General features: G+C 27.6%; 110 protein-coding genes, 1 pseudogene, 2 riboswitches and 1 other annotated feature (1 of these 114 only partly in view). Of the genes and pseudogenes, 90 read left to right on the top strand and 21 right to left on the bottom strand.

Translation table 11 applies throughout. The annotated features are described in order from the left end of the window. Nucleotides 1–134 carry the 3' end of a PHP domain-containing protein gene (locus HH195_RS11020; protein ID WP_196371120.1) on the top strand. 748 nt of this gene lie to the left of the window's left edge, so only the last 134 of its 882 coding nucleotides appear in the window; its start codon lies off the left edge, out of view; it ends in the stop codon at nucleotides 132–134. 117 nt (nucleotides 135–251) lie between these two features. Here HH195_RS11020 and HH195_RS11015 read toward each other — a convergent pair whose 3' ends face one another. Continuing rightward, entirely contained in the window at nucleotides 252–446 is a 195-nt protein-coding gene (locus tag HH195_RS11015) for a hypothetical protein (protein WP_196371119.1), read from the bottom strand. Nucleotides 447–754: 308 nt separating this feature from the next. Between HH195_RS11015 and HH195_RS11010 the strand changes: the two genes are divergently transcribed. Both HH195_RS11010 and HH195_RS11005 read left to right on the top strand, forming a co-directional pair. Then, nucleotides 755–1,135 carry a nuclear transport factor 2 family protein gene (locus HH195_RS11010; RefSeq protein WP_196371118.1) on the top strand — a complete coding sequence of 127 codons (381 nt, stop codon included), beginning with the start codon at nucleotides 755–757 and terminating at the stop codon, nucleotides 1,133–1,135. A 32-nt stretch (nucleotides 1,136–1,167) separates the two neighbouring features. Then, on the top strand, nucleotides 1,168–1,797 hold the full coding sequence (locus HH195_RS11005; RefSeq protein WP_055259027.1) for a class I SAM-dependent methyltransferase: 630 nt from the start codon (nucleotides 1,168–1,170) through the stop codon (nucleotides 1,795–1,797). A gap of 86 nt (nucleotides 1,798–1,883) precedes the next feature. Here HH195_RS11005 and HH195_RS11000 read toward each other — a convergent pair whose 3' ends face one another. Together HH195_RS11000 and HH195_RS10995 are read right to left on the bottom strand one after the other, a co-directional pair. Beyond that, on the bottom strand, nucleotides 1,884–2,621 hold the full coding sequence (locus HH195_RS11000; RefSeq protein ID WP_055259026.1) for a hypothetical protein: 738 nt from the start codon (nucleotides 2,619–2,621) through the stop codon (nucleotides 1,884–1,886). Between the two features lie 111 nt (nucleotides 2,622–2,732). Beyond that, entirely contained in the window at nucleotides 2,733–3,281 is a 549-nt protein-coding gene (locus HH195_RS10995) for a nitroreductase family protein (RefSeq protein ID WP_196371117.1), read from the bottom strand. Nucleotides 3,282–3,388: 107 nt separating this feature from the next. Here HH195_RS10995 and HH195_RS10990 point away from each other — a divergent pair, with 107 nt between their 5' ends. Beyond that, a complete protein-coding gene (locus tag HH195_RS10990) occupies nucleotides 3,389–5,656 on the top strand; it encodes an SH3 domain-containing protein (RefSeq protein WP_196371116.1) in 2,268 nt (755 codons plus the stop codon). Between the two features lie 199 nt (nucleotides 5,657–5,855). After that, complete coding sequence (locus tag HH195_RS10985) at nucleotides 5,856–6,848, top strand: NADH:flavin oxidoreductase (protein WP_196371115.1); 993 nt, start codon at nucleotides 5,856–5,858, stop codon at nucleotides 6,846–6,848. Nucleotides 6,849–6,912: 64 nt separating this feature from the next. Here the strand turns inward: HH195_RS10985 and HH195_RS10980 are convergent, their stop codons facing one another. After that, entirely contained in the window at nucleotides 6,913–7,563 is a 651-nt protein-coding gene (locus HH195_RS10980; protein ID WP_196371114.1) for a flavodoxin family protein, read from the bottom strand. A gap of 205 nt (nucleotides 7,564–7,768) precedes the next feature. Here HH195_RS10980 and HH195_RS10975 point away from each other — a divergent pair, with 205 nt between their 5' ends. The 3 genes from HH195_RS10975 to HH195_RS10965 all read left to right on the top strand — a co-directional run bounded on the left by HH195_RS10975 (nucleotide 7,769) and on the right by HH195_RS10965 (nucleotide 9,142). Next, complete coding sequence (locus HH195_RS10975) at nucleotides 7,769–8,155, top strand: winged helix-turn-helix transcriptional regulator (RefSeq protein WP_196371113.1); 387 nt, start codon at nucleotides 7,769–7,771, stop codon at nucleotides 8,153–8,155. Between the two features lie 18 nt (nucleotides 8,156–8,173). Beyond that, complete coding sequence (locus HH195_RS10970; protein WP_196371112.1) at nucleotides 8,174–8,512, top strand: winged helix-turn-helix transcriptional regulator; 339 nt, start codon at nucleotides 8,174–8,176, stop codon at nucleotides 8,510–8,512. Nucleotides 8,513–8,605: 93 nt separating this feature from the next. Continuing rightward, entirely contained in the window at nucleotides 8,606–9,142 is a 537-nt protein-coding gene (locus HH195_RS10965; protein ID WP_196371111.1) for a fasciclin domain-containing protein, read from the top strand. A gap of 42 nt (nucleotides 9,143–9,184) precedes the next feature. Here the strand turns inward: HH195_RS10965 and HH195_RS10960 are convergent, their stop codons facing one another. Beyond that, nucleotides 9,185–10,792: an oleate hydratase gene (locus HH195_RS10960; protein WP_196371110.1), complete on the bottom strand. Its 1,608-nt coding sequence runs from the start codon at nucleotides 10,790–10,792 to the stop codon at nucleotides 9,185–9,187. 141 nt (nucleotides 10,793–10,933) lie between these two features. On the opposite strand from HH195_RS10960, the gene HH195_RS10955 reads away from it, so the two are divergent. The 16 genes from HH195_RS10955 to HH195_RS10880 all read left to right on the top strand — a co-directional run bounded on the left by HH195_RS10955 (nucleotide 10,934) and on the right by HH195_RS10880 (nucleotide 24,852). Continuing rightward, nucleotides 10,934–11,086 (top strand): hypothetical protein, encoded by a 153-nt coding sequence (locus HH195_RS10955; protein ID WP_196371109.1) that lies wholly within the window; start codon nucleotides 10,934–10,936, stop codon nucleotides 11,084–11,086. Nucleotides 11,087–11,168: 82 nt separating this feature from the next. Then, nucleotides 11,169–12,137 (top strand): tRNA dihydrouridine synthase, encoded by a 969-nt coding sequence (locus HH195_RS10950; RefSeq protein WP_196371108.1) that lies wholly within the window; start codon nucleotides 11,169–11,171, stop codon nucleotides 12,135–12,137. Between the two features lie 128 nt (nucleotides 12,138–12,265). After that, entirely contained in the window at nucleotides 12,266–13,306 is a 1,041-nt protein-coding gene (locus tag HH195_RS10945; RefSeq protein ID WP_196371107.1) for an aldo/keto reductase, read from the top strand. A gap of 151 nt (nucleotides 13,307–13,457) precedes the next feature. Beyond that, nucleotides 13,458–14,393: a type I phosphomannose isomerase catalytic subunit gene (locus HH195_RS10940; RefSeq protein ID WP_196371106.1), complete on the top strand. Its 936-nt coding sequence runs from the start codon at nucleotides 13,458–13,460 to the stop codon at nucleotides 14,391–14,393. A 102-nt stretch (nucleotides 14,394–14,495) separates the two neighbouring features. Beyond that, the gene (locus HH195_RS10935) at nucleotides 14,496–14,798 is read left to right on the top strand and encodes a hypothetical protein (protein ID WP_058993516.1); all 303 of its coding nucleotides are present in this window, start codon (nucleotides 14,496–14,498) and stop codon (nucleotides 14,796–14,798) included. Nucleotides 14,799–15,036: 238 nt separating this feature from the next. Next, entirely contained in the window at nucleotides 15,037–16,137 is a 1,101-nt protein-coding gene (locus tag HH195_RS10930; protein WP_196371105.1) for a helix-turn-helix domain-containing protein, read from the top strand. 351 nt (nucleotides 16,138–16,488) lie between these two features. Further along, complete coding sequence (gene ttdA / locus HH195_RS10925) at nucleotides 16,489–17,388, top strand: L(+)-tartrate dehydratase subunit alpha (protein WP_196371104.1); 900 nt, start codon at nucleotides 16,489–16,491, stop codon at nucleotides 17,386–17,388. Then, complete coding sequence (ttdB, locus tag HH195_RS10920; protein ID WP_207750874.1) at nucleotides 17,385–17,999, top strand: L(+)-tartrate dehydratase subunit beta; 615 nt, start codon at nucleotides 17,385–17,387, stop codon at nucleotides 17,997–17,999. The genes ttdA and ttdB overlap by 4 nt, the downstream gene beginning before the upstream one ends. Nucleotides 18,000–18,168: 169 nt before the next feature. Beyond that, entirely contained in the window at nucleotides 18,169–18,900 is a 732-nt protein-coding gene (locus HH195_RS10915; RefSeq protein WP_196371103.1) for an FAD-binding oxidoreductase, read from the top strand. Nucleotides 18,901–19,073: 173 nt separating this feature from the next. Further along, nucleotides 19,074–19,787, top strand: coding sequence for a Crp/Fnr family transcriptional regulator (locus HH195_RS10910; protein WP_196371102.1), 714 nt, complete (start codon nucleotides 19,074–19,076; stop codon nucleotides 19,785–19,787). A gap of 198 nt (nucleotides 19,788–19,985) precedes the next feature. Continuing rightward, entirely contained in the window at nucleotides 19,986–20,405 is a 420-nt protein-coding gene (locus tag HH195_RS10905) for a flavodoxin (RefSeq protein WP_196371101.1), read from the top strand. 206 nt (nucleotides 20,406–20,611) lie between these two features. Continuing rightward, nucleotides 20,612–21,817, top strand: a complete 1,206-nt coding sequence (locus HH195_RS10900) for an FprA family A-type flavoprotein (protein ID WP_196371100.1) — start codon at nucleotides 20,612–20,614, stop codon at nucleotides 21,815–21,817. Between the two features lie 168 nt (nucleotides 21,818–21,985). Beyond that, entirely contained in the window at nucleotides 21,986–22,621 is a 636-nt protein-coding gene (locus HH195_RS10895) for a flavodoxin family protein (RefSeq protein ID WP_196371099.1), read from the top strand. A 121-nt stretch (nucleotides 22,622–22,742) separates the two neighbouring features. Further along, a complete protein-coding gene (locus HH195_RS10890; protein ID WP_196371098.1) occupies nucleotides 22,743–23,279 on the top strand; it encodes a flavodoxin family protein in 537 nt (178 codons plus the stop codon). A 53-nt stretch (nucleotides 23,280–23,332) separates the two neighbouring features. After that, nucleotides 23,333–24,454, top strand: coding sequence for an aldo/keto reductase (locus HH195_RS10885; protein WP_196371097.1), 1,122 nt, complete (start codon nucleotides 23,333–23,335; stop codon nucleotides 24,452–24,454). 20 nt (nucleotides 24,455–24,474) lie between these two features. Then, entirely contained in the window at nucleotides 24,475–24,852 is a 378-nt protein-coding gene (locus tag HH195_RS10880) for a MerR family transcriptional regulator (RefSeq protein WP_195925831.1), read from the top strand. Nucleotides 24,853–24,986: 134 nt separating this feature from the next. Here the strand turns inward: HH195_RS10880 and HH195_RS10875 are convergent, their stop codons facing one another. Next, entirely contained in the window at nucleotides 24,987–25,517 is a 531-nt protein-coding gene (locus HH195_RS10875) for an SH3 domain-containing protein (protein ID WP_196371096.1), read from the bottom strand. 250 nt (nucleotides 25,518–25,767) lie between these two features. Between HH195_RS10875 and HH195_RS10870 the strand changes: the two genes are divergently transcribed. The 3 genes from HH195_RS10870 to HH195_RS10865 are packed head-to-tail and all read left to right on the top strand — an operon-like array spanning nucleotide 25,768 to nucleotide 27,356. After that, nucleotides 25,768–26,346 (top strand): TetR/AcrR family transcriptional regulator, encoded by a 579-nt coding sequence (locus HH195_RS10870; protein WP_196371095.1) that lies wholly within the window; start codon nucleotides 25,768–25,770, stop codon nucleotides 26,344–26,346. Between the two features lie 52 nt (nucleotides 26,347–26,398). After that, nucleotides 26,399–26,533 carry a hypothetical protein gene (locus tag HH195_RS12670; RefSeq protein ID WP_256437742.1) on the top strand — a complete coding sequence of 45 codons (135 nt, stop codon included), beginning with the start codon at nucleotides 26,399–26,401 and terminating at the stop codon, nucleotides 26,531–26,533. 4 nt (nucleotides 26,534–26,537) lie between these two features. Beyond that, nucleotides 26,538–27,356: an N-acyl homoserine lactonase family protein gene (locus tag HH195_RS10865; protein WP_196371094.1), complete on the top strand. Its 819-nt coding sequence runs from the start codon at nucleotides 26,538–26,540 to the stop codon at nucleotides 27,354–27,356. An 81-nt stretch (nucleotides 27,357–27,437) separates the two neighbouring features. Here HH195_RS10865 and HH195_RS10860 read toward each other — a convergent pair whose 3' ends face one another. Further along, entirely contained in the window at nucleotides 27,438–28,007 is a 570-nt protein-coding gene (locus HH195_RS10860; protein ID WP_196371093.1) for a TetR/AcrR family transcriptional regulator, read from the bottom strand. A gap of 170 nt (nucleotides 28,008–28,177) precedes the next feature. Here HH195_RS10860 and HH195_RS10855 point away from each other — a divergent pair, with 170 nt between their 5' ends. The 3 genes from HH195_RS10855 to fliB all read left to right on the top strand — a co-directional run bounded on the left by HH195_RS10855 (nucleotide 28,178) and on the right by fliB (nucleotide 33,681). Then, complete coding sequence (locus tag HH195_RS10855) at nucleotides 28,178–30,268, top strand: efflux RND transporter permease subunit (RefSeq protein ID WP_196371092.1); 2,091 nt, start codon at nucleotides 28,178–28,180, stop codon at nucleotides 30,266–30,268. A gap of 18 nt (nucleotides 30,269–30,286) precedes the next feature. Continuing rightward, nucleotides 30,287–32,260, top strand: coding sequence for a YhgE/Pip domain-containing protein (locus HH195_RS10850; protein ID WP_196371091.1), 1,974 nt, complete (start codon nucleotides 30,287–30,289; stop codon nucleotides 32,258–32,260). Nucleotides 32,261–32,448: 188 nt separating this feature from the next. Further along, a complete protein-coding gene (gene fliB, locus HH195_RS10845; protein WP_196371090.1) occupies nucleotides 32,449–33,681 on the top strand; it encodes a flagellin lysine-N-methylase in 1,233 nt (410 codons plus the stop codon). 41 nt (nucleotides 33,682–33,722) lie between these two features. Here fliB and HH195_RS10840 read toward each other — a convergent pair whose 3' ends face one another. Further along, the gene (locus HH195_RS10840) at nucleotides 33,723–35,090 is read right to left on the bottom strand and encodes a glycoside hydrolase family 16 protein (RefSeq protein ID WP_196371089.1); all 1,368 of its coding nucleotides are present in this window, start codon (nucleotides 35,088–35,090) and stop codon (nucleotides 33,723–33,725) included. A 310-nt stretch (nucleotides 35,091–35,400) separates the two neighbouring features. Here HH195_RS10840 and mgsA point away from each other — a divergent pair, with 310 nt between their 5' ends. Beyond that, nucleotides 35,401–35,778: a methylglyoxal synthase gene (mgsA, locus tag HH195_RS10835; protein WP_055258976.1), complete on the top strand. Its 378-nt coding sequence runs from the start codon at nucleotides 35,401–35,403 to the stop codon at nucleotides 35,776–35,778. A gap of 110 nt (nucleotides 35,779–35,888) precedes the next feature. Here mgsA and HH195_RS10830 read toward each other — a convergent pair whose 3' ends face one another. Continuing rightward, on the bottom strand, nucleotides 35,889–36,791 hold the full coding sequence (locus HH195_RS10830) for a DMT family transporter (protein ID WP_196371088.1): 903 nt from the start codon (nucleotides 36,789–36,791) through the stop codon (nucleotides 35,889–35,891). 138 nt (nucleotides 36,792–36,929) lie between these two features. Here HH195_RS10830 and HH195_RS10825 point away from each other — a divergent pair, with 138 nt between their 5' ends. The 16 genes from HH195_RS10825 to HH195_RS10750 all read left to right on the top strand — a co-directional run bounded on the left by HH195_RS10825 (nucleotide 36,930) and on the right by HH195_RS10750 (nucleotide 54,233). Next, nucleotides 36,930–37,838, top strand: coding sequence for an AraC family transcriptional regulator (locus HH195_RS10825; protein ID WP_196371087.1), 909 nt, complete (start codon nucleotides 36,930–36,932; stop codon nucleotides 37,836–37,838). 2 nt (nucleotides 37,839–37,840) lie between these two features. Continuing rightward, the gene (locus HH195_RS10820) at nucleotides 37,841–38,407 is read left to right on the top strand and encodes a TetR/AcrR family transcriptional regulator C-terminal domain-containing protein (RefSeq protein WP_058993483.1); all 567 of its coding nucleotides are present in this window, start codon (nucleotides 37,841–37,843) and stop codon (nucleotides 38,405–38,407) included. Between the two features lie 139 nt (nucleotides 38,408–38,546). Continuing rightward, complete coding sequence (locus HH195_RS10815) at nucleotides 38,547–40,241, top strand: oleate hydratase (RefSeq protein ID WP_196371086.1); 1,695 nt, start codon at nucleotides 38,547–38,549, stop codon at nucleotides 40,239–40,241. Nucleotides 40,242–40,425: 184 nt separating this feature from the next. Next, complete coding sequence (locus tag HH195_RS10810; protein ID WP_196371085.1) at nucleotides 40,426–41,307, top strand: LysR family transcriptional regulator; 882 nt, start codon at nucleotides 40,426–40,428, stop codon at nucleotides 41,305–41,307. Between the two features lie 81 nt (nucleotides 41,308–41,388). Then, a complete protein-coding gene (locus HH195_RS10805) occupies nucleotides 41,389–41,949 on the top strand; it encodes a TetR/AcrR family transcriptional regulator (RefSeq protein WP_196371084.1) in 561 nt (186 codons plus the stop codon). Between the two features lie 75 nt (nucleotides 41,950–42,024). Continuing rightward, on the top strand, nucleotides 42,025–42,951 hold the full coding sequence (locus HH195_RS10800; protein ID WP_196371083.1) for a DMT family transporter: 927 nt from the start codon (nucleotides 42,025–42,027) through the stop codon (nucleotides 42,949–42,951). Nucleotides 42,952–43,191: 240 nt separating this feature from the next. After that, on the top strand, nucleotides 43,192–45,261 hold the full coding sequence (locus tag HH195_RS10795) for an efflux RND transporter permease subunit (RefSeq protein WP_196371082.1): 2,070 nt from the start codon (nucleotides 43,192–43,194) through the stop codon (nucleotides 45,259–45,261). Further along, nucleotides 45,254–47,206, top strand: coding sequence for a YhgE/Pip domain-containing protein (locus HH195_RS10790; RefSeq protein ID WP_196371081.1), 1,953 nt, complete (start codon nucleotides 45,254–45,256; stop codon nucleotides 47,204–47,206). The genes HH195_RS10795 and HH195_RS10790 overlap by 8 nt, the downstream gene beginning before the upstream one ends. 101 nt (nucleotides 47,207–47,307) lie before the next feature. Further along, entirely contained in the window at nucleotides 47,308–47,556 is a 249-nt protein-coding gene (locus HH195_RS10785; protein ID WP_196371080.1) for a hypothetical protein, read from the top strand. Nucleotides 47,557–47,989: 433 nt separating this feature from the next. Beyond that, on the top strand, nucleotides 47,990–49,423 hold the full coding sequence (locus HH195_RS10780; RefSeq protein ID WP_196371079.1) for an NADP-dependent glyceraldehyde-3-phosphate dehydrogenase: 1,434 nt from the start codon (nucleotides 47,990–47,992) through the stop codon (nucleotides 49,421–49,423). A gap of 142 nt (nucleotides 49,424–49,565) precedes the next feature. Next, nucleotides 49,566–49,806: a binding site (T-box leader), on the top strand. 100 nt (nucleotides 49,807–49,906) lie between these two features. Further along, nucleotides 49,907–50,530, top strand: coding sequence for a class I SAM-dependent methyltransferase (locus tag HH195_RS10775; protein ID WP_195925864.1), 624 nt, complete (start codon nucleotides 49,907–49,909; stop codon nucleotides 50,528–50,530). Between the two features lie 20 nt (nucleotides 50,531–50,550). Then, a complete protein-coding gene (locus tag HH195_RS10770) occupies nucleotides 50,551–51,705 on the top strand; it encodes a trans-sulfuration enzyme family protein (protein WP_196371078.1) in 1,155 nt (384 codons plus the stop codon). Further along, a complete protein-coding gene (locus tag HH195_RS10765) occupies nucleotides 51,692–52,600 on the top strand; it encodes a PLP-dependent cysteine synthase family protein (protein ID WP_196371077.1) in 909 nt (302 codons plus the stop codon). The genes HH195_RS10770 and HH195_RS10765 overlap by 14 nt, the downstream gene beginning before the upstream one ends. Before the next feature lie 18 nt (nucleotides 52,601–52,618). After that, entirely contained in the window at nucleotides 52,619–53,074 is a 456-nt protein-coding gene (locus HH195_RS10760; protein WP_055258942.1) for an S-ribosylhomocysteine lyase, read from the top strand. A gap of 218 nt (nucleotides 53,075–53,292) precedes the next feature. Beyond that, nucleotides 53,293–53,733, top strand: a complete 441-nt coding sequence (locus HH195_RS10755; RefSeq protein WP_055258940.1) for a MarR family winged helix-turn-helix transcriptional regulator — start codon at nucleotides 53,293–53,295, stop codon at nucleotides 53,731–53,733. A gap of 119 nt (nucleotides 53,734–53,852) precedes the next feature. Next, a complete protein-coding gene (locus HH195_RS10750) occupies nucleotides 53,853–54,233 on the top strand; it encodes a ferritin family protein (protein ID WP_196371076.1) in 381 nt (126 codons plus the stop codon). Nucleotides 54,234–54,302: 69 nt separating this feature from the next. Here HH195_RS10750 and HH195_RS10745 read toward each other — a convergent pair whose 3' ends face one another. Next, nucleotides 54,303–54,713: a YybH family protein gene (locus HH195_RS10745; RefSeq protein ID WP_055258936.1), complete on the bottom strand. Its 411-nt coding sequence runs from the start codon at nucleotides 54,711–54,713 to the stop codon at nucleotides 54,303–54,305. Nucleotides 54,714–55,079: 366 nt separating this feature from the next. On the opposite strand from HH195_RS10745, the gene HH195_RS10740 reads away from it, so the two are divergent. Continuing rightward, complete coding sequence (locus HH195_RS10740) at nucleotides 55,080–55,610, top strand: glutathione peroxidase (protein WP_196371075.1); 531 nt, start codon at nucleotides 55,080–55,082, stop codon at nucleotides 55,608–55,610. An 88-nt stretch (nucleotides 55,611–55,698) separates the two neighbouring features. On the opposite strand, the gene HH195_RS10735 is transcribed toward HH195_RS10740, so the two are convergent. Beyond that, on the bottom strand, nucleotides 55,699–56,013 hold the full coding sequence (locus tag HH195_RS10735; RefSeq protein ID WP_196371074.1) for a winged helix-turn-helix transcriptional regulator: 315 nt from the start codon (nucleotides 56,011–56,013) through the stop codon (nucleotides 55,699–55,701). Between the two features lie 138 nt (nucleotides 56,014–56,151). Here HH195_RS10735 and HH195_RS10730 point away from each other — a divergent pair, with 138 nt between their 5' ends. The 8 genes from HH195_RS10730 (at nucleotide 56,152) to HH195_RS10695 (ending at nucleotide 61,323) form a co-directional block, all read left to right on the top strand. Then, nucleotides 56,152–56,556 carry a pyridoxamine 5'-phosphate oxidase family protein gene (locus HH195_RS10730; protein WP_112365495.1) on the top strand — a complete coding sequence of 135 codons (405 nt, stop codon included), beginning with the start codon at nucleotides 56,152–56,154 and terminating at the stop codon, nucleotides 56,554–56,556. Nucleotides 56,557–56,683: 127 nt separating this feature from the next. Next, nucleotides 56,684–57,151 carry a macro domain-containing protein gene (locus HH195_RS10725; protein WP_196371073.1) on the top strand — a complete coding sequence of 156 codons (468 nt, stop codon included), beginning with the start codon at nucleotides 56,684–56,686 and terminating at the stop codon, nucleotides 57,149–57,151. Nucleotides 57,152–57,448: 297 nt separating this feature from the next. Beyond that, on the top strand, nucleotides 57,449–58,873 hold the full coding sequence (locus HH195_RS10720) for a non-oxidative hydroxyarylic acid decarboxylases subunit C (RefSeq protein ID WP_196371072.1): 1,425 nt from the start codon (nucleotides 57,449–57,451) through the stop codon (nucleotides 58,871–58,873). Then, a complete protein-coding gene (locus tag HH195_RS10715; protein WP_055258923.1) occupies nucleotides 58,873–59,100 on the top strand; it encodes a non-oxidative hydroxyarylic acid decarboxylases subunit D in 228 nt (75 codons plus the stop codon). Before HH195_RS10720 ends, HH195_RS10715 begins: the two co-directional genes overlap by 1 nt. Next, a complete protein-coding gene (lpdD, locus tag HH195_RS10710) occupies nucleotides 59,100–59,438 on the top strand; it encodes a prenylated flavin chaperone LpdD (protein ID WP_195925871.1) in 339 nt (112 codons plus the stop codon). The genes HH195_RS10715 and lpdD overlap by 1 nt, the downstream gene beginning before the upstream one ends. A gap of 65 nt (nucleotides 59,439–59,503) precedes the next feature. After that, nucleotides 59,504–60,061, top strand: a complete 558-nt coding sequence (locus tag HH195_RS10705; protein ID WP_196371071.1) for a UbiX family flavin prenyltransferase — start codon at nucleotides 59,504–59,506, stop codon at nucleotides 60,059–60,061. Nucleotides 60,062–60,075: 14 nt separating this feature from the next. Further along, the gene (locus tag HH195_RS10700; RefSeq protein WP_196371070.1) at nucleotides 60,076–60,855 is read left to right on the top strand and encodes an IclR family transcriptional regulator; all 780 of its coding nucleotides are present in this window, start codon (nucleotides 60,076–60,078) and stop codon (nucleotides 60,853–60,855) included. An 18-nt stretch (nucleotides 60,856–60,873) separates the two neighbouring features. Further along, nucleotides 60,874–61,323 carry a DUF3237 domain-containing protein gene (locus HH195_RS10695; protein WP_196371069.1) on the top strand — a complete coding sequence of 150 codons (450 nt, stop codon included), beginning with the start codon at nucleotides 60,874–60,876 and terminating at the stop codon, nucleotides 61,321–61,323. Between the two features lie 108 nt (nucleotides 61,324–61,431). On the opposite strand, the gene HH195_RS10690 is transcribed toward HH195_RS10695, so the two are convergent. After that, on the bottom strand, nucleotides 61,432–62,031 hold the full coding sequence (locus tag HH195_RS10690; RefSeq protein WP_055258913.1) for a TetR/AcrR family transcriptional regulator: 600 nt from the start codon (nucleotides 62,029–62,031) through the stop codon (nucleotides 61,432–61,434). A 294-nt stretch (nucleotides 62,032–62,325) separates the two neighbouring features. Between HH195_RS10690 and HH195_RS10685 the strand changes: the two genes are divergently transcribed. The 5 genes from HH195_RS10685 (at nucleotide 62,326) to pdxT (ending at nucleotide 67,893) form a co-directional block, all read left to right on the top strand. Continuing rightward, nucleotides 62,326–63,549, top strand: a complete 1,224-nt coding sequence (locus HH195_RS10685; RefSeq protein WP_196371068.1) for an MFS transporter — start codon at nucleotides 62,326–62,328, stop codon at nucleotides 63,547–63,549. A gap of 139 nt (nucleotides 63,550–63,688) precedes the next feature. Further along, nucleotides 63,689–65,065, top strand: coding sequence for an MATE family efflux transporter (locus HH195_RS10680; RefSeq protein ID WP_196371067.1), 1,377 nt, complete (start codon nucleotides 63,689–63,691; stop codon nucleotides 65,063–65,065). Between the two features lie 146 nt (nucleotides 65,066–65,211). Beyond that, the gene (locus tag HH195_RS10675; protein ID WP_196371066.1) at nucleotides 65,212–66,321 is read left to right on the top strand and encodes an NADH-dependent flavin oxidoreductase; all 1,110 of its coding nucleotides are present in this window, start codon (nucleotides 65,212–65,214) and stop codon (nucleotides 66,319–66,321) included. Between the two features lie 138 nt (nucleotides 66,322–66,459). Continuing rightward, nucleotides 66,460–67,329, top strand: a complete 870-nt coding sequence (gene pdxS / locus HH195_RS10670; protein ID WP_055258904.1) for a pyridoxal 5'-phosphate synthase lyase subunit PdxS — start codon at nucleotides 66,460–66,462, stop codon at nucleotides 67,327–67,329. Nucleotides 67,330–67,332: 3 nt separating this feature from the next. Next, nucleotides 67,333–67,893, top strand: coding sequence for a pyridoxal 5'-phosphate synthase glutaminase subunit PdxT (gene pdxT / locus HH195_RS10665; protein WP_055258903.1), 561 nt, complete (start codon nucleotides 67,333–67,335; stop codon nucleotides 67,891–67,893). A 73-nt stretch (nucleotides 67,894–67,966) separates the two neighbouring features. Here the strand turns inward: pdxT and HH195_RS10660 are convergent, their stop codons facing one another. Continuing rightward, nucleotides 67,967–69,496 (bottom strand): PucR family transcriptional regulator, encoded by a 1,530-nt coding sequence (locus HH195_RS10660; protein ID WP_243278503.1) that lies wholly within the window; start codon nucleotides 69,494–69,496, stop codon nucleotides 67,967–67,969. 240 nt (nucleotides 69,497–69,736) lie between these two features. Between HH195_RS10660 and HH195_RS10655 the strand changes: the two genes are divergently transcribed. Both HH195_RS10655 and HH195_RS10650 read left to right on the top strand, forming a co-directional pair. Further along, nucleotides 69,737–70,690, top strand: a complete 954-nt coding sequence (locus HH195_RS10655) for a flavodoxin family protein (protein WP_196371064.1) — start codon at nucleotides 69,737–69,739, stop codon at nucleotides 70,688–70,690. Nucleotides 70,691–70,836: 146 nt separating this feature from the next. Further along, nucleotides 70,837–71,514, top strand: a complete 678-nt coding sequence (locus HH195_RS10650) for a manganese catalase family protein (RefSeq protein ID WP_055258899.1) — start codon at nucleotides 70,837–70,839, stop codon at nucleotides 71,512–71,514. A gap of 74 nt (nucleotides 71,515–71,588) precedes the next feature. Here the strand turns inward: HH195_RS10650 and HH195_RS10645 are convergent, their stop codons facing one another. Then, nucleotides 71,589–72,926 (bottom strand): MATE family efflux transporter, encoded by a 1,338-nt coding sequence (locus tag HH195_RS10645; RefSeq protein WP_196371063.1) that lies wholly within the window; start codon nucleotides 72,924–72,926, stop codon nucleotides 71,589–71,591. A 160-nt stretch (nucleotides 72,927–73,086) separates the two neighbouring features. On the opposite strand from HH195_RS10645, the gene HH195_RS10640 reads away from it, so the two are divergent. The 11 genes and pseudogenes from HH195_RS10640 (at nucleotide 73,087) to HH195_RS10590 (ending at nucleotide 87,142) form a co-directional block, all read left to right on the top strand. Then, on the top strand, nucleotides 73,087–74,010 hold the full coding sequence (locus tag HH195_RS10640; protein WP_055258895.1) for a hypothetical protein: 924 nt from the start codon (nucleotides 73,087–73,089) through the stop codon (nucleotides 74,008–74,010). Nucleotides 74,011–74,637: 627 nt separating this feature from the next. After that, a complete protein-coding gene (gene licT / locus HH195_RS10635) occupies nucleotides 74,638–75,462 on the top strand; it encodes a BglG family transcription antiterminator LicT (RefSeq protein ID WP_055258893.1) in 825 nt (274 codons plus the stop codon). 141 nt (nucleotides 75,463–75,603) lie between these two features. Then, nucleotides 75,604–77,460, top strand: coding sequence for a beta-glucoside-specific PTS transporter subunit IIABC (locus HH195_RS10630; RefSeq protein WP_196371062.1), 1,857 nt, complete (start codon nucleotides 75,604–75,606; stop codon nucleotides 77,458–77,460). A 175-nt stretch (nucleotides 77,461–77,635) separates the two neighbouring features. Then, nucleotides 77,636–79,093 (top strand): glycoside hydrolase family 1 protein, encoded by a 1,458-nt coding sequence (locus HH195_RS10625; RefSeq protein ID WP_055258889.1) that lies wholly within the window; start codon nucleotides 77,636–77,638, stop codon nucleotides 79,091–79,093. Nucleotides 79,094–79,335: 242 nt separating this feature from the next. Next, nucleotides 79,336–80,301, top strand: a pseudogene (locus HH195_RS10620) (aldo/keto reductase). Between the two features lie 533 nt (nucleotides 80,302–80,834). Then, on the top strand, nucleotides 80,835–81,476 hold the full coding sequence (locus HH195_RS10615) for a ferric reductase-like transmembrane domain-containing protein (RefSeq protein WP_196371061.1): 642 nt from the start codon (nucleotides 80,835–80,837) through the stop codon (nucleotides 81,474–81,476). Nucleotides 81,477–81,728: 252 nt separating this feature from the next. Then, nucleotides 81,729–82,349, top strand: a complete 621-nt coding sequence (locus tag HH195_RS10610; protein ID WP_058993445.1) for a DUF488 domain-containing protein — start codon at nucleotides 81,729–81,731, stop codon at nucleotides 82,347–82,349. Between the two features lie 191 nt (nucleotides 82,350–82,540). Next, nucleotides 82,541–84,136, top strand: coding sequence for an alpha-glucoside-specific PTS transporter subunit IIBC (locus HH195_RS10605; RefSeq protein ID WP_196371060.1), 1,596 nt, complete (start codon nucleotides 82,541–82,543; stop codon nucleotides 84,134–84,136). 30 nt (nucleotides 84,137–84,166) lie between these two features. Continuing rightward, entirely contained in the window at nucleotides 84,167–84,700 is a 534-nt protein-coding gene (locus tag HH195_RS10600) for a hypothetical protein (RefSeq protein ID WP_196371059.1), read from the top strand. A gap of 141 nt (nucleotides 84,701–84,841) precedes the next feature. Next, nucleotides 84,842–86,170, top strand: coding sequence for a 6-phospho-alpha-glucosidase (locus HH195_RS10595; protein ID WP_196371058.1), 1,329 nt, complete (start codon nucleotides 84,842–84,844; stop codon nucleotides 86,168–86,170). 204 nt (nucleotides 86,171–86,374) lie between these two features. Next, on the top strand, nucleotides 86,375–87,142 hold the full coding sequence (locus HH195_RS10590; protein ID WP_196371057.1) for a MurR/RpiR family transcriptional regulator: 768 nt from the start codon (nucleotides 86,375–86,377) through the stop codon (nucleotides 87,140–87,142). 166 nt (nucleotides 87,143–87,308) lie between these two features. Here HH195_RS10590 and HH195_RS10585 read toward each other — a convergent pair whose 3' ends face one another. Then, nucleotides 87,309–88,118 (bottom strand): undecaprenyl-diphosphate phosphatase, encoded by an 810-nt coding sequence (locus HH195_RS10585; RefSeq protein WP_196371056.1) that lies wholly within the window; start codon nucleotides 88,116–88,118, stop codon nucleotides 87,309–87,311. 222 nt (nucleotides 88,119–88,340) lie between these two features. Here HH195_RS10585 and HH195_RS10580 point away from each other — a divergent pair, with 222 nt between their 5' ends. From HH195_RS10580 to HH195_RS10560, 5 genes are all read left to right on the top strand, one after another. Further along, nucleotides 88,341–88,979, top strand: a complete 639-nt coding sequence (locus HH195_RS10580; RefSeq protein WP_196371055.1) for a lactate utilization protein — start codon at nucleotides 88,341–88,343, stop codon at nucleotides 88,977–88,979. Nucleotides 88,980–89,043: 64 nt separating this feature from the next. Next, on the top strand, nucleotides 89,044–89,271 hold the full coding sequence (locus HH195_RS10575) for a hypothetical protein (RefSeq protein WP_196371054.1): 228 nt from the start codon (nucleotides 89,044–89,046) through the stop codon (nucleotides 89,269–89,271). A 71-nt stretch (nucleotides 89,272–89,342) separates the two neighbouring features. After that, nucleotides 89,343–89,454: riboswitch (SAM riboswitch) on the top strand. A 175-nt stretch (nucleotides 89,455–89,629) separates the two neighbouring features. After that, nucleotides 89,630–91,063 (top strand): amino acid permease, encoded by a 1,434-nt coding sequence (locus tag HH195_RS10570; RefSeq protein WP_243278502.1) that lies wholly within the window; start codon nucleotides 89,630–89,632, stop codon nucleotides 91,061–91,063. Between the two features lie 135 nt (nucleotides 91,064–91,198). Then, a riboswitch (SAM riboswitch) is annotated at nucleotides 91,199–91,309 on the top strand. A 161-nt stretch (nucleotides 91,310–91,470) separates the two neighbouring features. Beyond that, complete coding sequence (locus tag HH195_RS10565; RefSeq protein WP_055258865.1) at nucleotides 91,471–92,757, top strand: O-acetylhomoserine aminocarboxypropyltransferase/cysteine synthase family protein; 1,287 nt, start codon at nucleotides 91,471–91,473, stop codon at nucleotides 92,755–92,757. Nucleotide 92,758: 1 nt separating this feature from the next. Continuing rightward, a complete protein-coding gene (locus HH195_RS10560; protein WP_055258862.1) occupies nucleotides 92,759–93,634 on the top strand; it encodes a homoserine O-acetyltransferase/O-succinyltransferase family protein in 876 nt (291 codons plus the stop codon). Nucleotides 93,635–93,707: 73 nt separating this feature from the next. Here the strand turns inward: HH195_RS10560 and HH195_RS10555 are convergent, their stop codons facing one another. Then, nucleotides 93,708–95,075, bottom strand: coding sequence for a YjiH family protein (locus tag HH195_RS10555; protein ID WP_196371052.1), 1,368 nt, complete (start codon nucleotides 95,073–95,075; stop codon nucleotides 93,708–93,710). 198 nt (nucleotides 95,076–95,273) lie between these two features. Beyond that, nucleotides 95,274–97,139, bottom strand: coding sequence for a hemoblobin-interacting domain-containing protein (locus HH195_RS10550; RefSeq protein WP_196371051.1), 1,866 nt, complete (start codon nucleotides 97,137–97,139; stop codon nucleotides 95,274–95,276). 407 nt (nucleotides 97,140–97,546) lie between these two features. On the opposite strand from HH195_RS10550, the gene hcp reads away from it, so the two are divergent. Continuing rightward, entirely contained in the window at nucleotides 97,547–99,184 is a 1,638-nt protein-coding gene (hcp, locus tag HH195_RS10545; protein ID WP_196371050.1) for a hydroxylamine reductase, read from the top strand. A 157-nt stretch (nucleotides 99,185–99,341) separates the two neighbouring features. Here hcp and HH195_RS10540 read toward each other — a convergent pair whose 3' ends face one another. Then, entirely contained in the window at nucleotides 99,342–99,569 is a 228-nt protein-coding gene (locus tag HH195_RS10540) for a hypothetical protein (protein WP_112365468.1), read from the bottom strand. 240 nt (nucleotides 99,570–99,809) lie between these two features. Between HH195_RS10540 and HH195_RS10535 the strand changes: the two genes are divergently transcribed. The 4 genes from HH195_RS10535 (at nucleotide 99,810) to HH195_RS10520 (ending at nucleotide 103,828) form a co-directional block, all read left to right on the top strand. Further along, entirely contained in the window at nucleotides 99,810–100,580 is a 771-nt protein-coding gene (locus tag HH195_RS10535; protein ID WP_196371049.1) for an SDR family NAD(P)-dependent oxidoreductase, read from the top strand. A 57-nt stretch (nucleotides 100,581–100,637) separates the two neighbouring features. Further along, the gene (locus HH195_RS10530; protein WP_112365466.1) at nucleotides 100,638–101,510 is read left to right on the top strand and encodes an SDR family oxidoreductase; all 873 of its coding nucleotides are present in this window, start codon (nucleotides 100,638–100,640) and stop codon (nucleotides 101,508–101,510) included. A gap of 254 nt (nucleotides 101,511–101,764) precedes the next feature. Further along, the gene (gene proB, locus HH195_RS10525) at nucleotides 101,765–102,574 is read left to right on the top strand and encodes a glutamate 5-kinase (protein ID WP_196371048.1); all 810 of its coding nucleotides are present in this window, start codon (nucleotides 101,765–101,767) and stop codon (nucleotides 102,572–102,574) included. Nucleotides 102,575–102,577: 3 nt separating this feature from the next. Next, on the top strand, nucleotides 102,578–103,828 hold the full coding sequence (locus tag HH195_RS10520) for a glutamate-5-semialdehyde dehydrogenase (RefSeq protein WP_196371047.1): 1,251 nt from the start codon (nucleotides 102,578–102,580) through the stop codon (nucleotides 103,826–103,828). Between the two features lie 73 nt (nucleotides 103,829–103,901). Here the strand turns inward: HH195_RS10520 and HH195_RS10515 are convergent, their stop codons facing one another. Continuing rightward, on the bottom strand, nucleotides 103,902–105,056 hold the full coding sequence (locus HH195_RS10515) for an iron-containing alcohol dehydrogenase (RefSeq protein WP_196371046.1): 1,155 nt from the start codon (nucleotides 105,054–105,056) through the stop codon (nucleotides 103,902–103,904). A gap of 342 nt (nucleotides 105,057–105,398) precedes the next feature. Between HH195_RS10515 and HH195_RS10510 the strand changes: the two genes are divergently transcribed. Then, entirely contained in the window at nucleotides 105,399–106,229 is an 831-nt protein-coding gene (locus HH195_RS10510) for an AraC family transcriptional regulator (protein WP_196371045.1), read from the top strand. A gap of 46 nt (nucleotides 106,230–106,275) precedes the next feature. On the opposite strand, the gene HH195_RS10505 is transcribed toward HH195_RS10510, so the two are convergent. Further along, nucleotides 106,276–107,562 (bottom strand): MFS transporter, encoded by a 1,287-nt coding sequence (locus HH195_RS10505; RefSeq protein WP_196371044.1) that lies wholly within the window; start codon nucleotides 107,560–107,562, stop codon nucleotides 106,276–106,278. A 379-nt stretch (nucleotides 107,563–107,941) separates the two neighbouring features. Here HH195_RS10505 and HH195_RS10500 point away from each other — a divergent pair, with 379 nt between their 5' ends. From HH195_RS10500 to HH195_RS10490, 3 genes are read left to right on the top strand one after another with little or no spacing between them, the layout of a single operon-like run. Next, a complete protein-coding gene (locus HH195_RS10500) occupies nucleotides 107,942–110,017 on the top strand; it encodes a molybdopterin oxidoreductase family protein (protein WP_196371043.1) in 2,076 nt (691 codons plus the stop codon). A 13-nt stretch (nucleotides 110,018–110,030) separates the two neighbouring features. Further along, nucleotides 110,031–110,444 (top strand): 4Fe-4S dicluster domain-containing protein, encoded by a 414-nt coding sequence (locus HH195_RS10495; RefSeq protein WP_196371042.1) that lies wholly within the window; start codon nucleotides 110,031–110,033, stop codon nucleotides 110,442–110,444. Then, the gene (locus HH195_RS10490; RefSeq protein WP_196371041.1) at nucleotides 110,444–111,670 is read left to right on the top strand and encodes an NAD(P)/FAD-dependent oxidoreductase; all 1,227 of its coding nucleotides are present in this window, start codon (nucleotides 110,444–110,446) and stop codon (nucleotides 111,668–111,670) included. Before HH195_RS10495 ends, HH195_RS10490 begins: the two co-directional genes overlap by 1 nt. Before the next feature lie 107 nt (nucleotides 111,671–111,777). On the opposite strand, the gene HH195_RS10485 is transcribed toward HH195_RS10490, so the two are convergent. Further along, complete coding sequence (locus HH195_RS10485) at nucleotides 111,778–112,743, bottom strand: SLAC1 family transporter (RefSeq protein WP_196371040.1); 966 nt, start codon at nucleotides 112,741–112,743, stop codon at nucleotides 111,778–111,780. A 282-nt stretch (nucleotides 112,744–113,025) separates the two neighbouring features. On the opposite strand from HH195_RS10485, the gene HH195_RS10480 reads away from it, so the two are divergent. Beyond that, nucleotides 113,026–114,723: a ferredoxin hydrogenase gene (locus HH195_RS10480; protein ID WP_196371039.1), complete on the top strand. Its 1,698-nt coding sequence runs from the start codon at nucleotides 113,026–113,028 to the stop codon at nucleotides 114,721–114,723. 154 nt (nucleotides 114,724–114,877) lie between these two features. Continuing rightward, nucleotides 114,878–115,279, top strand: coding sequence for a 4Fe-4S dicluster domain-containing protein (locus HH195_RS10475; RefSeq protein WP_196371038.1), 402 nt, complete (start codon nucleotides 114,878–114,880; stop codon nucleotides 115,277–115,279). Nucleotides 115,280–115,343 lie beyond the last annotated feature (64 nt).

Raw genomic sequence — 115,343 nt, 5'->3', positions numbered from 1 at the left:
CTTTAAAGCATAAATTATTTTTAACATGCGGAAGTGATTTTCATGGAAAGACTAAACCAAGTATAGTTATAGGTGGAACCGATTGTGAAGGAATTGAAGATAAAATTATATCGCAGTTAAAATATTATTGTTAAAGGAATATAAGAATTTTATATTTTCATGTAATTTCCAATTAAAAAACTCTCTTTTAAGAACTTAAATTATTATTATTTTGGTTCTTAGAAGGGAGTTTTTTATTAATTTTATTTATTTTATTTATTTTTTTTTGCCTTTTTTTCAGATGTTTTTTTAAAATTTTTAGTTATTTTATTATTTTTAGATAAAAAAGTATCTACAAATTTGTTTTCTATTTTTTTATAGGTTGTTACAATGTTTTTTCCAATCGTTTTATAAGCGTCTATTAAATTTTCTTCAATTTTTTTATTTTTCTTAATGAACTTTGACATAATAAAAAGTCCTTTAAAAATATATATTATTTATTATATTAAAAAACTCTTAAAATGTTACTCTATTATTTGAATTTTAAAATTTGTTTCAGATTTATTTTTCATAATTTAATAATTTTTATTATATCAAAAAATTATTAATTTTAATGATATAAATTTTATTATAATTAAAGAGGTTATTTTGTGTACTTTAAAAGAAATGATATATAATTACATTATAAAATACATAAATTATATATAGTTTGTGTGTATAAGTGAAAGAGTTTATATTAAAAAATACACAAATTATTTATGAAAGGATAGTTATTATGGAGATTTTAAACAAATATTTTTTGTTATTTGATGAAGCAAGAACAAGCAAAAGTGCAAAGGAGGAGTTAATCAGTCTTTTTTCAGAAGATATGTCATTTGTTTTAGCAGGCAATATTAAAAATGGAATTGATGAATGGAAAAAATTTTTAGATTTAATATATGAAAATAATGCAGATATTAAACATATGCATGAAGAGTGGAAGTTCAATAAAAGTACAAATAGATATAAAGCTAAGTGGGCTGTTTGTGGAAAAAGTAAGGATGGTAAGGTATATACTAAACTTGGAATAGATATTGCAGAAATTGATGAACAAGGAAAGATTAAGTATTTAGAAAACGTACCTGACGATTCTAAACTATTTGAAAATTATAAATAAAATATAATATATAAAAATTGGAGGTTAAAAAAATGTCAGAAAAAATAGATTTTGAATTTATGAAAAATGCAGCATTTCCTAAAGGAGAAGATGGAAGTAAAATATTAGATAATATGAATGAGAGTCATTACAATCTTACTAAATGGGGTTTTGAACATGTGAATTTTGGAAATCGTATTTTAGACATAGGTTGTGGTGGTGGAGCTGCTATTGAACAGATTTCAAAACTTTATCCTCAATCTACTATATATGGATGTGATATTTCACATGTGTCTATAGAATCTACTATTGCAAAGAATAAAAAGCTTATTGATGAAGGTAGATTGAAGGTAGAAGTATGTGGGGTTTCAAAATTAAATTTCCCAGATGAATCTTTTGATTCTGTATATTCAATTGAAAGTTTATATTTTTGGCCAAATCAACAAGAAGATTTAAAAGAAGTGGCTCGTGTACTTAAAATAGGTGGTAAATTTATGACTGCTTTAGAGATGGTTGGGGGAAAGATGAATGAAAAAAGTTCTGCTATAGCTGAGCATTTAAACATGAAATGCCCATCAAAAGATGAATTAAAAACTTTACTTGAAAATGCAGGTTTTACAGATATAGCTTTAGATTATAATGAAGAAAATGCATGGCTTTGTGCTGTTGCTACTAGGAAGTAAATATAAAAAGCAAAAATGTTGTCTATAAAAATAGACAACATTTTTATTCAGAATTTTAAAATTGATTAGAATATTAATATTCAAAATTAAATTGTAGTTACTGTTTGGTATTGATATACAGATATATTAAGAACTAATAACAATTTTTCAGTTACTGTATCATATAAAATACTGTCTTCATTACATTTATTTTTCATAAGAACTGTCTCATTTATTGAATAAGAGTCTAATTCATATTGATAAGGTTCATTAATTGTTACAGTTTGAGTAAAATATCTTTGACAATCAGCTTGAGATACAGAACCTTTATCGCATACTTCTATGCAATTATTTAAATAAGATGTTTCAACCATATTAGGAGATGCTTCAACTTGAGCCCCTGTTATAGTTATAGGGTTTGAGAAATCGAATTTAACTTTAGCAGTTATATCATTATAAGTGTTTTTCATTGCTAAACAATCAGTTTCGCAATCAGAAGCTGTTCCTTCAATAGGAGTTGCATAAGATATATTTTTTAACATATATCCTTCACCAAACATATAACCTTGTATAGTCCCAGTTGTTGTGTTTATTGTTGTATTAGATACAAAAACTTGATCTAAAACTACTCTTCTTTGGATTTTCTTTATATCGTAAAAACCCTCGTCAATGTGTATTTCATCTCTTATAGGTTGAGTTATGGTTATATTACCAACTCTAACTAAAACTTTAGCTCCACCAGTTGTATTTTGTGTTTGACCTGATGAGAATACTCTAGTATCTACTTGCACCTCGTCTGTGCAATAATCTTCTACGAAATCTTTTTCACAACGTGTATTATCCATTTATCTTACCTCTTAAATTGAATTTAATTGTTTATTTAATGTATTATATTAGGCTAGATAAAAAAGTGTTAATAAATTCTAATAAAAAATACAATTTAAAATCATATTTGATTAATCATGAGTAGTTTTGTTTTTTCCTGGTTTAATTCCTTCAAAAGAATTAAAGAATACAGTTTCTTGTATATCATGACGAATATTGTGCAATTTGTTAGGAACAGAATCTTCGCTAGGATAACCAATTGGAAGAAGAGCAACAGGAACAAGGTATTCTGGCAAGTTAAATTTTTCTTTAATAAGTTCTGGAGAAAAATGTCCAACCCATGTAGTACCTAAGCCAAGATTAGCTATTTCTAACATCATTTGAGTTGTAACAATACTAGAATCAATATCTCCCATATCTTTTTTGTCGTAATGTCTTTTCCAACTAACTGAGGAATCATAACAAATTAAAATTGCTAATGGTGCATTAAAATGATATGGCGTACACTCTTTAAGCTTAGACAAACTTTCTTCACTTTCTATGACTAACATTCTTTGAGGTTGATAATTTACTGCAGTTGGAGCAACTCTTCCAGCTTCTAAAATTAAATCTAATTTTGATTGTTCCACTTTTTTATCACTAAATTTTCTTACAGAATAAATAAAAATATTATTTATCAATAAAACAACTAATTTGTAAAAAAAATATTTTTAACAATATATTTGTAAATATATGATTTAAATGTTAAAGTATAAATACAGATAAATACAAATGAGGGGGAAGTTTGATGAAAAAAGGAAAAATAATGTCATTATTAGTTGCTACATCTATAACAGCAGGAACTTTTGCGGGAATACAAGCTCCTAAAATAGCTTATGCACAAGATGAAAATAATATAAGTTCAAATAATGAAGACGTTATAGATGAAAATAATGTAGATTTAAATAATCAAGAGGTTATAAATGTTGATACTACGGATGTAAATTCAAGTGATGATGCTATTGAAGTTATAGATGATACAGTTGATTCGATAGATTCAAGTGGGTTTGATAATCAAGAAAGTTTTCAAGGTGACTATGATAATATAGATGAAAATGGAACTGAAGCACAAGCAATTGATGAGGGGGATATTGGAACTAGAGTATCTCAAAATTATTATAATTTTAATATTGAAGGAGCACAAAAATATACTTATGGAACAAGCGGAAAAGGTAGACCATTATATTACTATAAAATAGGAAGTGGAGACAAGGTTTTATTATTAAATTTTGGTATTCACGGATATGAGGATGCTTGGAGCAAAGATGGTGAAGAACTTACAAAACTTGCTAAGAATTTAATTGAGAGAGTTGCAAAAGATAATGCATCAGGTGGATTAAATGGTTGGACAGTAGTAATAGTACCAACATCAAATCCGGATGGAGTTTTAGATGGATGGACAAATAATGGTCCTGGAAGAACCCAAGTGTCTCAAAAGATAGATTTAAATAGATCATTTCCAACATTCTTTACGCCACAATATAGCGCAAGATATTATACTGGTTCAACACCACTTGCAGCACCAGAAGCTAAAGCTTTAGCTAACTTAGTTGACCAATATAGCTCAAGTTCAAGTCATATGGCTTTAGTTGATGTTCATGGATGGTTGAATCAAACTATTGGAGATCCATCACTTGGACAAGCATTTGATAATAGTTTTGGTATTTCAAATAAATTAATGAGTACATCAGCAAGTGGATATTTAATAAGCTATGCTCATTCTAAAGGAGCATTAGCAACATTACTTGAACTTCCAATGCCAAGCAGTTCAGCATCAATCCAAAACAATGGATACGCTAATAAACTATATAATGGAGTAAAATCTATAATAAATAATGGTGATGGATTTAAAACAATGAACGCACAAGGACAAGTCACTGGTACTAACTCTCTTAATATAAGAATAACAACTTCAACAAATTCAAATATTATAGGAAGTTATAGTAATGGAACTAAAATAAATATTCTTGGAAAGGTAGGAAATTGGTATCAAGTTAAATCAAGCGCTGGATATGGATATGTTTCAGCTGATTATATAAAAATATTAAGCAATGATACTAGTAATGGAAATAACGGAGGAAGTGTACAAGCTCCAACTAGTTATCAAACAGGTAAGGTTAGCAATATTTCAACATCATTAAATGTAAGAAAATCACCAAGTACAAGTTCTGCTGTTATAACAAGGTTAACTAATGGGACAGAAGTTAAAGTTGTGAGTACGGAAGGTGATTGGTATAAGATATATAGTGACTCTTTTGGATATGGATATGCTAGCAAAAGTTATATAAGTATAGTTGGAAGTGGAAATAATAACAGTAATTCAGATAATAATCAAGCTGTAATAACACAAAAAGGTACTATAGTTAATATAAGTTCAACATTAAATGTTAGAGCTAGTGCTAATACTGGTTCTAAGGTTATTGGAACATTGAGAAATGGGAACAGTATAGATATAATTGCTAAAGAAGGAAGCTGGTATAAAATTTCTTATAATGGAACAATAGGATATGTTTATGGTGAGTATGTAAAGGTAAATAATAATGAATCTAAGCCAGAAACTCCAAGCACACCAGAAACACCATCGACTCCAGAAACAACACAAACAGGAAAAGTTGTTAATGTAACTACAACACTTAATATTAGAAGTGGAGCAGGAACAAATTATGGAATAGTAGGAAGAGTAGGCGCTAATGCTACTGTGAATATATTAGGACAAGAAGGTGGTTGGTACAAGATATCATATAACGGATTAACTGGGTATGTATCATCTGATTATATTAGAGTAAATAACACAGCAGGAGATAATAATACAAATTCTACTGTGAAATATGGAAAAGTAGTAAATATAAGTACTAAGCTTAATGTAAGAAAATCAGCAAGTACTTCATCTAGCATTATAGGAACTTTAAATAATAATACTAAGGTTACTATATTAGAAAAAACAAATGGATGGTACAAAATTTCTTATAATGGAATCGTAGGATATGTTTCAGCAAGTTATATAAGTGAACTTTAAAAATATTAAGGGGGTATATCGAGTTTTGATATATCCCTTAATTGTGTATATAAAATAAAGAGATTTTATAATAAGATTTATACATCTCTTACCTTTTAGGTAGTATCTAACTTTTAAGTGCGTACTTTATTTATAAATTTGTTCGTTATAAAATAAATATAAGAATTAAGAACAAATTTATATATAAGGAGATAAAAACATGGCAAATTTATTACAAACTTTAGAAACTGAAAAATTAGTTTTAAATAATAGATTAGTTTTTCCACCAATGGCTACTGAAAAATCAAATGAAGGCGGAAAATTAGGTCAGGGAATACTAGATTATTATAATGAAAAATCAATGGGTGGATATATATCATTAATCATAATAGAACATAGCTTTGTAAATGAAAAAGGTAGAGCTAGTAAGGGACAATTATCTGTAGCAGATGATAGAAATAATGAGGGATTAAAGGAATTAGCAAACATAATTCACAAAAATGGTTCTAAAGCTGTAATGCAAATTAATCATGCTGGAAGTGCTGCAACTAATAATGTTACGGGAAATGAGGTTGTTGGACCATCACAAGTAATGCATCCACGAGGAAAAGAAATGCCAAGAGAACTTACAAAAGAGGAGATAAAAGAAATAGTTAAGAACTTTAAAGATGCTGCAAAAAGAGTTAAAGATGCTGGGTTTGATGCAGTTGAAATTCACTCAGCTCACGGATATCTTTTAAATCAATTTTATTCACCAATAACTAACAAGAGAACTGATGAATATGGCGGAGATATTTTAAATAGAATAAGAATTCACTTAGAAATTATAAAGGCTGTAAGAGATGTGGTAGGAGAAAAATTCCCTATACTTCTTAGACTTGGGGCTTGTGATTATATGGAAGGTGGAAATGCTGTAGAAGAAGCTAAAATAGTAGCGAAGGAATTTGAAAAAGCAGGAGTAGATATATTAGATATTTCAGGTGGCATGTGTGGATTTATTATTCCTGGAGTTACAAAACAAGGTTACTTTAGTGATGTAACAAAAGCAATTAAAGACGTTATAAATATTCCAGTTATATTAACAGGTGGTATAACTGATGTTGATGTAGCAGAGCAATTACTTAAAGATGGTAAAGCTGATCTTATAGGGGTTGGAAGAGCTATATATAAAGATTCAACATGGGCAAAAAAAGCTATTGAAAGTTTAAAATAGAAAATTTATAAAAATCACAAAAGCTTCTAAAACTTTAAGGTTTAGAAGCTTTTTATTTTTTAAATTACTGATTTAAAAGTTTTTTTCCTATAGAGAATGCATTTTCTAAATCTATAGGGAATTGTTTTTCTCTATGCTTTCTTTTTTCTTCTTCAGAAAAGCACTCAACTTTATATTTTGAATAATCATTAAATTGATAAGTATTGTTTGAACACATGGATAGAGGTTTAGTGAATATCCTAGTTATAAAAGATTCTAAAGTATTAAACGTTTGTAAATAACCTACATCTTTCATCATATCTTCTGGAACATTCATAGTGTAAATAAAGGCTGTTGGCATTTTTTTTGGAGCGATTGAGCTATAATTTTTGTCGTAAACTAAATAAGGGAATAAGAATCTTTCTAAAAATGATCTTAATTGTCCTGTTACATCGCCAAAGTATATTGGAGAGCCAAATATGATTCCATCAGCTTGTGATAATTTTTGAAAAATTTCATATAAATCATCTTTTATGGCACATTTTCCATAGTTTTTACCGTCTAATAATTTACATGCAAAACAGCTTTTGCAACCAGTATATTTTAAATCATATAAATTAATTATTTCAGTTTCAACATTTGGTGTTGCAGATTTTACTCCTTCTAATGCTTTTTTTAATAAACTTGCCGTATTATTATTTTTTCTTGGGCTTCCATTGATTGCATAAACCTTCATATAATCTAACTCCTATTTTTATATTTTAGTGTTAATTTGAAATAAAAGATTTATAATAAATAATAATATAAATTCTTTTAAAATTCGTAGTTATTATAATTTTTTGATATAATTAATATAACATATGGATATAAATAAACAAGTATGCAGTTTTTTCTTTTCTAGTATCTTTAGTATACTTTTAAAATGAGTGGAGGAATAAAAAATGGGGAATTATCTTAAATGTGATAGTGAATATCCAGAGAAAAATATATATGAATCAGAATGTCCTGTTATATATGCTTTAAGTATTGTAGGTCAAAAATGGAAATTGCCTATAATGTGGTACTTATTTAAAAATGAATGCACAAGATATAATGATTTAAAGCGTCAAGTCAAAGGTATTACAAATATGATGTTGACTAAATCTCTTAGAGAGTTAGAGGAACACGGGCTTATTTATAGAAAACAATATGAAGTTATACCTCCTAAAGTTGAATATTCTTTAACAGAAAGAGGAAAAGCACTTCTTCCAACCTTAGATGCATTGTATTATTGGGGGAAAGATCAAATTGAAATTGATAAAGTTAAAAATAAAAATTATGATATATAGGTAATAAAGGAGATTGGAATGAATAGTGATTTAGAAGTAAATGCACAGCCGTTTTTATATACTATGTCTTTAATTAATGGAAAATGGAAAATGCACATACTATTTTGGCTTTCTAAGAAAAAGGTTCTTCGTTATGGAGAACTTAAAAAATCTCTTGGGAGTATTACTCATAAAATGTTGAGTTCTCAATTAAAAGAATTAGAGCATGATGGATTAATTATTAGAACAGAATACAATCAAATACCACCAAAGGTTGAATATAGTCTTTCAGAGATTGGATTATCTCTTATGCCTGTGCTTAGTTCTATATGTGAATGGGGAGGACAACATTTACCGGATAATCTAAAAGAAGTATGATATAAATGAAAGATAACTAAAAAATTGAATAATAATATATATCTATCCAAATACTAAAATCAAGTAATTTATAACAATGGATGGAGTATTATTATGAAAAAGAAAATAGTTATTATGATTGTATTAATATTATTTTTTACTCAAACACCTTTATTAATAAGTGTAAAAGAAAATATGAATACACAAAGAGCGATACTGGGACAATTCGTAAATTATGATAATATAGTTGAAGTTTTATCTAAACAAGGGAATTTCAAAACTTTAATTAAAGCGTTACATAAAGCTAATTTGTTAAAAGTCCTTGAAGGTGATGGAGTAATTACAATTTTTGCACCCACAGATGAAGCCTTTTCAAAATTATCAAAGAAGAGTCTAAATAATATTTTAGATGAAACAAATAGAAAAGAACTTATAAATATATTATCTTATCATATTACAATAGAAAAAGTTATGCCTGACAGTATAGAAGATTTAAATGGAAAATATATAATTATGTTAAATGGTGAGAAAGCTAAAATAACAGTACAAAATGGGGAAATATATATAAATGATATAAAATGCGGTGATAGAATTGAAACTAAAAATGGCATAGTTTATCCAATAGATACCGTTATGATTTATCAAAAATAAACAAAAGAACCAGTAAAATTACTGGTTCTTTATATATAAATATTAGTTCATCATAGCGTATCCAGCACCAAGTAAAACTCTTATATCATATTCTCCTTTATAAAAAGGTGGAATTACTTTTGTATCGTGTAAATCAAAGAATGTATAAACAGCTTCTTGAGCAGTACGAGCAGACATTTCTATAGTAAATGTACAAACATCTGGCATTTCAGCATATTGTCCTATAAAGGCTAAGTTAGTTGAGCATTTAGGAACTACTAAAGGTCTATCAGTCTTGTTGCAAACCATAAAGTGAGAAGTTATATATGGCATTATACATGGACGACAAATTGTAGTTGGTAAATATTCATTTATTTCATCTAACCATCCTAATTGATAACAAAGTTCTTCAAATATTTCTCTACCTGTACATTCAGTCATTGGTTTTTTAATGTAATCACCAACTTTTTCAGGGTGTAGAGCGTATCCCCAGAATACTTGAGTATCTGCGTCTTGATTAATAAAATGAGGTTGTTTTGGAACAACTATGCTCATAAACCAACCTGAATCTTTAAATGTCATTAATGCACCTGTTCCAGGTTTATTACTTGAGAATTCAGTATATCTTTCCAAGAATTTCTTATCTTTTAAAGTTACTGTGAATGATTGCCACATTGCTCCAGGAATATCATTACAGAATGGAGCTGGATTTCCGAATTCAGGAGTTTTTGAAGCTAGGTTTTCCCATAAAGCCCAACATCCGTTTCCTTCTTTTGTAGGAGCAGCAGCAGGTGTATCCATTGTTCCGATAGTTGCATTTTCAGTCATAGTACCGTTTGTAACAAATACCAAGTCATTTTCTCTAACTAAAACAGAAGTTGGAATTCCGTCTTTAACCATTTTAATTTCTTTTGCTGTCATTTCTCCATTATTTTCTGTAAAGTCTATATCTTTAACAGTACAACCTAATTCAAAATTTACGCCTAATTTCTTTAGATGAGTTTCAAGTGGTAAAATTAATGAATCATATTGATTGTATGGAGTTCTATGAACACCAGCTAATGTGTGTATACGAGGCATTTCGTTTATAAATGCATGAGCATATCTTTTAAATTCAAAGGCACTGTGCCATGGTTGGAATGCAAATGTTGTAGCCCACATATACCAAAAATTAGTTTCAAAGAAATGTGGAGAGAATAGTTGGTCGATTCTAACAGGTGCTAATTTATCTTCATCAACTAACATAAGTTTAATCATTGCCATTCTATCATCATTATTAAATCCAAGCTTGTCTACATTTTTTACAATTTGATGGTTTTCATCTATTAATCTAGCAGTAGAGCAAGTTAGAGTTTCATTACTGAATTTGTATATTTCGTCTGTTACAGAAGTTTTTGGATCAGTAAGAGAAGGTACAAATCTATATAAATCTAAAATTGCAGTATAGTGTTCGTAGTTTATCATTCTACCGCCTCTTATCATATAGCCTTCTTCAGAATTACCAGCACCGTCGCAGCTACCACCATTAATATTCATTTGTTCTAGTATAGTTATATTTTTAGGATCTACTTTAGCATCACGTATTAAAAATAGTGCAGCGGATAAAGAGGCAATACCACCTCCTACAAAATAAGCTTTTGTTAAATCGTTTACTTTATATTTTTTTGACATATATAAATTCCTCCTAACTATAATTACAATTTTAAATGGCATATAAAAAATCACTGTCATTTATCTTATGTACTTATTATAAAAAGTTATTGCTATTATAAATATAGACAGTTTAGGTGATGTGTTTAATTTTTATACATTTTGGGTAAATTGTATAAAAAATATAAAGTATTTGGTGAAACAAAGCAATATTTCCACATGAATGGACAACAACCTGTAGAATTTCAAGATGACACCAGTGCAACAGGAGAAAGTGGAATTGATAAATTAAATAATGTAATTTTATCAAAATAGGACTTTTAAAGTGTATACAAAAATATTTTTCCTAGATACAATATATTTAAAATAAATAGAAAGTTTAAGGAGTTTTATACTTATGAAATATTATTTTGCCCCTTTAGAGGGAATTAGTGGATACATATATAGGAATGCTTATGAAAAGTTTTTTCCTAATAATATAGATAAATACTTTACACCTTTTATTGTTCCAAATCAAAGTAAAAGTCTTAAGACTAAAGAATTTAGAGATGTCTTGCCAGAAAATAATAATGGATTAAATATAATTCCACAGATACTTACTAATGATTCTAAAGGTTTTATTGCAACGTGTAAAAAGTTAAAGCAATTAGGATATGATGAAGTAAATTTGAATTTAGGATGTCCATCTGGTACTGTTGTTTCAAAATTCAGAGGTTCTGGATTTTTAGCAAAGAGAGAAGAATTGGATAATTTTTTAGATGAAATATTTAAAATACAAGATATGAAAATTTCAATAAAGACAAGGCTTGGAGTAGATAGTGCTGATGAATTTTATGAGATTATGAAAATTTATGATAAATATCCTATGGAGGAGTTAATTATTCACCCTAGAACTAGGCAGGATTTTTATGGAAATAAACCTAACATGGAAATGTTTAAAGATGCTTTGAAAAGTAGTAAAAATACCATTTGTTATAATGGGGATATTTTTAGTGTTAAGGATTATGAAAAATTTATAGAAGAATGTCCAAGTGTGGATAGAATAATGATTGGAAGAGGGAGCCTAGCAAATCCTGGTTTAATCAATGAAATTAAAGGAAAAGGTGTTGTGGATAAAAATATTTTGAAGGAATTCCATGATGAGGTTTGCATGGGATATAAGGAAATATTGTCTGGAGATATTAATGTTTTATTTAGAATGAAAGAATTGTGGTCATATATGATAGGCATGTTTGAAGACAGTGAAAAAGTGGCTAAAAAGATAAAAAAAGAAAGAATGTTAAATGAATACAATGTTATTATTTCAAGGCTTTTTGCAGAATATAATATAGATGAAACTGAAAATAGAGGGTTTAATAGAAATTAAAAGATTATAATTTTTTCTTATATTTTGAATAAAAGTTAAAATATATATTGACTTAGAGTTAAGTTAAGGGTTTACAATTTAAATGTAAAGAATAAAAAAATAAGTTTAATATATGAATAGGAGAAATTATGGAATATATAAAATTGGGTAATTCAGATTTAGTGGTATCAAGGATTTGTCTTGGATGTATGGGATTTGGTGATGCAACTAATGGAATGCATTCATGGACTTTAGATGAAGAAAAATCTACAGAAATTATAAAAAAGGCTCTTGAAAATGGAATTAATTTTTTTGATACAGCAATTGGATATCAAGGTGGAACGAGTGAACAGTATCTTGGACGTGCTTTAAAAAGATTAGCTAATCGTGAAGATGTTATAATTGCTACAAAATTTCCAGCTAGAACTAAAAAGGAAATTGAAGATAATATTAGTGCAAGGGAACATATTCAAAATATGTTAAATCATAGTTTAGCTAATCTTGGGACTGATTATATTGATTTATATATCTGTCATATGTGGGATTATGAAACACCAATTGAAGAAATAATGGAAGCTTTAAATGAACAAGTGGAATTAGGAAAAGTTCGCTATATAGGAATTTCTAACTGCTTTGCATGGCAATTAGAAAAGGCAAATGCTATTGCTGAAAAAAATGGATGGAGTAAGTTTATATCAGTTCAAAATCATTATAATTTAATATTTAGAGAAGAAGAACGTGAAATGATGGGATGTTGTTTAGATGGTAATATTGCAATGACACCATATAGTGCTCTTGCGTCTGGAAGATTAGTTAGGGATGTTTCAGAGTCGACTAAGAGATTAGAAGAGGATTTTTATGCTAAAGGGAAATATGACTTAACAGCAGATCAAGATAGAATAATTATAGAGCGTGTTGCAGAAATTGCAGAAAAAAGAAATATGACAAGGATTCAAATAGCTTTAGGATGGTTATTATCAAAAGTTGCCTCTCCAGTAGTTGGAGCAACTAAGTTTTCACATATAGAGGAAGCAGTAAAAGCAGTTTCTGTAAGATTAACAGAGGAAGAGATAAAGTATTTAGAGGAGCCATATATACCACATAAATTAGTGGGACTTATGGCGGAGAAACAATATGATGATATTTCAAAAAAATTAATGTTAGATAAAATTATTTCACTAGATAAATAAAAATTATGGTGATTACTTTAATAGATGTAGAAAAGAAAGGGATTGCCCCTGTAATCTTTAGATGGAATAAAGACTTTTCAGTTATATTAAAATGGTGATAAAATATCAGTAGATAAAGTAGAAAAAGATTTCATATGGAGAGGGTGGGGGTATGTATCCAATAAAATTTGAAAATTTATATTATAAAAAAATTTGGGGAGGAAGAGATTTAGAAAGTTTTAGAGAAAATCTTCCTGAAGGAGATATTGGTGAAAGTTGGGATATAGCTTGTCATGATAATGGAATGAGCATAGTTGCTAATGGAGAGTTTAAAGGCAAAACCTTTAAAGAATTAATTAGTGAATATGGTGAAAAATTCGTAGGAAAAACTTTAGCAAATAAAGAATTTCCTTTGTTAGTAAAATTAATAAACTCTAAAGACAGGTTATCAGTTCAAGTGCATCCAAATGATGAGTATGCTAAGAGAGTTGAAAATTCATTAGGAAAAACAGAAGCTTGGTATGTTATTGATGCTAAACCAAATGCTTCTTTAATAGTTGGAACTAAAAATTGTGATAGAAGCATTTTTGAGAAGGCGATAAGGGAAAATAATACAGAAAGTTATTTAAATAAGATAGATATTAAAAAGGATGATTGTTTTTTAATAAAAAGTGGGTTAGTTCATGCTATATGTGAAGGGGCAATTATTGCTGAGATACAACAAAGTAGTGATATAACATATAGAATTTACGATTATGGTAGACCTAGAGAACTTCATATTGAAAAATCATTAGATGTTATTGATTTTAATTTAAATGCTATAAATGAGAGTAAAAATAGGTTAGATAAATTTGAGGGATATGAAAAAGGAGTTTTATGTACTAGCGAATACTTTACGATAGAAAAATACATCATTAATAAAAGTGTTACGGAGAGTAGTGATATAAATAAATTCTTTATTTTTACTTGTGTTGACGGAGAGGGATATATTAAGTGCAAGGGTAAAGAAGATGTTTATATTAAAAAAGGTGATAGTATATTCATACCCGCAAGTTTAGGAGAGTACATTATAGAGGGTACATTAACAGTATTAAAAAGTTATGTATAGATATTAGAAATAGAGTATTACCTTTAAGGTAATACTCTATTTTTGATGTGAAATTTAACTTATAGTATAATAAAACAAAAAAATAAGAGAATGGAGAAATTTATGATGTTGGAAAAAAGATTTGAGGAAGAACTTGTTAAAGCTTGTGAAATAGCACAAAAAGAGTATGGATATAATGCAACAAGATTTTTAAATACAATATCAAAATTTGGTGGAGTAAAAACAGCAAAAGAAATTATAAGGAAAAATAATATTTCTGATAGTTTTGATAAACTGCAAAAGGCAGGACGCATTGACCTTACTATGGAAGCCATTATAACTAAACCAAAGTATGCAGAACTTTTTACAGATGATGAGGTAAATAGTTGTTTTGATTTACTTTGTGAATATGGATATTATAAATAATTTAAATACATGTTAATTTTGGTAGGTTTATTTTTAATCATAATTTGATATAAATAGTTTTTAAAAATATTGTGGGATACTTAAAGACGATTCTTTGTAGCTAACTTTTAAATTAGAGGAGAAAATGTTGGATAATTATATTTTGAATTATAGTAAATTACGGTGATAAACCTTGACCATTGTATTTTGAAAATTCTACAATATAGATATATAAAACATGTATTTAGAGGTGGAAATTTTGAATGAATTTTATTATTCGTATAACAAAGCTAATAAAGGAATAAGTTTAAAGCAATATATTTATACAATTGGTTCATATCACTATAATTGGCATAATGATTTGGAATTACTACTTGTTATGAATGGTAAGATAGAAGTTTGTGCAGATGGTGAGAGCAGAATTTTAGAGGAAGATGATATGATATTGATTAATTCAAATATGGGGCATGCAACGTTAGCGCAAGAGCCAGATAGCATTGCTATGGTTATTCATATAGACCCTGTATTTTTAAAGGATTATTATGAAAATGTAGAATTATTATCTTTTAATCTATATTCGACAAAAGAAACTAAAAATCAAAAGTCATTTGCTTTAATAAGGTCTTATCTTTCAGAAATGATTTTATATTTTAATAAGGAAAAGTCAGAGAATAAATTATTTTTTGACAGTGCTTTTTATTCTTTATTGCGTACTATTGTGTTCTATTTTCCGCCTACAAAAATTAAAAGTAAGTCTTTTATAAAAAATGAAAAAAATTTAAATGCTATTAATAAGATGATTAAGTATATAGATAAAAATTATAAAAAGAAAATAACACTAGAAAACTTGGCTAAAGAAAGTGGTTATAATAGTAATTATGTATCTCAATTCTTTAAAATGAATTTAGGTATTAATTTTTATGATTATTTAACAAGAATAAGGCTTAGAGAAGCAACAAGGCAGTTAAGCCAATCAAATGATAAAATATTAGAAATTGCATTAGAAAATGGGTTTCCTGATATAAAGGCTTTTAATTTAGCTTTTAGAGATAACTTTGGTAAAGCTCCTACAGAATATAAAAATCAATTAAAAAGTGAAAATATAAAAAATGATATTAACTTTAAGAAACAATTTATTTCTATTGATAATACAGAAATTAATAATAAACTTAAAAGCTATATAGCTAGTATAAATAAGGATTCTTTAGAAAGTGATAAAAAAAGTGATTTAATAGAGAGAAATGATAAATTTAATAAGACTTTTAAAAATATAGAAGAATTAACAGCTAAATTTAAAAGGTTAAGTGAGGAGTTGTCACAAACAACAAATTGTTTAGAAAAGGGTCTTAAAGATTTATAAAAGAAGATTAAAGTTTAAGATTAAAAATTAAAATAAAAAGCTAAATCTAAAGATTTTCTATTAAAAAATATTTAGATTTAAATTACATATTCTATACATAAAAAAATAAATTATATATTTTAAAAACCCTTGTTTTTTGCAGTATTTTAAAAGTAAAAGACAAGGGTTTTTTTATATTATTTTTATGTTTATTTTTAGGGATTAGAAATATTCAAAGGGAAAACTTTTCTTTGTGTATTAAATAACGGATAGTTAGGTTTTATTTAATTTGTTAAATTAATTTTAGAGGAAAGTTAAATTTTACATAAGATTTATATAAAATATAGTTTATTTGTAAGGAGGATTATGGTTATGGAAAGAAAAGAAGCATTAGATGAGTTAACTAATTTAATTGCAAACTTTACATGTATAATAGGTAAGCGTCTTCCAGATGATGTTATGGTTAAGCTTAAGGCATTAAGTGAAGAAGAAACTGAGCCAATGGCTAAAATGATTTATGAAGCTATGGTAAAAAATCAAGAAAAGGCAGAGGAATTAAATAGACCTTCTTGCCAAGATACTGGATTAATCCAAATGTTTGTCCGTGTAGGTTCAAAGTTTCCATATATTGATGATTTAAGTAAGGTTTTAAAAGATGCTGTTAGTATTGCAACTAAAAAGGCACCATTGAGACATAATACAGTAGAAACTTTTGATGAGGTTAATACAGGAACAAATGTAGGAAGTAAATCACCGTGGTTATATTGGGATATCATGCCTAATAGTGATAAATTAGAATTAGATATTTATATGGCAGGAGGTGGTTGTTCACTTCCAGGGCAAGGAAAAACATTAATGCCAAGTGAAGGATATGAAGGGATAGTTAAATTTGTATTAGATATTATGACTTCTTATGGGCTTAATGCTTGTCCTCCATTATTGGTAGGTATAGGGGTTGGCTCCACAATTGATGCGGCTGCTTATATGTCAAAACGTGCACTTATGCGTCAAGTGGGAAGTCACAATAGTAATAAAATAATTGCAAAATTAGAAGATGAATTGGTAACTGCTATTGATTCGCTTAAACTTGGACCTCAAGGATTACGCGGAAGTAAATCAGTTATGGGTGTAAATATTGAAAATTCAGCACGCCATCCATCAGTAATTTCGGTAGCTGTTAATGTAGGATGTTGGTCACATCGTAGAGGAACAATAGTTTTTAATAAAGATTTAAGTTATGAAGTAATTACACACAGGGGGGCAAAATTATGAAGAAAATTTTAAATACTCCAATTTCAGATGAAGATTTAAAAGATATTAAAGCAGGAGATGTTATTTATCTTAATGGTTATATAGTAACTTGTCGTGATGTAGCACATCGTAGATTAATTGAGTATGGAAGAGAGTTGCCTGTTAATCTTCAAGGAAGAGCTATTTTTCATGCAGGACCTATCGTTAAAAAAATAGATGATGAAGATAATAAATATGAAATGATTTCTGTGGGACCTACTACAAGTATGCGTATGGAAAAATTCGAGAAAGAATTTATTGAGAAAACTGGTGTTAAACTTATTGTAGGCAAAGGTGGTATGGGACCTAGTACAGAAGCAGGATGTCGTGAAAATAAAGCTATACATTGTGTTTTTCCAGCAGGATGTGCCGTTTTAGCAGCTACAACTGTAGAAGAAATAGAAAATGAATATTGGAAAGACTTGGGTATGCCTGAAACTTTATGGGTGTGTCGTGTGAAGGAATTTGGACCATTAATTGTTTCTATTGATGCAGAAGGAAATAATTTGTTTGAACAAAATAAAGTTTTATTTAATGAAAGAAAGGATAATGCTTTAAAGGGGCTTTATTCTAAGGTTAAGTTTATTAAATAATTAGAAAAAGTAGTACGTAATATTTTATAATATATATTTATAGATTATTAAGTAATATAAAAAATTAAAATAATAATTATCGTTTTTAATTTGAATCACATAATTATTATTATCTTTAGTTATAATAGTAATTAGATAGAACGTACAAACATTTAGCAGGAGGCAAATTATGAGCGATTTAAGATGGAAAGGATTTAAAGAAGTTAAGTTAGTTGAAAAAGAAGAAGAAGGTAAGGGTATATTTTCTTATTATTTAAAAGGAATGAATGATGAGATATTACCAGAATATACAGCAGGTCAACATATAGCCATAAGAATTAAAAGAGCAGATGGCAAATATACTCCACCTAGACAATATACTTTATCAATAAATTATAGAGCAGATTTTTATAGAATAAGTGTAAAGAGAGAAGAAAATGGATATGTTAGTAAGGTGTTGGCAGATGAAGTTCATGTAGGTGATACTGTTGAAATAACATCTCCATTAGGCAAATTTACATTAAAGGATAACGATAAAAAAATTGTATTATTATCAGGTGGTATAGGAATTACTCCTATGTTAGCTATGGCTTATGAGGCAGCTAATACATCTAAGAATGTTCAATTTATATATAGTACACAAAATCCCAAAACTCATAGTTTTAAAGAAGAAGTAGAACAATTAGCTGATGAAAATAGCAATATGAAGAGTATAGTATTTTATAGTGATATAGAAGAAGGAACACGTACAGATATTGATTATATAAAAGGGAGAATAAATAAGGAATGGATGGAAGCTAATTTAGATGTAAATAGCGAATTCTATTTTTGTGGACCAGCTGGATTTATGGAAGCTATAAAAAATATACTTTTAGAAATGGGCGTAAAAGAAGAAAATATACATTTTGAATTTTTTAAATAGTTTTTAGTATGATAAATAGATATTGGTAACATATGTTACTTAATGCGAATAAATAAAATAGTATAATTTAGTTGAAAAAGTAATTAGAATATAATCTAATTACTTTTTTCTTTTATAAGAAACTATTAACACTAGAAGTTTAAGAATATAAGTGGCTACAAGGAGTGTGCGTTATGGATAAAAATCATATGAATTGTTGTGATGGATGTAGAGGAAAATATTGTGCGAGTAAAATTCCTATGTTTGAAAATTTGGTGGAAGATGAATTAGCTGAAGTGATAGGTCAAATTGATCACAGGGTGTATAGCAAAGGGGAAACGTTATTTAGAGAAGGAAATCAAGCAAATAATATGTTTTTTGTTAATGAGGGGAAAGTTAAATTATATAAATATACAAAAGAGGGTAAGGAACAAATATTACATATATTATCTGAAGGGGAGTTTTTTGGTGAATTAAATTTATTGAGTTGTAGCATTTATCATTTTAATGCTCAGACAATAAAGGATTGTAAAATATGTGTTATTAATAATGATTCTATGAAAAAAATAATAGAAAGAAATCCTAAAATAGGAATAAAGTTTTTAGAAAGTGCTGGAGAAAGATTGACAAATGCTGAAAATTTAGCACAGAATTTAGCTACAAATGATGCAGATTCAAGAGTTGCATATTTATTAATAGATTTATTAGAAAGATATGAAGGAGGCGACGAAGGAAAAAATGAATTTACTGTATCAATGTCTAGAGAAGACATGGCAAATTGTATTGGTGTAACTAGAGAAACTATGAGTAGGAAACTTAAAAAGTTTGAAGATGAGGGGTTGATAAAAATACCTAAGGTGAAGCGAATAATAATTTTAGATGAGGAAAAATTAAGAAATTATATATAAAATTTTATTTTGTAACTTGAATCATATTTTTTAATAAAGATAGGATATATAATTAATTTATAAGTTAACTCCTAACGAACTAGGGGTAAAGTTAGTACATAAAGTAGTAATTATAATAATAAATTCATTGGAAATAATATAAGTAAACATTTATATATGATGTTTGCTAAAAATAAAAGATAAATGAGGAGAGAAAAAATGAAAGTAATTTATTGGAGTCAAACAGGAAATACACAAAAGATGGCTGAATTAATAGCTAAAGGAATTGAAGAAGGTGGAAAAAAAGCAGAATTAGTTGAATTAGGTAATATTTCAGTTAATGATTTAAATGATGAAAAAGTAATTATATTAGGTAGTCCAGCTTCAGGGACAGAAGAATTAGAAGAAACTCAAGTTGAGCCTTTTGTACAATCTTTAGAAGGAAAAATACAAGGTAAAAAAGTAGCTTTATTTGGCTCATGGGGATGGGGCGAAGGAGAATACTTAACTAATTTGGAAGAAAGAATTAAATCATATGGTGGAGAAATAGTAGGCGAAAGTTTATCAGTTATGGAATCACCAGAAGGTGAAGACGAAGCTAAGTGCGTTGAGTTTGGAAAATTAATAGCACAACAATAATATATAATTTAATGTAATTATATTTTAATTCTGACTAAAAATTCATAGATTAAGTAGGTTTGCTAATGCTTACCTACTATTTTTATATAAAATTATAAATCATTTTACAAGTTTTGAGTTGAATCACATAAATTATAAGAAATATTACATATAATTTACTTATAGATTAACTTAGAAGATATCAATTAGTTTAGGAGGAAATAGTGATGAACGGAGAAAATATTTATTCTGTAGGAGTTATAGATGATAGAAAAGTGCCATTTCACAGATTAATATTAGAAGATGGAACTACATATAATAGTTATTTATTAAAAACAGAAAAGCCAACAATAATAGATGCGGTAGATTTTATATATTCAAAACAATATTTAGAAAATTTAAAAAAGCTTATTGATTTAAAAGAAATACAATATATAGTTATAAATCATACAGAACCAGACCATTCAGGGGCTTTAGGTTCATTAGCTAAGCAAGCTTCTAATGCAACAATAGTTTGCAGTGAAAAAGCTGTTTATCATTTAAAAGAATTATATAGATTACAAGATAGAAATTTTTTAGTTGTAAAGGATAGAGACACTCTTGATATTGGTGGAAAAACGTTATTATTTAGAATTACACCGTTTCTTCATACAGAAGAAACAATGATTACTTATTGCATAGAAGATAAAACATTATTCCCATGCGATATATTTAGCACACATTTAACAGCGAAAGAATATTTTGTAAGCAAAGCAGAAAAAGACATAACAGAAGCATTTACAGTATATTATGACCTTATAATGTCACCACATAGAAAATATGTAAGACCTATGATGTCTATGATAAAAGAATTAGATATAGATATGATAGCGCCATCTCATGGTTATATTTTAGATGAAGATATTGATAAATATATTTCTATATATGATGAAAAGAGTAAACAAACTCAAAAAGGAAAAAAGGCTACAATAGTTTATACAACAATGAGAAATTCAACAAAGAAAATTGCTGAAAAATTTAAAGAACTATTTGAGGCTGAAGAAGTTGAAGTTGCTATATTTAACGCGGATAAAACTGATGAAAATGAAATATTGGATTCTATTAAAGCATCAGATGCGGTTTTATTTGGAACATCAACAAAATATGGTGATTTAATAGGTTCTATTGAAAATGTATTAAAAAAATTAAAGGATATGAACTTAGAAGGTAAAGTTTTAGGTGCATTTGGTTCATTTGGATGGAGTGGAGAGCCTATTGAAATAATTCAAGACTATTTAAATGAAACTAATGGTAATGTTTTAAATACATCTTCAATAATAAAATCAACAGGAATGATAGATGTTAATTTCCCAGTAAGAGTTAGATTTTCATTAAATGAAGAATCAGAACAAGATGTAACAAGGGCAGCAGATTATATAATTTCAATATTATAGAACATTTTCTCCTTTTTATATAAATAATAAAACAAAATATGGACAAGCCTAAAAAAACATAACTAATATTTAGTTATGTTTTTTTTGTTATTGACTTAGAGTTAACTCTAAGGAGTAGGATATATATATAGTTAAAAATTAATAATATTTTGAAAGAGGGTTTGAAACATGAAAGTATTACTAGTAAATGGAAGTCCTCATAAAGAGGGATGCACATATACTGCATTAACAGAGGTAGAAAAATCATTAAACAAAGAAGGAATTGAAACAGATATATTTTGGATAGGCAATAAGCCAATATCAGGATGTATTGCTTGTAAGGCATGTGTGAAATTAAAAAAATGTGTATTTAATAATGATAAAGTAAATGAATTTATTGAGATTGCTAAAGATTATGATGGTTTTATATTTGGAACTCCTGTACATTGGGCAGCAGCTAGTGGTGCTATTACATCTTTTTTAGATAGAGTGTTTTATGCTGATCTTTGTGGAGGGAGAAAATCATTTTATTTAAAACCAGCAGCAACAGTAATATCAGCAAGAAGAGCTGGAACAACTGCAACATTTGATCAAATAAATAAGTATTTTGGATTATTACAAATGCCAATTGTTACATCACAATATTGGAATATGGTTCATGGAGCAAAACCAGAAGAAGTAAAACAAGATTTAGAAGGTATGCAGATAATGAGGACGTTAGGAAAAAATATGGCATTTTTCTTGAAGTGTAAAGAGGCAGGAATAAAAGCAGGGGTTAAATTACCAGAGGTAGAGCCAACAGTATTTACTAATTTCATAAGATAACAAAAGGTTTTTTATTAAATAAAATCAAAATAATGTAAAAAAAGTATTGTGTTAGAGTTAACTCTAAATGTTAAAAGATATAAAGAGTATAATAAAATAATTAAAAAGAGAGATGGTAAAAATGAAAAAAGTATTAGTGTTATCTTCAAGTCCAAGAAGAGGTGGAAATTCAGATATTTTGTGTGATGAATTTATTTTAGGGGCTAAAGAATCGGGAAAGGAAGTTGAAAAAATTTTTTTAAAAGATAAAAAAATAAATTACTGTGTTGCATGTGAATATTGTACTAAAAATAATGGTATTTGCGTTCAAAAGGATGATATGGCTGAGATTTTAGATAAAATGGTAGAGGCTGATGTTATTGTTATGGCAACTCCAGTTTACTTTTATACAATGAACGGACAACTTAAAACATTAATTGATAGAACTGTTGCAAGATATACAGAAATTAAAAATAAAGAATTTTATTTTATTGCGACAGCAGCAGATAACAGAAAAGAAACATTAGAAAGAACAATAGAAGGTTTTAGAGGTTTCATAGATTGTTTAGATGGAGCGGTAGAAAAAGACATTATTTATGGAATTGGAGCTTGGAAAGTAGGAGAAATTAAAAATACTAAGGCTATGAAAGAAGCTTATGAAATGGGTAAAAGTTTATAAATAAAATAGATTATAGAGCTAAAAAATAATAGGGTGATTTGGAGGAACTATTTATGGAAGCAAAAAAACTAGGGTTTGGACTTATGCGTTTACCACTATTAGATAAAAAAGATTCAGCAAGTGTCGATATAGAACAAGTAAAAAAAATGGTGGATACTTTTATAAATAAGGGGTTTACTTATTTTGATACAGCATATATGTATCACTTGGGTAAAAGTGAAAATATTGCGAAAGAAGTATTAGTAAATCGCCATAAAAGAGATACTTTTACATTAGCTAGTAAACTTCCAACAATGTTTTTAAAGAAGCAAGAAGATCAAGAAAGAATATTTAGTGAACAGTTAGAAAAGTGTGGAGTAGATTATTTTGATTACTATTTATTACATGCTTTAGGTGCAGAAAATTATAAAATAGCTCAAAAATTTAATAGTTTTGCTTTTATTCAAGATAAAAAGAATGAGGGAAAAGTTAAGAAAATTGGTTTTTCTTATCATGATGATGCTAAACTTTTAGATGAAATATTAACAGCTCATCCAGAAGTTGATTTTGTTCAGTTACAAATTAATTATTTAGATTGGAATAGTGAGAGTATACAATCAAGAAAATGTTATGAAGTAGCTAGAAAGCACAATAAGGCAGTAGTAGTTATGGAACCTGTCAAAGGAGGTACTCTTGCAAAGGTACCAGAAAAAGCAGAAAAATTATTTAAGGAATATGATTCTAATATGTCAATTCCATCATGGGCTATTCGTTATGTTGCAAGTCATGAAGGTGTAATGATGGTTTTAAGTGGAATGTCTAACATGGAACAATTATTAGATAACACAGGTTATATGGAAAACTTTAAACCATTAGTAAAGGAAGAATATGATATTATTGAAAAAGTTGTTGGAATTATCAATGAATCAATTGCTATTCCATGTACTGCATGTGAATATTGTGTAGAAGGGTGTCCTAAAAACATAGCAATTCCTAAGTATTTTGCTATATATAATGCAGATAAGCAAGTTGGAGGAAATGGTTCAGTATTGCAAAAAATGTATTATAATAATTATACAAAAACTAATGGGAAAGCATCAGACTGCATAGAATGTAAAAAGTGTGAAAAAATTTGTCCACAACATATTGAAATCACGAAATGCTTAAAGAAAGTTGCTAGTACCTTTGAGGGATAAATTATAAGGAGATAAACAATATGACAATTGCAGAAGTAAGTAAAAAATATGGACTTACCGCAGATACACTTCGTTATTATGAGCGTGTTGGATTAATTCCTAAAGTAAATCGTAATAAAAATGGAATTAGAAATTACACAGAGCAAGATTGTAGAAACGTTGAATTTATTAAATGTATGAGAAGAGCAGGGCTTCCTATTGAAGTATTAATTGAATATGTTACATTACTTGAGCAGGGTGATGAAACTGTTGAAGCTAGGAGAGATATATTAATAGAGCAACGTAAAGAATTAGTAAAGAAAATGAAAGAAATAAAAACAACAATAGACAGATTAGATTATAAAATAGATAGATACGAAAGTCTTGTGAAGAAGGAAAGCGAGTTAAAACAGTATTAGTTATATATAAATAATAAAATATCTATATTATTTTAAAAGCATAGAGTGGATAAACAATCAAAACAGCATCTCCTAATTTAGGTGCTGTTTTGTTGTTTATAAGTAAAATTTAGATTATTTTTATGAATAAGTTATTATTTAATGTATGATGCACTTACATAGCCGTAGGAATTATAGTATTTGATTTTATACCAACCATTTTCTTTTGATATTATTTCAGCTATGTCTCCTCTTTTTAAGGTTCCAATTATTTCGCTTGAAGTAGATGAACTATTTCTAACGTTAAGTTTAGAGGCTGTAACTTTTCCAGTTTTAATTACAGGAAGAGAATTTGAATTTATTATAGATATATAATTTCCATTAACATAAGCATATTTATCTCCAAATTTTATCATATACCATCCATTACTTTCTCTGTAAACCACATCTACCTTAGTGCCTCTAGCTAAATATCCAACTATACTTGAAGTAGAAGATGAATCACTTCTAACATTTAAAACAGAAGCTGTAACTAGACCTGTATCACAATTAGATGAAGTTGATGATAGTAATGTTTTATTTTCAACAGTTTTAAGATTTTGATTTGAATAGGACATTCCTTGTAACATTAAACATGCCACAATTGAAAATAGCAAAAATAATATTTTTCTTTTCTTTTTTACCATTTAAATCCTCCTTAATATATAGTAGTAAAAAATAATTATATTAAAATATATTCTTATACCAATAATACTTTCCAAAAAATTACTATATAAACAAAGAAGAAAAAATATTTTATGTATAGATTATAATAATATTTAGAGTATATTTTGTTGGGGAGATATTTTGACAAGATTATTATGTTTTAAAACAAAAATAAAATTTTAGTGTAGGATAAATGAATTTTGAGAAGAATAGAAGAAAGGTTAATTTAATATGAATCCATATAAAACACAAACTGTTGTTAAACAAAATGTCTTGAATATGACAAAGATAAAAATAAAAGAAGCTTTTTTAGAGTTATATAAAATTAAGAGTTTTCAAAGGATAATAGTAAAGGGTATTTGTCAAAAAGCGTATGTAGCAAGAACAACTTTTTATCATTATTATAAAAATATTGTGGAAGTTATTGAGGAAATTGAAGATGAAGTTATAAATAAATTAATTCTTATAAATGATGATATTTTAAATGCAGATATAAAAGATTTAAAATCAATGGAGTTTTTTGAAAAGACTATAAATTATATTGATAAAAATTTTAATTTATTTTATTTGTTTCTTGTAAAGCAGCCTAATATTAGATTTATAGATAAATGGAAGAAGGGAATCAAATATCATTTTTATCATAAATGTTCAAAGGAAAATTGTAATATAAATATTGAACTTGTTATAGAGATGATAGCGTCTGCTGCAATTAGTGGCTATACATATTGGATTTCAAATAAAGATAAGGTAAAGAGAGACAGTTCAAATGAAATTATTTGTATGTTTTTAACAGCTATACAAAATAAGTAGTTTAAATTTAGTACATTTTTTGAAAATGTGTAGTGTTAACGGAGAATTTCTAGTGATATTATTTTTTTATAAGTTTAATGTAAACCCAAGAGGTTTTCATGCTTGTTTAAATAAAATAGCATGGTTAATAAATTTAGAGAAAGGAGTTTCTAAAACTTATATTATGTATTTTTTAGAACAAAGATAAGATTATGGATAAGATTAAAATTCATGTTTTACATTGTGGTGAAGTTCAAGTTGATAAAGCACTTCCTTTTTATGAGGAAACTCTAAATCCAGTTGCTTATACTGGGCTTTTTAGATCAAACAAAAATCAAATAAAACTCCCTGTTTCAGCATATTTAATAGAACATCCTAAGGGAAAAATATTAATTGATACAGGCTGGCACACAGATATAAGAAATAATCAACAGCAATATTTAGGCAAGTTTCACTATATGATAAATAAAGGTTTTTTACCTAAAAATGAAGCTATTGATGAACAACTTTTATTAATGGGGATAAAACCTAAGGATATTGATTATGTTGTTTTAACGCATCTTCATAGTGATCATGTTAGTGGATTAAAGTTAGTTAAAGAAGCTAAAAATATCCTTGTAAGCAAAGAAGAGTTAGAAGATGCTAGAAAAGATAAGCTTAGATATATACACCATATGTGGGAGGGAATTAATTTTCAAACTTTTGAGATGGTAAAGTCTAAATATGGTCCTAATAATTTATCTTTTGATTTATTTGGAGATGAATCTGTGGTTTTTGTAAGCGTACCAGGACATACAAAAGGATTGATTGCAACTCTTATTCAAAATAGTGGTAAATTTGTGCTATTAACAAGTGATTGTGGTTATGCAAAAAAATCTTGGGAAAAAATGATATTTCCAGGCGTATCAATAAATAAAAAGCAATTAATAAAATCCTTGGAATGGGAAAGGGAAATGTCTGAAAGATCTAATTGTGTAGAAATAATTGCAAATCATGATAGAAATGTTAAACCTCATACTATTATTTTGTAGAGTATAAATTAATTTAGATAAATGTAAAAGAAGCTATTTAATTTCTTAAGCATTATCTAAATTAATTTGAATCCAAAAAATTTATTTTATTGAGTCGAATAATTTTAAAATTACTTGACTAGTGATCTTGGCCATATAATCTGGTGAATCTTTTTTGTTTGAATTAATCCAAGTTTGAGCAAGTCCAATATAACCATAAAAGGCAGCAGAATAAAGATAATCATAGTTATTTTTATTAACATTAGGATATAATTTATTCCAAACATTAACGCAATGTTCCTTCATTAAATCTTTCATTTTATTTATAAAAATAAAATCAGAATTTAATTCTGTTCCTATTAAAATTGATAATATTTCAGAATTTTTGTCTACAAATTCAAAAGTATCTTTCATAAGCAAAAGAGGCTGATCTACGTCATTTTTTATATCATTATGTAAAGATATAACTTGTGTAAACTCCTCTAATAAATCTTGCTTTACATTGTCTAGCATGTCAAATATATCTCTATAATGGAGATAGAAAGTTTTTCTATTTATATCAGCTAATTCAGCAAGTTCTTTTACTGTGATTTGATTAATATCTTTATTTTTCATGAGTGTTATAAGAGCTTCTTTTAATTTACTTTGTGTTCTTCTTGCACGCCTATCCATAAATATACTTCCTTTCAATTTTTAATAATTTTATAAAAAATTTACTTATAATACTCATATTATATCAAGAATGAGTATTATGCCACTATTTTAAAATCATTGGTTATTGAAAACCCATTTATTAGGAAATATACTTTTAAACATGAATATTTAAATAGGGGTGAAATAACATGGAAAACATATTTAGAAAGATAGTTGGTCATAAGAAAACAATTATAGTTACTTTTCTTATAGCGGTAATAATATGTTTTATTTCAGGAAATTTTGTTTCTGTAAATTATGATATGAATGACTATCTTCCTGAAGATACAAAATCCACAGTTTCCATTAACGTTATGGAGGAAGAGTTTGGGGGAGATGTAGCAAATGCACGGGTTATGGTGTCTAATCTTACGATTCCAGAGGCTTTAGAAATTAAAGAAAAATTGCTTAAAATAGATGGAGTAAGTGATGTTACATGGCTTGATGACGTTGCAAATATTAAAGAGCCATTAGAAACTTTAGATAATGAAATTATAGAAGGGTATTATAAGGATAATGCAGCTTTATTTACTTTAACTGTTGATGAGGAAAAAAGAGAAGAAGCTGTTAATTCAATTAGAGAATTAATTGGAGACGATAATGCAATGGCTGGTTCAATAATTAATACTGTGGTTGCAGCTGATGCAACTACTAAGGAAGTTAGCCAAATTATATTGTTTATAATTCCTATTTGTTTAATTATTTTAGCAATAACAACAACATCTTGGTTTGAACCAATACTATTTATGATAACAATAGGTATAGCTATTGTGCTAAATAAAGGAAGTAATTTTTTGTTTGGCGAGATATCTTTTGTAACTAATGCTGCAGGAAATGTTCTTCAATTAGCTGTATCAATGGATTATGCGATATTTTTACTACATAGGTTTGCTGATTTTAGAAAAGAAGGTTTAGATGCAGAAGAAGCAATGGTACAAGCTTCTGTAAACTCTGTTGGCTCTATTTTTTCAAGTGGTATAACAACAGTTATAGGCTTTGCAGCTCTTATATTAATGAGATTTAAAATAGGTCCTGATATGGGAATTGTCATGGCAAAAGCAATAGCTTTAAGTTTAATAACTGTTTTAGTTTTATTACCTGTTTTAACTTTATATTGTTACAAGATTATAGATAAAACAAAACATAGAGCATTTTTACCTAAATTTGATAAGTTTTCGAAATTTATTTCTAAGGTTATGATTCCAGTATCTTTAGTTTTTATTTTTATAATAGCACCAGCTTATTTAGCACAAAAAAACAATAGTTTTTATTATGGTTCTTCTAAAATATTTAATGAAAGTACTCAGTTAGGTAGAGATACTGCATTAATTGAAGATACATTTGGAAAATCAAATATGGCAGTTCTTATGGTACCAAAGGGTGATTTTGCCACAGAAACTAAGCTTAGCAATGAACTTAAAAGTATACCACAGATAAGTTCTATTATTTCCTATGTGGATAAGGCTGGGGCTGAAATTCCAATGGAATATTTAGATAAAGAAACATTAAGCAAGTTAATTTCTGAAAATTATAGCCGTATGGTTATTAATATAAAAGCTGATTTTGAGGGAGATGAGACTTTTTCAATTATAGAAAATATAAGAAGCATTGCTCAAAAGTATTATGGAGATTCTTATTTATTAGCAGGTGAAAGTGTTAGTACCTATGATTTAATGGATACTGTTACAGCAGATAATATTAGGGTTAACTTAATTGCGGTTGGTTCTATTTTTATAGTTTTATTAATTGCATTTAAATCATTATTAATGCCTGTAATTTTAGTTTTAGCTATTGAAACTGCTATTTGGATTAACTTAGGAATCCCTTATTTTGTAGGGAATAGTCTTTATTATATAGCTTATTTGATTATAAGTTCTATACAGTTAGGTGCAACTGTAGACTATGCAATACTTTTATCAAATTCATATGTTGAAAATAGAAAATTATATAACAAGAAAGAAGCATTATTAAAAACAATATCTTCAGTATCGTTATCAATACTTACATCAGCTACAATATTAGCTTTATCAGGAGTATTGTTAGGCGTGATATCAACTCATGGAATCATAAGTCAGTTAGGAGATTTAATATCAAAAGGAACCGTTCTTTCAACGGTAATAGTTTTATTTGTAATTCCAGGGCTTTTATATTTGTTAGATAAGCCTATACAAAAAACAATGTATAAATGTAATTTTAAAAATGAAGAAAAATATGTAAGAGAATATAAAAAAGTTGTATAGTTAATGGGGGAATTTTAAATGAAGAAAAATAAGATTATATCATTAGTTTTAGCTACTGTGATTATGGGAGGTGTAGCAACTCCTATAAGTGCATTTGCACAAGAAATTGTTACTTCAGATAATTTAGAAGATTCAAGTCGTGAAAATACAGATAAAGAAGAAGTTGTATATGTTAACTTGAATAATAATGGTTTGGTAGATAAGGTTTATGCTGTTAATATATTTAATAGTAAAAATATAGTGGATTATGGTGATTATAGCGAAGTTAGAAATATGAATACTAATGATGTTTTAAATTATAGTAATGGGAAAATAGTTACTACTAATTCGTCTGATAAACTTTATTATGAGGGAGTATTAGAAAATGCACAAATTCCTTGGAATATAGATATTAATTACTATTTAAATGGTGAAAAAATTAGTGCTGATAAACTAGCTGGAAGTGCTGGGAGTTTGGAAATAAAAATATCTATAAGTAGTAATGAAAAATGTAATAGTGTATTTTTTGAAAATTATGCATTACAGGGAACGGGATTATTAGATACAGAAAAGTGTACGAATATAGAATCTGATGAAGCTACAATAGCAAATGTAGGAAGCCAAAAGCAACTATCATATATGATATTACCTAACAAGGGAAAGGAAATTACAATAAAGGCTGATGTTAAAGATTTTGAAATGCCTTCTATAAGCTTAAATGGGGTTAGATTTAATCTTGATGTTGATGTTAATACTGATGAATTAACAGATAAGGTAAAAGAGTTAACAGATGCCATAGATGAAATAAATTCAGGAGCTACAACTTTAAAAGATGGAACATCTACACTAAATGGTGGAACAAATGATCTTTTGTCTGGTGTTGATAGTTTGAACTCAGGAGTTGATTCTTTAAATAGTGGAATTTTAAAGGTTAAAGAAGGGCTTGAGACTTTAAATAGCAAATCTTCAAATTTAACTGATGGTTCAAAAAAGATTTTAGATGCTTTAAATGAAATAAATCTAGCTTTAGAAAATGTTAATGTATCATCAGAGAGTATAGCACAATTAGTTTCAGCATCATCTGATATAAAAAAGGGAATTGATAATTTAGTTAAGGGTGCTTTATCATTAAATTCTAACATAGGGTATTCTGCTTATAAGGGAATTATGAGTTCAAATGGGTTAAATATAGATTCTTTACAAGGAAGCAATACAAGTGAGGTTAATGATATAAAGAGTCAAATTCAAAGTCTTACAGATGCTAAAAATGCTTTAATGGCAGAAGGTGCATTAGATGGTGATAGCAAAGTTTTAGCAATTGAAAATGCTATTAGCGAGTTAACAGAAATAATAGGATTGCTTCAAAAAAATTCTGCTGCTATTGGTGGAGTTGAAACTTATTTAAATAATGTTTCAACAGGAACACAAGAATTATTAACAGGTTCAAATACATTGCAAGAAAAATATGGTCAGTTTGATGAAGCAATTGTAAATCTTTCACAAAAATTAAGTGGCTTAGGTGAAAATATGGCTACTTTAGCTAATGCAATAAGTCAATTAACAGCTCAGTATAAAACTTTTGATACAGGAGTTAATGACTATACAAAAGGAGTATCTGCTTTACTTGAAGGATATTCAAAAATAGTAAATGGTTCTACTGAGTTAAAAAATGGAACAAAAACATTAAAGGATGGAGCAAATAGTTTAAATTCTGGGGCATCAAGCCTTTATGAAGGAACAACAAAGTTATCAGATGGAACAGGTGAACTTAACGATAAAACTTCTAATTTAGATGGAGAGATTAATGATGAAGTTGATAGTATGGTAAATGAATTAACTGGGAATTTAGAAGAGGTTGTTTCTTTTGTTTCTGAAAAAAATACTAATGTTGAATCAGTACAATTTGTAATAAAAACACCTGCTATCGAAAAGGAAAAAGTTGAAAGTGTTGAGGAGAAAACTGAAAATTTAAGTATTTGGCAAAGGTTTATAAATCTATTTACAAAAAAATAAATGTGAATGTGAAGCCCCTAATTTTATCTCTTAAAATTAGGGCTTTTTTATAATATAAAATTATATAAGATAGAATCAAAAGAAGTATATAGATTTGTGGTAAGATATTATATGTGTATTTATATTAAATTTTAACAATAAATTATTTTAACAATAAATTATTATGATAATGCAAAAGGAAGTATGATATGGATATAAATGTTAAAAAGAAATACCCTAAATATCTTAAAGAGTTTAAATGTATTGGTGGTAAATGTACTGATAGTTGCTGTATTGGCTGGGATATAGATATAGATAAAACGACTTTTAGACAATATTATAAGGTTAAAGATGTAGAAATGAAAAAAATGTTTCAAAAAAATCTTTATAATAATGAGTATTGTACAAGTGATAATATAGATTATGGAAGAGTAAAATTAAAGGGTGAGAAAAGATGTCCTTTTTTAGATGATGAAAAATATTGCATTATTTATTCAAGACTTGGAGAAGAATATCTTTCTAATGTATGTACTTGCTTTCCTAGAATTTTAAATAAAATAGATGGATTTTACGAGATGTCGCTTGATATATCTTGTCCTGAAGCTGCAAGAATTCTTTTGTCTAAGAAAGAGGGAATTGAATTTACAAAAAGTAATGAAACTTTAGGAAAACATATAATTTCAAGTGAAATAAATACTAAATCTAAAGAATTTGATGGTTCACTTATAAAATATTTCACAGAAATTAGAGATTTAAGTATCAAAATAATACAAAATAGAAATTTAAGTTTAGATAAAAGACTTTATATCTTAGGTGAGTTTTTAAATGAAGTAGAAGATGAATTTGAATGTAATTACAGCAATTTATCAAATTTTATCAATAAATATGATATAAATTTAGTTAAAAATATTTATGAAAAAAATGAAATTAGATATACACTTCAAGCTGCTTTTTTTAAAACTGTTTTTAAATTAGCTAATGTATTTGAAAAAACAGATAGTGATGTGTTTAAAAAGTATACTAAAGAAGTTATGGAGATTTTTAAATTAGATGAAGAAAATATAGTAAGCAACTCAGAACTTTATATAGGAGCTTTTGAAACATATAATAATAAATTTATGGAAGAGTATAGCTATATATTTGAAAATTATTTGGTTAATTTTATATATAATAATATATTTCCCTTTTCAGAAAGTCAGTCGGTATTTGATGGATATATTTTGCTTTTAATAAGGTATGCATACATTAAGTTTTATTTAGTTGGATTATATTTAAATAGTGAAAAAGAGAGTGAAGAAAATATTATAAACTTCATACAAATTTTTTCGAAAAGTATAGAACATCATAAAACACTTTTAGTTGATTTGTTAAACTATATAAAGAGAAATGATTATAATAACATAGAATTCGCTAAAATGTTTTTACCTGAAATAACTTTTTAGATAAAAAGAACTGTATCAAAAATATTGATACAGTTCTTTTTTTAAGATGTAATAGTATTTAAATTATAATCATTTAAGTTTAAATTGTAAACTTTAATATATTTTATACTCATAGTTTGTGGGAAAGCATTATTATCAATAGTTCCTCCATAAGTACCGCCAATTGCAATATTTAGTATTAATTTAAACGGTTGGTTATAAGGCCATGTTTTCCAAGAGTCTGAACCTGTATTATAAATATTTCTATCATAAGTAAGATAAACATGCCCATCTATAGACAATTCTATTTTATTTGGTGTCCATAAAACTCCATAAACATGATATTTAGAATATAAGTCACTAACCTTTATACTAGCTGTTTTTTGATCACCTGTCTTAAAGTTGTATGCATTCATTTGTAATGAGCCATGAACATAATTAGGTGTTTTTTGTGTAGCTTCCATAATATCTATTTCACCACTATCTGGCCAGTTACCATAAGTATTATTTTCAGGCAACATCCATATAGCAGGCCATGTACCTTTTCCTTTAGGAAGTTTAGCGCAAACTTCAATTTTTCCATAAAGATAGCTATTTTTACTAACTAGCCTAGCGGATGTATAGTTATATCCATTAAGGTTTTGTTTTAAAGCAGTTATATTTAGTGTACCATTTACTATATTGCTATTTTCAATGTTATCTGTATAATATTCTTCCTCTTTATTTCCCCAAGCATCATTGTTTCCGATATCATAATTCCATTGGTTAGAAACAGAGGATGCTGAGTTAAATTCTTCGTCATAAACTAATCTACCACAGTTTACATCATAAGTAGGGGCATTTCCAAGAGTTATAAAGTGCTCTCCTAATGAGTTTACTTTAAATGTTAAAGTATTATTGTAAACTTTTGCTTCACCAAGACATTCAAATGTTTTAGTAGTTGTGTTATATGAATATATGTTTATAATTTTACCATCAAGATCATTATTAGAAGATAAATTCATATTAATTGTTATATATTCACCATTTTTATAAGTATTAGTTTTATCATTTAAATTAAAACCATATATAAAAGATGTATAGTCTTGCTTTTTTAAATCTGAGTAAATAGGCACCATAGAACCATTTCCAAGAGTAGTAACAGAAATATTTTGTGATGCTTGTGTATTTTTTATGTAACTATTATATTTGTTTAGGGTAAAATTATAACTTAGACTAAAATAAACAGCTATAATAAGAACTAAAATCAAAATACATATACATACCTTTTCCCAGTGCTTTCTTAAAATTCTCAGATATTTAAGCAGATATGAATTTTCAGATATTTTAATTTTGTTTAAGTAACGCTGCTTTATAACTTTTAAGTAATTAAAAAAATTTGTAAATTTAAATGTTTTTAGTTTCTTTAAATAATGTTTTAATTTAAGCATGTATATTCATCCCTTGTATTTATATTTATTAATAAAATAACGTACTATACATATTTTATCATTATTTAGATAAATATAGAATGTTCAATATCACAATAAATCACGCTAAATAGCAAGTAATTTTTAGAAATAAAGATTTTTTATTGGTTTATAGGACATTTTATGTAAAAATATAATAAAAGTAAGGATATTATAAAAATTAATTATAATATTAAAAAGTTATATATTGCTAATTTATATGTTTGTATTTTAAAATAGTTGTAAGATAGTAAAATTAAATAAATATTTTTAAATAAGGAGGGTGTATTTTATGAAGATAGCTTTAATTGCTCATGATAAGAAAAAAGATGAATTAGTGGAATTTTCAAAGAAATATAAAAACGTTTTATCAAATATGGAGTTGGTTGCAACAGGAACAACTGGAACAAGAATTATAGAAGCTACAGGTTTAGATATTTTTAGGTATAAAAGTGGCCCATTAGGTGGAGATCAGCAAATAGGTGCTTTAATACCAGTACATCAAATTGACATGATTATATTCTTTAGGGACCCTCTTACAGCACAACCGCATGAACCTGATATAAGTGCACTTTTAAGGCTTTGTGATGTGTATAAAATACCATTGGCTACTAATGAGGCAACAGCAGTAATGCTTATGAAGGGGATAGAATTTCAAGAGGAAAAATAGATAAATATAGTTTATATTGATTGTATAGAGGGGCTTATTTAGTTTTTATTATGAGTTAAATAAAGAATAAATATCCACTATTTATTTGTAGATATTTATTTCAAATTATGTTAAAATTTTCTCTTTTTTGAATACGATAGAATTATAACAGTAGATATAATGCATATAGTACCTATCCATTGTAGTGGAGTAAAGGAAACATTTAGCCAAATGATAGATAAAAATGCAGCAGATAGAGGTTCTAAAGACCCAAGTATACTAGCTTCTGTTGGTTGGATATATTTAAGACTTTCTAAGTAACAATAAAATGCTATTAATGTACCAAATATAATTACAAATGCAATTGCAATTATAGAATCTAATGATATTTCACCAGAGAAATTCAATGGATTATGAATAAAGCTAAAAGAAATTCCTCCTAAAAGCATACCTAAACCAACTACGGTGGTTGAATCATATTTCTTTAAAAGAGAAATAGGCTGAAGTGTATAAAGTGCAGAAGCAAAAGCTGATGCAATTCCCCAAAAAAGTGCTAATTTAGAAATAGATAAATTATTCATATCTCCTTTTGTTATTATGAAAAATGTACCTATCATTGCAAGAATTATAGCTAATAATTGTTGAAAATGAGGAAATTTTTTAGATTTTATAACTAAATAACAAGTAATTATTACAGGCGATAAATATTGAAGTATTGTAGCTGTTGCTGCATTTCCATAATTAATAGAAGCAAAATAGGTATATTGAACGCCTAGCATACCTAATATACTAAAAATTATAAGGCTAAATACATCTTTTTTATTTGTCCATATTTTAATAATATTTTTATTACCTTTTATGAAGGAGTATAGCGTTAAAATAATACCAGAAGCAAGCATACGTGTAACAACAAGCCATTGGGCAGTAAATCCCTTTTTTTGAAAAAGATATTGTGCGACAGTCCCAGAAATTCCCCAAAGCGTAGCACCTATTATAACAAGAAACATTCCTTTTAATCGTGTCTTATTGTTCATAATTTTTCTCCTATCTGCTTTTATAATTATAAATATATAGATATGTTGAATTAAATCTGTAATAATTTTATTATTATTTTCAATGAGCAACAATTAATATATTGATAAAAAATAAAACTATATTAGCGAGATGATTAGATGCAAGTGTTAAAAATAAATGTAGATAGTAATATGAGAGAAACAACTAAACATGGTTCTTATGATTTACCAATAGCAGTATATACAGATAACTTTAATTTATTTGAAGATGGTCATATAAGATGGCATTGGCATAAGGAAGTACAATTTTCTTATTGTATTTCTGATAAAATACGTTTTTTTATTGAAGGAAAAGAAATAGTTTTAGAAGCTGGTGAAGGGATTTTTGTCAACTCTAATGTATTACATAAAATTACACCTTGTAGTAACAATTGTATGATGTTTTCAATAGTTTTTGATAAAGTATTAATAGGTGGGACACCTAAATCTGTTATCGAAAGAAAATATGTAGAGCCATTAATACAGAGTAATAATTTAAAATTTATTTTGTTAAAAAATCGAATAAAATGGCAATATAATTTATTATCTAATTTAAAAGAAATATTTAACTTATCTAACACAAAGCCATATGGATATGAATTAGAAATGAGAAATTATTTGAATTTTATTTGGTTAGTTTTAGTAAGAGAATTAAAGGATAATATTAAATATAATGAAGTTATGAATTCTTATGATGAAAAAAGAGTAAGAAAGGCAATGGAATATATACACAAACATTATGCCGAAAATATTAGTTTAGAAAATATAGCTGATGAAATATATATTAGTAAAAGTGAATGTTGTAGAAGTTTTAAAAGAATTTTAAACATGACTCCATTTGAATATTTAATGGAATATAGGATTTTAAAAGCAAGCGAAGAACTTGCTAAAAATGATGAAAGCATATCTAACATAGCTATTAGTAATGGATTTAATGGTACAAGCTATTTTGGAAAGGTATTTAAAAAATATATAGGAAGTACACCATCGGAGTATAGAAAATCTTTAACAAGACAAAGGAGTGATTAAATTTGTCAAATTCCTTAACAACTGAGAGGGCATTAGCTAATTCTTTAAAAGATTTAATGGTTACTCGTTCAATAAACAAAATTACTGTGAAAGAGGTTACTGATAAATGTGGGATAACAAGGAGAACTTTTTATAATCATTTTAATGACATATATGAACTTTTAGGTTGGCTTTATGAACATGAGATTATTGAAGATATAGAGCAACATTGCAATTTGAAAGAGTGGAAAATTGCAGCTAGCATGATTTTAAATTATACAATAGAGAATAAAGAAATATGTTTAAATACATTTAACTCTTTAGGAAGAGACTTTTTAGAAAAATTTATATATAATACTTTTTTTAATGCGTTAAAATTAGTTATAGAGGATATTACTAGTGATATATGTATAGATGAGAATGTAAAATATGAGAATACTAGATTTTATACTTTAGCTATTGTAGGTGAATTTGTTTTATGGCTTAGAAATGGTCTTAAAGAAGAGGTAGAATCAATTTTGAGTAGGATAGAGAGAATGATGAATAATACGCTTTATTATAATTTAATAATGGGTAATGGAAAAGCATAAAGTGATAATAAAATTTCACAATTTTATAGATGAGTGAAATTTTTAAACATATTCTTATTTTTGTTTATACCATTATTTTCTTAAAAGAAGTACTCTATAATCAAGAAATGAATTTTAAGGAAAATGAGAGGTGTTTATTATGGGAAATTATCAAAAAATTAATCCAATTGCACCAAAAAATATTGATGCAAGACAAGCATATTTAATAGGTGGGGGTATTGCTTCTTTATTAGCAGCAGCATTTTTAATAAGAGATGCACATATGCCAGGGAAAAACATACATATTTTAGAGGAATCTAAGATATATGGCGGTTCTATGGATGGTGCAGGAACACCAATTGAAGGGTATACAGCAAGAGGCGGAAGAGAGATAGAAGAACATTTTGAGTGTTTTATGGAGTTGTTTAGTTTTATTCCATCATTAAAAGATAAAAATAGAAGTGTGTTAGATGAATTTAGAGAATTAAATCTTGAAGAACCAATAGAATCACATTGTAGACTTGTTCATAATAAAGGTGAAAAAGCAGATTTTTCAAGCTTAGGTTTATCAAAAGAAAATGCAATGGAACTTGGTAAACTTCATATGTTAACAGAGGAAGCTTTAGGTGCTACAACAATTGGAGAATATTTTTCAGAATCATTCTTTAAGACAAACTTTTGGTACTTCTGGGCAACTATGTTTGCTTTTGAACCATGGCATAGCGTTGTAGAAGTTAAGCGTTATATGGAAAGATTCATGCACTTAATAGGTGGAATGAATAAACTTAAAGGAATTCTGCATACTGAATATAATCAATATGATTCTTTAATTTTACCATTAATCACATGGCTTAAAGAGCATGATGTATGTTTTGATAAAGGGTATAAGGTTTTAGATATAGATTTTGATTTTTCAAATAATGAAAAGGTAGCTACTAGAATTCATTATGTAAGGGACGGAGTAGAAGATTCTATTTCTGTGAAAGCTGATGATTTAGTTTTATTTACAAATGGTTCAATGACTCAAAATACTACAAGAGGCGACTTAAATAATCCAGCTATACTTAATCGTTCAGATGAAAAAGGATGTTTTAGTGTATGGGAGAAAATAGCCAAAAAATCATCAGATTTTGGTAATCCAGAAAAGTTCTGTACAGATATTGATAAGACAAAATGGTTATCTTTTACGGTTACTTTAAAAGATGATGATATTGTATTCCCATATTTGCTTGAACTTACAGGGGACAAGCCAGGAATGGGTGGTCTTGTAACAATAAAAGATTCAAGTTGGTTTATGAGTTGGGTTGTACCAAAAGACCCTCATTTTATAAATCAACCAGAGAATGTTAAAGTTTTATGGGCATATGCTTTAAATCTTGATGTTGAAGGAGATTATATTAAAAAGACAATGTCTGATTGTACAGGGCGTGAAATGTTTGAAGAACTTTTATATCATATGGGATTAGAAGATAAAATTTCTGAAATTTTAAACCATACAGTTAATGTAATTCCAAGCATGATGCCATATATAACTTCTCAATTTATGCCTCGTATAAAAGGAGATAGACCAGAGGTAATTCCAGTAGGCAGTAAGAACTTTGGTTTCTTAGGACAATATGCAGAGGTTGCAAATGATTGTGTGTTTACTGTTGAATATTCAGTTAGAAGTGCAATGATGGCAGTATACGGTCTTATGGATCTTGGAAAAGTGGTAGATCCAGTTTATCCAAGTCAATATGATATTAGAGTTTTAGCAAATGCTGCAAAAACTTGTCTTGGACTTGATAATATATCATTAAAAGACATTCCATTAGGAGAACTTTTAAAGCATACAGAGCTTTTAAAACTTCTATAAGCAAAAATAGTTAAGTATTTATTTAAAATCCTACCAAGAGAATTTTTTTGGTAGGATTTTTTTGTATTTTTAAAGGTTTATAAGGTTAAAAGAAGTTTTTAGAATAATAATAAAATAAAAACATTTGCATGTATAATATATATTATTGAATTAATAAATAAAATATATGAATTGAGGTTTTTCTATGAATTTACATGGATTAAGATTGTTTTATACAGTGGCGAAGCTTGGGAGCGTTACTTTAGCGGCAGAAAAGTTAATGATTAGTCAACCTGCAATTACAGTTCAGCTTAAGAAATTTGAAAAGGAGAATAATATAAAATTATTTGCTGCTAAGGGTAGAGGAATATGTTTAACAGATATAGGGGAGGAGTTGTTTAAAGAAGCTGCGGCTATTTTTAAGGTAGAAAATAGATTAGAAACATTAATTGAAAATTATAAGCAGGGCAAAACTGGTACATTAAAAATAGTTGGAAATTATACTTTGGGGAATTTTTTATTGCCTTTTTGGGTAACAGCATTTAAAAAAGCAAATGAAGATGTGAATATTGAAATCAGTTTAATGAATAGTGATTATGCCATAGAAAAGATTGTATCATATGAGTATGATATTGGAATTCTGGGAGGGGATATAGTAAACTATGAAGATAAAGTTGATTCTATGACAATAGCAGAGGATGAGTTATGGTTTGTAGTCTCGCCAGAGCATAAATATGCTAATAAAAGTGTAACCCTAGCTCAAATTGTTAATGAACCTTTTATAATAAAGAAAAAGGGTAGTTATGCTAGAAATATTTTAAAATCTCTTTGTTATACATATGGGGTTAAATCGCCTAAAATAGCTATGGAATTTGGAGAATTACATGAAACTTTATTAGTTCTTCAGCAAGGTTATGGGGTTACTTTTTGTCAATCAATGGCTGTAAGAGAATTTATAGAGCTTAAAAAATTAGCAAGAGTTTATGTGGAATGTAAAATACCTAAAAATAAAATATATATTTGTGTACGTAAAAATGAAGAAAAATCTTATTTGGTGGATAAATTTATTAAAAGTATTAACATATAAATTAATTGTTTAACTAATGGATTATATATTGGTATAATATTATTAAAAATATAGTGAATTTTAGAAGTAGGTAGGGTAAGTATGTCTAGTATAACAAAAGTAGCATTAGCAGATTCATTAAAAAAACTATTACATGTTAAAACATTAGATAAAATAACTGTGAAAGACATAGTTGAAGATTGTGGGGTTAATAGACAAACTTTTTATTATCATTTTCATGATATTTATGATTTACTTGGTTGGTTTTTTATTAAAGAGGCTGAAAAAATAGTAGGAAATAAAAAGACATATACAACATGGCATCAAGGATTTCTTGAGGCTTTCAAGTATGTAAATAATGATAAAAAGTTAATTATAAATGCATATAATTCAATTGGTCGTGAGTATTTAGAGAACTATCTTTATAGCATTGTATATGGGCTTCTTAAGGATATAGTTGAAGAAAAAGCACAAGGAATGAATGTGTCTGAGGAAGATAAAAAATTTGTTGCTGATTTTTATAAGTACGCTTTTGTAGGATTATCTTTAGAGTGGATTCGCATGGGAATGAAGGATGAGCCTGAATATATAATTGAAAAATTAAGTAAATTAATAAAAGGAGATATAGAAATTGGTCTTAAAAAGTTAGAGAAAATAAATTAAAGTAATATAAATTTAAATGAATGTTAGGGTGGTCATGTAAAATTGTGGCAAAGGTTTAAACTAATGAGGAGATAGATGAATAAAGAAGATTTTTTTACTAATAAAAAAATAATTATTATTTTTGCAATGATATGTTGTTTTCTTTGGGGAAGTGCATATCCTGCTATAAAAATAGGATATGAGGTTTTTAATATAGCGGAAAATGATCTTTCTTCAAAAATTGTGTTTGCAGGATATAGATTTGTTTTAGCAGGAATAATAGTTTTGGTTTTAGCGATAATTTTAAAGAAAAAGGTATTTAAATTAAATAAGAAACAAATAATTCAACTAACACTTTTAGGGATTACTCAAACAACACTTCAGTATACCTTTTTCTATATAGGGTTATCATATACTAGTGGTGTTAATGCGGCTATTTTAAATGGGACTGGGACTTTTTTTAGTATAATAATAGCTCACTTTTTGTATAAGAATGACAGAATCAGTCTAAATAAGATTTTAGGTTGTATAATAGGTTTTGCAGGAGTTGTTTTAGTTAATTTTAATGGTAGTTTTAGTTCAAGCTTTAGCTTAAAGGGAGATGTACTTATAGTATTATCAACGCTTGTAACTTCGGCTGCTGTTATATATGGTAAAACATTATCCCAAAAACAAGATACATTTATAATAACTGGATATCAGCTTCTTATAGGAGGAATTGTACTTGTTATCTTAGGAGTAAGTTTTGGCGGATATTTATTAAATTTTAACATAGAGTCAATAAGTCTTTTAATATATATGGCGGTTTTGTCGGCTGTGGCATTTTCATTATGGACATTGCTTCTTAAGTACAATAAAGTAGGCAAAATAGCAGTATTTTATTTTTTAATACCTGTCTTTGGAACAATACTATCATCAATATTCTTAGATGAAAATATATTTAATATAAAAACTTTTATAGCACTTATTTTAGTGTGTATAGGAATTTTTTTAGTAAATAAGCAGAAAAAAGTTTTAAATTAATAAGTGTCAAAAGAAAAAAAGCATACTTTTAAAGTATGCTTTTTTTGTATTTAAAGCAAGTATTGTGGAAATATTTATTTAAATATTTATTTGTAATAAATAAGTATTTTCTACATATTCTTTATTATTTAAAACATATTTATAATAAGCAGTATAAAAATGAAAGAAATATCTGCTATTATAATTTGTTTCATGTTTATAATAAGTGAGATTGTTATTTATTATAGGAGAGGAGGAAAAGTGGAAAGGTTAGTAAATGGAATTTTAAAGTATAAAAAGAGTATATTAGTATTTTTTATATTAGCAACGGTAATATCTCTTTTTACATCATCTCTAGTAAATATAAATTATAATATAATGGATTATTTACCAGAGGAAGCACCTTCGACTAAAGCTTTAGATGTTATGAATGAGGAGTATGATAAAGGTGCTGCAAATGTTCGTGTAGTTTTGAAAGATGTTTCTATAGTTGATGCTCTTAAATACAAAGAAATGATAAAGAAGGTTGACGGAGTAGATGATATTCAATGGCTTGATGATGTTGTTAATATAAAGGAACCCTTGGAACTTGAAAACCAAGACATTATAGAATCTTGGTATAAGAATAATGAGGCATTATTTAGTATCACCGTTAATGAAGATAAAGAGGAATCAGCTATTGATGAAATAGGAGAGATAATTGGAGAAAATGGAATGATCTCTGGAAGTGCTGTAAATATAGTATTTGCACAAGAAACAACAGAAAAAGAACTTATAAAAATGATGGTAATTTTAATTCCTATTATTTTAATAATTTTATTTTTGACTACTTCATCTTGGTTTGAGCCTGTGTTGTTTTTATCCACAATTGGTATAGCTATTATAATAAATTCAGGAACAAATTTAATTTTAGGTGAGATTTCTTTTGTTACAAAGGCAGCAGGAAGTATATTGCAATTAGCAGTTTCTATGGATTATTCAATATTTCTTCTTCATAGATTTTCAGAGTTTAGGAATGAGGGATTAGATGTAAAGGAAGCGATGAAAGAAGCAATATTAAAATCGGTATCGTCGATTTTGTCTAGTGGACTAACTACGGTAGTGGGATTTGCAGCTTTAATTGTTATGAAATTTAAGATAGGGCCTGATATGGGGTTTGTAATGCTTAAGGCTATATGTCTTAGTTTAATAAGTGTTTTAGTGCTATTACCTGTATTAGCTTTATATTGTTACAAATTGATAGATAAAACTCAGCATAAAAGTTTTATGCCTAAGTTTAACAAATTTGCAAAGGTGTCTTATAAGTTTAGACACATATCAATAATTTTATTTTTACTGCTTTTAATTCCATGTTTTTTAGCACAACAAAATAATAGTTTTAGTTATGGGGCATCTGAAATTTATTCAGATGAAAGTACAAAAATAGGACATGATACAGCTGCTATTAATAAGGAGTTTGGCAAAACTAATCCTTTGGTACTAATGGTTCCCAAAGGTGATTTAGTTAGTGAAAGAGCTTTATGTGATGAGTTAGAAAATATAGATAAGATAACTTCAATTACATCTTATGCTGAAACTGTGGGGATAACAATACCAACTGAGTATATTCCAGACGATACATTATCTCAATTAATTTCAGATAATTATAGTAGATTTATAATTGTAGCAAATGTAAAGGTTGAGGGAGATGAAACATTTGCTTTAATAGATGAAATACGAAATTTAGCTTACAAATATTATAATGATAGTTATTATTTTCTTGGAGAAAGCGTAAATACTCTTGATTTAAAAGAAACCATTGAAGATGATAATAAAAAGGTAAATGCTATTTCTATAATTGCAATTATGATTATACTTTTATTAACATTTAAATCTTTATCATTACCTATAATTTTAGTGCTTGTTATAGAATTTTCTATTTGGTCTAATTTAACTTTTAATTACTTTATAGGAAATGATGTATTTTATATAGCTTATTTAATAATTAGTTCTATTCAGCTTGGAGCTACCATAGATTACGCTATTTTGTTTACGAATAGGTACATGGAAAATAGGGAAACTATGAACAAAAAAGAGGCTACACAAGCAACAATTTCAACAACAACGGTATCTATTTTAACATCAGCATCAATTCTTGCAACAGCAGGAATAATTTTAGGAGAAATATCAACAAATTCAATAATAGCACAGCTTGGAATTTTAGTTGGTAGGGGGGCAATTTTATCTTTAATATTAGTACTTTTTGTTTTACCAGCACTTTTAATGTTGCTTGATAAATTGATAGCAAAAACTACTAAGAAAAATAAGGGGGAAATCTTAATAAATGAATAAAACTATAAAAAAAATTATACCAATATCTATGGCTATGTTATTTGTAGCACCTATGACAACAGCTTATGCTGATATTAATGTAAACAATAAAGAAGAAAATGTGTATATAAATTTAAAGGATGATGGTTCTGTTGAGGGCATTTATGTAGTAAATGAGTTTGATGCAGGAAATCAAACTACAATAACTGATTATGGTAAGTATTCATCAGTTTTAAATTTAAGTACAAATGAAGAAATAAAAGTGAATGGGGATATGATTACTTTTAATACAGATGATAATGGAATGTTTTATTATCAAGGGAATATGGAAAGTACAAAAATACCATGGAATATAGATATTTCTTACTATTTAGATGATAAAGAGGTACAAGCAAGTAGTTTAGCTGGAAAAAGTGGAAAGTTAAAAATAGCAATATCTATAAAAGACAATGAGGATATGGATGATACTTTCTTTGATAATTATTTATTGCAAATGACTGCAACTTTTAATAGCGAGAAGTGCAAAGACATAGTTTCAGAACAAGCGACTATTGCAAATGTTGGAGATACAAAACAGTTAACTTATACGATTTTAGCAGGGAGTAATTCAGAATTTACCATAGAGGCAGCTGTAACTGATTTTGAAATGGATCCTATAACAATTAATGCAGTTCCTATGAATATATCAATTGATGACATAGATGTTTCAGACCTTAAAGATAGTCTTATAAAGCTTAGAGATGGTGTAGCTAAAATAGATGATGGCTCTAGTGATTTATATAGTGGTAGCAAAGATTTATCGAATGGAACAAAAAGTCTTTTAGATGGAACAAATTCATTATCTAGTGGTGCTGAAAAACTTCAAAATGGATCTAAGACATTAAAAGAGGCTATGGACACGTTAAACAGTAATTCTTTTAGCTTAACAAATGGTTCAAAAGAAGTTTTAAATGCATTAAATACTATAAATAGTGCTTTAGATAGTTTGGATGAAGCAAGTAATCAAGTTCAGCAATTAGTTGAAGGTAGTAATGAGTTTGCAAGTGGCATGGAGAAGTTGGCTGAAAAAAATAACGATTTATATAATAAGGTAAATCCAATATTGGAAGTAGTTAGAGAAAAATTAGCTCAAATAAAAGATACGAATTTTAAAGAAGAATTTGATTCAATAACAAACAAGGAAGATTATCTAAATGCATATAATGATGCTAAAGCAAAACTTGCAGAAAATCCAGATGATGAAGCACTTAAAATATATATAGCTTTATTTGACCATATAATTGAAATTGCTAATAAATATGATAAGAATGTAACAAGTGCAGGTAACCAAGCTCATGAGAAGATTGAAAAAGAATACGAAAAAATATGTGAATTAGATGATGGTATTGATGCACAACATAAAGCAATTCAAGAGTTAAATAACAAGTATAAAAATGAGTTAAACCCAGCTATTGAAAAGCTTCCAAGTCTTTTAAGTAAACTAACAGAATTAAAAACAGCGTTAAACACACTTGTAAATAGTTATGCAACATTAGATAGTGGGATTAATTCTTATACAGGTGCATATGAACAAATAGTTAAAGGCTATCAAACCCTTTATAGTGGGATTGGAGATTTAGAAAAGGGTATTGAAAGTTTAAATACGGGAACAAAAACGTTGTATGATGGAACTGTAAGTTTAGAAGATGGAGCAGAAGAATTAAATGATGGAACATCTGAGATGAGAGATAAGACTAAAAATATAGATACAGAGGTTGATGATAAAATAAATAATATGCTAGATGAATTTAAAAATACGGATTATAAACCAGAATCATTTGCATCATCAGAAAATGGAGAAATAAATGCTGTGCAATTTGTAATGAAAACTAAGGGGATTGAAATAAATAAAGAAGTTCAAGAAGAGGTTAAGGAAGAACATTTAAATTTCTTTCAAAAAATTATAAGGCTATTTTTTAAAAAGTAGTTATGAAGATATAATATTGATAGAGGAGTAATTTTTAAGAACATTATATTAAAAAAAATAATATTATAGTTTATAAGTGTGCTTTAGTAAGGAGATTAACAATGGATAAAGCTAATATAATATTAGATGTAATACTAATATTATTAATAGTAATTTTACTAATTGTATTTGTTTATAATTTAATAACAATTAATAGATTTATGGAAGAAATAAATAATAATTTATTAGATATAAAATTAAGAGAGAAGGAAGAATCATTAAAAAGTAAATCTAAATTAGAGAAAAATGTTATTGATATAAAAGACAATAAGGAAACCGTGAATTTAAAGATTAAAATAAAGGGGAGATAAAAATTTAAAGTTTTATAATGCAAAAAGATTTAAAATATATAATAAATCAAATATTTGTGAAATTTTTATATATAGAATAAAAGTTGTGTTTTTTAGCATAACTTTTTTTATATGAATTTATTAGCTATATAAGATTCAAAGTAAGATAAAATCAAGGCTTAAATAAAATTTAAAATGATTTAGTTAAAGAATAATAATTAAAGAAAAAGGAAAAAGTAAGTTATGAAAAGAATAAAAATTTGAGGAGAGTATTAAATAAAAATTTTTATAATTTGTAATCCTAATCATATTTTATTTATATAAAACTATTATAATTTAATATATAAGAAGTTCATATATAAATTTGCTAATTTGAATATACAATAATTAAACAAAAAGTGCATTACAAATACACTTAATAATGGTTAAAATATCTAAACATAGGAGGAAGATTATGAGTACATATAAATATTATATAAATGGACAGTGGAAAGATAGTGATTCTAAAGAAACAATTAGTATTATCTCTCCGTATACAAATGAAGAAGTAGGAAAAGTCCAAGCAATAACTCAAGAAGAAGCAGATTTGGCTATAAAATCTGCAAAGGAAGCTCAAAAGGAATGGGCAAATTTAACTGTACGTAAACGTGGGGAATATCTTTATAAGTGGATGGATGAGCTTAATAAAAATAAAGAAAATATCGCAAGAACTATTATGAAAGAAGTTGGAAAGGGTTATAATGATGCTCTTAAAGAAGTAAGTAGAACTGTTGATTTTATACGTTATACAATTGAAGAAGCAGTTCATATGTATAATGAAAGTATGTCAGGAGAGAATTTTGAAGGTGGCAATAATTCTAAGATAGCCATTATATCAAAAAGACCTTTAGGTGTTATTTTAGCAATTTCACCATTTAACTATCCTGTTAATTTGTCAGTAGCAAAAATTGCACCAGCATTAGTTTCTGGAAATACTGTTATATTTAAGCCTGCAACTCAAGGAGCAATATCAGCAGTAAAAATTATAGAAGCTCTTGATAAGACAGGCATACCAAAAGGAATTTTAAATCTTGTTACAGGAAAAGGGTCAGTTATAGGAGATTTTTTAACAGAGCATGAAGGAATAAATATGATTTCATTTACAGGAGGCAGTGAAACTGGTAAACATATAGCTGAAAAATCAAAGATGATTCCTTTAGTTATGGAACTTGGAGGAAAAGATCCAGCTGTAGTTTGTGATGATGCTGACTTAAACTTTGTAGCGAAACAAATAATATCTGGTGCGTATTCTTATTCAGGACAAAGATGTACAGCCATAAAAAGAGTGTTAGCAAATAAGAAAATAGCTAATGAGTTGGTTAATATATTAAAAAATGAAGTAGATAAGCTTACAGTGGGTTCACCAGAAGAAAATAGCATAATAGTTCCTTTAATTGATAAAAAATCTGCTGATTATGTACAAGGACTTATAGATGATGCTTTAGCAAAGGGAGCTACATTGGTTTGTGGAAATAAGAGAGAAGGTAATTTAATATACCCAACTCTTTTAGATAATGTAACATTAGATATGAGGATTGCTTGGGAGGAACCATTTGGTCCAGTATTACCTGTAATTAGAGTAAATTCAGATGAAGAGGCAATAAAAATTGCTAATGAATCAGAATTTGGACTTCAAGCAAGTATATTTACCCAAAATATAGATAGGGCTTTTAACATAGCTCCAAGACTTGAAGTAGGAACAGTTCAAGTAAATGGACGTACAGAACGTGGTCCAGATCATTTACCATTTTTAGGAATAAAATCATCAGGTATGGGGGTTCAAGGAATTAGAAAAAGTATAGAATCCATGACTATAGAAAAAGTAACCGTAATAAATATAAATAGATAATTAATTGTAAAAAGCTGTATCAATTTTTGATACGGCTTTTTATATATGATTTAAATAAAATTACTATTGATTTTCAAAAAAAGTTGTACTATAATAAATTCAACGACAAAAACATATTAAACATATAAGTTTAGTAGGTTATTAAAATACGATGAAAAAGTAGAGTAGTATTTTGGAAAATTACAGAAAGAAAAACATTGATGAGAGTTTTTTATTTAGAAGAAATATGAAGTGCCCTTTGGAGTAGAAGCTTGAAATAATAGTAGAGTTATCCGGTATCACCCGTTATAATGATTAGGCATGATAGTGCTAAATTTCTTAAGTTGTAGATATTTTATTGTATCTAAATTAGAGTGGAACCGCGGGTAAACCTCGTCTCTATGTTTTTATAGAGATGGGGTTTTGTTTTTACAAATTATTCTAAAGAATTATAAATATTGTCCTAAAAGAAAGTTAAATAGATTATTTTAAGGAGGAGTTTTTATGAATTCATTAAATTATTTTAATTCAATAGCAAAAGATTGGAATAATATTAGAGTTGATTATTTTAAAGATGAGCTTCGAGATATAGCGATTAATTCAGTAGATTTAAAAAATAAGGTTGTTGCAGACCTTGGAGCAGGAACAGGATTTATTAGTTTAAAGGTGGCTGAGAGCGCAGACATAGTTTTTTCAATAGATGCATCTAAAAATATGTTGAGGGAACTTAATAAATCAGCTCAAAATTTAGGTTTAAAGAATATTTATCCTATAACTGGAGATTTAGAAAACTTACCTTTATTTGATAATTCTGTGGATGTTGTATTTATAAATATGGCATTACATCATGTTGTAAATCCTGATAAGGCTATCAAGGAGATGAGAAGGATTCTAAAAGAAGGCGGAAGAGTAATTATTACTGATGTAGAAGAGCATGATGGAACATGGGCAACAGATGAAATGAATGATGTTTGGCTTGGATTTAATCATAATGATTTAACAAAATGGTATGAAGAAGCTGAGTTTAAAGATATAGCTATAAAGGATACAGGTTTAGTAGCTAAAGGGGTTTCTTCTAGAGGAGATGTAATTGAACCAAAAATATTTATGGCGATTGGAACAAAATAGTTAAAAAGGTGGGGTTAACGATGAAAAAAAATTCTTTATTAATACATGGTGGAATAAGTACTGATGAAAAGACAGGTGCAGTAAATGTACCAATATATCAAACATCAACATATAAACAAAGTAAATTTGGAGAAAATACAGGATATGAATATTCAAGAACAGGAAATCCAACAAGAGAGGCTCTTGAAAAGTTAATTGCAGATATAGAAGGTGGCACAAGAGGATTTGCTTTTGCATCAGGTCTTGCTGCAATATCAGCAGTTCTTAGTTTATTTAAAAGTGGGGATAAAATTTTAATTACTAATAATTTGTATGGCGGAACTTTTAGAATATTAAATCAAGTATTTAGTAATTTTAATATAAAGTATGAGATTGTAGATGATTTTGATAAGTTAGATAAACAAATAAAAGATGATGTTAAAGCAGTATTCATAGAAACACCAACGAATCCGTTATTAGATGTTATTGATATAAAAAAAGTTTCTTCCATAGCTAAATCAAAAGGAATTCTTACAATAGTTGATAATACATTTATGAGTCCATACTTACAAAATCCATTATTGTTAGGCGCTGATATAGTAGTTCATTCAGCTACAAAATATTTAGGTGGTCATAGTGATTTAGTTGCAGGATTAGCCATAGTTAAAGATGAGGAATTAGGAGAAAAGTTACACTTTATTCAAAATGCTACTGGTGGAATACTTCAACCTTTTGATAGTTTCTTGCTTATAAGAGGAATAAAAACGCTAAGTGTAAGAATGGATAGGCATGAGGAAAATGCAAGGTTTATAGCTGATAAACTTTCAAGAAGTACTAACATAAAAAAAGTTTATTACACAGGATTAAAAAATCATCCAGGGCATGAAATTCAAAAGAGTCAAGCAAGTGGTTTTGGTGGAGTTATATCATTTGTTTTAAATGATAATTTGAATTTTAAAAGGTTTGTAGAAGGATTAGAATTAATAACATTTGGAGAAAGTTTAGGAGGGGTTGAATCATTAGCATGTCATCCTGCTTCAATGACTCACGCAACACTTCCAAAAGAACTTAGGGAACGTATTGGAATAACAGATAATTTGATTAGAATATCAGTTGGCATAGAAGATAAAGAGGATATTTTAAAAGATATACAAAAGGCATTAATATTGGCAGGTGGGAAAGATGAAATACTGTAATGATATTAGGGATTTAGTTGGAAAAACTCCTTTACTAAAATTAAATAATTTAGATGTTAAAAAAGGAGTTAATATATTTGCAAAACTAGAGTGCTTCAATCCTGGAGGAAGTTCTAAAGATAGGGTTGGAATGTACATGATAGAAAAGGCTGAAAGAGAAGGTAGGCTTAAAAAAGGTTATACGATTATAGAAGCAACTGCTGGAAATACAGGAATAGGAATTGCTTTAGCGGCATTAAACAAAGGATATAAAGTTATATTTATAGTTCCAGAAAAGTTTTCAATAGAGAAACAAAAAATAATGAAGGCTTTAGGGGGAGAAATAATAAATACTCCTAAAAAAGATGGTATGGAAGGAGCAATAAATTTAGCAGAAAAAATGTTAAAGGAAATTCCAAATTCAATTTCATTAAAGCAGTTTGAAAATAGTTCAAACCCGTTAGCACATTATGAAACAACAGGTAGAGAAATCTATGAAGATTTAGATGGACAAGTAGATTATGTTGTAGCAGGTGCAGGTAGCGGTGGCACATATACAGGAGTATTAAAATATTTAAAGGAAAATATTAAAGATGTTAAAGGAATATTAGCAGATCCAGAAGGCTCAATTATTGGTGGTGGAGCAGAAGGGTGCTATAAAGTTGAAGGAATAGGTAATAATTTTATACCTAAAACTATGGAAATGTCTTTAGTTGATGATGTTATAAAAACTAATGATAAAGATTCTTTTGAAACTGTACGGACTTTGGCTAAAAAAGAGGGTATTTTGGTTGGTTCATCATCAGGAGCAGCAGTTTTTGCTGCATTAAAACTAGCAGAGAAAATTGATAATGGAAATATAGTAGTGATACTTCCAGATAGAGGAGATAGGTATTTTAGTACAGATTTATTTTAAAATAAGGAGATGGATAAAATGATAAAGGTAGAAAGTTTTGAATTAGATCATACAAAGGTAAAGGCACCTTATGTGAGAAAAGCAGGAGTTAAGGTTGGGCCTAAAGGAGATATAGTCACTAAATTCGATTTAAGATTTGCACAACCTAATAAAGAAATATTGTCAGATAAGGGTATTCATACGTTAGAACATTTTTTAGCAGGGTTTATGAGAGAAAAGCTAGATAATATTATTGATGTATCTCCAATGGGATGCAAAACAGGATTCTATTTAGTAAGTTTTGGGGAAGTAGAAGTTGATGAGGTTATAGATGCACTAGAATATTCATTAGATAAAGTGCTACAACAAGAAAAAATTCCAGCGGATAATGAAGTACAATGTGGAACAGCTGCATTACATTCCTTAGATTTAGCAAAAGAACATGCTAGAAATGTGCTATCAAAAGGAATAAGTAATAAATTTTATGTGGATTAAGAATAAATTAAACAATGTATTGTAATGCTTGGTATAGTAAAATTTTTGTTAACATTGAATTTATCAATTAGGCTTTTTTAAGTAATAAAGGGGATTTCAAGGGTTTAAGTATTATAGATAACTTATTATTACATTTGACAAGAATAAATATAAATAATATAATCAATTTATAAGTTGATTGAATCAAATTAAATTTCCTAAAATGTAAGGTGATAGAAATGGATAAATTCGAAAGTTTGAAATTAAGTAATCAAGTATGTTTTCCTCTATATGCAGCATCTAGAGAAGTTATAAAATTATATAAACCTTTTTTAGATGAGTATAATTTAACTTATACTCAATATATAACAATGCTTGTGTTATGGGAAGATGAAAAGATAACTATTAAAGAACTTTGCAAAAAATTATACTTAGATTCAGGAACTATTACACCAGTAATAAAAAAGCTAGAAGCTATGGGTTTATTAATTAAATACAGAGATAAAAGTGATGAAAGAATAGTTAACGTTGAATTAACAGATAAAGGAAGAGAATTGAAAGAAGAAATTGTTAAAGTTCCAGAACAAGTTTCTTGTAAGGTTAATGGAAGCATGGAGGATCTTTTGATTTTAAAAAATTTATTAGAAAAAGTATTAGATGAGATAAGCCCAAATAATTAAGTTAAATATTATATTTAACTTAATTTTTAAGAAAATTAATTTTGTAAAATTAAATTTGATTATTTAATATTAATTGAGAATTTTATAATTTGAAAATAAATAATAAGGAGTATTATATTATGAAACAAGAAGTAAAGGAATTATTAGTACAATACCAACAAGGTGAATTAGATGGAGTATTAGTTTATCAAGCATTAGCAAAATTAAGCCCTGATGAAAGTATGAAAAAAGCATTATTAGAATTGGCAGCAGATGAAGGTAGACATGCTGGCATATTAAAAAAATATACAAATAAAATTTTAACTCCAAATGATGAAAGTGCAAAAATGATGGAAGAGATGTACAAACAATACGGAAATAAAATATTTGAAAGAATTGCGGAAGCTGAAGAAAAAGGTGAGAAAATGTATGCACCATTTATAAACGATATACCAGAGGCTAAAAGTATGATTGAAGATGAACTTAAACATGCTAAAATAGCAAGAAGCTTTTTAGATTAAAAATTAATAAAATAAAGTAGAAAACTAGTTTTAATTTTCTACTTTAAAATTTTTTATAGTAATTTTATATTAAAATCCTTCTTTATCTCCAGTAACAGGCATATTTGAATAATGAACATGAGCTATTTTCCACTTATCATTTACTTTTATTAAAGTTTGGCTTTCACGTCCATTAGTTATAATATCGGTATTATCTTCTCTAAAAGTAGCATAGAAATCCCAATAAAATTCTACAACTGCTGTATTATCAGTAAGTAAATTTATTTTAATATTATGTATTCTTAAATCTCTTTTTGAAAATCTATTAATCATAGTTTTTACATAGAAGGCTTCTTTTACATTATCAAAACCTACTTCGTGTCCTCTTGGATGGATAAATGAAGTATTTTCATTTTGTAAGAATAATTTATCGGCTAAGTCTAAATCACCATTGTTTATTGAAGTAGCATAATTTTCAAGTAACATTTCAATTGTTTCCATAGCAATTCTCCTTTTTTTTGAAATTTATTGTATAAACATAGCTTACTATTAATAAAAGTTTATGTGAAGTAGGTACTTTATAGTGCCATAGTTACTTTATAGTTACTTTAGGTTTATTTATAAAGTTATAAATGGATGCCTTGACAAATATAAAAATTAAGAATATAATAAAAGTAAATAGAACAAAATTAAATTTGATAAAATAATAAATAAAAGAGTTAAATATGTTTAAGTTAAATTTTAAATTTAGCTTGTTTTTTTAAAAAAATAAATTTTAAAAAATTAAATTTAGATAAGCTGATAAAATAAATTAATTTACTAACAATAACTAAAGAGAGAAAATATAAATTATAAGGAGGAAAGATTATGTTATATGATTTTAAAGTTAAAGATATAAAAGGAAATGAAGTTTCATTGAAAAAATATGAAGGAAAGGTTCTTTTAATAGTAAATACTGCAACAGGATGTGGATTTACTCCACAATATGAAGGACTTCAAAAAATTTATGATAAATATCAAGATAAGGGCTTAGAAATATTGGATTTTCCTTGCAATCAATTTTTTGAACAAGCGCCAGGAAGCAATGAAGAAATAGCTAATTTTTGTAAATTAAAATACAATACGACTTTTGAAACTTTTGCAAAGATAGATGTTAATGGGGAAAACGCACACCCACTTTATAAATATTTGAAAAATGAAGCACCAAAGGCTAAAGAAGATGAGGCATCAGAGGGATTATATAAGATGTTATCAGAAAGAGGATTTAACACAAGTGGTGATGATATAAAGTGGAACTTTACTAAGTTCTTAGTAGATAGAAATGGTAAAGTAATCGCAAGATTTGCACCTACTTATGAACCGGAAAAATTATCTGAACAAATTGAGAAATTATTATAATTCTATAAAAAGACTGTATCAAAAATTACGATACAGTCTTTTTATACTTAATAAAGTTAAATATATAATTAAAATGATATAATTTTAATTATATATTAGATTTGTAATCATCTCCCCATTTAGCCATACTATCTAAAATAGGTTTCAAGCTATAACCAGTTTCGGTTAAAGTATATTCAACTTTAGGAGGAACTTGTGCATAGACTTTTCTTATTAAAAGACCGCTTTCTTCCATGCTTCTAAGGTTAGATGTTAAAACTTTTTGTGTTATATTACCAACAGATTTTTTTAATTCTCCAAATCTTTTTGTACCATCTAATAAGTCTCTTATTATCAATATCTTCCATTTATTACCCATAAGTTTTAAAGTTACTTCTACTGGGCAAGCAGGTAAATCACTCATTAAAAATCAGCTCCTTGTTTTAATAGTATCCCAATAGATACTATGGCACTTTTAAGTGCTTACTATACAAATGATATTATTGCATTTATTATAATATTATAAGATAGAAAAAACAATACGGTTATGGAGGTTATAAAAATGAATGAAGTAATAGAATTTTTAAAAGAGAATCCAGTACAATATTTTGCAACTGTTGGATTAGATAACAAGGCAAAGGTTAGACCTTTTCAATTTATGATTGAAGATGGTGGAAAGTTATATTTTTGTACAAATAATGAAAAAGATGTGTTTAAACAAATAAAAAATAATCCATATGTAGAGGTTTGTGTATCAAACTCTAAATTTCAATGGATGAGATTAAATGGAAAAGTTAAGTTTTCAAATGATATGGATATAAAGAAAAAAGTTATAGAATCAAGTCCACTTGTTAAATCACTTTATAAAACTGCTGATAATCCTATATTTGAAATATTTTATTTAGAAGATGCAAAAGCTATTATAGCAGATTTTTCAGGTAATGCACCAAAGGAATTTAATCTTTAAAATTAAGCTGAAAAGAATTTAGATAAAGGCAAAGGTTCAAAATATTTTTGGGCTTTTGCTTTTTATTTATATATAGATATTTGTTTAAAAGACAGAAATGTTTTTAGAAAAGAGGAAAAGAAAATTTATGAACAATAATGAAAAGCTAGATTATTTAATAAATAGATTAATGGAGGAAGATATAAGGTATAAAAATATTGAAATTCCTGATAATTATAAAGATAAATTTAACCTTTTAAGGTCTTTAATGAATGTTAGAGAGCCTAAAAAAATTGATGAGGATTTTTTGAAGATTCAAGATGAATTTTTAAAAGAAATATCTGTGGAAAAGGGAATAGTGGATGTTAATAATTTAGAAACTATAGATATTCTATTTAATAGAACAAAAAATAAACATAAAAATAAAATAATCCTTTGGAAAGGTGATATTACAACACTTAAAGTAGATGCCATAGTAAATGCTGCTAATAGTCAAATGCTTGGATGTTTTGTGCCATGCCATAGATGTATAGATAATGCAATACATACTTTTTCGGGAATTCAGTTAAGAAACGAATGTGAAGAATATAGAAAAGGTTATTTTCAACATTTTTAAGGAGAATGATTATAAAAATATTAAAGTTTACTTAAATAATATAGAAGAAATAAGAAAATTAATAAATAATGTAAATTATATTTTGCTAAGAGTAGGTTTTGAGGACTAGGATGCATAAATTATTTTGGTAAAACATTAGTTAAACAATGGTTCCTTAAGTATAAAAATTAGAATAAATGATGATATACGGAAAGTGTTGAATTTAATTTGACAGCTAAAATTTAAGGGTATATAATTTTAATATACAACAATACAAAACTTAATTCAACAATGTTGAACAAAAAAGGGGAGATAGGTTTGTCATATAAAGATTTAAGGGAGTTTTTAGAGCTTCTAGAGAAAGAAAATCAATTAGTAAGAATTAAAGATGAAGTTATGCCAGAGCCTGATTTAAGCGCTATTGGAAAATCAGCACCGAGTATGGAGAGTGCTCCGGCTGTACTTGTAGAAAAAGTTAAAGGATATAAAAATTCTGTAGTATTAAATGTTCACGGTTCATGGCAAAATCATGCGCTTATGCTTGGACTTCCAAAAGATACTCCTGTAAAAGAGCAATTTTATGAATTAGATAAAAAGTGGTCTAAGTATCCAATAAAACCTGTATGGGTAAAAGATGCACCTATTAAGGAAGTTAAGATAACAAAAGATATAAATCTTTTTGATATTTTACCTTTATTTAGGGTTAATAAATATGATGGTGGATTTTATATATCTAAAGCTTTAATAGTTAGCAAAGATCCAGAAGATCCAGATAATTTTGATAAACAAAATGTTGGTACATATAGGATTCAAGTTAAAGGAAAAGATTTAGTAGGAATTCAACCATTACCTTTTCATGATATAGCTATTCATTTGAAAAAAGCGGAAGAAATGAATGAACCATTACCTATATCTATATGTTTAGGGAATGACCCAATTTTAAACTTTATGTCAAGCACTCCAATAGAGTATGTACAATCAGAATATGATTTTGCAGGAGCATTAAAAGGAGAACCTATTGAACTTACTAAGAGTGAAGTTGGGAATTTGGATATTCCAGCTAGAAGTGAAATAGTTCTAGAAGGTTATATAATTCCAAGAAAAAGAAAAATAGAGGGACCTTTTGGAGAATTTCCTGGAAGTTATTCAGGTGCAAGACTTCAACCAGAAGTTAGGATTCACACAATAACTCACAGAAAAAATCCTATTTTTGAAAATTTATATTTAGGAATGCCTTGGACAGAAATTGATTATTTAATAGCTTTAAACACAAGTTTACCTTTATATAGACAACTAAAAAGGGATTTCCCAGAAGTTGTTGCTGTAAATGCTATGTATACTCATGGAATAGGTGTAGTTATATCAACAAAATCAAGATTTGGAGGATATGGAAAGGCTGTTGCCATGAGACTTTTATCAACACCACATGGAATGCCGTATTCTAAAATAGTTATTGTAGTTGATGAGTTTGTTGACCCATTTAATTTAGAACAGGTTATGTGGGCGTTAACAACAAGAGTTCGTCCAGATAAAGATGTAGTATTAATTCCAAATGCGCCTGGTATGCCATTAGACCCATCATCAGAACCAGCTGGTATGCACACAAAGCTTATAATTGATGCTACAACTCCAGTTGCACCAGATAAAGCAAGAGAAACAGAGCTTTTAGAAGTTCCTGAAAAAACTGATTTTTGGAGTGATTATTTAAAAAATGCATTAAGAGATATAAGGGGGAATAAATAATGATTTGTCCAAGATGTGGTTCAGAAACAGTAAATTTATTAACAAAAGCACCAGTTGATGATGCATGGGAAGTATATATATGTGATACATGTTGCTTTTCTTGGAGGTCAACAGAAGATGAAGATATCACAAATTATGAAAAATATGATAAAAGATTTAAAATTAATCCTGAAGAAATAAAAAATCTTGACCAAATACCTCCTATTCCAGAGTTGATTAAAAAATAATGATAGAAATAAAAAAGGAATTTAAAAGAATAAAAATAAATCTTAAAGCTATAAAAATGGGAGAAGATTTATGTGTTATTTTAACAGGAGGAGATAAACCTCATTTGGGAGCCTTAACAATAGGCTCCTCTTTAGTTAATTTAAATACTTTTACATTCCAAGGGCATAAAGAAAATTTTGTTACAGAAGTTATAGGAGATATATTAAAAAAAGAGTTTTCGGGAAAATTTGTGGTATGTTGTGGTATACATTTAGATGATATAAGCAAAAATGAGATACAGCATGTGTTATCTTTATGTAAAGATATTACAGCTGAATTATGTAACAAACTAAAATAATTAAACTAGTTTTATAAAGGTACATATTCTTTGCTTAGAACAATAAGAAATTTAAGAGGTGAAAAATGGACATCGTAATTGGAGTTACTGGAGCAACAGGAACAATATATGCAATAAAATTATTAGAAATTTTAAATGATATAAATGGAATAAAAACGCATCTTATTTTAAGTGATTGGGCTATTAAAAATCTTGAAATAGAAACTGAATATAAAGTGAACTATTTAAAAAACTTAGCAAATTATGTTTATGATAATAAGGATTTAGGTGCTAAAATATCTAGTGGTTCATTTATTACAGATGGTATGATAATACTTCCATGTAGTATGAAAACATTGAGTTCAATAGCTAATGGATATGATGATAACTTAATTTCAAGAACTGCAGGTGTCATGATTAAAGAAGGCAGAAAATTAGTATTATCAGCGAGAGAAACACCTTTAAGCCCTATACATTTAGAAAATATGCTTAAATTATCGAGAATTGGAGTTAGGATGGTTCCTCCAATGCCAGCATTTTATAATAATCCTAAAACTTTAGATGATATAATAAATCATCATATTATGAAACTTTTAGATCAATTCAATATAAATTATAATAAAGCTAAGAGGTGGAATGGCTAGGAGGAATTATAATAATGGCTGAAAAAAAAATAATAAATTCACTTGTAAAGGCATTGAAGATATTAGAGTGCTTTTCTATTGAAATTAAGGAATTAAGGTTAACAGATATAGCAAAAATGTTAGATATGCCCAAAAGTACAGCATCAAATTTAATATACACAATGGAATCAATGGGATATATTGAACAAAATAAGGATAATAGTAAATTTAAGCTAGGAACTAAAGTATTTATCTTAGGAAAAGCTTTTGAATATCATACAGATATAATTGAAATAGCTAGACCTTACATGGAAAAGTTAAGAAATAAATTTAATGAAAATATACAATTATCAATGCCTTATGATGAAAATGGAATAGTTGAAGGAATTTGTGTTGAAAAGGCTAGAGAGTTTAATACTGTTAGTGTAAATTCTAGAGTTGGAGGCAAAATACCTCTTCATTGTACAGCATCAGGAAAATTATTTTTATCTTCAATGGATACAGAAACTTTAGATAAAACGTTAGATAAGATTGAATTATTTAAACGCACTGAAAATACTATTACAGATAAAAATGTATTAAAAGAAGATATATTGAGGGTAAAAAATCAAGGTTATGCAATGGCTATCGAAGAGGGAGAACTTGGAATAACTAGTATAGCAGTTCCTATATATGAGTATAATTCGCAGTTTATAGCATCTTTAAGTATAGCAGCACCATCAGTAAGACTTTCTGGAGAAATAGGATGTGAAATCATAAATGATTTATTAAAATCAGCTAAAGATATTTCAGAAAAATTAGGATATAAAAAATAAATTTTAGGAGGAGTTTAAATGTTAGAAGAAGTTTTTTCAATAGTAGTAAAGGTAGATAAGCCAATATTAGTTGGGCAAGATGATATAGTTGGAAGAAGACAATTAATTCCTATATTAAGTGGAGAACTTAAAGGAGCAGATATGCACGGTGAAGTTTTACCAGGTGGGGTTGATAGTCAAATAATAAGACCTAATGGTAAGTGTGATTTAAGTGCTAGATATGCTGTAAAACTAGACAATGGAATGAGTTTTTATATAGAAAATAATGGATTCAGAACTGTACCAAAGGAATATGTTGAGATAGTTAAAAACGGAGGTTTTGTAGATTCATCTCTTTATTATTTTTGCACAACACCAAGTTTTGAAGTTTATAATGAAGAACTTAGATGGCTTTCAGAAACAGCTTTTGTGTGCAAAGCAGAGAGGCTAACAGATAGTGTAATTCTTAAATTTTTTAAAGTTAAATAAAGATATTTAGTTAATATATATTGAGTATTTTAGTATAAAAATTTTATTAAACTAGTAAAATATAAATACATAATTCAGATTTGTCATTTAACGGTGGTACAAATTATTTTAATTTGCACCATCGTTTTCAATTATATTGGTTAATGCTAAATCAAGATAGCTGATGGTTTCGTCGATAGATATATCAGCGTCATTTTGTAACCACCAAATACCAAGTCCTATCATTGTAGCATAATAAAGCTCTGCTAATACAGGAATGGGTATAGTAAAATTAGCACCATGTTTATTATTATCTTCTAGCCTGTATTTTATAGATGTAACTATAATTCTTTTAAAGTTATTTATAAGGAAATCACTTTTTAGATTTCTTAATCCTACAAGATAGATTTTTCTATTATTTTCAATATGTTGTAAAAAAGATTTAAATAAATTTATGTAAAATTTTCTTGAAACAGTATTATTATAAAAATCAAGACTCTTAATTTCAAACCCGTTTATAATATTTTTCAATGCATAACTTAATAAATTATATTTATCTTCAAAATGCTTATAAAATGTTGTTCTATGAATCATAGCCCCATTACATATATCAGAAATTCTAATATCATCAAAAGATTTTTCTTTTAATAAATTCATAAATGTGTCTAAAATTAATTTATCAGTTCTTTTTACTCTTAAATCTATTTTTTTTATATTTTTAGTAGACAAAGTTAAAATTCCCTCCCTACATAATCTACACTTTGTATAGTTATGTAGACTAACTATACAAAAAATATTTTTTGATTCTTGTTAAAAAAAATAAAAAACTGTATATTCATAAATATAATAATTAAAATGAAAATTTGTATTGATATTTATTATAAATTTTATCATGAATTTATAGTGAATATATTAAAAAAAATATTAAAAAATCAAATATATTGTGTCGAAAATGTTAACAGTGAATATTTTAATTCAAATTTATATTAATAGAAAAGGAGAAAAGAGAAAGGAAGAAGTTTAATGAATACAAAAGATAAAAAAATAATAGGTTTATATTCTAGTAACCTATTTATATATTTGTTAGCAGGTGGTATTTATTATGGTATTTTTGTTGTTTTCCTAAGTTCTGTTAAGGGATTTACAACAGATGAAATATCATTAATAGTTAGTATACCACCTCTTATAATGTTACTTGTATCGCCTTTATGGGGGAAAATTATTGATAAATCTAAAAGACTTATACATCTAACAAAATTGGTAACGATAGCAAATGCGATTACTATAATAGTTTTAGTATTTATAAATAATTTTTGGATATTTTTTGGTGTAACCATAGTTGGAAGTTGTCTTTATGCACCAAGCACTAGTTTGATGTCTGAATATTTATTAGCTATAGAAAAAAAGACAAAATATCCTTTTGGTAAGGTACGTGTATGGGGAGCGATAGGATATGGAATTTCAGGTCTTATATCTCCAGTATTTATAAATCTATGGGGAACAACAGGTGCGTTGCTTATATGTGGTATTATAATGTTATCTACTATCGTTATACTTCAATTTATACCTGAACTTACAACAGGAGAGAATGCAGTTGAAGTAAATCCAAATGATGATTTAGATGTTACTGAAAATAATGTTAACGCTAAAGAAATTCTTTTTAGTTTGCTTAAAAATAAGGCGTTTTTGATACAGTTATTTGCAACAAACGTGATAATGGCAACATGTAATTCTGCAAGCAATTATTCTATACAAGTTATTCTTGAAAAACTTGGTTGTCCTACTAGTTTGATAAGTACAGTTCCTTTTATTATGATTGTGATGGAAATACTATTGTTGTTTATTTTTCATAAATTACCTTTTGCTAAAAGGAGTTATTTAGCGACATTTACAGCATTAATTATTCTATGTTTTAGATGGTATTTTATGGCTATAATACCTAACTATATGTTTTTATTATTCTTAATGATTGTTCATGGAGTTGTTGTTGGGATTATAATGCCAGTTCAAAATAATTTAATTGCTGATCTTGTTCCTACAAATCAACAATCAACAGCATTTTTATTTGAAGTTGTTGTTGTTCCAACTATTTTATCTAGTATATTAAATTTATTTACTGGTTACTTAAGTTCATATACAGGAATATCTATATTTGGTTATACATATTTAGCATTAAGTATAGTTGCATTAATTATGATAATCCCTTCATTCTTAAGAGAAAGTAAAAGAAAAAAGAAAGTTTGTTAATTAAGAGAACTAAATTTTAGTTCTCTTTTTTGTTGCAAAAAAATATAATAAAAGTCGAACGAAAAAACTTACAGATAATACAATAAATATGTTAAAATATCTAAGTATGTAATAAATTATATAAAAAGGGGGACAAAGTATGGAGAGAAGCACAAAGAATATAAAAGAAAATAAGATGGGGACTATGACTGTAAATAAATTACTTATTTCAATGTCATTACCTATGATTATATCAATGCTTGTTCAAGCACTTTATAATGTTGTAGATAGTATGTTCGTGGCTCAAATAAGTGAGAATGCTTTAACGGCAGTTTCTTTAGCATTTCCACTTCAATCCTTGATGATTGCAGTAGGGGTTGGTACTGGAGTTGGAGTAAATGCTGTGTTATCTAAAAGTTTAGGGCAAAAAGATTTTGAAAGTGCTAATAAGGCAGCTAGTAATGGAATAATTTTATCATTTTTAAGTTATGTAATTTTTGCACTTATAGGAATATTTTTAACTGGAGTGTTTTTTAAATCACAAACTAGTAATGTTGAGATAATAAATCATGGAAGTCAATATATATATATTTGTACAATTTTATCTGTAGGTTTATTTGGGCAAATAATACTTGAGAGACTATTACAATCAACAGGAAAAACTTTCTATACCATGATAACTCAAGGGATAGGAGCAATTATAAATATAATTTTAGACCCAATACTTATATTTGGATTATTTGGAGCACCTAAGATGGGAGTTGCTGGAGCGGCTGTTGCAACTGTAACTGGTCAAATTATAGCTATGTTTTTAGCTCTTTACTTTAATTTAAAGAAAAATCATGAAATTAAGTTAAATAAAAAGGTATTTAAACTTGATATTAAAATTATAAAAAGAATTTATGCTGTGGGTGTTCCATCAATAGTAATGCAATCAATAGGTTCGGTTATGACATTTGGATTGAATAAAATATTAATAGGTTTTACACCAACAGCAACAGCGGTATTTGGTGTATATTTTAAACTTCAAAGTTTTGTATTTATGCCTGTATTTGGTCTTAATAATGGTATGGTTCCAATAGTTGCATATAATTATGGAGCTAAAAATGAAGAACGTGTTACAAAAACAATAAAACTTAGTACAATTTATGCAATGGGTATTATGTTGATAGGATTTTTAATATTTCAAGCATTTCCCAAACAACTATTATATTTATTTAATGCCTCAGAAGATATGTTACGTATAGGAATTCCAGCCTTAAGAATAATAAGCATAAACTTTATTTTTGCAGGTTTTTGTGTTATAGCAAGTTCTGTATTCCAAGCTCTAGAAAATGGAATGTTGAGTTTAGTGGTTTCAGCTGTTAGACAATTAATTGCAATATTGCCATTAGCATTTATATTTGGTGAAGCTTTTGGAGTAAATGCAATATGGTTTGCTTTTCCAGTATCAGAAATAATAGCGGTAATACTTAGTGCAATGTTTATGAAAAAGGTTTATAATGAGGCAATTAAGCCAATAAGCATGATTGCGTAGATGAATTTTGACTATCTTAAAAAGATAGTCTTTTATTTTTTTGTTTTTTAATATTAAAATATAAAGTTTTTGTTAGGGGATATACATTTGGAATAATAAAAATTAAAATAAACAAACTAAATAAGAAAAGAACAAGGAGGAGTTTTATGTTTAATGAATTTAAATTAAATGATAAAGTTACTTTAAGAAATAAATTAGTAATGGCACCTATGACAACTTGTGCGTCTAATGATGATTTAACAGTTGCAGATGATGAAGCTGATTACTATAAAGTGAGAGCAAAGGATTTAGGCATGGTCATAACAGGTTGTACATTTTTTAAGCCTAATGGTCAAGGATTTAAAGATGAATTTTATGCAGGCGATGATAAATTTATCCCTTCACTAAAAAAAATGGCAGATGCTATAAAGTCGCAAGGAGCTAAGGCGGTTCTTCAAATATTTCATGCGGGAAGAATGGCAGATCCGACTAAAGGAGAACTTGTAAGTGCATCTGCTGTTAAGCCAAATTATAATTTGTTTGGGCCTATGGAATCTTTAAAAGCGCCAAGAGAACTTACAAATGAAGAAATTTTAGACCTTATAGATGGATTTTATGAAACTACAAGAAGAGCCATAGAAGCTGGGTTTGATGGAGTTGAAATTCATGGAGCGAATACATATTTAATTCAACAATTCTTCTCACCACACTCAAATAGAAGAAACGATCAGTGGGGAGGAAGCAGAGAAAAGAGAATTAAATTTCCTTTAGAAATTGTAAAAGCAGTAAATAAAGCTAAAAAAGATTTTGGTAAAGAAGACTTTATAATAGGTTATAGATTTTCACCTGAGGAATTAGAAAATCCAGGAATAACTTTAGATGATACTCTTTATTTGGTTGATACTTTAGCGAATGAAGGGATAGACTATCTCCATATTTCATTAAGTAAATACAATAACACATCAATTAGAGATAAAGATGACAAGAGAATTATAGGAAAACTTATTTTAGAAAAAATAGGTGGAAGAAAGCCTTTAATAGGTGTTGGAAGTATTTATACAAAAGAAGATGCTAAGGATGCGTTAGAAAATGTGGGGTATGATTTAATTGCTTTAGGTCATGTAATTATTACTGATCCAGATTGGGTTAATAAAGTAAAAAATAATGAAAAAATAGAAACTGTTGTTCATGCTAATAATTTAGAAAAACAAAAAATACCTAAAAAGATGATGACGATGTTAGAAGCGTCTGAGGGTTGGTTTGAGATAGAAAAATAAATAATGTTATAATGCCTTATTTAGTATAGAAGAATACATAAATAAGGCATTAATATTGTACCCATACATTTGTGTATTTATTTTATTTTATGATATATTTATATAAAATAATTAATTGTAAAAAAATGGGGGAAAACTATGAGTAGAGAATCAATTAATAAAAATCTAGCACAAATGCTTAAAGGTGGAGTAATAATGGATGTCACTAATAAAGAAGAGGCTATTATTGCTGAGAAAGCTGGTGCTTGTGCAGTTATGGCACTTGAAAGAGTTCCATCTGATATAAGAAAGCAAGGTGGAGTGGCTAGAATGTCAGATCCAAAAATGATTAAAGAAATTCAAGAAGCTGTTTCAATTCCTGTAATGGCTAAGGTTAGGATAGGTCATTTTGTAGAAGCTCAAATTTTAGAAGCTTTAGAAGTTGATTTTATAGATGAAAGTGAAGTTTTAACTCCTGCTGATGATAAATATCATATAATTAAGAGTGATTTTAAAGTGCCTTTTGTATGTGGTGCAACAAATATTGGTGAAGCATTGAGAAGAATAGGGGAAGGTGCTTCAATGATAAGAACTAAGGGTGAAGCTGGAACTGGTGACATAGTACAAGCTGTAACACATATGAGAACAATGACTAAGCAAATAAAAGAAATTCAAAACGCTACTGAGGAAGAACTTATGACTTTAGCTAAAAATTATGGAGCACCTTATGATTTAGTAAAAGAGGTTCATGAAACAGGGAAGCTTCCAGTAGTAAACTTTGCAGCAGGTGGGGTTGCAACTCCAGCAGATGCTGCTCTTATGATGCAACTTGGAAGTGAGGGTGTATTTGTAGGTTCTGGTATATTTAAATCAGATAATCCTGAGAAAAGAGCAAGAGCAATAGTTTTAGCAACAACATATTATAATGATCCTAAAAAGTTAGCTGAGGTTTCTGAGGATTTAGGAGAAGCAATGTTTGGAATAAATGCTAATGAATTAGAAACTAGATATGAAGAAAGAGGATGGTAGGCTGTGAAAATTGGAGTTTTGGCTTTCCAAGGAGGAGTTATAGAACATATAAAACAGATAGAAGCTTTAGGTCATGATGCTATAGAGGTTAAAAAAGAAGAGGATTTAGAAGGGTTAGATGGAATAATATTACCTGGTGGAGAAAGTACAACTATGGGAAAACTTTTAAGGATAACAAATCTTTTAAAACCTCTAAAAAGAAAAATAGAAGAAGGGCTGCCTACCTTTGGAACTTGTGCCGGAATGATACTTTTAGCAAAAGAAATTGAGGGAGAAAATAGCCATTTAAATCTTATGAATATAAAGGTTAAGAGAAATGCTTTTGGAAGGCAATTAGATAGCTTTAGTGAATTTCATAAAGTTAAAGGGATAGAGAATGAAATGGAACTTGTATTTATAAGGGCTCCTTATGTAGAGGAAGTTGGAGAAAATATAGAAGTTTTATGCAAGGTTAAGGATAGAATTGTTGCTGTTAAAGAAAAGAATATTATAGCAACATCTTTTCATCCAGAACTTACAGAAGATTTAACTTTTATGAAATATTTTTTAAGTATTTGTGGTTAATCTAAATAAGATATTATTATTTACAGAATAATTGTATAATTTTTATAAGTTAAAACTTTGTAATAAAGATATATCAAAAACTTGATATATCTTTATTTATATACTTTAACAATTTTAATGATAATTCTAATCTAAATAAGATATCGCTGTCTGATAATGATATGTTAAGCAATGCTTCTATTTTATGGAATCTATAAAAAAAGGTACTGTTATGAATTTTTAAAACTTTTGATGCTATGTTTGAATTTCTGTTGTATTCTAAATAAGTAATTAAAGTTTTTAAAAGCTCAGTATTATGCTTTTTATCATTAATGATAATTTTTTTTATATATGGGTGTATTAAGTTTTTTATGTTGATTTGATTTTTATTATTTACTGATAAGTTAAACCAATAATATTCTAAGTAATCCTCAAAATAAAAAATATAATCTTTAGAACATAAATTTTCAACTATATTTAAAACATTTATGCTTTGTTTATAAAATTCTCTTGTTTCTAAAATATTTTCAAAGGGCATACTAATTCCAGCTTTTAGATGATTTAGTTTTAAAAAATTTAAAAATTGAGTTTCAACATCACAAGAAAACAATTTTTCAGAGTTTTTACTTACAAGAAATATAATTTTATTATCAATATAGGTTGTGATGGAATTTAGAAGAATGTTTTTAATACTGCTTATTAATTGTTTTAAGCCAAAGTTGTGTCTATAATCTTTATACATTTGTTTAAAAGGAATTGCCACTAAAAATAGGTTATCCTTTATCTTAAAATTTGTTTGAGATAGTCTTTCTTTTACATAATCTATATCATCTACTTTGTTTTCTAATAAATCAATAAGATAGTATTCTTCCTCTAAACCCGAGGTACTTATAAATAAATTATTCTTTTGAATTTGTATGGATAATGTTTTAGATAAAGTATTTACAAGATTTAAATCATCAAAGTCGAAATCTCTATATTTTTTTACAACACAAATATACGCTGTCGTTATTTCATTTGTTTTTATTCCACAAAAGATAAGTTTTTCGTTAGCAAAGTGAAAAAATGCTTGAGTGGAGTTATATATTGTGTTCATACAATTATCTTCTTTAATGTTTTCAATAATTTTAGAAACTAAATAGTAATTTTCATTATGGTTATTTATAGAATCATGAAGTAGTGTTGCAAGTTTAGAAAGTCCTAAAATTTTATAGCTAGTATCTAAGATTAGTATTGGATTATTTAAATAATTTTCAGCTATATTTAAGATTTCGTGAATCTCAAAATCATTAGTTATACTATTAAATATATTATATTTTTTTATGTAGAGTTGTTGTTTTTTCATTAAAAATTCAGAAATTAGAATATAAATTTTTTCTAATGAAAAATTAGTTTTTAATTGAAGCAAGGAAGAATTTTTATCAATGTCTTTTGTTACAGCTAAAATATTAAATTCTTTAGAGTAATTTAAGTTAATTTTATCTGTTAAGTATAGGGTATCTTTAAAAAGTTTTTTTCTATCTTTTAAAATAGACACATTGGTTATAATTGAGTTTTTATATTCTCCATATGCTTTAAGATTATTATTTTCAACAAAATTTATTATATCTTTTAAAGTAATCAAAAGAATTTCCTCCATATTTTAATTAGATATTTTACAAAATTGCATTGAGATAAAATATAGAAATTTATATAAAGTATTTTTTATGGTAAAGATAATTTCAGAAAAAATTTGAATTTATTTAATTAAAATTGTAATGTTTTTATACTTATTTTTGATGTTATATAATTTAAACCATGATAACATTATAACAATAAAAATTTATTAAAGAAAAAAATAATTATTGTTAGGAGTTTTGTTGTTATGAGTTTTAAAGTGATGGGTGTTACATCAGGAAGAAAAGATTCAAATTCTGAAATATTATTAAAAGAAGCTTTAATAGCATGTGAGGAGCAAGGGGCAGAGATTACAATGATTAATCTAAGAGATTATAATATTTTAGATTGTACAGGCTGTACTGCATGTACTCACGGTATGAGTCAAGGTAAATATGTTGGTTGTACTCTAGATAAAAAAGATGATAAAAAAGAAATAATGGAGGTTATGCTAAGTCAAGATGCAGTAATATTTGTTGCTCCAACTTATGATTTAATGGCGAATGCAACCTTTTTAAAATTTATGCATAGAAATTTAAGTTATGAATCATCATTTTTAGAAGATATAGGAGCTGTGGAACATAAAGATAGAGTAGGTGCATTAATAGCGGTTGGGGGTTCTACTCGTTCATGGCAGTCAATGGCTCTTGAAACAATGCAGGCTACATGTTTTACTAATGATTTTAAAGTTGTTGATATGTATTTAGCAACGAGAGTTCCAGCACCAAAACAATGTTTGTTAAATGAACAAATGATTAAACGTGCTTATGAAATTGGTGAGAATGTAATGAAGTCGTTAAATACTCCTGTAAAAGAAAGAAGATGGCTTGGAGATGAAAATATGGGATGGTGTCCGAATTGTCACTCTAATGCTTTAATCTTGGGGGAAGCTCAGTGGGATGGTCTACATTTTCCAATTGAATGCCAAGTATGTGGTGCAGGTGGTGATTTAGAAAAAACTGAAGATGGAAAATGGAAATTTGTAATTGCTGAAAATGGATTGTGTCGTGATAGAACAACAGTTGAGGGGAGAACTCACCATTTAAGAGAAATTGAGGCTACTCAAGGTGGATTTTATACAGAAGAAAATTTAAAGGTAGTAAAAGAAAAGTTTGAAAAATATAAAAACATAAAATTTAAAGGAATAGAGATTAATAAGTAAAACAAAAAAGTAAGCACTATTTAATGAGTAGATATTAAATAGTGTTTTTTAAATATGCATGATGATATTTACTGATGATAGGAATAAATCCATAATAATGTGAAATCCTAAGAAATAGGAATTTATATTTTAGGAGGAATTATTTTATGTTTAAACATGAAAAGCAATTATTACATGAGGTAAAAGTGGAAAAGCCCAATCCCCAATATGCAGTATTAATGCAAGAACAATTAGGAGGTTGCAATGGAGAATTAAAGGCAGCACTACAATACATATCTCAAAGTTTTAGAATAAAGGATAAAGAGATTAAAGATTTGTTTTTAGATATAGGTGCGGAAGAGCTTAGCCATATGGAAATGGTAGCTCAAACTATAAATTTATTAAATGGTCATGATGTGAATTACGAAGCTGTTGGAGTTGGTGGAATAGAACCTCATGTAACAAACGGATTATCACCAGTTTTAGCGAATGCATCAGGATATTCTTGGACAGCAGATTATGTAACAGTAACAGGGGATTTAGTTGCTGACCTTCTTGCAAATATTGCATCAGAACAAAGAGCAAAGGTAGTTTATGAATATTTATATCGTCAAATAGAGGATAAGTATGTAAGAGAAACAATAGACTTTTTACTTAATAGGGAAGAAGCACATAATGCTTTATTTAGAGAAGCTTTAAATAAAGTTCAAAATAGTGGTTCAAATAAAGATTTTGGAATTACTGAAGATTCTAAGCTTTATTTTGATTTATCATCACCAGGACCAAAACATGAAGCGCCAAATCCAACACCAGTATCATTTGAAAATCCAAGAAGAGATAAATAATTAAATATAAGATAAAAAATCACAATATCTCAACATATATTGTGATTTTTTACTTATAAATTATTTATATAATTTTATTTTTTAGTAAATTTTGAATCTTTGATTAAAAAGCATATTGCAACTAAAGATGCAATAAGATTAGATAAAGGTAGTGCTATCCAAACGCCTAATACCCCTAAGTTAAATACATAGGGAAGTATATAAAGCATTGGTATAAAAAAGATAATTCTTCTTAACATTGATAGAATTATAGATTGTTTTGCATATCCAATAGCTCTATAAAAAGCAATAGATAAAAAATATACGCCAAGAAGAGGTGAAGCTAAAAGAGTAATTCTAAGAACATGGCTACAATTATTTATTAATGATAAATTGTTAGTGAACATAGCCACAAAATCTTTAGAAAAAATAATCATAATAATTGTAGCTATTAAGCATATGGAGGTTGAAATTATGGCACTAAACTTTACGGTGTCTTTTATCCTTTTGAAGTTTTTAGCACCAAAATTATATCCAATTAAAGGTTGAGAACCTCTTGAAAATCCACCAGCCGACCTTTGAATAAGTGAAGTTAATTTATAAACTATTCCATAAATTGCAACAGATTCTGTGCTTCCTAAAGAATATAAGACATTATTTAAAAGAACAATTGAGATACTTCCTGTAAGTTGATTTAAAAATGTTGAAAATCCAATAGGAATAGCTTTTTTTAGCATATCAATATTATATCTTATATACCTAGTTCTAATTTTTAACATAGCTTTAAATTTAAAATAATAAACTATATAAAGGAAGTTTATAAATTTTGATAATGTTGTGGCAAGCCCAGCACCTGTAACTCCCCATCTTAAAAGAACTATGAATATATAATCTAAAATTATATTAGAAACAATACTAATTACTGTTCCATACATTGAATAGTTAGCGCTACCTTCTGCTCTCATAACATTATTTGATGCTAAACAAAGAGGAAAAAATAGTGTCCCTATAAACATCATTCTAGCATAGTTTGTAGCATATGGAATAATACTACCTTCAGCAGAAAATAATTCTACAATTTGTTTTGGAAAAGATACTCCTAAAATACATAAAATTATAGCAAGAGTAGTTATAAAAGCAAAAAGAGTTCCTATGGATTCTTCAGCTTTATCATAGTGTTTTGCACCTATTTGTCTTGAAATAAAAGAACCTATGCCAGATGCAAAAAGAAGTGTTGAAGCTGAAATAATCATTTGAATAGGAAGATAAATAGATACAGCGGCTATGCCCACATCCCCTACATATTTACCTATAAAAATAGTATCTATAATATTATAAATGACTGTGGAAAGTGCAGATAATGTAGCAGGAAGGGTTAAAACAAAAATGGCTTTATGTAATTTTTCTTCACCTAATAAATATTCTCTATTCATATATTTCTCCTTTGTATAGTTAATAAGCAACAATTATTATTATAAACTAATGTTTACTTGTAAACAATATTTAATAAATTGTTAATGCTAATCAACTTTATAGATTTATAAGTAAAAATATGATAAAATTTAAGAAAAGATTTAAGAATGGAATGGTTTTATGAGTAAAACTTTTAATGTGTTAGGGAAAAATGTAACTTTTAAAGATGAGGAAAAATTATATATTGATATAAGAAATATATTTTATAAAGAAGCATTAGATAGCTCGCAAAATTTCATTAATAAATTTAATAAAAAGTATACAAGCCTTGATGATTTTATGATACGAGGTAATAAAGATGGGCTTAAGGTTATAAATAATGCTTTAGAAAAAGGTTTTTATGTTTTAAAAAGTGCAGGCATAAATAACATAGATTTTAATTGCTTTGAGAAATATAGTAAAAATTACTTAGGAAATTTCAAAAGAAGTTTCTTAAATTTAAAAGAGCAATATAATAATCTTATGGATAGTAAATATAAAAGAAGGAATAGACGGGTTAGAAGAGTTGTAAAAAAGGGTTTAGTAAGGTCTAGTGGTAGAGGATATAAATCTATTGAGGAATCTTTAGAGTCAAAGTTCTTAGAAGTACTTTATGAGATTGGAAGTATCATTGGAAACGTTTTTGAAAATATAAAATTAGATATAAAAATTAATAATAAAATGACAAAAATTTTTAAAGATATAGAGACGAAAGAAAAATTAAAGAAGGGTATATACAAAGATGTTTTTAGTATCCATTATGCAATTATAGATATAATAAATGAAAAAAAAGGGTATGAAATAAATGCTTTTTATGATAATAAAGGTAAAAAAGAAGCAAATAATATTTATTATAAATTAATTGATGGAGAAATAAAAAAGGATAAAATTAGAGAGAAATCTCAAGAAATGATATATAAATATCCTTTTTCTAAAAAGTTTTATAGGTTTATTATAGGATATTTTAGAAATTATAATAAAGAAATAGAGGAATATGCTGAATTTTTTGGGATTGATGTAAAGACAATTAGATTAAAAATGTTAAAATCAAAAAAAATTGTATAATTTTTATATAATAAATACATTTCAACTTAATTAAAATGATAAAAAGACCATGAATTTATTCATGGTCTTTTCTGGCAGTAATATAGAGAATAGAATATATTAAAACTCTATACTTAGTAATAAGTGTGAATTATTAGGAATTATTAATTATAAGTTAAGTTGTTTTATAAAGCGAAAATTTCTATTTTGCTTTAAGTAAAATTTTATGATTTAATAATAAACGTTATTTAACCATAGAAAATATTATTTAATAATTATTTTCTATAATTATATTATATACGAAAAAATGTATATGTCAAATGCATATTTTAATTATATAATTTTTTTATAATAAATTCTAGTGTAAAACAATAATTTTAACAATGCGAATATATTGTTATAATCAAAATTCATTTGATTTTTGAACTTTAAAATCTTTTATATAAGTAAATTTATATAAAATTCCATTTAAATAGAAAGTAGAGATAAGTGTTAAATATATAAAAATAATAAAAAAGTTACAAAACAGTATTTACAATTTATTATAAAAATGGTATATTAAAAGTAGTTAGACGTTTACAAAATATATAATCATTTAATAAATTTTTTGTTTTATGTGTTTGCATAAAAGATGTGAGGGTTGCAAAGATGATTATAAAAAAAATTTTTAATAATAATGTAGTTCTAGCTAAAGAAAAAAATAAAGATGAAATTATAGCAATGGGATGTGGAATAGCTTTTAAAAAGAGGTCAGGAGATATTTTAGATAAAGATTTAATTGAAAAGACTTTTATTTTAAAAGAAAATAATGCATCAGATAGATTTAAATCTTTATTAGAGAATGTTCCAATAGAACAAATTAAGGCATGTTCAAATATCATTGAATATGCTAAGGCAAATTTAAATGTTAAATTGAATGATTATATTTATGTAACACTTACAGATCACATAAATCATTCAATAAATTTATATGATGAAGGAATTAGCAAACCAAATATTTTAGGTTGGGAAGTAAAAAAATTTTACAATAAAGAATATAAAGTAGGGTTAAAAGCATTAGATATTATTGAGGAATATACCAAAAAAAGACTTCCAAATGATGAAGCTAGTAATATTGCTCTTCATATTATAAATGCTCAAATTAATTGTTCATCAAAGGAAAGTTTAGATGCTATAAAAATAGCCAAGTATATTCAAGGAATAATGACAATAATAAGGTATACTTATAATATAGACATTGATGAAAATTCACTGAATTATGATAGGTTTATTACACATTTAAGATTTTTATTAAAAAGATTAAATGATAATAATATGATTGAATCAGATAATGATTTGTTAGAACAAGTGAAAGAAAAATATAAAAAAGCATATAACTGCATGTTAAAAATAGAAAAGTTTTTAGAAGTTGATATGTCAAATGATGAAAAGTTATATTTAACAATTCATATACAAAGGGTTACTCAGAGATAATTTAAAGATTAAAATTAAATAATTTTGGATTGTTACTTGGATTTACAAGGCAATACCAGTATTAATAGAATTTTTTTAAGTTCTATTAATACTAGTATTGCCTTTTTATATTATAAAAAATTTAATAAGGGGGGTAATTTTATGAAGTATGAAAATTTAGCTAAAGACATTATAAAAAATGTAGGTGGAAAAGAAAATATAAATAGTTTATGTCATTGTATTACTAGGTTACGTTTTAAATTAAAAGATGAAAGTAAGGCAAATACAGATGTATTAAAAAAGATGGACGGTGTTGTAACCGTTGTAAAGAGTGGAGGGCAATACCAAGTTGTAATAGGAAATCATGTGCCAGATGTTTATGCTGATGTTTGTAGTGTTGCAGGAATTAGTGATAATGCATCTAGTGGGGAAGTAGAAGAAAAGATGAATCCTCTTAATAGATTTATTGATATAGTATCTGGAGTTTTCCAACCTATACTTGGGGTTTTATGTGCAACAGGTATGATAAAAGGCGTAAATGCTATTCTTTTAGCAACAGGTCTTGTAACAGAAGGTTCAGGTAGTTATATAATTTTAAATTCAATAGGGGATAGCTTAATGTATTTCTTCCCTATATTCTTAGGATATACAGCAGCTAAAAAATTTAAATTAAATCAATTTTTAGGTATAGCAATTGGAGCCTCTATGGTTTATCCAACTATTACAGCTTTAGCAGGAACAACAATTAACTTTTTAGGAATCCCAGTAGTTATGCCATCTAGCGGATATGCATCAACTGTTATTCCAGTAATTGCAGCTGTATATGTAGCTTCTAAAATAGAGCAAATGTTTAAAAAAATTATACCAGATGTAGTTAAAACATTTTTAGTTCCTTTTTGTACGTTATTAGTTGTAGTGCCTTTAACATTTATAGTAATAGGACCAATAACATCAACAGCAGGGGATTTATTAGGAAGTGTTACTTCAGCTATTTATAACTTTAGCCCATTAGTTGCAGGTTTATTCATTGGTGGATTTTGGCAAATATTTGTTATGTTTGGACTTCATTGGGGATTAGTTCCAATAGCGTTTAATAATTTAGCAGTTTTAGGCTATGATTCTGTTTTAGCAGTTTCAGTTCCAGTATGTTTTGCACAAACAGGAGTAGTAATTGCAATAATGCTTAAGGCTAAAAATAAAAAATTAAAATCTTTATGTATTCCAGCAATAATTTCAGGAATATTTGGAATTACCGAACCTGCAATTTATGGTATAACTCTTCCAAGAAAAAAACCATTTATATTAAGTTGTATAGGTGGTGCTGTTACTGGAGGTGTTGTAGGATTTTTTGGATGTAAAGGATACTCAGCAGGTGCAACAGGAGTTTTTGCTCTCCCATCTTATATAAATCCAGCAGGAATAGATAGTAGTTTATATGGAATGGCTATAGCTATGGTAGTTGGATTGGCAGTAGGATTTGCTTTAATGTTCTTCTTTGGCAAATTAGACGAAGAAGATTTAACTGATGGTGAAGTGGTAGAAACAGTTAAGAAATCTATAATAAAAGGAGAAATATTGACAAGTCCAATAAAGGGAGTAGTTAAGTCTTTATCAGATGTTAAAGATGAAGCTTTTGCTAGTGGGTTATTAGGAAAAGGTATAGCAATTGAGCCTAAAGAAGGTAAAATTATTGCACCAGCTGATGGAACGTTAACAACTCTTTTTCCAACTCTTCATGCTTTAGGAATTACAACAGATAGCGGAGCAGAACTTTTAATTCATGTGGGAATGGATACAGTAAAGCTACAGGGGAAACATTTTAAGGCAAGAGTAAAACAAGGTGATAAGATTAAAAAAGGTGATGTATTATTAGAGTTTGATATAAATGCTATAAAAAGAGAAGGATATTCTTTAGAAACTCCAGTAATAATTACAAATTTTGATAAGTATTTAGATGTTATAGAAACAAATAAAGATATTATTGAATATGGAGAAAATCTAATAACAGTAATGTCTTAATAAGATTTTAAATAAAATAGATATTATGTTTAGGTTAGGTGAAATTTTTTTCACCTTTCCTAAATATATAGTTAATTAAAATTTAGTTAGATAAAATATTTTTATTTTCGATATGTGTAACCTTATAGGTTATAGATATTAAAAATAAAATATAAAGTAATTAGGGGGAATAAGTATGAAAACAGATGTTAAATTTCCAAAAAACTTTCTATGGGGAGGAGCAACTGCTGCTAACCAATTTGAAGGTGGATATAGAGAAGGTGGTAAAGGATTAAGTACGGCTGATGTTATGACAGGGGGAACACATACTACAGCTAGAAGAATAACTCCAGAGCTTGAAGATAACACATACTATCCAAGTCATGAAGCAATAGATTTTTATCATAGATATAAAGAGGATATAGCACTTTTTGCTGAAATGGGATTTAAAACATTTAGACTGTCTATAAACTGGACAAGAATTTTTCCAAATGGTGATGAATTAGTTCCAAATGAGGCAGGATTAAAGTTTTATGATGATGTTTTTGCAGAATTAAAAAAATACAATATAGAACCATTAGTAACTATATCTCATTATGAAACTCCATTTGGATTAACTAAAAAATTTAATGGTTGGTTAGGAAGAGAAACTATCGACTGTTATTTAAGATATTGTGAAACTATATTTAATAGATATAAGGATTCAGTTAAGTATTGGTTAACATTTAATGAAATAAATATATTAACTCATGGACCTGCAGCAGCATTTATGGGAGCTGGAGTTATGTTTGACGATATAAGAGAATTAAGATTTGGGCCATCTGAAAAAGACCATAATCAAGAATGTTTCCAAGCACTTCATCATCAATTTGTTGCAAGTGCAAAGGCTGTGCAACTTGGTCATTCAATAAATAAAGATTTTAAAATTGGATGTATGATAGCATATGGTGCTCAATATCCATATACTTGTAACCCTGAAGACGTATTATTAGCAGAGCAAAAGGAAGAGTTTTCAAACTATTTATGTGGTGATGTTCATGTAAGAGGAGAATATTCAGGATTTGCTAAGCGTTTCTTTAAAGAAAATGATATACAAATAAAAATGGAAGAGGGAGATTTAGAAACTTTAAAAAATGGATGTGTTGATTTCTATACTTTCTCATATTATATGTCTAATTGTGTAAGCAACAATCCTGATGTAGAAACTACAGGAGGAAATCTTTCAATGGGATTAAAGAATCCCTATTTGGAAGCAAGTGATTGGGGATGGCAAATTGACCCTGTAGGATTAAGAATTACTTTAAATAAAATTTATAATAGATATCAAATTCCATTAATGGTTGTTGAAAATGGTTTAGGTGCTGTGGATAAAGTTGAGGAAGATGGCTCAATTAATGATGATTATAGAATAAATTATCTAAAGGCTCATATTGAGCAAATGAAAGAGGCAATTGGTGATGGGGTTGAACTTTTAGGATATACTCCTTGGGGATGTATTGACCTTGTAAGTGCTGGAACTGGTGAGATGAAGAAGCGTTATGGCTTTATATATGTTGATAAAAACAATGATGGAACTGGAACTTTAAATAGATTAAGAAAAAAGAGTTTTAATTGGTATAAAGAAGTTATAAACTCAAATGGTGAGAATTTATAATTTTAAAATTTATTTTAATAGTAGTAAGAATAATATCATGGAATATTCACATAGTATTTCCATGATATTTTTTTTGGAAAAAATATATTTATAAGGATAATTAATCTGCAATAAAAATACTTGCTTTTGAGTTAACTCAAAGATATATCATTTATATATAAAGAAGAAATTTAAATTAATAAAATCTACATATATTATAGTTTAAATATAGCAAACTATGATTATTAAAAGGAGAGATGGAAATGAAAAAACGTATTTTAGGAAATGATGGTCTTGAGGTTTCTGAAATAGGGCTTGGATGTATGGGGATGGATCATGCTTATGGACCTGCTGCTGATAGAAAAGAAATGATTAAATTAATTCATAGAGCAGTAGAAATGGGATGTAATTTTTTTGATACTGCAGTGGTTTATGGAGAAAATAATGAAAAACTTTTAGGAGAGTCATTAAAATCTTTTAAAGAAAAAGTGGTTATAGCTACTAAGTTTGGTATAACAGGAACAGTTATTAATGATGGAAAGTTAGAACATGTTTTAGATAGCACTCCAGAATCTATTAGGAAACAATTAGAAGGTTCTTTGAAGTGTTTAAAAGTTGATTGTATAGATTTATATTATCAACATCGTATAGATCCAAAGGTAGAGCCAGAAGTTGTAGCAAGAACAATGAAAAAATTAATAGAAGAGGGGAAAATAAAGCATTGAGGATTGTCTAATGCACCTATTGATTATATGAGACGTGCTCATGCTGTGTGTAAAGTGACAGCTATAGAGAATCAGTATTCTATGGTATGGCGTAAGCCAGAAAAAGAATTATTTGATGTGTGTGAAGAGCTGGGGATTGGTTTTGTTGCTTATAGCCCTCTTGGAAATGGTTTTTTAAGTGGAAAACATACAAAAAACACAAAATATGATAAAAATGATTTTAGGAGCTTTATGGGAAGATTTAAGCCAGAGGTTATGGAAAATAATCAAAAGTTATTAGATTTAATTTTTGAAATTGCTAAAGATAAAAATGCTACACCAGCTCAAGTAGTTTTAGCTTGGGAACTTGCTCAAAAATCTTTTATAGTACCTATTCCAGGAACAACTAAAATCCATAGATTAGAAGAAAATTTAGGGGCTGTTAATATTAAACTAACAAAAAATGAGTTAGAAAATATTAATAATGAGTTAAATAAAATTAGTATAGATGAAACGCATTTTTAAGATAAAATTTTTAAAGATAGGAGTGTATTCTTAAATATGAGGAACAATTAATTCCTGAAAATAAGCAAAAAAATAAAGATTAATATTAGTTGTAAAAAAGGTAATAAGTATTGCTAATTGTCCATTTTAGTAATACTTATTATTTTTTAGTTGTTCAATAATTTAAATTATTAATAAAATGTAAATTAAAAACAAAATTATTGACAATGGTATAAAAACATATTACAATATAACTGTAAATGAAAATCATTATCAATTAAATGAAGGATAAATTAAATAATTTTACAAGTCAATACTTTTAAAGCATTGGTTATTAAGTTTTTTCCACAAAATCGGATCATATTAAACAAACAATGTTTAATTGATAAAGAGTTTACTTTTAATTGAATATTCACATATATGGTTAAAAGAATTTCGTTTGACATCTCTTTTTTTAGGAGCTATATCTTTTGATAAAGCTCCCTCTTTTTAAATGAAAGTATTAAAATTAATTAGTGTTAAGTTACTAAAAGGATTACTGGAGGTAATTTAATTTGGAATATATTTCATCAAATATAAAAAGGCATAATAGGGCTATATATTTACTTGCCATATTATTGGTTGTGTTGATTACATATTGTGAGTTAAATAGATTAAGCAGTTTTTTGCCAAGTCATTTAAAATATATAGAAAAATTAACTTATAATGGTTATATATCTACGTTTTTATTTGTTGTTGTTATGTTTATGGGAGTCATGAGCAGAAATATGTCTTTAACAAAACATTTTATGAAAATAAGGGCTGAACTTGCAATAGTAGCATCGTTATTAATAGTCCCACATATTTATGTTCATGGACTAAAACTAATTATGATATTAATGAGCGGAAAGCATCTTACTACAAATCGTATAATATATTCAATTGCAGGTGTCTTAGCAGTTGTTATAATGATTCCACTTTTTGTAACATCATTTAATTTTGCAAAGAGAAAATTAAAGGGGGGAATGTGGAAAAAGATTCAAAGATGGTCTTATGTGTTTTATGGTTTGATTTATGTTCATATTTTATTTGCGTATTTAAATAGTAAAAATATAAATATGAAAAATGTAATAATATTAAATATTGTTTTCATTTGTTATACCGTCTTAAAACTAATAAAAGTATTTAATAAAAGCAATAAAAGAAGTAAGATGTAAAGCTCATTTATATAAATTTAGATTTCTTAAGTAAATTAATTTTTAAAACACTAAAATCGACATTAACTATAAAAAAACGCTATGTTTTAAATAAGCAATTATAAATTTGTTGTTTATTTTGATGTAGTGTTTTTTTATTTTATATTTCAGAATAAAAGTTAAATATCAAACTATTTTCTGTAAATAATAAAGTTATAATAGAACAGTAGAAAAATTTTTTTATGATTTATAAAAATGAGAGGGGATATGCTTATGAAAATATATACTTTGGGTCATTCAAATTATAGTGTTGAAAGGCTTATGGAGATGTTAAGGTATTATGATATTAATTGCGTTGTAGACATTAGAGGAACACCTTACTCGAAGTATAACGTTTGGTTTGATAAGGAAGTTATAGCATATACACTTAAAAAAAATGGATTTACTTATATCTACATGGGAGAAGAATTTGCGGCTAAAAGAGTTAGGAAAGTTTCTTACAATAAAGAAGGATATGCTGATTTTGATAAGGTTATTTTAGAAGAAGAATTTTTAAGAGGAATCAAAAGACTTAAAACAGGACTAGAAAAAGGATATAAAATAGTGCTTTTAGGTGCTATGCAAGATCCTATAAGGTGTCATAGAAGCATTTTAGTTGGAAGAGAACTTGAAAAACATGGATTTGATGTAAATCATATATTAGATGACTATTCATTAGCTTCCCAAAGAGATATTGAAGAAAGTCTTTTAGATAAGTATTTTAAGGATAGAAATCAGCTAACTATAGATAACATTCTTGGAAATGCTAAGAGTAGAGAGCAGTTAATTGAAGATGGATATAAATTTGCTAATAAGGAAATTGGCTATAGGATAGAAAATATAAATAAAAAATAATGCTTATTTTAAATTATTATAACATCAAAATAATGTGAAATTTCACATATTCATGTAAACATTTCCAATAATGAGTAAAAAAGAACTAAAAATACAAATATATAGATAACTTCATTGATAAATATTAAAATAATATTAGTAATAATTAATTTTGTTCTTTTAAAATAAAATTATTAAGGGGGATGATGCATATGATGCAGAAAATTCAAAGATTAGGTGGAGCTATGTTTACTCCTGTACTATTATTTGCTTTTTCGGGAATGATGGTTGGATTTGCAACATTGTTTAAAAATCCAGTAATAATGGGGTCGATAGCAAGTGAATCTACTTTTTGGTATCAAATGTGGAATGTCATAGAGCAAGGTGCATGGACAGTATTTAATCAATTACCTCTTCTATTTGTAATAGGGTTACCAATAGGGCTTGCCAAAAAGCAACAAGCTAGAGCTTGTATGGAGGCTGTAGTTGTATATTTGACTTTTAATTATTTCTTAGGAGCGATTCTTGGAACATGGGGAAGTAGCTTTGGAGTTGATTTTACAGCAGAAGTTGGAGGAACAAGTGGTTTAGCTAATATTGCAGGTATTAAAACTTTAGATACCGGTATGATAGGTGCTATTTTAATTTCTTTAACTGTTGTTTCTATTCATAATAAGTTTTTTGATGTTGAACTTCCAGAAGTTTTAGGAATATTTAAGGGGTCATCACTAATAGTTATAATTGGTTTCTTTGTCATGATACCAATAGCATTTTTAGTAGCAGCTGTTTGGCCAAAAGTTCAAGGAGCAATAGCATCATTACAAGGATTTTTATTATCATCTGGTGCAGTTGGAGTTTGGATTTATACATTCTTAGAAAGAATTCTTATACCAACAGGGCTACATCACTTTGTATACAGTCCGTTTATGTATGACTCTATAGCTGTTGATGGTGGAATAACAGCTTATTGGGCAACTCATTTAACAGAGTTTTCAATGTCAACAGCACCGCTTAAAACATTATTCCCAGCAGGTGGATTTGCACTTCATGGAATGTCAAAAATATTTGGTAGTGTTGGTATAGCAGGAGCATTTTATGCAACAGCTAAGAAAAATAAAAAGAAAATAGTAGCTGGTCTTTTGATACCTGCAACATTAACTGCAATAGTGGCAGGGGTTACAGAACCTTTAGAATTTACATTCTTATTTATAGCTCCATTATTATTTGCAGTCCACGCAGTTTTAGCAGCAACTTTATCTGCAACAGCTTATATATTTGGTGTAGTTGGTAATTTTGGTGGTGGATTAATTGAATGGGCTTCACTAAACTGGATTCCTTTATTTAGTAGTCATGGTGGAACTTATATAAAACAAATTGCTATTGGATTAGTATTTACAGGAATATATTTTGTAGTATTTAGAACTTTAATTTTGAAGCTTGATTTAAAAACTCCAGGTAGAGAAGATGATGAAGAGGAAACTAAGCTTTATACAAAAGCAGATTATAAGGCTAGTAAGGGAATGGGTGTTGCTATGGATAGTATAAGTCCAGCAGAAATAGACAGCACTAATTTAAGTAAGGCACAAATTATATTAAATGCTTTAGGTGGAGCTGACAATATCGAAGAACTTAATAACTGTGCAACTAGACTTAGAGTTTCAGTTAAAGATCCAAGTTTAGTTCAAGATGTTTCTGTGTTTAAAAAGGCAGGTGCTCATGGACTTGTTAAAAAAGGAAAGGCAGTACAAGTAATAATAGGAATGTCAGTTGTTAAATTTAGAGAAGAAGTTGAAGTTTTAATGAAATAATTAAAAGCTTTTAGAGAAAGGAATGATTGCATGAAAGCAGTAAGAAAAGGTGTAGTATCTAAAAGAAGTACAATTAATAGTTTAAAGGATAAAGAGTTTAAAATAAGTTATAAATGGATAAGCATTAGTATGTTTTTTTGTTTGAGTATTCCTTTAGTGTTTTTGATGTGCTTATACGCTATATCATTAATAAGTGGAAGAGGTGTTTTTGATCCGATATTAATGAATAGTAAAATAACTTTAGCATTTATAATTTCTATGTTGGGTATATTTTGTGCCTATGTATGTAATCGTTCTGTTAAGATACTTAAAGAGAAAAATGATGTAAATAGTGCAAAGAGAAATTTAATAATTATAGCAATAGCGCAAGGGTTAGTGGCAAATATTTTTGGATTTGTTCTTATAGTTTTTGCGATAATAAAGACGTTTAAAATAAAGTCTTTTAAGGAAATTAATATCAAAGAAATATTTATAAAAAGTAAACTAGATTTAGATTTTATATTTAGTTTGTTTATACTATTTGTATCAGCAATGTGTTTGATTCTTATAGTGAATATTTATTAGTATTGTGAATATTCACAAGATAAAGAACTAAATAACAAAATAAGTAGAAAAATATCTAAAGAGTGAAAGTTAATTGCATTTATTTAAACGTTTTGATAGTATTAAATTACAATATATGTATTAATTTAGGGGGTATTTATTATGAAAAAATTTTCAATAGTTGTAGCAGGTGGTGGAAGTACTTTTACTCCAGGAATAGTAATGATGCTTTTAGATAATTTATATAAATTTCCAATAAGAAAAATAAAATTCTATGATAATGATGAAGAAAGACAAGATACAATAGCAAAGGCTTGTGAAATATTAATAAGAGAAAAAGCTCCAGATATTGAATTTTTAGCGACAGTAGATCCAGAAGAAGCATTTACTGATGTTGATTTTGTAATGGCACATATTAGGGTTGGAAAATATGCTATGAGAGAATTGGATGAAAAAATTCCTCTAAGACATGGTGTTGTTGGACAAGAAACTTGTGGACCAGGAGGAATAGCGTATGGCATGAGGTCTATTGGTGGAATAATTGAAATAGCTAAATATATGGAAAAATATTCACCAAATGCGTGGATGTTAAATTATTCAAATCCAGCTGCCATAGTTGCAGAGGCTACAAGAAGACTTCTTCCAAATTCAAAAATATTAAATATATGTGATATGCCAATAGGAATTGAAGGGCGTATGGCAAAGATAGCAGGATTAGAATCAAGAAAAGATATGATAGTTAAGTATTATGGTTTAAATCACTTTGGATGGTGGTCAAGCATCACAGATAAAGAAGGAAATGATTTAATGCCAAAAATAAAAGAACATGTTGCTAAAATTGGATATGATACAGATTCAACAGGAGAAGTGCAACATACAGATGCTAGTTGGAGTGACACTTATAGAAAAGCTAAAGATGTGTATGCAATAGATCCAACTACACTTCCAAATACTTATTTAAAATATTATTTGTTCCCAGACTATGTAGTTGAACATTCGGATAAAAACTACACTAGAGCAAATGAAGTAATGGATGGAAGAGAAAAGCATGTATTTGGAGAATGTAGAAGAATTGCAGAAGCTAATACTTCACAAGGTTCTACTTTAGAAATAGATGAACATGCATCTTATATAGTTGATTTAGCTAGAGCAATAGCATACAACACTCAAGAAAGAATGTTATTAATAGTTGAAAACAACGGTTCAATAGAAAACTTTGATAAAACAGCAATGGTTGAAATCCCTTGTTTAGTTGGAAGTAATGGACCAGAACCATTAAGAATTGGTGATATTCCAAGATTCCAAAAAGGATTAATGGAACAACAAGTTGCAGTTGAAAAATTAGTTGTTGATGCATGGATTGAAAAATCATATCAAAAATTATGGCAAGCAATTTCTCTATCAAAAACAGTACCAAGTGTAAAAGTTGCTAAAGAAATCCTAGATGATTTAATTGAAGCTAATAGAGAATTCTGGCCAGAATTAAGATAATGAATTAATTATAAGCTGTACTAGTAAAATATCTAGTACAGCTTATTTTTTTATATTGTATGCTTATTGGGTGTTTTAAGTATGCAATATGAGAAACATAAATATATATTTAATACAATAAAAACTGTTAAGAATAAAGAGAAATAAAAATATAAATACTTGGTTAAATTTGTTATAATAAACTTATATAAAGGGGGAGTTATTATGAAAATTGATGATTTAGTTAATTTGCATTATGATAAGTTAAATCAAAGTGATTTGCACATTTGGAAATATATAAACGCTCATAGAAAAGAAAGCTCTAATTTAACTATTGATGAACTTGCATCAAGGTGTAATGTGTCAAGAACTACAATTTTAAGATTTGCTCAAAAGTTATCTTTAAAAGGATATAGCGAATTAAAGGTATATTTAAAATGGGAAAATAAAAAAGTAAATAAAGAGACGGATAGCATTGAAAGTGTATGCGATATGTTTAAAAACAGTATAGATGAAATGGAAAAAAATGATTATCATAAAGCTTGTAAAATGATTTATGATAGTAAGCGTGTATTCATTTATGGAACCGGTTTTTTTCAAACTTTAGTAGCTCAAGATTTAAAAAGAGTTTTTTTATCAGGAAAAAAATGTTTTTCTATAATAGATGGAATAAGAGAAATAGATTTAACATTAGATGCATTAACTTCAGAAGATTTAGTTATAATAATATCTTATTCTGGTGAATCAAGTCAGGTGAAAAGCTTTGCTAAACAATTATTGATTAGGGATATTCCTTTTATTTCAATAACTCAGCTTAAGACAAATAATCTTGCAAGGTTAAGTAATGAAAGTATTTATATAAATACTAAAACTGTTAATGTAGGAAATAACATAAGTTATAATTCAACAAACTTATTTTTTATATTTGTAGAACTGTTTTTCTTAAAATATATGAATTATAAAAATGCTATTGAAGGGGAGAAAGATAGTTAAAAGTATTTGTAACATTTAGTTATCTTAAGATATTTATAAAATAAATAATTGTTTAAATATATATAATATGTTATCTTCAATTGATATGTATTTTAGAATAACATAAAAATTAAAAGATAAAAAATAAGGGTTAATATGAAAAATCATATAAGCCCTTTATTTAATTTTAAGCTAAAAGATAAAAATAACCTAAAACTAATATTCCAAGTATTATTCTATAATAACCAAAGAATTTAAAGTCATGTTTTTTGATATAGTCCATAAGGAATTTAATTGCAATAACTGATACTATAAAGGCAACGAAGCATCCTGTAAGTAAAACTCCCCATTCAAGTGCATTAAAAGCAAAACCTGCTTTAACAAGTTTTAATGCACTAGCACCAAGCATAGTTGGAATAGCTAAAAAGAATGAAAATTCTGCTGCAACAAATCTTGATGTTCCAAGTAAGATTGCTCCAATTATTGTAGCACCAGACCTTGATGTTCCAGGAATTAGGGCCAATACTTGAAAACATCCTATAAAAATAGCTGTTTTATAAGTTAATTGTGAAAATGTTTCAATTTTAGGTTTTTTATTTCTGCTTTCTAAGATTATAAAGATAACTCCATATACTATAAGCATTATTGCTACAGTTGTTGGGTTAAAAAATATTTCTTCTATTTTGTCATCAAATAAAAGTCCAATTATTCCAGATGGAATAACTGCAATTATAACTTTAAGCCAAAGGCTTATAGTGTCTTCCCTTTGCATTTTTGTTTTTGATGGGTCAAAGGGATTTAGCTTTTTAAAATATAAAAACAATACTGCAAGGATAGAACCAAATTGAATTACAACAAAAAATGTGCTGATAAATACTTGAGAAAAGTCAAGTTTTATAAATTCATCAACTAATATCATATGTCCTGTACTACTTACAGGAAGCCACTCGGTTATACCTTGTACAATTCCTAGTATTATGGCTTTTAAAAATTCCATTAATATACCCCCGATTTTTTAATATGTTAATAAGTATGCAAATATAATTATATATATAATATAGAATTAATGGAATAATTTGATATAAAAGTTAACAATAAGTACATAAAAATTAATGACTAGGTAGATAAAGTTGTATATATATGTAATTCATTCTATAATGAATAATATATAAGATTTATTATTTGTTATAAAGTATATAGATGTGTGGAGGAAATGATTATGAATGATGATATTAAATGGTTAAATGAAATTAGAATTGAAAAGACTATAAAGGCTTTAAATGATAATGGGATGGAAGCTTGTTTAGTTTCTGATAAAGAAAGTCTTATAAATAAAATTGATGAGATATTAAAAGAGGGAAGTTCTGTAACTTTAGGTGGCACTATGACTGCTTTTGAGGTAGGAATTGTTGATCATTTAAAGAGTGGAAGATTTGAGTATTATGATAGATATAAAGAAAATTTAACTGAGGAAGAGAGAAAAGATATTTATAGAAAAGCTTTTTCTTGTGATGGATATATAACAGGTTCTAATGCTATAACAGAAGATGGAGAACTTTACAATGTAGATGGTAATGGTAATAGAGTTGCCGCTATGATTTATGGACCGGATAAGGTAATAGTTATAGCTGGAGTTAATAAAATTGTTAAGGATTTAAATGAAGCAAAATCTAGGGTTGAAAGAATTGCAGCACCTGCTAATGGCAAAAGATTAAATAGAAAAACACCTTGTGCAAAGGTTGGATACTGTATGGATTGTAAGAGTCCAGAAAGAATGTGTAGGGAATATACTGTTATTAAAAGACCTATTCCAGGAAGAATTCATGTTATATTTTTAAATGAAGAATTAGGATATTAAAGGAACTAAACATTTTAAGCCTTAATATTATATTTATGTGATAATTATTATATAAGGTGATATTATGTGTTCAGATGTCTCACTTTTAAATATAGCTATAAATTTTTTACCTTTAAATGCTAATATTGTTTCTATTAATAAAAAAAATAATACAGGTATGAGACGTAATGCTAACGATAACTTAATTGTTCAATATATATATAATGGTACTGATTATACATTAATTTTAGAGAATAACAATGATTATTGGAGAGTTAAAGAAACATATAATGAGTTTTTAGAAATATTTTAATGTTTTTTATGGTTGAAGAAATTTATTATAAAGAGTATAATAAGTTTAAAATTAAATATTAATGAATAAGTCTTTTATCAAGAACGGTGGAGGGACTGGCCCTGTGAAACCTAGCAACAGCCAATAAATCGTATTGGAATTGTGCTAAATCCTGCAAGAATGTATTTTCTTGAGAGATGAGAGAGAATTTAGTTAAATTAGTTAATAATTTTTAGTTAAGATAGAAACTATTTCTTTGTCGTCTTGCAAAGAAGTAGTTTTTTTGCTTTAGAAAAAATATGTTTTGAATTATATATTTTAAACAATGGATTGTTCTAAAAATTAGATTTGAAAGTTAATGAAAGAGGAGGTTTTTTGTTTGGAGAATAAAAAGAAGCTTTCAATGTTTGGATTTTTGTTTATAACAGGTTCAATCCTTGTAGAGTTGTATGAATATCCAACCTTTGCAACATCAGGCTTTAGTGCTGTGTTTTATTTATTAGCTGGAGGATTTTTATGGTTTTTACCAGTTGTATTGTGTGCAGCAGAGATGGCAACTGTTGAAGGATGGAGTGAGGGTGGAGTTTTTACTTGGACCAAAAATACTTTAGGTGAAAAATGGGGATTTGCTCACATATTTTTTCAGTTTGTTGTTTTTACAATAGGTGCAGTAACAATGATATATTATGTTGTGGGTGCAATAGCATATGTAACTGGATGGACAGCGTTAAATTCAGATCCAACACTTAAATTTTTAGCAGTAATTATAATTTTCTGGGCTGTAACTTTTATTCAATTAAGTGGAATAAGAAATACGGCTAAAATAGCTAGAATTGGATTTATAGGTGGTGTTTTAATACCAGCATTTATTTTATTTATTTTATCAGCAGTGTACATATTTTCAGGAAATCCAATTGATATAGACATAAGTACAAAGACATTTTTACCTAATTTTACAAATATAAATTCATTGGTTGTATTAGTGTCATTTATGTTATCTTATATGGCGGTTGAAGTTTCAGCAACTCATGTAAATGATATGAAAAATCCAAAAAGAGATTACCCAATAGCAGTAATTATTTTATTATTTTTAGCAATAATTTTAAATACAATAGGAGCTATATCAGTAGGTGCAGTTGTCCCTAAATCAGTTCTTAGCTTAAATGAAGGAGTATTTCAAACTTTTGCACTACTTATTAATCACTTCGGGCATTTTTCATGGCTTGTGGATATTATAATAATTTTCTTAGCGATTGGTTCTATTGCAGAGGTTAGTTCTTGGATTGTAGGACCAACTAGAGGACTTTCTGTTGCAGGTGAATATGGAATATTTCCTAAGGGGTTAGCTAAAAGAAATAAAAATGATGTAGCACCAAAACTTTTAATAATTCAAGGAATTGTTGTTACAATGTGGGCAATAGTTTTAACTTTTGGAGGCGGAAGCTCTAATGTTTCATTTTTTATGGCAATGACATTAACAGTTATTGTTTATCTTGCTGCATATTTTTTATTTTTCTTAGCATATATTAATCTTGTACTTAAGAAAAGAAATTTAAAGAGAGCTTACGAAATACCTGGGGGAATAGTAGTAAAACTTATTTTAGCTATAATAGGTTTAATATTTTCAGTAATAGCCTTTATAATATCTTTCTTGCCACCATCTGGTCTTCAAAGTGGTAGTATAGGAGAGTATACAACAATATTAATTGTTTGTTTTGCAGTAACTATGGTGTTACCTTTTATAATTTATTATGTGTTTAAAGGAAGAAAGATTAAAGCAACTTCAAATAATGTAGAAGCTAAGGTTAGTTAGATTAAAATATTATTAAAGTTTTTATAAATAGGAATATTTTACTTTAAATATTATTATAAATTATATTAAGAAGTTGTAACAAATAAAATAAATATTAAATATTATAAAAATATAATTAAAAAATAAATAAAAAATCTTTTATCAAGAATGGTGGAGGGACTGGCCCTATGAAGCCTAGCAACAGCCAATAATCATATTGGAATTGTGCTAAATCCTGCAAGAATTTATTTTTTTGAGAGATAAAAGTAGTTTATGAGTACATTAATTTAGTAACTAAACTATTTCTTTATCTTTTTAGATATAGAAATAGTTTTTTATTTTATAGAAAAATAAAATTTTATTTATCATGTATAAGTTAATTATTATTGATTATTGCTAAAAAATGTAGTATTAAGGGGGAATTAATAATGAATAAAGAAAATTTGAAAAAAGAAACATTATGTATAAAAGGTGGATATAATGGTGAAACGTTAAATTCAGTTACGTTACCAATAGTTCAAAGCACATCTTATAGATTTGATAGTGCAGAGCAGGTGGCTAATCTTTTTGATTTAAAAGAAAATGGGCATATATATTCTAGAATAAGCAATCCAACCGTGGCTGCACTAGAAGAAAAATTAACAGCTCTTGAAGATGGAGTTGGTGCAGTTTGTGTATCATCAGGTCAGTCAGCAGTGCTATTAGCCGTTTTAAATATTTGTAAAAGTGGTGATCATGTAGTTTCAGTTTCTAGTGTTTATGGTGGAACTTTTAATCTATTTAATGTAACATTAAAGACTTTCGGAATAGAAACAACATTTGTTGATCCTTATGATAGTGAAGATGAAATTTTAAGTAAGATTCAAGATAATACTAAGCTTATATTTGGTGAAACCATAGGAAATCCTAGCCTTAATATATTTGATTTTGAAAAATTTTCAAAGGTTGCAAAGATATCTAATATTCCTTTAATTATAGATAATACAACTGCAACGCCGTATCTGTTTAATCCATTTAAATATGGAGCTAATATTATTGTTCATTCTACAAGTAAATATATAGATGGTCATTCGGTAGCGTTAGGTGGTGTGATTATTGATGGAGGTAATTTTGATTGGGAAAATGGAAAATTTAATGAGCTTACAGAACCAGATCCAAGTTATCATGGGTTAAAATATGTGGAAACTTTTAAAAATTCAGCGTATATAGTTAAGCTTAGGGTAACGCTTCTTAGAGATTTAGGGAATGCAATTAGTCCTAATAATGCCTTTTTAACTAACCTAGGATTAGAAACATTGCATTTAAGAATGGATAGACATAGTAAAAATGCTCTAGCCTTAGCTAAATTTTTACAAACTCATAAGAATGTAGAATGGGTTAATTACCCTCTTTTAGAATGTAATAAAGATTATAAGATAGCTAAAGAGTATTTACCAAAAGGAGCATCTGGTATATTAACATTTGGTGTAAAAGGAGGAGTAAAATCTGCTAGAAAACTTATAGGTAGTTTAAAATTAATTCCTTTGGTTGTTCATTTAGGAGATGTTAGAACAACTTTAATACATCCAGCTAGTACAACACATAGGCAATTATCAAAAGAAGAACTTAAAATTTCAGGTGTATCAGAAGATTTAGTTAGGGTTTCGGTAGGAATTGAAAATATAGATGATATAATATGTGATTTTGAGCAAGCCTTAAATAAGGTAGGATATTAAAATGACCATTTATATTTCAAAAAAATTTCAAGCAATAGAGATATTAAAAGATGAAAATATAAGTATAAATTTTAATGGATGTAAACATGGGGCAAAGCATATTGGAATAGTTAATTTAATGCCTAAAAAAAGTGAAACAGAAGCTCAAATAGTAAAACTTTTAAATAACTGTGATGAGGATTTGAATATTCATTTTATAAAAATAAATACTTATAAATCAGAACATGAAAATTATAGATATATGCAATTAAATTATGAGGATTTCGATGAGATTAAACAAAAGCTTGATGGGATTATAATAACGGGAGCCCCATTAGAGAAAATAGAATTTAGAGATGTTTCTTATATAGATGAATTAAATGCTATATTAGATTATATAAGAAAGAATAAAAAATACTCGCTTTATATATGTTGGGGGGCACAAGTTGCTTTGAATCATTTCTATGGCATAAGAAAAGAGTTAAAGGGAAGTAAAATATTTGGAGTATTTAGACACAAGATTATAAAGAGAGATGATATTTTAAAAGATGTTTATAATTCTTTTAAATCACCTCATTCAAGGTACACATCTTTGAATAGACAAGATATAGAAAATAGCAATAGTTTAGAACTTTTGGCTATAACAGAGGAAAATGAAGAACATATTTTAAAGGGAAACTTTAATGATTATTATATTTTAGGACATTTAGAGTATGATAAAGATACGCTAAAGAAAGAGTATTTAAGAGATTTAAATAAAGGATTAAAAATTAATATTCCAAAGTATTATTTTAAAAACAATTCCATAGAAAGTGATATAGATTTTAGTTGGCGAGAAGATGCTATTAAAATTTATAGTAATTGGATTAAAATTATAAGTAAAGACAATGGTAAATAAAATTTTAAAAACTCCTAAGTATAAAATATTTAGGAGTTTTTGATTATAATAATTTATTTTGTTTAACTGTTTTTTAAAATAATATATGAGCAATAAGAGTTATTATAGGCAATGTTATCAATGTTCTCATTAAAAATATTATAAACAAATCTTTAAGTTTCAAAGGTATTTTAGAACCTAAAATTACACTTCCAACTTCTGAAAGGTATATAAGTTGTGTTACTGAAACGCAAGCTATTATAAATCTTGTCATATCTGATGATATTTTTGTAGCCATAACTGATGGTAAAAACATATCAGCAAAGCCAACTATAACTGTTTGCGAAGCCGCCTGAGCTTCTGGTATTCCTAAAAGTTTAAGTAGCGGAATAAACGGTGCTCCAAGCCATTGGAATATTGGTGTATATTCTGCAAGTCCTAATGCGATAGTTCCCATAGCCATAACTATTGGTAAAACACCAATCCACATATCTAAAACATTTAGAAATCCTTCTTTAAAAAAAGCTTTAATACCCTTTTGAGTGGATGCTTTTTTTATAGCTAAATCAAGACCAAAGGTAAATGGGGTATAGCCATTTGGAATTTTTTCTGTGCTTTTAGGTTGTACTCCATTATGATATTTATTAGGAATATTTTTAAGTGGCCAAGTCCTAGGTAAAACTATAGCAGCGATAATTCCAGAAATCATAACAGTTAAATAAAATGGTATGAACATATGGCTAAGACCAACTTGAGATATTATAACAAAACTAAATGTAACTGACACAACAGAGAAAGTTGTACTAATTACACAAGCTTCTCTTTGGGAATAGAATCCTTCTTCATATTGTTTTGAAGTTAGCAATACTCCAATTGTTCCATCTCCAAGCCAAGATGTTATACAATCTACTGAAGATCTTCCAGGAAGCTTAAATAATGGTCTCATTATTTTGGTAAGCATAGAACCACAGAACTCTAAAAGACCAAAGTTTAATAATAATGGTAGGAATAATCCTGCAAAGAAAAATACCACAAACAACGTAGGTAAAAGTCCTGTAAGTATAAATGCACCTGTATCTTCAGAAGATATAAAGCCTGGCCCTATATTTAAATAAGACATTAAAACAAATAAAGCTCCTAATATTCTTCCAATTAACCATATAGGTTTTATATCAAAAAATGTTTTACATACTTTATTATTAATCATAAATTTAGGTTTTGTTATTTTGTAAATTGCAGTAATTACACCAACTAAACAAATCAAAATTGTAAGGACAAGGGGTAATATATCACCTAATAAGCCTTGTACAATATTTGAACAAACTGCAATTGGAATTGAAAGTTCACCATTATAGTAAATGGGAACCATAAATAATGTAACTCCTATAAGAGAAGGGATTATAAATTTTAATAGATTACTATTATTATTTTTTTGTTTGTTAGTCAACTCCTTAATCAACATAGAATTTCCCCCTTACATGTATAAATATAAAGTAAATTTAAGTAATACTTGTAAATTATACAAATAAATATATAAAAAATCAATAGTTTCAAAGGAATTAATTTAAAAAAAATAATATTTATGTATAAATATACAAATTAATAATAAAAGTAAAAAACTTCTCTTTATTAAATTTAATATAAGAGAAGTTTTTTATGATTATTTAGTAATTTTTAATCCATTAATATTAGATAATATTTTAGTTGAAGTGACATTATTTGCACTAATATTTAATGATTGAAGATTAGATACGTTAGCAAGTGAATCAATATTTGTTATATTATTATGGCTTAAATCTAAGTTGTTTATAGTTAAGCCGTCTAGAGCACTTATATCACTTAAGTTATTATATGATAGATTTAATGAATTTATATCAAATCCTTTTAATTGTTGAATTCCATTTAAGGTAGTTAAATGTTGTCCAGATAAATTAATATCAAGAGGGGCAACACCGTAGTTATTTTCGACACCATAGCAATATGAAGCTAAATTATAATATGTTAGTTCATTAGGACTTACTTGAATAGCGTTTGCAACAGCATTAGCTAAAGCTTTATTCCCATCAAAAGTCATAGGTGTTTCAACAGGGTTTACAGTTATATTATTGCTATTTGTATTAAGTGTTATTGTATTATAGTAAGGTATCTCTATTTTAATAGTATTATCTCCAGTCTTATTTACTAAAACATTATTTATAGTTAAAGAACCACTATAATCATAGTTTTCAGTATATGTTTTTCCATTAATAATAACATTTATATTAACATTAGTTAAATATGCATTCCAATTAAACATATTTCCAAAGTTTATTGTTAGATTTTCAGTTTTTGTAGTTTGAATTCCGTTTATAGTTGCTGTGGCTTCGCCTAAATGGTTAGTTATACCATCTACTGATGCTAGAACATAATTTGTGCCAACTTCATCAATTTTAAATCCATTGTTTTCTTGTGTTAATGTATTTTGATTTTTATTTGATAAAGTTATGTATTTAGAATAATAGGATGTTTCATTTGTGCCTAGTGCCCCATTAACTATTTCAATATCATTCTTTGTTAAGTTAATTACACTACCAACAGTTCCGGTATAATTGGAATTCTTTAATTTTAATTGAAGTTGGTTAGATAAACCTTCTATAAAGTTATTATTTAATCCATTGCTTGTTAATCCTTTTATTCCAAATGATAATGGATTTTGGCTTAACAAATTATTTTGAGCAGTAACACTTGTTAAACTTTTTATTCCTTCTAGAGGAGTAAGAGATGATATATAATTATAATTAACATTTAGTGTATTAATATTTGATATTTTGTTAATAGAATCTAGGTTGGTTATATCATTATGGCTTAAGTCTAAGTTGTTTATAGTTAAGCCATCTAGAGCACTTATATCAGTTAAGTTATTATTTGATAAATTTAATGAATTTATATCAAATCCTTTTAATTGTTGTATTCCATTTAAGGTAGTTAAATGTTGTCCAGATAAATTAATATCAAGAGGGGCAACACCGTAGTTATTTTCGACACCATAGCAATATGAAGCTAAATTATAATATGTTAGTTCATTAGGGCTTGCTTGAATAGCGTTTGCAACAGCATTAGCTAAAGCTTTATTCCCATCAAAAGTCATAGGTGTTTCAACAGGGTTTACAGTTATATTATTGCTATTTGTATTAAGTGTTATTGTATTATAGTAAGGTATCTCTATTTTAATAGTATTATTTCCTGTCTTATTTACTAAAACATTATTTATAGTTAAAGAACCGCTATAATCATAGTTTTCAGTATATGTTTTTCCATTAACAATAACATTTATATTAACGTTAGTTAAATACGCATTCCAATTAAACATATTTCCAAAGTTTATTGTTAAGTTTTCAGTCTTTATTGAGTTTGAATTTGTTGTGATAGTACTATTAATATTGTGATTTGGTAATGTTTGAGCGTAGGTTACAGTTGTTGGTAAACCAATTGCTCCTATTAGTAAAGCAGAGCTTATAATTAATCCATAAATTTTTTGTCTATTCATTTTAATCCTCCTGTACGTATTGAATATGAATCGATATTCTATGTATTCATATTTATTAAACGCAATTAATAAATTAATTTTTAAAAATATATGTAAATATGTTTTTTCAACAGGTTTATAATTATATCATAAAAGAAATATATAGGAAAATAGGAAAACGAAACTAATTATAAATAAATTAAAAAATAATATCTGTAACATGAGTTACAGATATTATTTTTTTAATAAACTATAATAATAACTGTCAACAGTGACAGCAAAGACAAAAGAGATTAGAAATTAAAATACATACAATGTATAAAAACAAAAGACGAAATTAAAAAAAACAAAAGATAAAAATAATAAAGAATTAAGATAAATTAAGATAAATTAAGATAAATTAAGATAAAAGAGGGAGTGTAAAAATTATGAGTATGTTTTGTTATCAATGTCAAGAAACAGCAGGATGTAAGGGATGTACAGTAAAAGGAGTTTGTGGAAAAACTGAAGATTTAGCTAAATTACAAGATTTATTAGTATACATAGTAAGAGGAATATCTGCAGTTAGCACAAAAGCTAGAGAAGTTGGAGTTATAGATAAGAATGTTGACAACTTTGTAGTTGAATCATTGTTTGCTACTATAACTAACGCTAACTTTGATAAAAATGTGTTTGTTTCAAGAGCAAAAGAAGGACTAGCTTTAAGAGAAGCTTTAAAAGTTAAGGCTAAAAATGCAGGTGCAGATTTAGCTAATTTACCAGAAGCTGCAATGTGGACAGGTGAAACAGAAGAAGCTTTAAATGCTAAAGCTGGCATTGTTGGAGTTTTAGCAACAGAAAATGAGGATGTAAGAAGTTTAAGAGAACTTATAACTTATGGTGCAAAAGGACTTTGTGCTTATTTAAAACATGCAAAAGCATTAAATTATGATGATGATGAAATTCATGGATTTATGCATAAAGCATTAGCTAAAACTTTAGAAGATTTATCAGTAGATGAATTAGTTGCTTTAACTCTATCAATGGGTGAATATGGCGTTAAGGGTATGGCTCTTCTTGACAAAGCTAATACTGAAAGTTATGGAAATCCAGAAATAACTAAAGTAAATATAGGTGTTAGAAATAACCCAGCTATATTAATAAGTGGACATGATTTAAGAGACATGGAACAATTATTAGAACAAACTGAAGGAACTGGAGTTGACGTTTATACTCATAGTGAAATGCTTGCCGCTAACTACTATCCAGCATTTAAGAAATACAGTCACTTTGTAGGTAACTATGGAAATGCTTGGTGGAAACAAACTACTGAATTTGAAAGCTTTAATGGTCCAATACTTATGACTACAAACTGCTTAGTACCACCTAAAGATAGCTATAAAGATAGAGTTTACACAACTGGTGTTGTAGGATTTGAAGGATTAAAACATATAGATAAAAATGAAAAAGGAGAAAAAGATTTCTCAGAAATAATAGAACATGCAAAAAGATGTGCTGCTCCTACTGAAATAGAAAGAGGAGAAATAGTTGGAGGATTTGCTCATAACCAAGTTATAGCTTTAGCTGATAAAGTTGTTGAAGCTGTTAAAACAGGAGCAATTAAAAACTTCTTTGTTATGGCAGGATGTGATGGTAGAGCTAAATCAAGAAACTACTATACTGAATTTGCTGAAAAATTACCAAAAGATGCAGTTATATTAACAGCAGGATGTGCTAAATATAAATATAACAAATTAAACTTAGGTGATATAAACGGAATCCCAAGAGTTTTAGATGCAGGACAATGTAATGATTCATATTCATTAGTTGTAATAGCTTTAAAATTAGCAGAAGCATTTGGATTAGATAGCATAAACGATCTACCACTTCACTACAATATAGCATGGTATGAACAAAAAGCTGTAATAGTATTACTATCATTATTACACTTAGGAGTTAAAAACATTCATTTAGGACCAACACTTCCAGCTTTCCTTTCACCAAATGTTGTTAAGGTATTAGTAGACAACTTTGGAATAGGTGGAATTACTAACGTAGATGATGATTTAAAAATGTTCTTAGGATAATAGTTTTAAGATATATATAAATGATATAAAAAATGCATAAGCAATTAAAAATTTACTAAAGATAAATAAATCAAGTTAAACAAAATGTATTACAATAGCTTTAAAGGTGCAGTCTATTTCTAGGCTGCACCTTTTTTTAATATAAATAAAAATGTTACTATCGTGATGTATCAGAACTAGTTGTAGCATCTGCTTCAGCACTAGAACTAGTAGTGGAATTGAACCTAACATCTTTAGCTAAAATAAGACTTAAATTACTATTTAGTGTGGAAATAAAAGCTATTAAAGTTAGAAGTTCATTTTTAGTAAGCGTATTTGATACTGAATAGGCAGTTGCGGTAGCTAAAAAACTAAGTTCCAAATCAGTTAAATCAAAAATAGTCATAATTAATACCTACTTAGAAATTATATTTTAAAATAAATATGCTTTTTATTGAGCAAAAAAGTTTATTATAATTTTATGGAAAATATTTATGATTTATGATACTTTTTAAATATTATGATTAATTTTAAGAAAGGACTAAAGTAGTTGCTTAGAATTAATGTGGATTTTAACACACAACTAAAATAGATAGATTGTGTATTTAATTTATAAAAAGACTCTAAGTAATGATATATAATTTTTATGAGAGAGATAGTTTTAATTACAGGGGCTACTAGTGGTATTGGATATGAGTTTTCTAAAATATTTTACGAAAAAGGCTATAATTTAATTTTGATTGGTAGGAATGAGAGTGTTTTACAAGAGATGAAATCATGTATGGGGGAGAAAAGAGTTATAACTTATTCTTGTGATTTATCAAAAAGTGAAAATGTGAAAAACTTTTTAGAATTTGTGGATAAAAATAATATAGATATAGATATTTTAATTAATAATGCAGGGATTGGTTTTAATGGCTATTTTAATGATATCTCATGGGAGAAAAATGAAACAATTATTAATACTAATATAATGGCTTTAACTTTTTTAACTAAGGTAATTACAGATAGAATGAAAAAAAGAGGAAAAGGTAAAGTTTTGAATGTAGCATCAACAGGTTCGTATGAACCAGGACCCTTAATAAATGTTTATTATGCAAGTAAAGCATATGTTTTATCTTTTTCTCAAGCATTAAGACAAGAACTTAGAGATTTTGGAATAACTGTTACAACACTTTGTCCTGGGGCTACTAAAACAAATTTTTCAAGACGGGCAGGAAAAGGTGATTTAAATGTTGCTATGAGTGCAGAAAAAGTTGCTAAACAGGGGTATAAAGCTCTAATGAAAAATAAAGCTATATGTATCCCTGGTAATTTAAATAAATTTTTAGTATTGGGGTGCAAAATATCACCTTCATCAATAAGTGCTAAGATAGTAAAAAATATTCAAAAAAAAGCTATGATGAATAAAGCATAATAAAGGTCTTAAATTCTAAAGATATATTTGTATTTTAATATATTTTGGAGGTGTTTTATGAGCATAGATGAAAATTTTCCAAAGAGTTTTCCAAAGCAACATCAAAATAAGCAACCAGGTAGTGAAAGTCAAATGAATCCAATGCCTATTTATGATGCGCCAGAATATCATAATGATGGCAAAAGGTTAAAAGGAAAAGTTGCAGTAATAACTGGTGGAGATAGTGGGATTGGAAGAGCAATTTCTCTAGCTTTTGCTAGAGAAGGTGCGAAGGTTTGTATAGTGTATAAAGATGAGCATGAAGATGCTAATAAAACTAAAGAGTTAGTTGATAAAGAAGAGGCAGATTGTCTTTTAATAAGTGGAGATATTGGTTGTGAAGATTTTTGTAATGACTGTATAAATCAAGTTATGAATAAGTATAAAAGTATAGATATACTTATAAATAATGCGGCTGAGCAGCATACTGTAAATAGTTTAGAGGAATTAACGAAAGAGCAATGGGAAAGAACTTTTAAAACCAATATATTTGGACCATTTTATTTAACAAAAGCTGCTCTTCCTCATTTAAAGAAGGGTTCCTCAATTATAAATACTGTATCAATAGTAGCATATAAGGGACATGAGCAACTTATAGATTATTCTGTAACAAAAGGCGGACTTGTTGCATTTACTAGGTCTTTAGCTAAAGGATTAGCAAGTAAAGGAATAAGAGTTAATGCTGTTGCACCAGGGCCTATATGGACACCTCTTATACCAGCTTCTTTTGATGAGCAAAAGGTATCAAAATTTGGCTCAACTAATATTATGGGTAGAGCTGGTCAACCAGTTGAACTTGCACAGGCATATGTGTTTTTAGCATCTCAAGGAGCTTCTTATATAACAGGAGAAGTTATTCATGTAAATGGTGGAGACATGGTAGAGACATAAAATAATTATTTTTAAGGTATTGTTACTGCTTATTTTAACAATACCTTAATTTTTTGTATTTTATATAAAATAGTCCTACTTTTTATGATATTATTTATATATTAAATATTTATAAAAGAAAAGATAATTTAAATTTTATTTTGTAGTTTAGTAAATGGTTTAACATAACTTTATTAAAAGAATTTAAATATAAGGATTAAAATTTTAGTAATTGTTCTAAAATTATAGATACATAGAGGAAGGTTTGATTTAAAGTGAGACAAAAAATTAAAGATGGAAAGAGAATAGTTATAAAGGTTGGAACATCAACATTAACATATGATAATGGATCTATAAACTTTAATAGAATAGAAAAATTATCCATGATAATTTCTGATTTATGTAATATGGGAAAGGAAGTAGTATTAGTTTCTTCAGGTGCTGTTGGGATTGGTTGTGGAAAACTTAGACTTGCTAAAAAGCCTGAAACTATAAAAGAAAAACAAGCAGCAGCAGCAGTTGGCCAATGTGAGCTTATGCATGTATATAGTAAATTTTTTGCAGAGTATGGTCATGTAGTTGCACAAATACTATTAACTGGAATTGTTTTAGATAATAATGAAATGAAGGAAAATGTTTGTGCAACTTTTGAAACATTGATTAAACAAGGTATTGTACCTATTGTTAATGAAAATGATGCGATATCTAGTTATGAAATGGAAAATGTAAAAAACTTTGGTGATAATGATACATTATCAGCCATAGTTGCAAAACTTGTTAATGCAGATACTTTAATAATACTATCTGATATTGATGGATTCTATGATAAAGACCCAAGAAATAATTCTGATAGTAAAATGATAAAAGAAATTCATGAAATAACAAAAGATATAGAGGATTTTGCAGGTGGTGCTGGAACTAATAGAGGTACAGGTGGAATGAAAACTAAGATTTCAGCAGCTAAAATTGCAACAGGTAGTGGAACTAACATGGTTTTAGCAAATGGAGAAAAGCCAGAAATATTGTTAGATATAATTGAAGGAAAAGAAATAGGTACTGTTTTTGTTGGAAAAAAGGAGGTTTAGTTTATGAATGAATTAGAGATAAAAGGGAAAAAGGCTAAAAAAGCATCTTATTTTTTATCAAATTTATCAAGTGAAGAAAAAAATAATGCACTTAGGAATATAAGTAAAAAATTAGTTGAAAGAAGCGAAGAGATTATAAAGGCAAATAGCTTAGATATTTATAATGCTATGGAAAAAGGTACATCTAAAGCTATGTTAGATAGATTGAGTTTAGATAAGAGTAGAATAGAAGATATTGCACAAGGTGTTTTAAATATAGTTTCTTTAAATGATCCAATAGGTGAAGTAACATCAATGTTTAAAAGACCAAATGGCTTGAAAATAGGTGTTCAAAGAGTACCTATTGGGGTTATAGGAATTATATATGAGGCAAGACCAAATGTAACTGTAGATGCAGCAGCGCTTTGCTTAAAATCAGGTAATGCAGTTATTTTAAGAGGTGGAAAGGAAGCGATAAATTCAAATCTTAAAATAGTTGAAATAATGAATGAGGCTCTAAAGGAATGTAGCTTTGAAGAAGGTGCGATAAATATTTTAGAAGATACATCAAGAGAAACAGCTAAGGAATTTATGAAACTTAATAAATATTTAGATGTTTTAATTCCAAGAGGTGGAGCCGGATTAATTAAAAGTGTTGTTGAAAATGCAACAGTTCCAGTTATAGAAACAGGGACTGGCAACTGTCATATTTATATAGATGAACAGTGCGATATAAATATGGGAAAAGAGATAATTGTAAATGCAAAAACATCAAGACCATCAGTATGTAATGCTGCAGAAAGTCTTTTAGTTCATAAAAATATAGCGGAAAAATTTTTACCTATTGCCATAAAAGAATTAAAGGAAAAAGGTGTTGAAATAAGGGGTTGTGAAGTAACAAGGGAAATTTTAAAAGATAGTGATATTAAAGAAGCAACAAATGAAGATTATGCAACAGAATTTTTAGACTATATTTTATCTGTTAAAGTTGTTAATGATATAGATGAAGCAATAGAGCATATAAATAAATATGGAACAAAACATTCTGAGGCTATAGTTACAACCAATTATTTTAATTCAGAAAAATTCTTACAAAGAGTAGATGCAGCAGCAGTTTATGTTAATGCTTCAACTAGATTTACAGATGGTGGAGAATTTGGTTTTGGAGCTGAGATTGGAATAAGCACACAAAAGCTTCATGCAAGAGGGCCTATGGGACTTAAGGAACTTACAACTAATAAATATATAATCTATGGAAATGGTCAAATAAGGTAAATAAAGAAGCACTCTGATAAAATTAATATCAGAGTGCTTTTTTATTTATAAGAAAATTAAATGCATTTTAAAATTACATTGCAGAAGCAAATATTCTTATAACGTCTTCCTTACTTCCTTGTACTGGATTTGTAAGAGAACATACATCTTTTAAAGCGTTAGTAGCTAGAGTGTCAAAATCTTCTTCTTTAACACCTATTTCTTTTAATCCTGATGGAATTCCAACAGCTTTAGATAATTTCTTTATAAGTTCAACACAAAGATTAGCAGCATCTTCAGTTGTTAATCCTTCAACATTTCCACCCATTAATACAGCAGCTTTAGCAAGCTTTTTAGCAGCCATTGGGTTTTTAGCATTGTATGATTGAACATGTGGAAGTAATACTGCATTACATACTCCGTGAGGTAAGTTATAGAATCCACCTAATTGGTGAGCCATTGCATGAACATATCCAAGAGATGCATTATTAAATGCCATTCCTCCTAAATATTCAGCATAAGCCATCATATCTCTAGCTTCTAAATCTTTTCCGTTTTCAACTGCTCTTAATAAATAATCGCTAACTAATTTAATAGATTTTTCAGCACAAGCATCTGTTATTGGGTTAGCTATTGTAGAAACATAAGCTTCTATTGAATGAGTTAAAGCATCCATTCCAGTTGCTGCTGTTAATCCTTTTGGCATTCCTACCATTAATTTAGGATCGTTAACTGCTATAATTGGAGTTAAGTGTTTATCAACTATAGACATTTTAACGTGTCTATCTGTATCTGTTATTATAGCGAATAAAGTCATTTCACTACCAGTACCAGCAGTTGTATTTATGCTTATTAAAGGTAATTGAGGTTTTTTAGCTTTATCAGCACCTTCATAATCTTGGATTTTTCCTCCATTAGTTGCAACTAATGCAATACCTTTAGCACAATCGTGGGAAGAACCTCCACCTAAAGATATAACAAAATCACAGTTATTATCTTTTAATATTGCTAAACCATCATTAACATTTTTTACAGTTGGATTTGGTTGAACTTCGTCATAAAACGCATAAGAAACATTTACAGAATCTAAAATATTAGTAACTTGTGTAGCGGTTCCTATTTCTCTTAAAACTTTATCTGTAACGATTAAAGCCTTTTTAAAACCTAATTTTTTGATTTCTTGACCAGCGTCTTCTAAACAATTTTCTCCTAGTAAACTCATTAAAGGCATGTAAAATTTATATCCCATATTATTCTGTTAACAAAATTTATAAAACTTATTATGTATTATGTAAGTTTATAAACTGTAACAGTCCACCTCCTGTCATTAAAAGATTAATATTTGTTTTATTATATATTGTGTTTTATTTTAAATTTAATTAATTATCCTTGTTAGAAATTTATTGATAAGATTATAAATATTCAATAAATTGATGTAAATTAACTAACTTAGTTAAAAATTTAATTAATGTTTGCAAACAATATCTATATAAGTAATAATAATTTATATAAGTAAGATTTTCTATCGCATTTTTGTTTAAAATAGTCGATTTTTTTATATTTATAAAAAATAATGATTGGGGATAGAGCTATGAACATTTTTAATGAAGAATTGAAGTTGAGCAATGAGTTAAAGACAGATTTTTTAAGAATTTTTTACTATGATTTTGAAGAAAACTATAAAGAAAAATATAAAACATATGAATATATTAGATTATGTATTGTATTATCAGGAGAAAAAAATATAAAAATAGGGAAAAAAAGATATAAGTATGATAAAAATCAAATAATGTTGCTTATACCATATTCGGAAGTGGAAATAGAGATATTAGAGCCAACTAAAGCTTTGGTTATAGAAATAAGTGACAGACTTATAGAGGAAGTTAAAAGTAAAATTAAATTGAATTTAGATATTAATTCTTATAATAAATTTAACGGTTTATTATTAAGAAGGAGAGATATTAGATTCAATAGCAGTCTAAAAAAAATTTTAGATATTTCTCTTAGTGATTGTGAAGATAAGAGTTTTTTATTGGATTTATACTCACAACAATTAATTTATGATATGTTACATATGAAGGAGATAAATTTTATATTAGATTTTAGTTTTAATAATCCAATAAATAGAGCAATAAAAATGATGCGGGATAGTATATTTGAGAAAGTAACTATAACAGATATAGCACAAAAACTTAATATGTCAGTATCTAATTTTTCATCAAAGTTTAAGAATGAAGTTGGTATAAGTCCTAATATATATTTAAGAAGATTAAAATTAAATGAAGCTAAGAATATGTTAAAGTTTAAAAATGTTACAGAGGTTTCTATGGCTTTAGGATATGATAATATATCTCATTTTATAAAATTATTTAAAAAGTATTATGGAATAACTCCAAAGCAATATTTTTTAAAAGAAATTTAGAAAGGCTAAAATTAAGAAGCAAATAAAAAAAGGGCTAAGCCCTTTTTTATGCATTTAATTTCTTCTTTGGTCTTAAAAGATACATCATAAGTAAAGAAATTAAAGTTAAAATTATAAATATAACAAATCCAGTTGCATATCCGCTAAGGTTACCACCTGAAATGAATAGTGTAAGTGCAAGTGGTACAAAGAAACCACCAAGTCCACCAAGTCCACCTACCCATCCAGAGGCACCACCCATTGCTTCTGGAACTGCATTTGGAACCATTTTAAATACAGCAGCATTTGCTATACCCATTCCGATAGCTAAAATAATTATTCCAACTAATGCTAAAGGAAGAGAAAAAGCAAATGTCATTATTATAGAACCTATAAGTGTTACTATTAATGATAATAAACATATCTTTTCTCCAGAAAATTTATCTGATAATTTACCACCATAGACTCTAATTAATGATGCTAAAATTGAAAATATAGCAGTAAATATAGCTGCTGTTGTTAAATCAATATGGAAAAATGTTTCAAAATATTCTGGGAACCATGCAGTTAAGGCTAAGAATCCACCAAATGTTGTGAAATATATCATAGTAAGAGCCCATGTTTTCCATGATTTACCTGAAATAGCTAAACTTTGAGTTACTTTAACTCTAGGGAATAGTTCTTGTCCGTAATGTTTTTCTGCGTAACTAATGGCATCTTCTTTTTTAAAACCTTTTTTTAGAAGTTGGAAATACCAAGCATTTTCAGCAATTAAAAAATAAAGAACAGTTCCAATAATTACAAATATTAACCAAGCTAAATATGTACCAGATAAGCTTAAAGAAGCTAATAAAAATGGAACTACTACAGTAAGTATCCCAGGTCCTAAATTACCTATACCACCATATATTCCAAGGGCAATACCTTGCTTACTTTTTGGAAACCAATATGATGTTTGAGATATTCCTACAGAGAATGTCGCAAGTCCACAACCAGCAACTAGTGAGAAAATTAACACAAGTAAATAGTTGTTTGATAGGTCTTGTCTAAAGAAAGTTATAAGTACGTATAATCCAAGCATTCCTAATATATAAAGTATTAAGAGTACCAATAATGGTTTTTTACCACCTGTTGTATCAACCCAAGCTGAGAAAGGGATTCTAAGTAAAGAACCAGATAATGAAGGTGCTGCAACAAGTAGAGAAATTAACATAGGGTTTAAATGAATAAATATCTCTTTGAAAATAGTGGCAGTAGGTCCAAAAAGAGATACAACTGTACAACCTATGAAAAAACCTAAAGTTGGCCCAATTAAACCTCTAGCAGGGTTACCTTTTAGTTTGAGATTTTCCATACATTTTCCTCCAATCAAAAATAAAAATATTATTTTGAAAAAATTGTTTAAACTTTAACAAATTTTATGAAAATAAAACTTGGATGATAAAAAATATAAAAAAATATTTACAATATGAAGTTTATGTAATATTTTTTGCTTAATAGTTTAAAATATTAAGAAAAGTATTAAACAAAAGCATATGATAATAAAATATCATATTTTTAAAAAAAAGAAAATACGTTAACAAGAAAAAAATTTACAAAATCTTAAATTAAATAATATGTCAATTTAAAATATAAAAATGTGATTATCATCATGGTATAAATTAAAAAAATATGATAAAATGGTATAAAAATGTCAAAAATTTAACAATGATTCAAGAAGTGGAGTGATTTTTATGGAGATAAAGCAAACAACTTGTAACTTTTGTGGTCTTGCTTGTAATATGACCTTTTACGTTGAAGACAATAAAATAGTTAAGGTAATGCCAACTGAACATTATCCGGTTAATAAAGGGTTTTCTTGCATAAAAGGTTTAAACTTAGATAAACAAAACACAAAGTATAAGAGACCTAGTTTACCATTGTTAAGAGATAAAAATGGTGAGATGAAAGAAATACAATGGGATGGGGCTTTTAAAACTTTTGCGGATAAGATAAAGGAATCACAAGAAAAGTACGGAAAAGAAAGTGTGGCCTTTATAAGTACTGGTCAATTAATGACAGAGGAAATGGCGCTTCTAGCTCATATAGTGAGAGATTATTTGCAAGCCAATGGGGATGGAAATACAAGACTTTGTATGTCAACAGCAGTAGTTGCTCATAAACAGGCTTTTGGTTTTGACTCACCTCCATATACTTTAAATGATGCAGAACTTTCAGATACAATAATAATAATAGGTGCAAATCCAGTTATTGCTCATCCTATTTTTTGGGGAAGAGTAAAAGAAAATAAAACTGCTAAAAAGATAGTAATAGATCCAAGGAAAACAGAAACAGCTCAAAATGCAGATGAATGGTTAAACATAAAATCGAAAGGTGATTTAACTTTATTATATACTTTAGCAAATGTTCTTATTGAAAAGGATTGGATAAATAAAGAATATATAGATAAATATACCGAAAATTTTGATGAATTTAAGAAGCATGTTCAAAAATACAATTTAGATGATGTTGAAGAAAAAACAGGGATTTCTAAATTAAAAGTTTTAGATTTAGCGAACACAATTCATGAAGGAAAAAGAGTGTCTTTTTGGTGGACAATGGGCGTTAACCAATCTTATGAAGGGGTTAGGACAGCCCAAGCAATTATAAATTTAGCTCTTATGACAGGAAACATAGGAAGACCAGGAACAGGTGCTAATTCTTTAACAGGACAATGTAATGCAATGGGTTCTAGAGCATTTAGTAATCAAACAGGTCTTTATGGTGGAGCAGATTATGCTGATATGGCTCAAAGAGAAAGAATTGCGAAAATTATGGGAATGAATCAGTCCATGCTTCCTAAAAAACCAACAATACCATACAATGAGATAGTTGAAAAATGTATATCAGGTGATATCAAAGTTCTTTGGATACTTTGCACAAACCCTAGACATTCATGGTCAAATAATGAACAATTCAAAAAGGCAGCTGAAGCTGTAGATTTTTTAGTTGTTCAAGATATATACAGTGATACAGATACTGCGCAAATTTGTGATTTGTTATTACCAGCAGTTCCAGCTATTAAAAAAGAAGGATTCATAATAAACACAGAAAGAAGAATGTCTGCTGTTAAACAAATATTAAAGAGAGAAGAAAATGAATTGAGTGATTTTGAAATTCTTTTAGGAATTGGTGAAGCATTAGGAATGGGAAGTCAACTTGATAATTGGAGAACTCCAAGACAAGTATTTGAGATGCTTAAGCAATGTACAGAAGGAATGCCTTGTGATATAACAGGTGTCGATTTTGAAATGTTAGAATCTTCAAAAGGAATTCAATGGCCATTTAAAAAAGGTCAAAAATTAGTTGAAGATGAGAGAAGACTTTTTGAAGATGGTAAATACTTCACTAAAAATGGAAAGGCTAAGTTTGTTTTTGAAGATGTAAGAAATAATGAAAATGAACCAAGCAGAGAGTTCCCATACATTTTCAATAGTGGTAGAGGAACTGTTGGTCAATGGCATACTCAAACAAGAACTAGAGAGTTTGATGTATCAACAGCTATTTACTCAAAACAATCTTATGTTGAAATAAATACTAAATTGGCTAAAAAGCTTAATATAAAAGATGGGGAAAGAATTTTAATTACAAATCAATATGGTAAATCAAGTGAGTTTAATGCTATTATAACAGATAATGTTAAAGAGTATGAGTTATACGCTCCAATACATTATATAGAAACTAATGCTTTAACACCATCAATATATGATCCATATTCAAAAGAACCTTCATACAAAACTGTAACTGTAAAAATTGAGAAACTAAATTAGGCGGTGCAAATTGATGAAAAGAATAAAGATAGATAGAAAAAAATGTGTAGGTTGTTTAACATGTACCACAGCTTGTATAGTGTCTCACGGTGGTGAAGAGTCAAGAAGTAGAATAGCTATAACGAGCAAAGGAAAATATACTCCTATATTTTGTAGGCATTGTACTAAACCTGAATGTGTTTATACTTGTATGTCTGGTGCTATGCACAAGGATGATAAGACGGGTTATATTCTTTATGATAAAGAGAGATGTGCTAGTTGTTATATGTGCATAATGGCTTGTCCTTATGGAGTTTTAAAAGAAGACTCCAAGCTTCATAAAGAAATATTAAAATGTGATATGTGCGTTTCTACTAAAGAAGGAACACCTCAATGTGTTGCTAAATGTCCAATGGGTGCAATCACATTAGAGGAGGTAGAAAATTAATGAAAAGATATATAGTAATAGGTGCGTCTGCTGCTGGAATAAGTGGTGCTAAAACTTTAAGAGAAATAGATAAAGATGCTGAGATAGTGCTGGTTTCAAAAGACACACATGTTTATTCAAGATGTATATTGCATCACTATATAAGTGGGCATAGAACAGTTGAAAAACTAGATTTTACAACAAAAGATTTCTTTAAGAATAATAATATAAAATGGCTTAAGGGATTAGAAGTTTTAGATGTTGATTCAAAAGAACATACAGTAAGTTTATCAAATGGAGAAGTTTTAAATTACGATAAACTTTTAATTTGTAGTGGAGCATCATCATTTATACCTCCAGTGGAAAATTTAAGAACTGCTAATAATGTAATTGGTCTTAGAAATTTAGATGATGCAGAAAAGATAAAAGAACTTGCTAAAACTATAAAAAGCGCAGTTGTTTTAGGAGCAGGATTAGTTGGAATTGATGCTGTATCAGGATTAATAGATCAAGGAATTGATATAAGTTTAGTTGAAATGGGGAATAAAATATTACCACTTCAATTGGATGAGTATGCATCAGATGTTTATAAACAAAAATTTAGAGAACATGGAGTAAATTTAAAATTAGGAGTGAGTGCTCAAAAGCTTTTAGTTGATGAAAATAATAACCCAAAAGCTTTAGTTTTAAATACAGGAGAAGAAGTTGCATGTGAGCTTGTGGTAGTGGCTACTGGGGTTAGATCTAATGTATCATTCTTAAAAAATGGTGGAATTGAAACAGATAGATTTGGACTTATAATAAATGAAAAGGGTGAAACTAACACTAGAGATGTATATGGAGCAGGAGATGTAACGGGAAGAAATCCTATATGGCCAACAGCTGTTAAAGAAGGAATAATTGCAGCTAACAATATGACAGGAAATGAATTATTTATGGAAGACTTTTTTGCAAAAAAAAATACCATGAATTTTTTAGGGATTCCTACTATGTCATTAGGCGAAGTAGAACCTAGTGGTGAAGGATTTGAAATCGAAATTCAAAAGGATGATAAAAATTACAAAAAGATAATTCATAAAAATGGGAAAATTTATGGTGCTATAGTGCAAGGTGACTTATTCTATGTTGGTATTTTAACTCAGCTTATAAAGGAAAAAATAGATGTATCAAAAGTTAAAAAACCATTGTTTAATATAGATTATGCAGATTTCTTTAATATTAAAGAAAACTTTGAGTTTACTTATTAAAGAATAAAGGGAACATAGCACAATGTGTTGACTATGTTCCTTTAATATGTAGTTAAAGTGAATTTTATTTATATGTATACTTTATAGATTATATAATATAATTATTGCTACTTATTAGATATAGGTTTTATAGTATTTACGATAGATAAAATAACTATTGCAAATATAGCTATAGAAGCTATTAAAAGTTCTATATATCCTATTGATTTTAATATAAGTGCAATCTGAGTATAATCTATCTTTTCAAAATAAACAGCTGCTTTAAATTGACAAAGACATGATATAGCAAGACCAAATGTATAACCAGCAAAAGATGGTCTAAATCCATCAGACACTACTTTAGGTAATTTAATGTATGAAAATAACGTCATAGTGATTGAAATTAAAAGCATACATGATAAAAGTTGTATATTTGTTTTACAAACTGCCAAATACCCTACTGTAAGTAAGCTAGCTGGTGCTGAGGTTATGCCATAATAAGGGTAAATAGCTTTAGGTAGAGAAAATTTTAAACATCTATATATAATTATAGGTACAATTATTATATAAGCTATCAAACAACACAACCATACTATTCTAGTATAAGGTATTAGAAATGTGTTAAAGTTAGATGCGGGTATTACTACACTTCCTACTAATAAAAGGAACCAACTAGGTGATATATTTTCAAGTTTTGGTTTTTTTATTGCATACATATACAAAAAGCTTAAAACTATAAAAATATCTAAACCAGCACCTATATACCATAAGATTTTACCTATTTGAAGATTATATTTTGAATAAAATTTACCAACGGTCATAATTGTCATAGGAAAAGCTATATATGTACTATATAACTCAGGTCTTTTTACTTCGGCTAAAATGTTTTTAGGAAAGGCTAAAAGCTTTAAAAAGCCTAAAATAAGTAGAAATGCTCCAAGATTCATTAAGACAAATTGAATAGATTTTAAATCTATACTAGCATAAGCGTTAGCTAAGATTACTATTCCGAGGGCTCCTCCCATAAGACCTATTGGTAAGTTAGCAAAAAAATTTGTTTCATTAGAAGAAATATTGTTCTTATTTTTTTCCATAAATCCTCCTTTTTATATAAGTGTAATTTAATATAATTAAATTATATATTTAAATATATTATAAACTAAAAATCATTTTAATTATAGATGATAAGTTAGTTAATTATAAAAATTATTAATGATAGTAGCTTTATGATATCAAACATTTAATTTTTGGTATTATTAGTGTATAATAATGAGAAAACAAAAATTATATAATAATTATTATCTGTGAATTAAGAAAATTAGTAAAATTTTAGAAAAATTAATAATTAAATGTTATTTGAAGAGGAAGGTATTATTATGAAAAGTATTTTTATAAATAACCATAAATTTGAAGCTTGTGATAGCGATAGCATACTACAAGTTGCAAAGAGAAATCACATAAATATACAAACATTATGTTATCTTGAAGAGTGTGCAAATATGGGGCACTGTGGTGTTTGTTTGGTAGAGATGGCTGAAACGGGTGAACTTGTAAGAGCGTGTTCAACTCCCGTTGAAGATGGAATGAAAATTAAAGTAAATACTAATAAGGTTCAAAATGCAGTAAGAGAAAGAATTTCAGACATATTAAATCATCATAACTTTAACTGTGGAACTTGTGTAAGAAAAGGGTCATGTGAATTATTTGATATTATAATTAATAATCGAGCAAAAAAGACAGCGTATTTAGAATATAAAGATATAGAATCAGACACAAGGAGTGCTGCTATTGTTTATGATAAATCAAAATGTATAGAATGCGGAAGATGTGTGTCAACATGTAGAGATAAAAGTGGAACAGAGGCAATACGATTTACAAATTTAGATCGTTCTTTTGATGAAACTAAATGTATTTTGTGTGGGCAATGTGTGGCTACATGTCCAGTTGGAGCATTATATGAAAAAAATCATTTAGATAGAGTGAAAGAAGCACTAAATGATAAAAATAAACATGTTATAGTTGCAATAGCACCATCTGTTAGAACTGCTATTGGAGAAGAATTTAAGATGGGTTATGGCGTTGATGTTACTAAAAAGGTATATACTGCTTTAAGAAGTCTTGGTTTTAAAAAGGTTTTTGACTTGAACTATGGTGCAGATATGACTATAGTTGAAGAAGGGACTGAATTTATTGAGAGAATAAAAAACAATGGACCATTTCCGATGTATACATCTTGTTGTCCTGGATGGATAAGATTAGTAGAAAATTATTATCCACAATTATTAAATAATATATCAAGTGCAAAATCTCCACAGCAAATGTTTGGTGCTGCTACGAAAACATATTATCCAACTATTGAAAATTTAAATCCAGAAGAAGTATTTACAGTTACTGTGATGCCATGTACAGCTAAAAAATTTGAAATAGATAGAGAAGAAATGGTAAATAGGGGGATAAAAAATATAGATGCCATTTTAACAACTAGAGAGCTTGCAAAGTTAATAAAAGAATCAAAGATGGATTTATATAATATGAAAGAAAGCATAGTTGATAAGGCTATGGGAGAATATACAGGTGCTGGAGTTTTATTTGGAGCAACAGGTGGAGTAATGGAGGCTGCATTAAGGTCAATTAAAGATTTAACAGAAGGAAAATCTTTTGAAGAGGTAGACTATAAAGTAGTTAGAGGTTTTGATAATATAAAAGAAGCCTCAGTAACAATAAATGGGAACAATTATAACATAGCTGTAATAAATGGAACAAAAAATTTCGTTAAATTTTATAATAGTGGTTTATTAGATAAGAAGCAATATCATTTTATAGAAGTAATGGCTTGTCCTGGTGGATGTATAAATGGTGGTGGACAACCTATATTAACACCAGAAAAGAGAGAAAAAATTAATTATAAAAAACTTAGAGCGACAGTATTATATAATCAAGATAAAAATTTACCATATAGAAAATCACATAAAAATGAAGCTTTAATGACAATGTATAGAGTATATGTTGGACAACCTGGAAATGATGTAGCACATGAACTTTTTCATGTACATTACAAAAAGAAACATGATTAATTATGGAAGTGAATTTAGATATATAAGTTAGGGCTGTTTAATGCCTTAAAAATTAATGTTGGTTTTATTGGTAACAATAAAATCAGCATTTTTGTGTATTAAGATTGAAAAGTATTAATAAATAGATTAGATTAGAATTAGAGGGATAATTATTATGAGAAAAATAACAATACATAGAGAAAAATGTGTAGGATGTTTAACTTGTACAGCTGCTTGTATGGTAGCACATTTTGATGTTGATTCAAGAAGTAGAATTATATTAGATGCAAAAGGAAAATATAACCCTATCTTTTGCAAACAATGCGAAAGACCAGAATGTGTTTTCGCATGTCAAACAGGAGCAATGCATAAGGATGAAGAAACAGGTATAATTATTTATGACAAAGAAAGATGTGAGAGTTGTTATATGTGTATAATGTCTTGTCCTTATGGAGTATTGAAAACAAACACTGTTAATTCAAATATTATTATGAAATGTGATATGTGCAAAAGCACAAAGGAGAATAGTCCTAATTGTGTAGATAAATGTCCAATGGGTGCTATAACATTAGAATAGTTTACATAGGGAATTTTTAAAATGAAGTTGCTTTATTATAAAGTAAATAATAGAAAGAAGGTAA

This window comes from Candidatus Sarcina troglodytae (assembly GCF_015708635.1).
GTDB classification, from domain to species: domain Bacteria; phylum Bacillota; class Clostridia; order Clostridiales; family Clostridiaceae; genus Sarcina; species Sarcina ventriculi.
Note: the sequence above shows the minus strand (reverse complement) of the source record. Positions and strands in the feature narration are given on the sequence as shown.

Bases quoted from the DNA above. Each gene is read 5' to 3' on its own strand.
- HH195_RS10650 (WP_055258899.1), top strand. From the start codon at position 70,837: ATGTTTAAACATGAAAAGCAATTATTACATGAGGTAAAAGTGGAAAAG.
- HH195_RS10530 (WP_112365466.1), top strand. From the start codon at position 100,638: ATGAGCATAGATGAAAATTTTCCAAAGAGTTTTCCAAAGCAACATCAA.
- HH195_RS10855 (WP_196371092.1), top strand. From the start codon at position 28,178: ATGGAAAACATATTTAGAAAGATAGTTGGTCATAAGAAAACAATTATA.
- HH195_RS10590 (WP_196371057.1), top strand. From the start codon at position 86,375: ATGAAAATTGATGATTTAGTTAATTTGCATTATGATAAGTTAAATCAA.
- HH195_RS10485 (WP_196371040.1), bottom strand. From the start codon at position 112,743: ATGGAAAAAAATAAGAACAATATTTCTTCTAATGAAACAAATTTTTTT.
- HH195_RS10940 (WP_196371106.1), top strand. From the start codon at position 13,458: ATGTATCCAATAAAATTTGAAAATTTATATTATAAAAAAATTTGGGGA.
- HH195_RS10945 (WP_196371107.1), top strand. From the start codon at position 12,266: ATGGAATATATAAAATTGGGTAATTCAGATTTAGTGGTATCAAGGATT.
- HH195_RS10595 (WP_196371058.1), top strand. From the start codon at position 84,842: ATGAAAAAATTTTCAATAGTTGTAGCAGGTGGTGGAAGTACTTTTACT.
- HH195_RS10540 (WP_112365468.1), bottom strand. From the start codon at position 99,569: ATGACTATTTTTGATTTAACTGATTTGGAACTTAGTTTTTTAGCTACC.
- HH195_RS10890 (WP_196371098.1), top strand. From the start codon at position 22,743: ATGAAAAAAGTATTAGTGTTATCTTCAAGTCCAAGAAGAGGTGGAAAT.
- HH195_RS10810 (WP_196371085.1), top strand. From the start codon at position 40,426: ATGAATTTACATGGATTAAGATTGTTTTATACAGTGGCGAAGCTTGGG.
- HH195_RS10965 (WP_196371111.1), top strand. From the start codon at position 8,606: ATGAAAAAGAAAATAGTTATTATGATTGTATTAATATTATTTTTTACT.
- HH195_RS10480 (WP_196371039.1), top strand. From the start codon at position 113,026: ATGAAAAGTATTTTTATAAATAACCATAAATTTGAAGCTTGTGATAGC.
- HH195_RS10765 (WP_196371077.1), top strand. From the start codon at position 51,692: ATGAAATACTGTAATGATATTAGGGATTTAGTTGGAAAAACTCCTTTA.
- HH195_RS10780 (WP_196371079.1), top strand. From the start codon at position 47,990: ATGAGTACATATAAATATTATATAAATGGACAGTGGAAAGATAGTGAT.
- HH195_RS11005 (WP_055259027.1), top strand. From the start codon at position 1,168: ATGTCAGAAAAAATAGATTTTGAATTTATGAAAAATGCAGCATTTCCT.
- licT (WP_055258893.1), top strand. From the start codon at position 74,638: ATGATTATAAAAAAAATTTTTAATAATAATGTAGTTCTAGCTAAAGAA.
- HH195_RS10790 (WP_196371081.1), top strand. From the start codon at position 45,254: ATGAATAAAACTATAAAAAAAATTATACCAATATCTATGGCTATGTTA.
- HH195_RS10510 (WP_196371045.1), top strand. From the start codon at position 105,399: ATGAACATTTTTAATGAAGAATTGAAGTTGAGCAATGAGTTAAAGACA.
- HH195_RS10885 (WP_196371097.1), top strand. From the start codon at position 23,333: ATGGAAGCAAAAAAACTAGGGTTTGGACTTATGCGTTTACCACTATTA.
- HH195_RS10870 (WP_196371095.1), top strand. From the start codon at position 25,768: ATGAATCCATATAAAACACAAACTGTTGTTAAACAAAATGTCTTGAAT.
- HH195_RS10645 (WP_196371063.1), bottom strand. From the start codon at position 72,926: ATGAATAGAGAATATTTATTAGGTGAAGAAAAATTACATAAAGCCATT.
- HH195_RS10975 (WP_196371113.1), top strand. From the start codon at position 7,769: ATGGGGAATTATCTTAAATGTGATAGTGAATATCCAGAGAAAAATATA.
- HH195_RS10705 (WP_196371071.1), top strand. From the start codon at position 59,504: ATGGACATCGTAATTGGAGTTACTGGAGCAACAGGAACAATATATGCA.
- HH195_RS10695 (WP_196371069.1), top strand. From the start codon at position 60,874: ATGTTAGAAGAAGTTTTTTCAATAGTAGTAAAGGTAGATAAGCCAATA.
- HH195_RS10495 (WP_196371042.1), top strand. From the start codon at position 110,031: ATGAAAAGAATAAAGATAGATAGAAAAAAATGTGTAGGTTGTTTAACA.
- HH195_RS10915 (WP_196371103.1), top strand. From the start codon at position 18,169: ATGAGCGATTTAAGATGGAAAGGATTTAAAGAAGTTAAGTTAGTTGAA.
- HH195_RS11000 (WP_055259026.1), bottom strand. From the start codon at position 2,621: ATGGATAATACACGTTGTGAAAAAGATTTCGTAGAAGATTATTGCACA.
- HH195_RS10580 (WP_196371055.1), top strand. From the start codon at position 88,341: ATGAATGATGATATTAAATGGTTAAATGAAATTAGAATTGAAAAGACT.
- HH195_RS10655 (WP_196371064.1), top strand. From the start codon at position 69,737: ATGAGTTTTAAAGTGATGGGTGTTACATCAGGAAGAAAAGATTCAAAT.
- HH195_RS10860 (WP_196371093.1), bottom strand. From the start codon at position 28,007: ATGGATAGGCGTGCAAGAAGAACACAAAGTAAATTAAAAGAAGCTCTT.
- HH195_RS10675 (WP_196371066.1), top strand. From the start codon at position 65,212: ATGTTTAATGAATTTAAATTAAATGATAAAGTTACTTTAAGAAATAAA.
- HH195_RS10875 (WP_196371096.1), bottom strand. From the start codon at position 25,517: ATGGTAAAAAAGAAAAGAAAAATATTATTTTTGCTATTTTCAATTGTG.
- HH195_RS10960 (WP_196371110.1), bottom strand. From the start codon at position 10,792: ATGTCAAAAAAATATAAAGTAAACGATTTAACAAAAGCTTATTTTGTA.
- pdxS (WP_055258904.1), top strand. From the start codon at position 66,460: ATGAGTAGAGAATCAATTAATAAAAATCTAGCACAAATGCTTAAAGGT.
- HH195_RS10865 (WP_196371094.1), top strand. From the start codon at position 26,538: ATGGATAAGATTAAAATTCATGTTTTACATTGTGGTGAAGTTCAAGTT.
- HH195_RS10550 (WP_196371051.1), bottom strand. From the start codon at position 97,139: ATGAATAGACAAAAAATTTATGGATTAATTATAAGCTCTGCTTTACTA.
- HH195_RS10500 (WP_196371043.1), top strand. From the start codon at position 107,942: ATGGAGATAAAGCAAACAACTTGTAACTTTTGTGGTCTTGCTTGTAAT.
- HH195_RS10980 (WP_196371114.1), bottom strand. From the start codon at position 7,563: ATGAAGGTTTATGCAATCAATGGAAGCCCAAGAAAAAATAATAATACG.
- HH195_RS10755 (WP_055258940.1), top strand. From the start codon at position 53,293: ATGGATAAATTCGAAAGTTTGAAATTAAGTAATCAAGTATGTTTTCCT.
- HH195_RS10475 (WP_196371038.1), top strand. From the start codon at position 114,878: ATGAGAAAAATAACAATACATAGAGAAAAATGTGTAGGATGTTTAACT.
- HH195_RS10950 (WP_196371108.1), top strand. From the start codon at position 11,169: ATGAAATATTATTTTGCCCCTTTAGAGGGAATTAGTGGATACATATAT.
- ttdA (WP_196371104.1), top strand. From the start codon at position 16,489: ATGGAAAGAAAAGAAGCATTAGATGAGTTAACTAATTTAATTGCAAAC.
- HH195_RS10935 (WP_058993516.1), top strand. From the start codon at position 14,496: ATGATGTTGGAAAAAAGATTTGAGGAAGAACTTGTTAAAGCTTGTGAA.
- HH195_RS10600 (WP_196371059.1), top strand. From the start codon at position 84,167: ATGAAAGCAGTAAGAAAAGGTGTAGTATCTAAAAGAAGTACAATTAAT.
- HH195_RS10640 (WP_055258895.1), top strand. From the start codon at position 73,087: ATGAGTAAAACTTTTAATGTGTTAGGGAAAAATGTAACTTTTAAAGAT.
- HH195_RS10680 (WP_196371067.1), top strand. From the start codon at position 63,689: ATGGAGAGAAGCACAAAGAATATAAAAGAAAATAAGATGGGGACTATG.
- HH195_RS10900 (WP_196371100.1), top strand. From the start codon at position 20,612: ATGAACGGAGAAAATATTTATTCTGTAGGAGTTATAGATGATAGAAAA.
- ttdB (WP_207750874.1), top strand. From the start codon at position 17,385: ATGAAGAAAATTTTAAATACTCCAATTTCAGATGAAGATTTAAAAGAT.
- HH195_RS10815 (WP_196371086.1), top strand. From the start codon at position 38,547: ATGGGAAATTATCAAAAAATTAATCCAATTGCACCAAAAAATATTGAT.
- HH195_RS10735 (WP_196371074.1), bottom strand. From the start codon at position 56,013: ATGAGTGATTTACCTGCTTGCCCAGTAGAAGTAACTTTAAAACTTATG.
- HH195_RS10760 (WP_055258942.1), top strand. From the start codon at position 52,619: ATGATAAAGGTAGAAAGTTTTGAATTAGATCATACAAAGGTAAAGGCA.
- HH195_RS10970 (WP_196371112.1), top strand. From the start codon at position 8,174: ATGAATAGTGATTTAGAAGTAAATGCACAGCCGTTTTTATATACTATG.
- HH195_RS10805 (WP_196371084.1), top strand. From the start codon at position 41,389: ATGTCTAGTATAACAAAAGTAGCATTAGCAGATTCATTAAAAAAACTA.
- HH195_RS10605 (WP_196371060.1), top strand. From the start codon at position 82,541: ATGATGCAGAAAATTCAAAGATTAGGTGGAGCTATGTTTACTCCTGTA.
- HH195_RS10985 (WP_196371115.1), top strand. From the start codon at position 5,856: ATGGCAAATTTATTACAAACTTTAGAAACTGAAAAATTAGTTTTAAAT.
- HH195_RS10740 (WP_196371075.1), top strand. From the start codon at position 55,080: ATGTTATATGATTTTAAAGTTAAAGATATAAAAGGAAATGAAGTTTCA.
- HH195_RS10515 (WP_196371046.1), bottom strand. From the start codon at position 105,056: ATGGGATATAAATTTTACATGCCTTTAATGAGTTTACTAGGAGAAAAT.
- lpdD (WP_195925871.1), top strand. From the start codon at position 59,100: ATGATAGAAATAAAAAAGGAATTTAAAAGAATAAAAATAAATCTTAAA.
- HH195_RS10750 (WP_196371076.1), top strand. From the start codon at position 53,853: ATGAAACAAGAAGTAAAGGAATTATTAGTACAATACCAACAAGGTGAA.
- mgsA (WP_055258976.1), top strand. From the start codon at position 35,401: ATGAAGATAGCTTTAATTGCTCATGATAAGAAAAAAGATGAATTAGTG.
- hcp (WP_196371050.1), top strand. From the start codon at position 97,547: ATGAGTATGTTTTGTTATCAATGTCAAGAAACAGCAGGATGTAAGGGA.
- HH195_RS10715 (WP_055258923.1), top strand. From the start codon at position 58,873: ATGATTTGTCCAAGATGTGGTTCAGAAACAGTAAATTTATTAACAAAA.
- HH195_RS10905 (WP_196371101.1), top strand. From the start codon at position 19,986: ATGAAAGTAATTTATTGGAGTCAAACAGGAAATACACAAAAGATGGCT.
- HH195_RS10575 (WP_196371054.1), top strand. From the start codon at position 89,044: ATGTGTTCAGATGTCTCACTTTTAAATATAGCTATAAATTTTTTACCT.
- HH195_RS10785 (WP_196371080.1), top strand. From the start codon at position 47,308: ATGGATAAAGCTAATATAATATTAGATGTAATACTAATATTATTAATA.
- HH195_RS10505 (WP_196371044.1), bottom strand. From the start codon at position 107,562: ATGGAAAATCTCAAACTAAAAGGTAACCCTGCTAGAGGTTTAATTGGG.
- HH195_RS10800 (WP_196371083.1), top strand. From the start codon at position 42,025: ATGAATAAAGAAGATTTTTTTACTAATAAAAAAATAATTATTATTTTT.
- HH195_RS10745 (WP_055258936.1), bottom strand. From the start codon at position 54,713: ATGGAAACAATTGAAATGTTACTTGAAAATTATGCTACTTCAATAAAC.
- HH195_RS10630 (WP_196371062.1), top strand. From the start codon at position 75,604: ATGAAGTATGAAAATTTAGCTAAAGACATTATAAAAAATGTAGGTGGA.
- HH195_RS10555 (WP_196371052.1), bottom strand. From the start codon at position 95,075: ATGTTGATTAAGGAGTTGACTAACAAACAAAAAAATAATAATAGTAAT.
- HH195_RS10535 (WP_196371049.1), top strand. From the start codon at position 99,810: ATGAGAGAGATAGTTTTAATTACAGGGGCTACTAGTGGTATTGGATAT.
- HH195_RS10990 (WP_196371116.1), top strand. From the start codon at position 3,389: ATGAAAAAAGGAAAAATAATGTCATTATTAGTTGCTACATCTATAACA.
- HH195_RS10840 (WP_196371089.1), bottom strand. From the start codon at position 35,090: ATGCTTAAATTAAAACATTATTTAAAGAAACTAAAAACATTTAAATTT.
- HH195_RS10725 (WP_196371073.1), top strand. From the start codon at position 56,684: ATGAACAATAATGAAAAGCTAGATTATTTAATAAATAGATTAATGGAG.
- HH195_RS10490 (WP_196371041.1), top strand. From the start codon at position 110,444: ATGAAAAGATATATAGTAATAGGTGCGTCTGCTGCTGGAATAAGTGGT.
- HH195_RS10775 (WP_195925864.1), top strand. From the start codon at position 49,907: ATGAATTCATTAAATTATTTTAATTCAATAGCAAAAGATTGGAATAAT.
- HH195_RS10700 (WP_196371070.1), top strand. From the start codon at position 60,076: ATGGCTGAAAAAAAAATAATAAATTCACTTGTAAAGGCATTGAAGATA.
- HH195_RS10770 (WP_196371078.1), top strand. From the start codon at position 50,551: ATGAAAAAAAATTCTTTATTAATACATGGTGGAATAAGTACTGATGAA.
- HH195_RS10830 (WP_196371088.1), bottom strand. From the start codon at position 36,791: ATGAACAATAAGACACGATTAAAAGGAATGTTTCTTGTTATAATAGGT.
- HH195_RS10610 (WP_058993445.1), top strand. From the start codon at position 81,729: ATGAAAATATATACTTTGGGTCATTCAAATTATAGTGTTGAAAGGCTT.
- HH195_RS10585 (WP_196371056.1), bottom strand. From the start codon at position 88,118: ATGGAATTTTTAAAAGCCATAATACTAGGAATTGTACAAGGTATAACC.
- HH195_RS11010 (WP_196371118.1), top strand. From the start codon at position 755: ATGGAGATTTTAAACAAATATTTTTTGTTATTTGATGAAGCAAGAACA.
- HH195_RS10850 (WP_196371091.1), top strand. From the start codon at position 30,287: ATGAAGAAAAATAAGATTATATCATTAGTTTTAGCTACTGTGATTATG.
- HH195_RS10520 (WP_196371047.1), top strand. From the start codon at position 102,578: ATGAATGAATTAGAGATAAAAGGGAAAAAGGCTAAAAAAGCATCTTAT.
- HH195_RS10880 (WP_195925831.1), top strand. From the start codon at position 24,475: ATGACAATTGCAGAAGTAAGTAAAAAATATGGACTTACCGCAGATACA.
- HH195_RS11015 (WP_196371119.1), bottom strand. From the start codon at position 446: ATGTCAAAGTTCATTAAGAAAAATAAAAAAATTGAAGAAAATTTAATA.
- HH195_RS10825 (WP_196371087.1), top strand. From the start codon at position 36,930: ATGCAAGTGTTAAAAATAAATGTAGATAGTAATATGAGAGAAACAACT.
- HH195_RS10565 (WP_055258865.1), top strand. From the start codon at position 91,471: ATGAATAAAGAAAATTTGAAAAAAGAAACATTATGTATAAAAGGTGGA.
- fliB (WP_196371090.1), top strand. From the start codon at position 32,449: ATGGATATAAATGTTAAAAAGAAATACCCTAAATATCTTAAAGAGTTT.
- HH195_RS10910 (WP_196371102.1), top strand. From the start codon at position 19,074: ATGGATAAAAATCATATGAATTGTTGTGATGGATGTAGAGGAAAATAT.
- HH195_RS10625 (WP_055258889.1), top strand. From the start codon at position 77,636: ATGAAAACAGATGTTAAATTTCCAAAAAACTTTCTATGGGGAGGAGCA.
- HH195_RS10895 (WP_196371099.1), top strand. From the start codon at position 21,986: ATGAAAGTATTACTAGTAAATGGAAGTCCTCATAAAGAGGGATGCACA.
- HH195_RS10560 (WP_055258862.1), top strand. From the start codon at position 92,759: ATGACCATTTATATTTCAAAAAAATTTCAAGCAATAGAGATATTAAAA.
- HH195_RS10685 (WP_196371068.1), top strand. From the start codon at position 62,326: ATGAATACAAAAGATAAAAAAATAATAGGTTTATATTCTAGTAACCTA.
- HH195_RS10730 (WP_112365495.1), top strand. From the start codon at position 56,152: ATGAATGAAGTAATAGAATTTTTAAAAGAGAATCCAGTACAATATTTT.